Source organism: Saccharothrix isguenensis (assembly GCF_052936305.1).
In genome coordinates, this window is sequence record NZ_CP193626.1 from 3431758 (window position 1) to 3543517 (window position 111760).

Sequence of the window (111760 nt, forward strand, 5' to 3'; positions counted from 1 at the left end):
CGCCATGCCGCCGCTGCACAAGGTCGTCACCAAGGGCCGCAACCCCGAGACCCACTTCACCTTCAGCCAGCGGGAGATGGAGCAGAAGGTCGCCCGGCTGGAGAAGGCCGGCAAGACGGTGGTCAAGCCGGTGCCCCGGTTCAAGGGCCTCGGTGAGATGGACGCGGACGAGTTGTGGGAGACCACCATGAACCCCGCCACCCGCTCGGTGCGCCGCATCACCATGCACGACGCGGAAGCCGCGGAAGCCGCGCTGGAGCTGCTGATGGGCGAGAAGGTCGAGCCGCGCCGCGCCTGGCTCGTCGAGTCGTCCGCCCGGGTCGACCAGTCCGCGATCGACATCTGACCCGCCTGAGCCGCCTGCCCGCCTGCCCGCCTGACACGAGGAAACGACCGACCATGGCACGCCGCAAGACCCCCACGACCAGGGTCGACCCGTCCGCCTTCGACCGCGCGGGCGCCCAGGTCTTCGACAACTCGCTCACCACCGAGATCGAGGACTCGTACCTGGAGTACGCCTACTCGGTGATCCACTCCCGCGCACTGCCCGACGCGCGGGACGGCCTCAAGCCGGTGCACCGCCGCATCCTGTTCTCGATGAACGAGCAGGGCTACCGCCCGACCAGCTCGTACGTGAAGTCCTCCCGCGTGGTCGGCGACTGCTTCGTCCGCGGCGCGCTCGTCTCCACCCCGGAGGGTCTGCGGCCGATCGAGGACATCGAGATCGGCGACCACGTGCTGGACGGTCGGGGCGAGCCGGTGGCGGTCAACGCCGTGTACGAGAACCCGGTGTCCGACCTGGTGCGCGTCACCTGGTCCGACGGCCACTCGATGCTCGTCACGCCCGGCCAGCGGTTCCGCACCCGTGACGACGCCGCCTCGGACGGGTGGACCGACGCCCGCGACCTGGCCGGCGCGCACACGGTCGGCTTCGGCGGCGAACGGCACGCGAACCTCCTCGCCGACGGCGACTCGTCCGGTTTCGTGCTGGGCCTGGTGGCGGCGTCCGGTGACGTGCTCGCCGACGGGCGGGTGCGGCTGGAACTGGCCGACGTCGACCCGATCGACATCGCGCACGGCTGGGCCATCGCGCACGACGTGACGGCGGCACGCGACAAGGTCGAGACGTCCGAGCGCGTCCGCCACACCCTCACCTTCGCCCGCCACGCCGACCTCGAAGCGGCGGTGGCCGGCCGGTACGAGGCCGTGCTCCGCGACCGCTCGGCGTGGACGCCGTTCCTGGCGGGCCTGTTCACCGCCTGCGGCTTCGTCCGCGACGGCCGCGAGATCGTCCTGCCCGGCGGCGAACCCGAGTACGCGGTGCTCGCCGACTCCGGCATCCGCACCCGGCGCGACGCCGGCTTCCTCACCATCACCGGCCGCGACGCCGCCGCGCTCGCCGTGGCGCTGCTGCGCTGGACCGGCGTCGGCCCGCGCCAGGACGGCCTGGTCCAGGTCATCCGCAACGCCCGCAACGCCGCCGACAAGCCGTTCCCGCAGGTCGTGTCGGTCGAGCCGGCCGCACCGGACACCACCTACGACATCCAGGTCGCCAGCGCCGAGCACGCTTTCGTGGTCAGCGGTTTCGTCGTGCACAACTGCATGGGCAAGTACCACCCCCACGGCGACACCGCGATCTACGACGCGATGGTCCGGCTGGCCCAGGACTTCTCGCTGAACACCCCGCTGGTCGACGGGCACGGCAACTTCGGCAGCCCGGACGACGGACCGGCGGCGTCGCGTTACACCGAGGCCCGGATGTCGCCCGCCGCGATGCTGCTGGTCGGCGAGCTGGACGAGGAGACCGTCGACTTCCGGCCCAACTACGACGGTTCCCTGCAAGAGCCCACCGTGCTACCCGCCGCGTTCCCGAACCTGCTGGTCAACGGCACGTCGGGGATCGCGGTCGGGATGGCGACGAACATGATCCCGCACAACCTGGGCGAGGTGGTGGCGGCGGCGCGGCACCTGGTCACGCACCCGGACGCCACGCTGGACAAGCTGATGGAGTTCATCCCCGGCCCGGACCTGCCGACCGGCGGGGTGCTGCTGGGGCTGGACGAGGTGCGCAAGGCGTACGAGACCGGGCGCGGTGTGGTGCGGATGCGGGCCAAGGTGGAGACCGGGCTGCTGGAGGGCAGCCGGGGCCGGCAGGCGATCACGGTCACCGAGCTGCCGTACGGCGTCGGGCCGGAGAAGATCATCGAGAAGATCACCGACGAGGTCACCAAGTCCAAGCGGCTGACCGGCATCTCCGACGTCAAGGACCTCACCGACCGCGAGAACGGCACCCGGGTCGTCATCGAGTGCAAGGTCGGCGTGAACCCGCAGGCCCTGCTGTCCGACCTGTACCGGTTGACGCCGATGGAGCAGTCGTTCGGCATCAACAACCTGGTGCTGGTGGAGGGACAGCCCCGGACGCTGGGGCTGAAGGCGCTGCTGGAGGTGTTCCTCAAGCACCGCTACGAGGTGGTCACCCGGCGCACCAAGTTCCGCCGGCGCAAGCGCGAGGACCGGCTGCACCTGGTCGAGGGCCTGCTCAAGGCGCTGCTGGACATCGACAAGGTGATCAAGCTGATCCGGGGCAGCGACAACGCCGCGGCGGCGAAGGAGGGCCTGGTCAAGGCGTTCAAGCTCTCCGAGATCCAGGCGACGTACATCCTCGACACGCCGCTGCGCCGGCTGACCCGCTTCGACGCGCTGGAGCTGGAGGCGGAGCAGGAGAAGCTGCGCAACGAGATCGCCGAGCTGAGCAAGATCCTGGACGACCCGGCGGTGCTGAAGAAGGTCGTCTCCACCGAGCTGGCGAAGGTGGCCAAGGACCTCCAGCAGGAGCGCCGGACCACGCTGCTCGACGGTGACCTGAAGGAGGTCCTGGCGGCGTCCAAGCCGGCCGGGCCGCTGGAGGTCGCCGACGACCCGTGCCAGGTGGTGCTGTCCGCGACGGGCCTGGTGGCGCGCACGGCGGCCGAGTCGGAGGAGGCGTCGGAGGCGCGTCGCCGCAACGGCCGGACGAAGCACGACGCGGTGGCGGCGACGGTGCACACGACGGCGCGCGGCCAGGTGCTGCTGGTGACGAACCGGGGTCGGGCGTTCAAGACGGACGTGCTGCCGCTGCCGGTGTTGCCGGAGCAGAGCGGCACGGTCTCGTTGAGCGGCGGCATGGCGGCCAGTGAGCTGGTCGACCTGGAGGCGGGGGAGAAGGTCGTGGGCATCGCGCCGCTGACCGACACCGAGTCGCCGGGGCTGGCGTTGGGCACCAGGCAGGGCACGGTGAAGGTGTGCTCGCCGGAGTGGCCGGTGCGGTCGGACGAGTTCGAGGTGATCACCCTCAAGGAGGGTGACGAGGTGGTCGGCGCGACGTGGTTGACCAGCACGGACGAGACGCTGGTGTTCGTGACGTCGGAGGCGTCGCTGTTGCGGTACTCGGCGTCGTTGGTGCGTCCGCAGGGCCTCCGGGGCGGCGGTATGGCGGGCATCAACGTCGGGTCGGAGGCGTCGGTGGTGTTCTTCGCGGCCGTGCGCACGGACGACGACGAGCACGGTGAGCCGATGGTCGTGACGTCGACGGGGCAGAGCGTGAAGGTGACGCCGTTCTCGGTGTACCCGGCGAAGGGCCGGGCGACGGGTGGTGTGCGGGCGCACCGGTTCCTCAAGGGCGAGACGGCGTTGGCGTTGGCCTGGGTGGGGCCGCGCCCGGCGGGTGCGGCGGACAACGGGTCGCCGGTCGAGTTGCCGGCGGCGGACGACCGCCGGGACGGTTCGGGGCACGCCCACCCGGGTCCCGACGTGGTGGGGCACTTGATCGAACGCGACTGACCCGCCGTCCGGCGCGATCTGCCGCATTCCCTGCGGAGGCCGCTGTCGCCTGTCACCCTGGATCGCAGACGGATCCGGGGGGATGCGCTTATGTGGCTTTTCCGTTCACTGGGGCCGTGCCGGGTGGAATGCGACGGGGAGGAAGTCCCGCTCGGCACGCCGCAGAACAGGGTTGTGCTGGCGATGCTCGTGCTGCACGCCAACGAGGTGGTGTCGGCCGGTCGGATCTTCGACGAGCTGTGGGGGCAGGGCCCGCCGTCGTCGGCGAAGGCGCAGGTGCACAGCATCGTGTTCCGGCTGCGCCGGCTGCTCGGGAGGACGCGGATCGGGACGGCGAGACCCGGGTACGTGCTCCGGGCGAGTCCGGCCGAACTGGAAGTGGACCTGGTCCGGGACGAGGTGGCGCACGCACGGCGCGTGCTGGCCGCCGGCGACGTCGAGTCGGGTGCGGCGGGGCTGCGGGCGGCGTTGGCGCGGTGGCGGGGGCCGGTGCTCCCGGAACTCCGCTGCGCGGTCCACGTGGCGGCCGGGCTGGAGGAGTTCCGGATGGCGGTCCTGGAGGACTGCGTGGACGCCGACCTGGCGCTCGGGCGGGACGCCGACCTCGTCGGTGAGCTGACCGGGCTGGTCGCCGAGCACCCGTTGCGCGAACGGCCGCGCGCGCAGCTGATGACCGCGTTGGCGTCGTCCGGCAGGGTCGCCGACGCTCTGGACGTCTACGCGGCGTTCCGCCGGACGATGGTCGGTGAGCTGGGCGTCGAGCCGTCGGATCGGCTGCGCGCGCTGCACTCCCGCATCCTGCGCGGCGAGGTCGCCCCGGCGTGGTGACCGCTCGAACAGGCCCGCGGCCGGGTGCTGTGCACCCGGCCGCGGAACCCGTTCACCCGGTCACGGGCAGACGCGCAGCGACGTCACCCGGTTGCGGTCCTCGGCGACCAGGTTGGTCTGGACGCCCGGTGCCACGATGAAGATCAGGTTGTTGTAGCCGCCGGCGTCGTAGAAGCACCAGTACTGCCCGGTGCGGTTCCACACGCTCTCGGTGGTGTTGTTCAGCCCCTGCGGGCCGCTGGAGTCGGCGAGGTCACCGTCACCGGACGCGAAGTAGCCGTACGGCCGGCCGCCGTTGAGGTTGGCGAAGATGCACTGCCGGGCGGACGGGCAGTCGCTCCACGCCATGGTGGAGACCGAGTCGCTCTGAGCCGTGTACGTCCGGACGTCGGCCTCGTCGGCGGCCTGGGCGGGAGCGCTGAGCAGTGCCACGGCGGCCACGACGCCGCCGATCATGGTGAGAATCCTGCGAATCACGATCAATCCCCCTCGGTTGTGCGCAGGCTTTGTGCCTTGCGGACAAGAGTGGGGAACCGCGCTAACTACTTTCTAACAGCAAACAACGGCGGATCAAGGAATCACGCCTCCGGCTGCCGGCCGAGGAAAACCGGGCCGTACCGCTCCAGGTTGGCGTTGGGGTGCAGGACCGCGTGCAGGTTCAACGCGTGCACGTCCCGTTGGATGCGGTGCAGTGCCGGGCCGCCCGCGCCGGGCCTGGTCGCATCGAGGGTGTTCGCTTCGAGGACGTCGACCGCGTCCCGGGCGCGCAAGCACGCCTCGCCGAGGTCGCGGCGCACCCCGGCGCGGTCCTCGGGCGTCCACCGCTCGCCGCCGGCGGCCTTGAGGTCGACCACGGAGGCGGTGCGCCGGGAGTGGAACTCGGCCTCGTCGGCGAGGACGGTGGCTTCGCGGACCCGCAGCGGGAACGCGGACGTGACCGCCGTGAACGCCTCCACCGCCGCGCGGGCCAGGCCGGCGGCGGGCGCGCTGACCGTGGCGCAGGCGGCGGGCACGAACGGCGCGCGGAACATCGGCGCGGAGGCGTCCGGGTGGGCTTTCAGCACCGGCGCGAGGTGCAGCACCCGTTCTGCCGGCACGAACAGGTCCTTGGCCACCGTGGTGACGCTGCCCGTCGCACGCAGACCGGTGGTGTGCCAGTCGTCCACGACCTCCAGGTCGACCAGCGGGATCGCCAGCGCCACCGGCAGCCGGTCCGGCGTGAGGATGGCGGCGTTCGTGGTCCAGTGGCTCTGCGGCGCGCTCGTCGTGAACGCCCACCGCCCGTTGACCAGCACCCCTCCGCGGACCGGCTCGGCCGTCGCGGTGGGGCTGAGGATGCCGGTGATCCGCACGTCCGGTTTGGCGAAGACCTCCTCCCGGACCTCGTCCGGGAACTGGCCGACCACCCACGTCGAGATGGACCAGACCGCCGCCGTCCACGCCGCCGACCCGTCGCCGCGGGCCAGTTCGGCGATGACCTCGACCGCCGTGGTCAGGTCGGCCTCGTGCCCGCCGTGCGCGACGGGCACCCGGAGGCCCAGCACACCGGCGTCGGCCATCGCCTCCAACGTGCCCTCGTGCAGCCTCCGGTGCTCGTCACCCCAGGCGGCGTGGGCGCGCAGGACAGGAACGATCTCGGCGGCGCGCCGGACCAGCTCGTGCACCGTGCCTCCCCCATCGGTGACCCGTGTGACACACCTTGGCGTGGTCCGCGCCACCAGACAACACCGGAATAGTCCAGGGGGCGGTACGGTTGTGCCAGATAGTTGAAAGCGCAACTACTTGAGGAGTGGCCATGCAGTTCGGTGTCTTCACCGTCGGTGACGTGACGCCCGACCCCACGACGGGCCGGACGCCGACCGAGGCCGAGCGCATCAAGGCCATGGTGGCGATCGCGCTGAAGGCCGAAGAGGTCGGCCTGGACGTGTTCGCGACCGGCGAGCACCACAACCCGCCGTTCGTGCCGTCGTCGCCGACCACCATGCTGGGCTACATCGCGGCCCGCACCGAGCGGCTGATCCTGTCCACTGCGACCACGCTGATCACCACCAACGACCCGGTGAAGATCGCCGAGGACTACGCGATGCTCCAGCACCTGGCCGACGGCCGGGTGGACCTGATCATGGGCCGGGGGAACACAGGCCCTGTGTACCCCTGGTTCGGCAAGGACATCCGCGACGGCATCGACCTCGCGATCGAGAACTACGCGCTGCTGCGCAGGCTGTGGCGCGAGGACGTCGTGGACTGGCAGGGCAAGCACCGCACGCCGCTCCAGTCGTTCACCTCGACCCCGCGCCCGCTGGACGACGTGCCGCCGTTCGTGTGGCACGGCTCGATCCGCAGCCCGGAGATCGCCGAGCAGGCCGCCTACTACGGCGACGGCTTCTTCGCCAACCACATCTTCTGGCCCAAGGAGCACTTCCAGCGGCTGATCAAGTTCTACCGGGAGCGCTACGAGCACTACGGGCACGGCGCCGCGCACCAGGCGATCGTCGGCCTCGGCGGACAGGTCTTCATGCGCCGCAACTCGCAGGACGCGGTCCGCGAGTTCCGGCCGTACTTCGACAACGCCCCGGTGTACGGGCACGGCCCGTCGCTGGAGGAGTTCACCTCGCAGACCCCGCTGACCGTCGGCAGCCCGCAGGAGGTCATCGACAAGACGCTGACCTTCCGGCAGCACTTCGGCGACTACCAGCGGCAGCTGTTCCTGATGGACCACGCGGGCCTGCCGTTGAAGACGGTGCTGGAGCAGTTGGACCACCTCGGCGAGATCGTGCCGACGCTGCGCCGCGAGTTCGCGGTCGGGCGGCCGGCGGACGTGCCGGACGCCCCGACCCACACGTCGATGCTTGCCGCGGGAGGGGTGAACAGCCGATGACGACGCTGGCCGTCGTGCAGGCCGGGCTCGGGTCGCCGTCGTCCACGCAGTTGCTGGCGACCCGCTTGGCCGAAGGTGTCGAACGGCTCGTGCCCGGCCTGGAGCTGCGCACGGTGCACCTCCGGGACGTGGCGCGGGACATCGCGGACAACCTGGTCACCGGGTTCCCCGGCGCGCGGCTGCGCGAGGTGGTGGAGTCGGTGGTCGGCGCGGACGGGCTGATCGCGGTGACGCCGACGTTCAACGCGTCCTACAGCGGACTGTTCAAGTCGTTCGTGGACGTGCTGGAGCCGGACTCGCTGGCGGGCAAGCCGGTGCTGATCGGCGCGACCGGTGGCACCGAGCGCCACTCGCTGGTGCTCGACCACGCGATGCGACCGTTGTTCGCCTACCTGCGGGCCATCGTGGCGCCGACCGGCGTCTACGCGGCGTCGTCCGACTGGGGCGCGGAAGGCCTGCCCGGTCGCGTCGACCGTGCCGCCGGAGAGCTGGCGGACCTGCTCGCCGGCCGTGCGTCCACCAAACCCGCGGAGCGGTTCGTGCCGTTCGAGGAGTTGCTCGCCGGGCGGTGAGCCGGACCCGTCGTCCAGCGGGGCACGTGGTCGAGCGGGGCACGTGGTCGAGGCGGAGATGGACCTGACCACTGGTCCGGATGCCCCATAGGGTGCGGTCCATGTCCGCCTCGCTGCACCTCGCGGTGCGCAACGCCGCCGTCCTGACGACCGCGCTGGCCCGGACCCGCGGCCACGACCTGATCGCCCGCGCGGGGTACCTGGCGATGAGCGGACCGACACTGCTTCGGGTGCTCGCGGTGCGCCCGGACCCCGACCCGGACGACCTGGCCGAGCTGGAGCTGCTGGTCAAGCGCGCGCCGGCGCGGGTGGTGGTCGAGGACTCGTTCGGCACGATCGACGGCGCGGCGCTCGGGCTCACCTACCGGCAGATGCCGGTGATGATCAGGCCGCCGGAGCCCGTGCCGCCGCCCGCCCCGAACGCCACACCCGCCCCGAACGCCACACCCGCCCCGAACGCCACACCCGTCACGAACGCCACGCCTGTCTTCGACGTCACGCCCGTCCGCACGGCGGCCGAGTGGGCGGTCGCCGAGCAGGTCGTGGTCGACGGCTTCCCGATGCCCGGCTTCCCGACCGGGAACGCGCTGCCCTTTGCGCTGCTGGACCGGGAAGGCTTCCGGCTGCACGTGGTGCGGCGCGACGGCGTGGTGGCCGGGGCGGGCCTGACCGTCGAGGCCGACGACGCGGTCGGCGTGTACTGGGTGACGACCCTGCCCGAGCACCGCTCCCGCGGCGTCGGCCGGGCGCTGATGGACGCCATGATCAGCGATTTTCCCGTGCCGATGACGCTCACGGCGGCCAAGCCGGGCAGGCCGCTCTACGAATCGCTGGGCTTCTCCGTCGTCACCCAGGCGACCTGGTGGTCGAACGTCGACTGACGGGTCGGTCCTCCAAGCCGATGTAGCCGAACTCCGGCCTCCCGGCCGTCCGGTACGTCGTGACCGACACGCCGGAAGCGGTCGCGCGGCTGTCCACCAGTCGCATGGCGGTGGGCGGAGCGCCGTCGCGGAAGAGCCGCTTGCCCGCGCCCAGCACCACCGGCACCACGCACAGCCGGTACTCGTCCACCAGGTCGTTCGCGATCAACGTCTGGAGCAGTCCGCCGCTGCCGTGGACCTGCAGGTCACGGCCGGGCAGCTCCTTCAGCACCTTCACCTGCGCGACCAGGTCGCCGAGCACGGTCGTGCCCGCCCACCCCGGTTCGGTCAGCGTGGTGGAGGCGACGTACTTGGGGCGGGTGTTGAGGGCGGTCGCGACCGGGTCGGCCGGGTCGTCCACGCGTGGCCAGTGCTCGGCGAAGCCCTCGTAGGTGCGGCGGCCCAGCAGGAACGCGTCCGCGCGGCCGAACCACTCGCCGATCGCCGCGACCAGGTCCTCGTCCACGAACGGCACGGCCCAGCCACCCGACTCGAACCCGCCGTCGCGGTCCTCGTCCGGGCCGCCGGGCGCCTGGACCACGCCGTCCAGGGAGATGAACGTCATCACGGTGAGTCGCATCCGGTGCTCCTTGCGGTCTGTCGTCTCAGTGCCTTCACTCGTGCGTCGAACGGGCTGTCGCCGGATCGACACGTCGCTGAAAAAATCCGGGCCCACGCCGTCGACGGCCGGGCGTCAGTCCGGGGCACGGCCCGGCGCTGCCGTTCCCGGCCGGGGCGAAAGCGTTCCCGATGGCGACGATCGCGATGGCGTCGTCATTCGGCACCGGTTGGTCATCGGCCATCCGGGCGTGGCCCTGGTTGATTCCTCCAATTCACTTGATATCGACGTGAATTCGGGATAAATGGGCGGGTGGAGGGCTGTCGGCACGTCCGACGTTCACCTAGTGGGAAGCACGGATGGGTGACGTCGGCGCCACGCCGCGTGGTTTCCACACCGTGGGACACCTGGGCATACCCGTGACGTGGAGGCGCCTCCGCGTGTGGGAGACTTCGCGCCATGGCTCCTCTTCGCTTCGCCCTGCCCAACAAGGGCTCGTTGAGTGCTCCCGCGGCCCAAATGCTGGCCGAAGCGGGTTACCGGGTGAACAGGTCAGGTCGTGAGCTGATCGTGGCCGACCCGGCAAATGATGTGCAGTTCTTTTTCCTGCGGCCCCGCGACATCGCGGTGTACGTGGGCGAGGGGTCGTTGGACGTCGGCATCACCGGTCGTGATCTGTTGCTCGATTCCACCGTGTCCGCGAAGGAAATCCTGCCGCTCGGCTTCGGCCGGGCGTCGTTCTACTTCGCGTCGAAGCCCGGTGGCATCGAGGACGCGGACGGCCTGGAGGGCAAGCGGATCGCGACCAGCTACCCGAACCTGGTCGAGCGCCACCTGGCCGACCTCGGCGTCAAGGCGCGCCTCGTCCGGCTGGACGGCGCGGTGGAGACGGCCGTCGAACTCGGCGTGGCCGACGCGATCGCCGACGTGGTGGAAACCGGCATCACGCTGAAGACCTCCGGGCTGGAGACGTTCGGCTCGCCGATCCTCAAGTCCGAGGCCGTGCTGATCCAGGGCGACACCGTGGCCGACAACGGGGACTCGGTGCGCGCGGTGGAGATCCTGCACCGCCGGCTCCAGGGCGTGCTGATCGCCCGCCGCTACGTCATCCTCGACTTCGACTGCCCCACCGAGGCGCAGGAGGAGGCGTTCAAGCTGGTGCCCGGCATCGAGTCGCCCACCGTCTCGCCGCTGGCCCGCGAAGGCTGGGTGGCCGTCCGCTCCCTCGTCCCGCGCGACGACGCCCCGTTCATCATGGACGAGCTGTGGCGCGTCGGCGCCCGCGCCATCCTCGTCAGCTCCCTCGACACCTGCCGCATCTGAACCCCCGCGAGTCCTCCACTCAGACACCGCGAGTCGACCGCTCGGACACCCCGAACTCCACGTTCGCGCACCTCACACCGTGCGCGAACGTGGAGTTCTTCGTTTCTCCGGCCGCCCGTTGGTGTCTGAGCGTTGAATAAGGGGTGCGCGAGTGGACGATTCCGAGTGCGCGAGTGGACGACTCGCGGTGCCCGAGTGGACGACTCGCGGGTGCTAGACGTGGTCTAGCGGGTGGTCTCGCGCCTTCGGGGTGAGAGGAGGTGGTCGAGGTGGAGGCGCTGCGCATCGCCGTGATCATCGGCAGCACCCGCGAGGGACGGCTCGGTGACGACATCGGCCGGTGGGTCGCCGGACTGGCGGCCGGGCGGGCCGACGTCGAGCCGGCCGTCCTCGACCTGGCCGACTACGACTTCCCCCCGTGCTACCCGGCCCGGCCGACGCCGGAGATCCGGCGGTTCACCGGGCAGGTGGCGGACGCTGACGGGTTCGTCGTCGTCACCCCCGAGTACAACCGCAGCTTCCCCGCCTCGCTGAAGCAGGCCATCGACTACGCCTACGACGAGTGGCACGCCAAGCCCGCCGGTTTCGTCTCCTACGGCTACCGCTCCGAGGGCTTCCACGCCGTGGAACAGCTCCGAACAGTTTTCACCGAGTTGCACGTCATGACTATGCGCACCGGCGTCGGGGTGAACCTCCTCGCCGACGAGCCGCTCGACACCGAGCACCGCCGGTGCGCCGCGGAAGCGATGTTCGACCAGCTCACCTGGTGGGCGTCGGCCCTGAAGGAAGCCCGCACCCGACGCCCCTACGTCTCCTGACGTCCGAGAAAGGGAAATCATGAACGCCATCGAAACGTCGGGCCTGGTCAAGGTCTTCGGCGACACCCGCGCGGTGGACGGCGTCGACCTGACCGTGCCCGCCGGGACGGTGTACGGCCTGCTCGGCCCGAACGGCGCGGGCAAGACCACGACGGTCCGCATGCTCGCCACCCTGCTGCGGCCGGACGGAGGGGAGGCGCGGGTGTTCGGTCACGACGTGCGCGCCGACCCCGACGCGGTCCGGCAGCTCGTCAGCCTCACCGGCCAGTACGCCTCGGTGGACGAGGACCTGACCGGCACCGAGAACCTGATCCTGCTGGCCAGGCTCCTCGGTCACACCCGCGCCCACTCCCGGCAGCGGGCCGTGCAGCTGCTGGAGGCGTTCGGGCTGACGGACGCGGCGGGCAAGCAGGTCAAGCACTACTCCGGCGGTATGCGCCGCCGGCTGGACATCGCGGCCAGCATCCTGAACACGCCGAAGCTGCTGTTCCTGGACGAGCCGACCACCGGCCTCGACCCGCGCAGCCGCAACCAGGTGTGGGACATCATCCGCGCCGTCGTCGCGCACGGCACCACCGTGCTGCTGACCACGCAGTACCTGGACGAGGCCGACCAGCTCGCCTCCCGGATCGCGGTGATCGACCACGGCAAGGTCATCGCCGAGGGCACCAAGGGCGAGCTGAAGGCGTCGGTCGGCGTGGGCGCGGTGCACCTGCGGTTGCGTGACGCGGACCAGCGGCCACGGGCGCGGGAGGTGCTGATCGCCGCGCTGGGCTCGGACGTCCAGCTCGACCCGGACCCGGTGGCGCTCACCGCGCGGCTGACCGGCCGGGCCACCGAGCAGGCCGCCGAGGCGCTGGGCCAACTCGCCCGCGAGGGCATCACCGTCGACACGTTCTCGCTCGGGCAGCCCAGCCTGGACGAGGTCTTCCTCGCACTCACCGACAAGACCGGCAACACCGGCAACCCGGACAAGAAGGAGGCGGCGGCGTGACCGTCACCAAGGAACCCGAACTCCTCCCCGCGCCGAAGCCGGAGGACCTGGCGGCGCTGCTGCTGGAGAACGAACGGCCGCCCAGGCCGTCCGCGCTGTCCGCGTCGCTCACCTTCGGCTGGCGCGCCGTGCTGAAGATCAAGCACGTGCCGGAGCAGCTGTTCGACGTCACCGCGTTCCCGATCATGATGATCCTGATGTTCACCTACCTGTTCGGCGGCGCGCTCGCCGGCTCGCCGGGGGAGTACATCCAGTACCTGCTGCCCGGCATCACGGTGACCAGCGTCGTGATGATCACCATGTACACGGGTGTCGCGGTGAACACCGACATCGAGAAGGGCGTGTTCGACCGGTTCCGCACGCTCCCGATCTGGCGGCCCGCGCCGATGGTCGGCTACATCCTGGGCGACCTGCTGCGGTACGTGCTGGCGTCGTTCACCATCATGGTCGTCGGCCTGATCCTCGGGTTCCGGCCCGACGGCGGTGTGGTCGGCGTCGTGCTGGGCGTGGGACTGCTGGTGGTGTTCTCGTTCGCGTTCTCGTGGGTCTGGACGATGTTCGGCCTGCTGCTGCGCAGCGAGAAGTCGGTGATGGGCACCAGCATGCTCGTGCTGTTCCCACTGACGTTCCTCTCCAACGTCTACGTCGACCCGGCCACCATGCCCGGCTGGCTCCAGTCGTTCGTCAACGTCAACCCGATCAGCAAGTTGGTGGCGGCCGTGCGGGCGCTGATGGCCGGCGGCTTCGACGGTGACGCGATGATGTGGACGCTCGGCTACAGCGTCGTGTTCACCGCCGTGTTCGGCGCCTGGACCATGCGTTTGTACAACCGGAAGTGACGTCGAGCCCGGGCCTACAGCTTGAAGTGCTCGTGTCCTGAGTAGACGCACGTCGCCCCGGTCGACACGGTCTCCCGCAGGTGGGCCGCGAGACCGGGGTGGCGTGCGTCCAGTCTCCGGAGCGCGTCGCGGATGCGGGCGGTGACCGTCTTGCGTGCCCTTTCCGCTTCGTCGCCGAGCTTGCGGGTGCGGCCCGCCAGGCCGGCGGCGGCACGCAGTTCCTCCAGCAGGGCGGCGCGTTCGCGGTCGAGGGCGGCGGCGCGTTCGTCGTCCAACGCCCGGTCGATCTCCTCGTCCAGCTGCTCCAGCCGTCGCCGGTAGCGGGACTTCGCCTCGTCGTCCAGCACCGGGTCACCGCCCAGCCGCGCGGACGCCACCGCCTCCGGTGCGAGCAACGACACGGCCGACACCGGTTCACCCGGCCTGCCCAGCAGCACGTGCAGGTCCCGCAAGCCCTTCGAGTCCGGCGTCCGCACCGTGGACCCGCCGTACGTCAACGTCCACACGTCACCGTCGCGGCGGAACTCCCGGGGCGCCGAGGGGTCCGGCTCGGCGGTCGCCGACGAACCCGGCGCCTCGGCCAGGTGACGGCGGGCCAGCGCCGCCCACGGCCGGGCGTTCAGCCGCTCCGCCGACCGCTGCGCCGCGCGCAACTCCTCCACCGCCTCGGCGCACCGCCCCAGCACCATGTCCACCACGCCCAGCCACAGGTCGACCGGGCCGCTGATGTCGCACCCGTACAACGACACCAGCCACTTGCCCCGGTGCGGCGCCAACTGCTCGCGCACCCGGGCGGCCACCTCGCGGTCCCCGGTCGCCAGCGCGAACCGGGCGTGGAAACGCAGCCACAGCGGCTCGAACATCTGCTGGTACCGGTCGTCGGGGGAGTGGCGGTCGAGGTGGCCGCGGGCCGTCTCGACGTCGCCGCGCTCCAGCGCCGCGATCCCGGCCGGCAGCCCGGGGCACGGGTGGGTGCTCGCCGCGATCTCCACCGCCAGCTCGTCCAGCTCGGCGAACCGGCCCTGCGGCAGCAGCAGCGCCCACCGCAGGTGCAGGTACATCAGCCGGAACCCGGGGTGGCTGCTCGCGCCCAGCTCGGTCGCCTTGGCCAGCATCGCCTCGGCTTCGGCGAACCGGCCCTGCATGGTGAAGACGATGCACTGGTCGATGGCGGACGAGAAGCTGAACCTCGTCAGCCCGAGCCGTTCGGACAGCGCCACGAACGCGGTCACCTGCTCCGCGTAGCGCGGGTCGCCCAGCTCGACCAGGGCCACCCAGCGGAACGAGGCGGCGAAGTGCTCCGTGTTGTGGTCGCCGCTGCGGCGCGACACGGAGATCAGCTCCTCCGTCAACGCCAGCCGCTGCTCCGCGTTGGCGATACCGGGCGCGGTCTCGTGCGCCGACCACAGGCCCGTCGTCAACGCGTCGTCGTCGCCACCGCCCCGCGCCACCTCGGTGGCGTGCAGGCTGATCGTGCGGGCCAACTCCTCCGGCGGCACGTCCGGCGGCGGCCCGATCAGCCGGGCGTGCGCCTCGCGCAGCAACCGGGCGCCCGCGTCCTCCGGGTCGGTGAGCCGGTAGGTCGCCAACGCCACCCTGGCGAACGGCTCCGGGTCGTCCAGCCCACGCGCGGTGGTGGCGGTCTCGTCGAAGATCCGACGCGCCTCGGCGGGTTCGCCGCAGTGGAACAGGTCGTGGCCCAGCTCCAACGCGACCGCGATCCGCCGCCGCGGGGTGTCGGCACGGGCGAGCGCCCGCCGGTAGTGCCCGGAGGCCTCCTCGAACGACATCCGGCTGCTCGCGTCACGTGCCGCCGCGACCAGGACGTCCACCGCGCGGTCGGCGGGCACCAGGTCGCCCGCCAGGTGCGCGTGCCGGGCCAGGTCGGCCGGGAACACCTCGCCGGCCAGGTCGCCGTCCAACTCGCGGATCACGGCGGCGTGCCGTTCGGCCGGGTCGGACAGCGAGTCGTACAGGGTCTCGCGCACCAGGTCGTGCACGAAGGAGAACCGGCCGCCGCCCAGCCCCACCACCAGCCGGGCCTGCGCCGCCTGGTCGAGCAGCCGGTCGACGGCGGGCACCGGCAGGGACGCGACCGCCGCCAGCACCTTCCGGTGGAACTCGCGCCCCAGCACGGCGGCGGTGGTCAGCAGGTCGCCGACCGGCACGGGCAGCAGCGACAGCCGCCGGTGCAACGCGTCCCGCACACCGGGCGCGATGGCCGTCACCGAGCCGCCTCCGTGCCACAGCCGCGCCGTCTGCTCCACGAAGAACGGGTTGCCGCCGGTGCGCAGGTGCACCTCGGCGACCAGGTCCGGAGCGGGCTCGCGGCCCGCCGTGCGGGAGATCAGCTCGCCGACCTCGGCCGGTGCGAGACCCGTCAACGAGACCGTCGTGGCCCGGCTCAGCAGCGGCGTCATCACCGGCCGCAGCGGGTGGTCCACGGCGTCGACCTCGGCGTCGCGGTACGTGCCGATCAGCAGCAGCCGCTCGAACCAGGTGTGCTGCGCGGCGAACTCCAGCAGCCGCAACGACGCCGGATCAGCCCAGTGCAGGTCTTCCAGCACGACCACCACCGGTCGGTGGTGCGACACGGCCACCAGCGCCGTCGTCACCGCGTCGTAGAGCGCGAAGCCGTCCGGCTTGTGCTCCGCGGGCGCCTCGCCGAGCAGCACCGCCAGCGGACCCCGGTCGGCCGCCGCCCACTCGTCGGCCGTGGCGGCCCGGCGCAACGCGCGGATCACCTGCACCCAGGGCCAGTGGCCGGGCGCGCTGTCGGAATCCCAGCAGGATCCGCCGAGCACCAGCGCACCGTGCCGCCGCGCCTCCTCGGCCGCGCCCGTCACCAGCGTGGTCTTGCCGATCCCGGCCTCGCCCGCGACCAACACCAGCCCACCGTGGCTCCGGGTGGCGCGGTCGATCTCGGCGCGCAGCACCCCGGCTGGGTGGTCCCGTCCGATGAGTCGCATGGCAGGGTGAAACCTAGCCCACCCCACCGACACCGGGCCGGCGTTCAGGGGATGTCGGGCGAGCCCAGGTCGATCAGTTGTGCGAACGCGGCGTCCACCGCGCCGGGCAGCGCGGCGGGGTCGCCGGACGCGAGTTCGTTGCCGGCCCGGTAGCAGGCGACGGCCAGTTGCGGCGCGAGGACCGCCACCTCGGCGGGCGTGCCGCGTTCGAGCAGGGTGTCCCGGAAGAGCGCGCACAGCCTGGCGAACTTCCGCGCCGAACGGTCACGCAGCTCCGGGTTGTCCCGCAGCAGCCGTTCGTGCGCGCGGAAGTGCTCCTGGTCCACGGTCGACACCCGGCACAGGTCCACCACGACCTCGCGGAGCTGCGCCATCGCGCCGGCCAGGTCGTGCACCGGCGGCAGCGCCCGGTGCCGTTCGGTCAGCTCCTCGACGATCGCCTGCTCGTTGGAGAAGGCGACCTCCTGCTTGTCGCCGAAGTACCGGAAGAACGTGGTCCGGCCGACCTCGGCCCGTTCGGCGATGTCGGCGACCGTGACGTCCGCGAACCCGCGTTCGGCGAACAGCGCGAACGCCGCCGCCACGATCTGTTCCCGCGCGCGCTGCTGCTTGCGCTCGCGCAGCGGCATCCGTCCCGACATGGGGCTCAGCATAGCGGTGCGGCACGGCGTCCGGTACGGTACTCAGTACCAGTTCGAACTACGTACCGGGAGCGACCATGGGGACCACGCTGATGACCGGGGCGAGCCGAGGGCTCGGCCGCCACGCCGCCGAACACCTGCTGCGCCACCACCCGGACCGGCACCTGCTGGTGTTCAACCGCAGGCCCGGCCTGGCCGCCGAACTGGTCCGGCAGACCGGCAACCGGAACGTCTCGGAGGTGGTGTGCGACCTGGCGTCGTTCGCCGACATCCGGCGCGCGGTGTCCGAAGTGGAGGGACCGCTGGACGGGTTCCTGGGCAACGCGGGCCTGCAGATGGCGACCACGAGCAAGCTCACCGCGGACGGCCACGAGATGACCTTCGGCGTGAACGTGCTCGCCTACCACCTGTTGCTGAACCTGCTCATGCCCCGCTTCACCGCCCCGGCGCGGATCGTCGTGGTCGCCAGCGACGTGCACGACAGCGCGCACAACAGCATGGGCCTGATCCCGCCGCCGCGCTGGGACGACCCGCGCGAGCTGGCCAAGCCGGGGGAGGGCAGCGCCAGAGCGGGCAGGCGTGCGTACGCCACCAGCAAGCTCGGCGTGATCTACCTGGTGCACGCGCTCCGGCGCCGGCTGCCCGAGGAGGTCGACGTCTACTCCTACAACCCCGGCCTGGTGCCGGGGACGGGGCTGGCGCGTGAGGCGGGCCGGGCCGGTCAGGCCGTGTTCCACGCGGTCTCGACGGCTTTGACCGCCACGCGGATCGCCACCAGGCCGGCCGACGCCGGTCGGCTGCTGGCGGAGGCGATGGCAGGTCCCCGCCCCGCTGACAGCGGTGCCTACCTCAGCCGGGGCGAGGTGGTCCCGTCATCGCCCGAGTCCTACGACGAGCGGCGCGAGGAGGAGCTGTGGGCCGCCGCCGACGAGCTGTGCGGGATCAGCCGCACGACCCGCCGTTCGGCGTGAACGTGCCCGGAGCGGTCGACGAGGAGCCGTTGACCTGGTAGTCGATGGGCACGCTCCTGCCGGGCGCGAGGTGCGGTCCACGCCGGGTTGGCCCGTGACGTCCGCCCCACCGGGCGGGCGGCCGTGACCGTGCTCGACCTGATCGTGTGCCACAGCCGGTGTCACCAGGGCTTCAGCTCGTTCGGTGTGCACCCCGGCCATGGTGGTGTCGTCGGTGTGCGAACGGCCACCGCCGAACCCGGTCGGTCACTCGGACGCGCAGATCGGCGCAACTCCCTGGTCACCTCGGTCCGGCGTCACCGGGGCCGTTCGAGCCGGCGGGGTAGGTCTCCAGCGGGACGGTGTGGTCGGCCCAGGCCTGGAGGATCGGTTCGACCACCCGCCAGCTCTCCTCGGCCTCGTCCGCGCGGATCGACAGGGTCTGGTCACCTCGCACGATCTCCTGGAGCAGCAGCGAGTACGGCGGCAGCTGCCGGGCGGGGTAACGGGCGTCGAGCACGGCGCGTTCGAGGTCGAACGGGTTGCCCGCGCCGTTGAGGTTGACGTCGAGGGCGACGCTGTCGGGGTCGAGGGAGAAGCGCAGCGTGTTGTGCGGTGCGACGTCGGGGAACGGCTGGTGGGGCGCGGGGTGGAAGTGGACGGTGACCTCGCGGCGGGTGGCGCCGAGCGCCTTGCCGGTGCGCAGCCGGAAGGGGACGCCTGCCCAGCGCCAGTTGTCCACGGCCAGCACCACTTCGGCGAACGTCTCGGTGCACCGGGAAGCGTCCACCTGGGACTCGTCGACGTACGCCGGGACGGGTTCGCCGTTCACGCTGCCACCGGTGTAGCGGGCACGCCGCGTCTTCGCCGGCATCTCGTCGGGCTCGGGCGCGCGCACCGCGCGCAGCGCCTCCACCTTGCGGTCGCGCAGGTCGCGTTGCCCCGTGCTGACGGGCGGTTCCATGGCCACCAGCGCCAGCAGTTGCAGCAGGTGGTTCTGGATCATGTCCTTGAGCGCGCCGGCGTTGTCGTAGTAGCCGCCGCGCCCTTCCACGCCCAGCGTCTCGTCCCACACGATGTCCACCGCGCGGACGTGCAGCGCGTTCCAGACCGGTTCGAAGATCCGGTTGGCGAATCGCAGGCCGAGGATGTTCAGGACGGTCTGCTTGGCCAGGAAGTGGTCGACGCGGAAGACGTCCTCCTCGTCGAAGCGCTCGTGGATCAGCTCGTTGAGACGCCGCGCGTCGGCGAGGTCGGCGCCGAAGGGCTTCTCCACCACCAGCTTGCTCCCCGGCGGTGGCGGACGGTGCGCCAAAGCGCGCAGGGTGTCGTAGAAGACGTGGCTGGGCAGTGCCAGGTAGACCGCCGCGGGCCCGGTCAGCGCGTCGAGGACCGCGCCGAGGTCCCGGTGGTCGGTGACGTCGGCCGTCCGGTGCCGCAGGCGTTCGGTGAACGACCGCACCTCGGCGTCGGGCAGGTCGGGCGCGTGGCGGGCCAGGCGCTCCCGTGCGGCGGCTTTGAACCCCTCGTCGTCGAGGTCGTGCCGGTCGACGCCGATGACGGTGAACTCGTCGTCGAGCAGGCGGGCGGCGTGCAGTCGCGCGGCGGCGGGGAGCAGGTACCGCCCTGTGAGGTCTCCCGACGCGCCGAGCACCACGAGGGACTGCAACACCATCCGATCCACCATTCCCTTCGCCCACTGACGTCCGACGGTTCCTGCCGCACCGGTTACCCGGTCGGGGCGGGGCTAAATATCGCTTGCTGCCGTCGAGGTCGCGCCGTGGTGGTCAGGCCATTTGCACGGGGGTGGCCCTCCGCCCGCCGGAGTGCCGCCTGGGCGGTGTGGTCGGCGGTAGCGGTCACACCGCCGCGCTGCGGCCGGAGCCGGGTGGCGGTCCGTCGTCGTCGGGGGATCGGCGCGCGGCGCGCGGCTGTCGTGGTGCGGTCAGGAGCCCTCGGACGGCCAAGGCCGATGCCCAGACCAGGATGCCGATCACCACCAGCGACGGATCGGCCAGGACACCGATCGCCGCGATCACCAGCCCGAGCACGACCACCGCGGTCAGCCAGCCGGTGGCCGGGTGGCCCGGGCGGTTGAGCGCGCGAATGCGGTCGGCGAACTCCGGGTCCTCTCTCTCCAACAGCTCCTCGATCGCGTGGAAGCGGCGCTGTTCGTCGTGGTTCAGCATGGTGTGCTCCGTGCGGGCCGTGGCGCGGGCGGTCTGCGGTTCCGCCTCGTTCTCGTGGTGGTAGAACAACTGCGCCCGGTAGCGGTGCCGCATGCCGTATCCGGCACACAGCAGGCTGACGGCGAGCGCGGTGAGCAGTACCAGGTCCCATCGGCCGGCGAGTGGGGAACCGGGTGCCGCGAGCAGCAGTCCGCCCAGCACCAGCCACAGCGTCCATCGCATGTCGGCTCCTCGTCCGGGCGCGGCTTGTCGTCGCCTGGCAACAGGTGCTCTTCCATGTTCATCCGCGCGAGCGATCCGCAAAAGGACCGGGACCAGCGGTCACGACGGCCCGTTGGCTGCCGGGCACCGGCAAGCGAAGGGCTCTGTCCCGTCCTGGACCGCAGGCGTCGGAGACCTCCCGGCAGTCCTCCGACCTTGACCACCGAACCGGGCGGCTGCCCCTGCCGGCGGAGTGGTTGCCGGGTTCCGGCAACCGGGCGTAGTCCACATGTGCCGGTGCGGCCCCTGCGGTCACGGCCGTCCGTCGCTACCGTTGCGAGGGAGGAAAACGGACATTTGCCCCCATGGAAAGGGTTGACGCATCCCTGACCACGCGACGCGCGGCAACGCGCGGTGACGACCGGAGCGAGAACCATGTCCATGAGGCAGAACCCCACGTACGACCCACTCGACGAGCACTCGGTTCCCGTCCGGGAAGCGTCCACGAACCTCGCCGTCACCGACGCGGTCGGCCGACCCGTCAGCGGATGCGGTCGCGGTGTCCCGGCCCTCATCGAGGTGTCCGCCTTCGACTGCGGGGAGAAGCGGGGTTCGGTGATCGCCCGGGCGCGACCCACCGGCGTCGCCACCCGAACGGGCGACGCGGTCGTGGTGCGCGCCGTCGGTGAGATCGACGTCGTCTCCGCGCCGGTCCTGGCCGCGGCGCTGCGAGCGGGATGCGCCGCGGTGCGCCGACCGCACCCGTTGGTGGTCGACCTGACCGGAGTGCGGCTCTTCTCTGCGGCAGGGTTGGCGGTGCTGGCCACGACCAAGCGGCAATGCCTCGATCGAGGGGTGCCCTTGCGCGTGGTGGCCACTCATCGCGGGGTGCTGCGACCCCTGCGCGTCACCGGCATGGACGCGTTGTTCGACGTCACGTCCACGCTCGCCGAGGCCATCGCGCCGGACCCGGCGCCGGCACGCGGGCGGTGAGTGCCCGATCGCAGCGGCGCGCCGGTCCACCGACCTCCCGCACACCTTCGCGTTGGCCGGTGTGGATGCCCGTGAGGACCGCGTGGTGCCTCTCGTGGGCGGAACTCACTCCATGGAGGCGGTATCGCCTTCGGCGTGGTTGAGAAGTGGACGTGCGGATACTCCGGCCTGTGACGGTGTCGTGCTCGACATCGGTGGCCCGGCGTCGAAGTGCGGATTCGCAGGACAAGTGCTATATAGGAGGGTGTTTGGTGGACGAGCGCGCCGGAGCCGACGCAGGTCTGGTGCGACGCGTGGTGGACCCTCTGCGCCGGTTCATCCACGACGAAGCCGCCGGTGGTGTGGTGCTGCTGCTGGCCACGGTGGGCGCGCTGGTGTGGGCCAACAGCCCCGCCGCAGCGGGGTACGAAGCGCTGTGGCACCTCCGGGCGACCGTCGGCTGGGGGCCGGCGGCGGTGACCGAGGACCTGCGCCACTGGGTCAACGACGGGCTGATGGTCCTGTTCTTCTTCGTCGTCGGCCTGGAGATCAAGCGCGAGCTGGCGGTGGGCGAGCTGCGCGACCGTCGCGCCGCGACGCTGCCCGCGCTGGCGGCCCTGGGCGGGGTGGTCCTGCCCGCGCTGTTGTTCCTGCTGCTGGTCGGCGGCGGCCCGGAGGCGCGGGGGTGGGGCATCCCGCTGGCCACGGACATCGCCTTCGCCGTGGGAGTGCTCGCGCTGCTGGGCTCGCGGATCCCGGCCGGGGCGAAGCTGTTCCTGCTGTCGGTGGCGATCGTCGACGACATCCTCGCGGTCGGCGTCATCGCGGTGGCCTACACCGACACCGTCGAGTTCGCGTGGTTGCTCGCGGCGGTGGCCGGCCTCGCCGCGGTCGCGGTGATGCGTCGGTGCGGGATCGGTTCGGTGGTGGCGTACGTCCCGGTGGGCGTGTTCGTCTGGTACGCGACGCTGCACTCGGGCGTGCACGCCACGATCGCGGGCGTCGTGCTGGGCCTGATGACCCCGGCCCGACCCGTGGGCGGTCGCGCCGTCCTGGACACCCTCCAGCACAGGCTGCACCCGATCACCGCGTTCGCCGTCGTACCGCTGTTCGCCCTGGCCAATGCGGGGGTGGACCTGCGTGGTGGTGCCTTGAGCGATGCGGTCGGGAGCCCGGTCGCGTGGTCGGTCGCGCTCGGGCTGCTCGTCGGCAAGGTCGTCGGGATCGGTGGTGTGACGTGGCTGGCGTTGAAGCTGAACGTCGGCGTGCTGCCCAGGGGGATGCCCCTGCGGCTGGTCTGGGGTGTGGCGGCGCTGGCGGGGATCGGTTTCACCGTCTCGCTGTTCATCGCCGACCTGGCGTACACCGACGCGGCGCTGGTCACCCAGGCCAAGGTGGGCATCTTCGCCGCCAGCGCCGCGGCGGCCGTGCTCGGCAGCGGACTGCTGCTCGCGTTCACCCGGCGCGGCGCTCCGGCCGCCGACGCGACCGGGCGGGCTGGGAACTCCGAGGTGAAGGGTGACGGGGATGGATGAGTTGGCCGAGGTCGTCGAGGCCGGGACGCGCCTGCGCCCCTTGCTGCCGGAGGACGGCTACCTGCCGATCGCCGACCACGCCCTCATCGGCGACGGCGAGGGCTGCGCCTTGGTGGGACGCGACGCGGTGATCACCTGGATGTGCGTGCCCCGGTTCGACGCGCCGCCGTTGGTCTGCGGGCTGCTCGACCACCGCCGCGGCGGCGGGGTGGGGTTGTTGGCCCAGGACGTGCTCGAAGCCGACCAGTCCTACCTGCCCGACACCGGCGTGGTGGTGACCACCGTGCGCACCGCCACCGGTGTCGCGGCGGTCAGCGACGCCTTCCTGCTGCACTCGTCCGCCCTCCTGGAGGCGGAGATGTCACCGGGTCGCGGCGAGCTGCTGCGACGCATCCGGGTGCTGTCCGGAAGGGTGTCGGTGCGGCCACGGGTCGACCTGCGAGGCGGGACGCGGGTCAGCCGCTCCGGCGGTGGGTGGCTCCTGTGCCCCCACGACCGCGACGACGTCGAACTGCACCTGTCCGTGGACCGGCCGCTGGATCCCGATCGCGCCGTGGAGCTGGAGGCGGGCAGCCAGGTCGACGTGGTGCTGCGGTGGGCGCCGGGCTCGGCGCGCCAAGAGCGCCGGAACCGCGCCGGCATGCTGGGGGACACGGTCCGGGCGTGGCGGCGCTGGGCCGCCCTGATCCGCTACGACGGCCCGCAGCGCGACCTGGTGCGCCGCTCGGCGCTGACCCTCAAGCTGCTCGACCACCTGCCCAACGGGGCGATCATCGCGGCTCCCACCTCCAGCCTGCCGGAGGAGATCGGCGGTGAGCGCAACTGGGACTACCGCTTCACCTGGGTCAGGGACGCGGCCTTCACCGTGTACGCGCTGCGCCGCATCGGCCTGCCGCACGAGGCCGAGCAGTTCCTCACCTGGGTGCTCGACGCGGTCGAACGCGACGGCACGGCACGCGTGATGTACACGATCGACGGCACGCAGCCTCCCGCGGAGCGGCTCGACACCGGGTTGACGGGCTACCGCGGCTCCGCGCCGGTGCGATGGGGCAACGCGGCCGCCGACCAGACCCAGAACGACGTGTACGGGGAAATCCTCGACTGCGCCTACCAGTGGGCCGGTGCGGGCGGTGAGCTCGACGCCCACCTGTGGCAGAGGCTCGCCGGGCTCGCCGACTCCGCTCGGGCCAAGGCACGCGAACCCGACCACGGCATCTGGGAGGTGCGCAGCCCCGGCCGGCCCTTCACCTACTCGGTGGCCCTCTGCCAGGTCGCGCTCGACCGCGCCGCCCGCCTCGCCCGCAAGCACGGCCTGCCCGCCGACGTGGACGGGTGGGAGGCCGAGGCCGCCGAGCTGCGGCACCTCATCCTGACCGAGGCGTGGGACGACGGGCTCGGCTCGTTGACCGAGCAGCTCGGCGGAGGCGGTCTCGACGCCAGCCTGCTCACGCTGCCCCTGCGCCGCGTCGTGCCCGCCGACCACCCCCGCATGATCGCCACCACCCGGGCCGTCGCCGAACACCTCGGCGCGGGTGACGGACTGCTCTACCGCTACCTCCCGGAACGGTCACCGGATGGGCTTACCGGTCACGAGGGCGCGTTCCTGCTCTGCAGCTTCTGGCTCGTGGACAACCTCGCGATGCAGGGACAGCTGGACCGGGCGCTGGAGCTCTACGACTCGCTGTGCGCCCGTGCCGGGCACCTGGGGCTGCTGCCCGAGGAGATCGACCCGGGCAGCGGCGCGTTCCTGGGCAACTACCCCCAGGCGTTCAGCCACATCGGCGTCATCGCTTCCGGCATCAACCTGACCCGCAGGCTCGCCGCCCGCGAGGGCGGACCTGGAGGAGGCTGACCTCTCCGCTGGTCTTCGGTGCGGCGGGGGCCTTTCCGGCGACCGGGTGTGCTCCGCCGGTTGGGCGGAGCACACCCGGTCGGTCAGCGTCCTTGGCTGGGGTAGGGGAGCAGTGCCATCTCGCGTGCGTTCTTGATGGCGGTGGCGACCTGGCGTTGTTGCTGCGGTGTCAGGCCGGTGACGCGGCGGGAGCGGATCTTGCCCCGGTCGGAGATGAACTTCCGCAGCAGGGCCGCGTCCTTCCAGTCCACCTCGGTGATGCCCTCTTTGCGCAGGAGGTTGACCCGGCGCTTCGGCACGCGTTCGGTCTTGGGCATCCGGCTCACCAGCTCGACTTGCTGACGCCGGGCAGTTCGCCGCGGTGGGCCATCTCGCGCAGTCGGATGCGGGACAGGCCGAACGCGCGGTTGAACGCCCTGGGCCGGCCGTCCACCACGTCGCGGTTGCGCAGCCTGGTGGGGCTGGCATCGCGGGGGAGCTTCTGCAACGCGCGCAGGGCCTCGTCGCGGCGTTCGGGGTCGAGTCGGATGGTCTCCTTGAGCTCGTGGCGTCGCTCGGCGTACCGGGCGACGACTTCCCGTCGCCGGCGGTCCTTGGCGATCTTGGACTTCTTGGCCATCAGCGTTCCTCCTTGAAGTCGACGTGGCGGCGCACGACGGGGTCGAACTTGCGCAGGACCATGCGGTCGGGGTCGTTCCGGCGGTTCTTGCGGGTGACGTAGGTGTAGCCGGTGCCCGCGGTGGAGCGGAGCTTGATGATCGGCCGGAGGTCGGTGGACTTGGCCATCAGACCTTCACCCCCTGGCGGCGCAGTTCGGAGACCACCGCTTCGACGCCGCGGCGGTCGAGGGTCTTGATGCCCTTGGTCGAGAGGTTCAGCACGACGTGGCGGTTCTCCGAGGGGAGCCAGTACCTGCGGCGCTGGGTGTTGGGCAGCCAGCGGCGGGACGTGCGCCGGTGCGAGTGCGAGACCTGCTTGCCGAAGCCGGGTTTGCGCCCGGTGACCTGGCAGTGCCGTGACGACACGCTACCTCCAGTGTGAAACGACAATCGTTTCCGTTAGGCTAGCCCACATGGGAACCGAGGTCCTACTGGTGGCCGGTCTGGCGCAGCACGACGTCGCCGAGGAGGTCTGGCGCGCATCGCGGGGATCGGTGCTGGTCCGCCACGACCTGCGCGACCTCGCCCAGGGCGTGGTGCGCCGCTGGGTCGACGGGCGGCTGACCGTGCTCGAACTGGCCCACGGGTGCGTCTCGTGCACGCTGCGCCTGGACCTCCTGCCGCTGGTGGAGCGGCTGGGCGGTCGGGTGGTCGTGCACCTGGACCCGGCGCTGGAGCCGGAAGCCGTCTGCTTCGCGTTGCGCGAGGTCGACGTGCGGGTGGAAGCGGTGATCACCGTGGTGGACCGCGAGACCTGGCTCGCCGACGCGACCGGTGAGGACACGATGGACGACCGCGGCCTGGGCGCGGCCGAGGGCGACGAGCGCACCGTGGCGCAGGTGGTCGTGGGTCAGGCCGAGTTCGCCGACGCGATCGTGCTGACCGGCGCGGGTGACGATCCCGAGCTGGACGCGGTGCTGGACAGGCTGTCCCCGCTCGCGCCGCGGCGGCGTCGGGACGCGTTGGACGTGCCGGAACTGCTGGCCGCCATCCCCGACGACGCCCGCCGGGGCCGTTTCGACGACGGCTTCGGCGCCCTGCTGCACGGGCAGCCGCCGCTGCGGCCGGCCCACGGCGCGGCCGTCGTCCACTTCACCGAACGGCGCCCGTTCCACCCCATGCGGCTGCACCAGGCGATCGACGTCCTGCTCGATGGCGTCGTGCGCACCCGCGGCCGGGTGTGGGTGGCCAGCCAGCCGGATGTCGCGCTGTGGCTGGAATCGGCCGGCGGCGGCCTCAACGTCGGCAACCTCGGCCCGTGGCTCGCGGCCGTCGACGACTGGTCCGAGGTGCCCGCCGAACGCCAGGTGACCGCGTCGGCGGTCTGGGACCCCTACTACGGCGACCGGTCGCAGGAACTGGTGGTCATCACCAGGTCCGCGTCGCCGGGCGAGATCACGGCGGCACTGCGCGAGGCGCTGGTGACCGACGAGGAACTGGCGCTGATCGACGAACTGGAGTTCGTCGACCCGTTCGCCGAGTGGCACGACGAGATGGAGGAATTGTGAAGCAGGGCATCCACCCCGACTACCACCCGGTGGTCTTCCAGGACCAGGCGACGGGCAAGGCGTTCCTGACCCGGTCCACGGCCACGTCGACCCGCACGATCGACTGGGAGGACGGCAACACCTACCCGCTGATCACCGTGGACATCACCTCGGACTCGCACCCGTTCTGGACGGGCGCCCAGAGGGTCATGGACACCGCGGGCCGCGTGGAGAAGTTCAACCGCCGCTACGGCAAGAGGAACCGCTGACATGGCCGTCCCCAAGCGCAAGATGTCGCGCAGCAACACCCGCCACCGCCGCTCGCGGTGGAAGGCCGAGGTGCCCCAGCTGGTGCCGGTCACCACCCTGGACGGCCGCAAGCTGACCGTGCCCCGGCGACTCGTCGCGGCCTACCGGCGAGGCCTGTTGTAACCGGTCAGGCCCTTGAACCCCCACCAGGGGTGGCGCGGCGACGCCCTGTGCCGACCGGGCGGGTCCTCAGGCGTCGCCGCGCATCGAGCGCCGGATTTCTTCGAGCTTGTCGAGCCCGGCCTGCCGACGTGCCTCGAACTGGTCCTCGACCACCTTGGCCTCCGGGGTGGCGTCGGCGAGCTCCTCGGCGCCGATGCTCGTGGCGACCCGGCTCTCGATGCGGTCGCGGACGTGCTCGAAGCTGGGCACACCGTCCTCGCTGTAGTCGCCGGGAGGCACCACGGGCTGCGCCGCTTCGTGCTCGACGCTCTCGACGATCTCGGCGTCGATCACCGGTTCCCGCTTCTCGTCCATCGCCCGACTCCGTTCGCAGTGCCGGTCTCCGAGGCTACCTCCTCGCGCCGATCGGGTTGGCCGGTGATCGATCAGCGGCGGGGCGCCACCGGGATCGTGACCTGGACGGGCACGCCGCGGTGCGGTCCGGTGTTGGCCACGTCGTGGTAGGTGCCGTCGGCGCGCTGACGTTGGTAGACGACGGTGAGCAGGGCAGGGCGGTGGCTGGTCGAGGTGACGGTGATCTGGTCGCCACGCACCACCACGGTGCCCGCGTCGGCGGGTCGGAGCGCTGCGCGCAGGCGGTTCTGCGGGTTGGACAGGGCGAACTCGGCGCCGCCGGCACTGGTCACGTGGACCGTTGTGGTCGCGGAACCGCCCGGACGCGTGGGCAGCACGCGGTCGTCGGCTCGTGCCCGCAGCGGTCCGACTCCGGACGGGAGCGGCTGGTCCGCTGTGGACCCGTCGATGGACAGACCGTCACCCGGGTGCACACGCGAGGTGTACAGCGCACGGGAGGACGTGGTGGACGGGCGTCCGTGGTGGACGTAGTAGAGCTGTGCGCCGTCCGGCGACTCGATGATGCTGCCATGACCGGTCGAGTAGAGGCCCTGGGCGGGGTCCTGGGAAAGCACGGGGTTCTCGGCACTCTTGCGCCACGGCCCGAGCGGGCTGGTGGCGGTCGCGTAGCCGACGCCGTAGAACTCGTTCTCGTAGTTGTTGGCCGAGTAGGTCAGGTGGTAGCGGGGGTTGCCCTGCGCGTCCACGGTCCTGAGCGTGGTCGAGCCCTCGGCCCACCGGCGGTCCTTCTTCTCGCCGCCCGACTTCGCGTAGTCGTGCACGTGCGCGTTCTCCCACGCCTGCTTGTCCGAGCCGTAGTCCAGCACCGGGACGTAGCCGTCCTTGCGGACGCCGGGCGGGTCGTCCGCCGCACGGTTGCTGTCGCGGTACGCGGGCGCGATGGTCGGCATGGTCCTGCCGGTCGGGTCGCGCCACCAGTCACCGGTCAGCTCGACGGCGTAGATGTTGGACTCCTCGATGTACTTGCCGAGGTCGTCGTCCCAGACCCAGTTGCGGTAGGCGTTGCGGGAGAAGTACAGGTAGATCCGGCCGTCGGCGTCGAAGTAGACGTTGGGGTCGATGTACGGGATGTACGTGCCGAGCGGGGCGGTGCGGCCCTCCTCCAGCGTGGCGGGCGGCTTCTTCTGCGCGGCGTCCATGATGAGGTTGACGTCGTGGTAGGCGGGGTCGAAGGGGGAGTAGTCCAGCGGCGCCTCGACGATGTCGCGGAACGGCCCGGCCGGCGAGTTCGACACCGCGACGCCGACCTTGCACGGCTCCTCGAAGTCCGCGTACCGGAAGTGCTCGGCCACGCCGCGGTTCATCCTGGCCGCGTAGAACAGGTAGTACAGGCCGGTTTCCGCGTTGTGGTAGACCTCGGGCGCCCAGAACCAGTCGTGCGCCCAGTCGCCGTCCTGCCCCGTCCGCAGCGCGCCACCGGGCAGGTGCTCCCAGGTCGCGAGGTCGGGCGAGCGGTAGACGCCGAAGTGGTGGCCGGGGTCGGCGCCCTCCGTGGAGTAGGCGTAGTAGTAGCCGCTGGGGCGGTCGAACAGCACGAACGGGTCCGCGCCGGGGGTGGCGGCGTCGTTGTGGAAGGTCGCGTCGGTCGTCCGCGCGGGGTGGGCCGGGTGGGCCGAGGCCGGGGCGGACGCCAGGGATAAGGCCGCGATCGCGGCGACGAGCAAAGTGGTACGTCGCATGAGTCTCATCCTGCCGTCGACCCGCGCGGCGCGGAATGCCGTGGACCGCCCGCACTGCGGGATGGCCGGCCGATCAGCTTGAACAAGGTTACTGAATCCGGTGCCGAACGACGGCGGGGACGCGATACGTCGGGAAGAGATCGATAGAGGGGATCAGCGATGTGACGGTTACGCCGTTCCATCGGCGTGTTGGCGGTGATGGGGGAGTTGGTGGTGGTCATCGTGCCGCCGTGGCGGTAGACGCCGCCGGCGCCCAGGAGCAGGGCGTAAATGTCGGTCACCGCGGTCTGGGTGAGCGTCGTCGCGGTCGATCGGATCGCGGCGATCCCGCCACCCCGGCCGGCGGTGTTGCCGGTGATGAACAGCGGGCTGCCGGACACGCCGGTGACCGTCAGGCTGCCGCGTTGGCCGTTGTAGATGCCGCCGCCGTTGCCGGTCAGGGTGGTGTTGCCGGACACCGGGCTGTTGGTGAACGTCGCGGCGGGGGCCGTCCCGGTCGGGGTGTCCGCGTTGGCGAGGCCGCCGCCGTTGCCCGAGGCGGTGTTGCCGGTCAGGGTGCTCCCGGTGAGGGTGACCGCGCCGCGGTTGAGGATGCCGCCGCCGTCGCCGACCACGTCACCCCCGGTGAACGCGACCGCGGTGGTGACCGTCAGGCTGCCGGTCTGAGCGACCTCGGCGATCCGGAACTTGCCGAGGCGCAGCAGTGAGGCGTTGGTGACGGTGGCCGGGCCGACCATCTCGATCGGCGTGGTGATCACCGGCAGCGCGTTCGACGGACCGCCGTGGGCGGCGGTCATGCTGTACGTGCAGCCGCCCGCCAGGACGAGGGTGTCCGCGGTGGCCGTGGAGTTGGCCAGGTTCACCGCCGCCACCAAGGCGTTCTCACTGCACGCCACCGGGATGGTGATGGCGTGAGCCACGGAGGGGAGGGCGATCAGGCCCCCGGCTACGACGGTGGCTCCGAACAGGGCTTGGACGGTGGTGCGGATGCTGCGCATGACGGCTTCATTTCCTGGAGCACGATTGCGGATGACCTGAGCGGCACGCCGGTGGTCGGGAGATGGCGTGCGTGCACCGGCACGATTCGTGCGATGCGGTTCATCCGTGCAAAAGACCTCGGTCGCGGCCCACCCTGATCAATACGGGAGGTATCTCGCCACCGAGGTCCGGGGTAACGCCTTCAATTTATACCGTCAGTCGATTGATCGGTGCCATAGTCGCCCGAATGGGCGTATCCGCGTGGAATTCCGGAGAATTGGCACGATAAAGTGAGAAATCGACGGCTTCGCCCGATTCCGGCACGGACCACGGCGGCACGGACCACGGCGGCGGCGGTCACCCTCGCCGCCGCCGTCACCGCTGCGGCTCAGCTGGTCCAGCGTTCCCCGGCGTCGGGAGCGGGAGTCGGCTCCGACCGGTCGCCCACGTCGGTGGAGCGCCTGGTCCAGTCCGCGTCCAGCCTGGTCCGGCGCGGGTTGGCGACCGCCTGTCCAGCGTCTGTCTCGTGCATCGTGCCTCCAGGTCGACTACCTACGTCCCTCTGGTTACCTGCGGCCGGCACCTGCCAAACGATGAAGTACGTCACCTCCGCCGGAGACGCGCGCGGGCGGAGTGGGCCATGCTCCGGGCGCGAGCGGGTCAGTGGTCCAGGACGGCCCTGGCCAGGTCGTCCGCCACGGCACGCCGGTACGGGTTGGTCGCCGGACCGGCCGCGGTCGGGTGCACGCGGTTGGTCAGCAGCAGCACGAAGGCCCTGCTCTCCGGCTCGATGACCAGCGACGTCCCGGTGTACCCGGTGTGCCCGGCCGTGTAGGGCGTGGCGAGCATGCCCATGAAGGCGGGCTTGTTCAGGTCGAGGCCCAGGCCGCGGTCGGCGCCGGGGATGGCCGCGTTCCCGTTCCGCATCATCTCCCGGACGCTCTCCGGCCGCAGGACGCTCCGGTCGCCGTACTGCCCGCCGTTGAGCAGCATCTGGGCGAACACCGCGAGGTCGTGCGCGGTGGAGAAGACCCCGGCGTGCCCCGCGGTGCCACCGAGGTACCAGGAGGTGGAGTCGTGCACCTCGCCCCAGATCAGCCCGCGCGTGCCGCGCACGTACTGGGTCGGCGCGATCCGCGGGCGCAGGTGCTCCGGCGGGTTGTACATGGTGTCGTGCAGCGCGAGCGGCTCGGTGATCTCCGACGCCACGAGTTCGGGCAGCGTCCGACCGGCGACCCGTTCCAGCACCTTGCCGATCACGATGAGGCTCAGGTCCGAGTAGACGTACCGCGTGCCCGGCTGCGACCGGAGCGCCACCGCGTAGATCGCGGCCAGCCGCTGCTCGACCGTCGGGTACGACCCGACCGCGAGACCGGCGGGCAGCCCCGAGGTGTGGGTGAGCAGCTGCCTGAGGGTGACGTCCTGCTTGCCGGTCTGGCCGAACTCGGGCAGGTAGCGGGCGGCGGGGGCGTCGAGCTCGACCAGTCCGCGCTCCACCAGCCGCAGGGCGACCACGGTGGTGAACAGCTTCGAGATGGACGCCACGTCGAAGATGGTGTCCTCGCGCATGGGGAGCCGTTGGTCCGGCGGCAGTTCCACGCCGTCGTGCCCGTACCGCAGCGCGTCACCCACCGCCGCGTGCTCGGCGATCACGCCGTTGCGCGCGGCCAGCACCACACCGCCCGGGAAGGCCTGCGGGGACGCCACGACGCCCGCCTCGACGTCGGGCACCAGCCGGTCCACGTGCTCGGCGGCCAACCCGGCGTGGTGCGCCGAGCCGTACCGCAGGCGCTGGTGGGTGAGCGCACCGTCCCAAGGGGATCCGTGCCGCCGGGAGACGACCAGGTCGGCCACCACGGGCAGGTGGTCCGACGCGCCGGTCGTGATCACCCGCGTGTCACGCACCCGGGCCGGGTGGGCGGCGGCCACGTAGTCGATGCGCTTGGTGGGCGCCTGTGCCGGGTACGTCATGCCGGGCGACGACGGATCGGTCATCGCCCACGCGTCGACCAGCTCCGTCCACAGTGGAGCCAATTCCGGGGCGCCGGGAACGGCGTTGAAGTCGCCGAGCAGCACCCGGGCCTTGCCCCGGTCCTCGGCCAGGACGTGCAGCATGTCGGCGACCTGCGCCCGGCGCACCGCCGGATCGGCGCGGTAGTCGAGGTGGGTGTTGTAGACGTGCACCCGTTCGCCCCGCACGTTCAGCTCGACCTCGGGGAAGCCGGGTGCCGGCTCCGGCGTCGCGTTCGGCACCTGGGTGGACAGCCGGGTGATCGCGTGGTTCTCCGCCGCGACGACCGGGTGCCGGCTGAGCACCGCCACGCCGTACTGCCGCCGCGGCTGCCCCGGTTCCAGCGGGTCCAGGTCGTAGATGGGCGCGAAGTAGACGTCCATGCCGACCGCCGCGGCCAGTTCCGCCGCCTGGTCCCGCCACTCGCTGCGGGCCATCCAGTGGACGTCGACCTCCTGCAGCGCGACCACGTCCGCGTCGGCCGCCTCGATCTCCGCGGCCACCCGTGCCAGGTCGAGCCTGCCGTCCACGCCGATGCCGGTGTGGATGTTGAACGACATCACGGTCAGCGGCACCGACGGCAGGCCCGGGTTCGCCTGGTCGGTGGACTCCTGGCCGAGCGCGGGCGGAGTCGCGACCAGCAGCCCGCACAGGGCGATGGTCAGCAGTCGGCGGACGGCGTGGCGCATCGGTTCAGCTCTCCCAGGTCAGGCCGTGGCCGTACGGGTACAGCGCGGTCGAGGGGTCGCCCGCGAGCGGGATGGTGACGGGCAGCTTCCCGCCCGGCGCGTTCTCCCCGTACAGCACCCGCACCGCCGACTCCACCGAGACCGCGGTGTACGAGTAGGTCGCGAGGTAGGTCTGCGCGTCGGTGAAGTAGGCGAGGTCGTACGGGTCGCGGACCGCGATGACGACGACCGGTTCGCCGGTGGCGAGCAGTGCCTTCACCAGGTCCTGCTGGCCGACGTCGGTCCACGCCTTGTTGGTGGCCACGATCGTCAGGTCGGCGGCGCCCGCACCGGCCACCGCCCGGTCGATCGTCGCCCGGTTCGGGTTCGAGCCGGTGACCAGGGACGTCGTTGCCGCCGAACGGTGGCCGACAGCCGTGGCGAGCCGCTGCGGCACGGGATCGGCGGCGGTTCCCCAACCGGTGGTGAAGACCGTCGTCGGGCGGGTGGTCAGCGGGAGGACGCCCGCGGCGTTGCGCACGAGCGTCGTGGTCCGGTCCGTGATCTGCTGCGCGGTCCGCTCGTTGTGCTCGGTCCCGACCAGTTCCGGCAGGAGGGCGGGGTCGGCGAACTGGCCGCCGAACAGCCCGCGTCCGGCCTTCATCCGCAGGATCCGGCGGACCGACTGGTCGATGCGGTCCTCGGTCAGCTCGCCGCCGCGCACCGCCGCCAGCACCGCGGTGTACGCGAGGTCGATGTCCGGCGGCATCAACAGCTGGTCGACGCCCGACTTCAGCGCCAGCACGGGGACGCGGTCGTCGCCGTACTCCTGCCGGACACCGGCCATCCCGAGCGAGTCGGTGATCACCACGCCGTCGTAGCCGAGCTCGTCGCGCAGGATGCCCGTCATGATCGGGTGGGACAGCGTGGCCGGGTCGCCGGACGGGTCCAGCGCGGGCACCACGAGGTGCGCGGTCATGATCGAGTCGACGCCGGCCGCGATCGCGCGGCGGAACGGCGGCGCGTCCAGCCGGTCCCACTCCTCCCGGCTGTGGCCGATCACCGGGAGCCCGGTGTGGCTGTCGACGGCGGTGTCGCCGTGGCCGGGGAAGTGCTTGGCGGTGGCCGAGACGCCGCCCCGCTGGTACCCGCGCACCTGGGCTTCGACCAGTCGGGCGGTGAGCTGCGGGTCCTCGCCGAACGACCGGACGCCGATGACCGGGTTGAGCGCGTTGACGTTGACGTCGGCGACGGGCGCGAAGTTCTGGTTGACCCCCACCGCGCGCAGCTCGCGCCCGGCGATGGTGGCCGCGATGCGCGCCGACCCGGGGCTGCGGGCCGCGCCGAGCGCCATGGCGCCGGGGAACAGCGTGGCCGGCGCGCCGACCCGCGACACGACGCCGTGCTCCTGGTCGGTGCTCACCAGCGCGGGGATCGCGGACACCCGCTGGATGCCGTTGGACAGTTCGGTGATCTGGGCTGGGTTGACCGTGTTGCCGGACCACGCGAAGTAGATGATGCCGCCGAGGTGGTACTTCTCGATCAGCTGCTGGGCGTTGTCCACGCCGTGGTAGCGCCGGTTGGCCGCCACGGAGGCCGGGTCCGCCGCGTCCACCGTCGCCCCGTAGGCGTAGGTGACGAACAGCTGGCCGACCTTCTCCTCCAACGTCATGTCCCGCAGCGCGTCCGCCACGACGTCGGTCGTGGCGGACGCCGCCGTCACCGCCGTCACCGCCGCCACCGGCGTCGCCACCGAGCAGACCAGCAGGGCCGCCACGCCGACGAGCAGCTGTCGACGGTTGAGAATTTTCCTCATCTGCTCTCCCACGGTGAGGAAGTGACCATCCATCGCAACGTACGCAGTCGCCGGCGAAAGCGGCATCGACCGTTCGGATGTATCGATCGGGCCGCGTCCGATGGGGTTCGGACTGCGGTTACAACGTTGGAACATTAACCGGGGCGCTGCTACGTTCGACCGTGGCCCGCTCAACCATTGCCTGAAAGAGGTGGTCATGACCGGCACGTACGACGTCGACACCCTGGTGAGCGCCCTGTACTCGGACGGCATCGTCGCGTTGCGCGGCGCGTTCACGCCCGATTGGGCCGATCGGCTCGGCGAGGACGTCGACGAGTTGTTCCGGGAAGCGCTCGCACGTCCGGACGGCGCGATCGGCCGGGGTCCGAACCGCTACTACGTCGAGACCCACCCCGAGCGGATCCGGGGCTTCCTGGACCTGGTCACCCACCCGTGGGTGGTCGACCTCGCGCGGGCGGTGCTGGGGCCGGACTACCAGGTGGTCGAGATCGGCTTCGACGTGCCGCTGCCGGGCGCGGTCACCCAGCCGTGGCACCGGGACTTCCCGGCGCCGAGGGAAACCGTGGAGGAGCGGCGGCTCACCTCCCTGGCGTTGAACGTGACGACGGTCGACACGGTCCCCGAGATGGGGCCGTTCGAGATCGCGCCCGGCACGCAGTGGGACGACGCCGCCGACTTCGAGCACGGGATGTTCCCGCCGAAGTCCCACTACCCACGCTACGGAGCGCTCGTCCAGCAGAAGATGCCGCAGCGGGGCGACATCTCGGCGCGTTCCGCCCTCACCATCCACCGCGGCACCCCGAACCGGTCGAACTCCGCCCGGCCCGTGCTGGTCCTCGGACTGGCCGCCGGAGGAGTCGAGAACGACCGCAACGACCTGGTCGTCAGCCGCGCCTACTACGAGCGGCTGCCCGAAGAGGTCCGCACGCACCTCGGTTGCAGGGTCGTCGACCGCCTCGAACCCCTGGTGCAGAAGCACACCATCGAAGGGCTCGTGATGGGCGCCGACTAGCGCGGACTAGGGCTCCTTGTACGCGCTGAGAAGGATGCTCGGCGGGTTCTTGAGCAGTCGCCCGAGGCGGGTGGCGTCGTCAGGGGAGACGGGGGAGTGCGTCATCTCCTCCCACGTGACGCGGGAGAACCCGGCGGATTCCACCGCCCGTGCGAGAGTTCCCGCCGGCCAGTAGTGCACCCGCACGGAAGCCGGCGGAGTCGCACCGATCGTCACGGTGAACGGATCTCCCTCGCCGAGGTCGGTCGGGCGGTCGACGAGGAATCCGAAGTCCCGTGCCGCCTCCGCGTCGCACTCCACGTTCCCGACGTAGGCCAGCAGCCTGCCGCCGGGGGCGACGTTCGAGGCGATCTGCTCGCACATGCCGTCCAGCGTCGCCCTGGTGTCCGCGTAGTGCAGCACGTTGACGGCCAGGACGACGTCGAACGTGCCCAGCGCCGGCATCGTCGCCACGTCGTGCACGTGGTACCGGATTCCGAGTGGCCGCTCCGCCTCGGCGACCTCGCCCAGCCGGATCATCTCACCGGAGGAGTCCATCCCGACCACCTCCTCGGCGCCTCGCTGCGCGACCAACCGCGCGTAGACGCCGTCGCCGCAACCCACGTCCAGCACACGCTTTCCCCGCACCGGCCCCAGAGCGCGGAAGAACGACGGGAACTCCACGTTCTCACGGTAGAAGTGGATGGTCTTCTCGATGTCGGCGAGCCGGGCGGCGAGGGTGTCGTACTGCGCCATGGGTGTCCTTCTCAACGTGGTGTCGAGCTGGAGGTCGCGTACGGGGGATCCCGCGAAACGGCCTCACTGCGCCGGGCGGATGGTGGCGTAGCCCTGCCGGGGTGATGGCCGGAGCTGCGACTTCCCGGCGAAGACGAGCTCTGCCAGGGAAAGCTCGCGGTGGTAGAAGTTCAGCGACGACGGGACGTCGAAGATGTCGCCGGACGCCAGGAAGAACGGGAGCTCGGCGGTCAGGTACCGCATGCCGCGCTCGATCTGGTCGGCGGTGAGCGGCCCGGTGTGGCCCCTGGCGGCGAGGACTTCCCGGGTCATGGCGGCACACGTGTCCCACAGGGGGCCGTCCTCCTTCAGCGCCTGCTCGCACTCCGCCAGCTTCTCCCGGTAGACGGAGTCGGAAGCCAGCTCCGACATCCGGTGCAGACCGTCGGCCGGCCGCGGTCCTCCGTTGCCCTGCCAGGCGCGGGTGACCCTGTTGTACAGCACGTTGATCTCGCTGCGCGCCTTCTTCGCCGCACGTTGCGGGTCGTAGCCGAGAGCGCGGTAGGTCTCCGCCAACGCGGAATCCGGGATGACGACGTCGACCTGCCGGAACTCCGCGCAGAGCCAGTCCAGGAGTTCGGTCAGCCGGGTGACCTGGAAGTAGCTGTTCCCGGGACTGACCCCGAAGACCACGTGCTGCCGCCGCTCCCAGATCACGCGTGACGCCTCGGTGAACGGTTCGACGGTGAACCGCCCCCGCTGGAACACCGTGTTCGGACCCGCGTCGTCGACCCGTGCGGTGCTCATGTCCACCGTCCGGTGCCGGGCGTGCCGACGCCGTCCAGGTACCGCCGGCAGAGCTCTTCCCGGAGGATCTTCCCGGTACCGGTCCGGGGCATGTCCTTGAAGTCGATCACGATCGGGTCGGCCAGCTCGGGCAGTCGGCGGACCGCGCCGCGCCACTGCTCCGGGTCCAGCCGGCCGTTGGGCGCAGCCACCACGGGCACCGGTGGGGCGCCGGGCACCGGGAGCAGCGCGACGTCGTACCCCTCGGGCAGGTAGTCGACGATCACGTCCTCCAGTTCGAGGCAGCTCACCCCGGGCACGTAGTTGACCTCGCGGTCGAGCAGCTTGAGGGCGCCGGTCCGGGTCAGGACGCCGATGTCACCGGTGTTCCACCAGTCGCCCACCGCCTTCTCGTTCCAGCGCTCGGGTTCCTTGTAGTACCCGATGCGCCGAGCCTTCGTCTTCGCGAGCACGATTCCCGGCTGTCCCTTCGGCACCGGCTCGAAGGTTTTCGGGTCCACCACCTTCAGCTGCACGAAACCGGGCATCGGTCGACCGACCTTGCGCGGACCCGGTTGCTGGTCGCGCCGCTTGTTCGCCCGGTAGCGGGTGATGACGGTCATTCCCAGGCCGCCGGTCTCCGACTGCCCGTACCCCTCCCGCCAGACCGGGAACCAATGCCGGGAAGCGTTCAGGAAGGTGCGAATCGTCGGCCAGCGCATCGCGTCGAAATTTCCCACGAACATGCGGACCGAGGCGAAGGCGTCGCCCCGGTTCTCCTGGGCGAGTTTCGCCATCTGGAGGAAGTCGATCGGCAGCGCCTCGATCACCGTGGGCCGGTGCTGCCGGAACATCGGGCCGACCACTTCGGGGTCGTTTTCGCTCATCAGCAGGACCTTGGCGGGCGACAAGGTCAGCGCCGAATAGATCCAGGTGAAGGAGCGGGCGTGCACGTACGGCAGGAACATCGCCACGGTGTCATTGCGGCGGAAGGTGATCGGCGGCAAGTGGCGGCATTCCAGTCGGGCCATCTGCCGCTGGAGCTTTTCCGGGGTGTAGATGATGAGCTTCGGAATGCCGGTCGTGCCGGACGTGTGGGTGAGCATCATCAGTTCGTCGTCGCCGCGCGGAGCAGGGGGCGGTGCGGTGCCGCCGAGGACATCGGCGAGGGCCATCGCGTTCGGCGTGCTCCCGTCGAGGCACAGGGTGCGCTCGGCGAACGAGGTGAGCGGACTGCCGTCGGACCCCTTCTCCTCCAGTAATCGTTGGTTGCCGACCAGCAGCTTCGGTTCGACGCGCTGGAGCAGCGGGCGCACCGAGTCGGGGGCGAGCAGTCCCGACAGCATGACCGGGATCGCGCCGATCCTGACGGCGGCGGAGGCGAGCAGCAGGCAGTCGAAGTGGTTCTCCTTGTACACGGCGACCCGGTCGCCGGGGCGGACCCCGGCCGCGTGCAGGGCGCCGGCCGTGTTGCGCACGCATTCGGCGAGCGCGGCCACGTCAAGGATTCGTTGGCCCAGTGGGTCGATGTCCATCGGACGGCTGAGGCGGAAGAGCATTGGCTTTCCTATTTCCGCTCTGCGGTCGAACAGGAGACCGACGCTCGACTTCCACAGATCCATTGCAGGCACTGATTCCCCCGTGTCAGGTGAGCCACTCCGACGATTACGACGCTAGGGACGGCTGCACGCCCGGTCAAGAAGCCACCGTGAACGGATCATGGTTCGGCGGGGGATCACCGGCGGTAGCCGCACGCTGGGGTTTTGCGTGGCCGGACGGCAGTCGGTTTCCACCATTCCACCGCATACTGTGAGCTATATCACCGAACGTCGTGCGGTGCTCGTACCAGTCGATTCGCCCAAAAGCAGCGGGCTCGACGCAGAAGGGTGAACTTCGGTCGCGGCGTTCGGGTGCGGTGGCGGGGCGCCCTCGGTGGGATCGGCGGCGGTGGAGGTGCAGTCGAATGGGAATTTGATCGTCCGGTCCTGCTTCACCGGAACTGTTCTGGTGACCGTGCCGACAAGTTCACAACCCGCGTCTCAGCGCCGGAGTGCCCGATAGCGCTTGAGCAGGGCGGTGATCCGCGCGGGGTCGGCGGAGGTGTTCAGCTCGGCGAGCAGGTCGTCGGGACACAGCTCGTAGTGGTCGCCCCACCACCGCCGCGCCTTGCCGTCCCAGACCCGGTACCCGCCGGGCACACCCCTCGCCACGTACCGCCGCTTCGCCAACCAGCCCTCCTCTGGCCCCGCTAGCCGGTGGCCCGTCCACCGCAGGGGAAATCCAACCACTCGTCCCGCCCGATGTTGGTCCGCACGGTGTCGAGCTGGGCCAGCACGGTGTCCAGGCGGGCCGGGTCGTTGACGTACTCGAGCGCCGCCCGGTAGAACGCGGTGCGCATCACGCCCGGCATCAGGCCCGACGCGTCGAAGCAGAACGTGCCCGGCGACGTCAGCGTGGCGGCGATCCGCCGGCTCACGGCGTCGGCGTACACCTCCGGCAGCACCTTGCGGTTCACCGAGGACGCACCGCCCGCGCGCGGTCCAGATTTCCTGCGCCCGCGCGGAGGCGAGGAACCTGATCAGCTTCTCCGACTCCGGCGTGCGGGTGAACATCGCGGCGAGGTCGGCCGAGACCTCCCACGCCCGTTCACCGCCCGTGGGCGACGGGTAAGGGAAGAAGTCGAAGTCCTCCCCGGCGACGAGCGGCATCCCGCAACCCTTGTACGTGCTCATGGCGAAGGTGGCCTGGTGGTCCAGCAGGCACCCGGGCGGCTGGTCGAAGAGGCCGCGCCCGGCGTCCGTGAAGCCGGTGAGCGGCACGGACCTCGGCCCACCGCGCACCGCGAGCCGTCCCCAAGTCAGCCAAGCCCGCTCGACCGGATCGGATGTCCACGCCGACTGCCCGGCCGCCCACTGCCGGTGCACGTCCGGTCCGGCCTGCTGCAACAGGACGTTCTCCACCCAGTCGGTCCCGCGGATCCCGGTGGACCATGACGCGGCTACCGCGGCCCTCGCCGCCTGGCGAAGCCTGGACCCACCGGCGTCTGCGCCCACGACGACACCGCCGCTCTCGCGGTGCTGGCCGGGCTGCGCCGGCACGGGTTGACCGCGCCTCACGACCTGGCCGTGATCGGCGTCGACGACTCACCCCGCCGCCCTGGCCGATCCTCCGTTGACCATGGCCGCCGCCGACGCCGAGGCCACCGCCCGGCACGTGGTGCGGATCGTCACCAGCCTGCTCGAAGGCCGCCCGCCGCCGCTCGAACCGCCTGGGGTCATGACCGTGATCGAGTGCGGGTCGGTGCGACCGGCCGGGCGCGTGCGCGTGCCGGCCGGCGTGCCGCCATCAGGACGGGTCCGGCTTGGCGCGGTCGTAGGCGAGGTGGAGCCAGTCCGACGCCGCGACCGCGGTCAACGTCGTCATCAGCAGCCGCGTGGCCCGTGGTGCGAGCACCCGGCCCGCCGTCAACGCACCGGCGATCCACACCCCGGAGCAGAACGGGCAGGTCACCAGTTCGCCGACCGCGTGCCGGTGCCCGTGCCGCGCCGACTCGTTGACCTCCGCCTCGCCGGCGGCGCTCTCGTAGTGCGTGAACGGCGCCCGCAGCGCGCTGGTGACCGAGCTCTTCGTCACCAGGCGGCTCGCCTTGTGCGTCGCCACCGACAGCAACACCACGTCTCCGGTCGACAACCGCTCCGGCAGCCGGGCACCCCGCCGCCTGCCGACAGCGGTCGCGACGCCGACCATCGCCGCGTAGGAGAGGAGTGATGTGAGGTAGCCCCCCAGCGGGCGTTGCTCACCACCGGCGTAGGAGGAACGGACTCGGCCCCACCACTGAGTCAACGACATGGACGCGGGGTTACCGGGCCGTGCGCGACCAAACCCGCTAGATGACACGGGCGCGTCACGCCCCTTGAGGTGGCACGGACCGCACGAGCGCCAGCTGGACGCTCGCCGCCGTCAGCAACGTCCGCGCCTCCAGCAGTTCGCCGAACTCGAGGTGCTCACACGCCGCCCGCGCGCAGGCGAGAGCCTGCTGGAGCAGGGACCGGTCGCCCGCCCGCCTGCCGAAGGCCAGCAGTTCGTGCAGCTCATCGCGCGCATTCCGGGCGTGGGCCTCCGCGTTCTCCGGCGACACGGTCGTCGTCTCGCGCAAGGCCTTCTGGATCGCCTGGTCCACCAGGTCTGCGACCTCCCGGATCGAGGGTTCGCCGCGTGCATCGTCGCCCGGCGCACCGTGCGCCGATGTGCTGACAAGCTTCCGATCCATCCGAATCACCGCTTCCGCCGTCGCGCACCGCGCGGACCGCTTGACGCGTCCGTCGGATACCCGGATCGACGGCGGCGAACCGTCCAGATGCGACAGCCCGTGACCTCGTGACGCAACGGTGTTCACCGATGCGGTGGCCGGACGGAATCCGGCGGACCCGAATCGAGGCCGCTCGACCGGGTACCCCGCCGGATCGGCACTCGACATTCGGCACGGTGAAGAAGCCCCGCCATGACAGAGCCCCGCCATGACAGAGCCCCGGCGTGACGAAGAGACGGTGGAGCGCGGGTCGGCCGAGGAAGCCACCGGCGCGCCGCTCACCGACGTGGAGCGGGAGGTGTCCGGACGGCCGCCGGGCGCAGACACCGCCGGCAGCCGGCCCCACGGGGAGGACGGGTCGAGCGGTGCCTCCTGACGTGGACCGCGACGGCGTGAACGGCGACGGGACTCCCGGCGGGCCGAGCACACGGTCCGACTCGCTGTACTTCGTCGGCACGGCGACCACGGTGCTGCGGCTGGGTCCGTTCACCGTGCTCACCGATCCCAACTTTTTGCGTCGGGGCCAGTGGAGCTACCTGGGGCAGGGCCTGGTCTCGCGCCGCCGCACCGACCCCGCGATCGGGATCGGCGACCTGCCGCCGCTGGACGCCGTGGTGCTGTCCCACCTGCACGGCGACCACTTCGACCGGGTGGCGAGCCGTGAGCTGGACCGCGACCTGCCGTTGCTGACGACCCCGCACGCCGCGCGACGCCTGGGTCGGCGAGGGTTCCGCGAGGCCGTCGCCCTCGACACGTGGGCGAAGGTGGCGATGGAGAAGGACGGCGCCTCGTTGACGGTGACGTCGCTGCCCGGCAGGCACGCCTTCGGCCTGCCGGGCAGGGTGCTGCCGCCGGTCATGGGCACGCTGCTGGAGTACCGGGCCACCGCGGCCTCGGCGGTCCTGCGGATCTACCTCAGCGGCGACACCCTCGTCCACGACGACCTGCGCGAGGTCCGCGACCGCTACCCGACCATCGACGTGGCCGTGGTGCACCTCGGCGGGACCAAGGTGTTGGGCGTGCTGCTCACCATGGACGGCGCGCAGGGGGTGGACCTGCTCGACATGCTGCGGCCCCGCCACGCGGTTCCGGTGCACTACGACGACTACGGCGTGATGAAGTCACCGTTGTCCGACTTCGCCGACGAAGTGCGCCGCCGCCGACCGCCGACCGCCGTGTCCTACCTCGACCGCGGCCAGACCTTCACCCTGCCCACGGCCGGAGGCGGTGTCGCGCGCCCTGGTGCGTCCACAGTGGACTGAGCACGTCACGGTGCCCGCTCCCGGCAGGAGCACCGGGGCGAATGCATGCAGTTCCGGTGTCCGGGTAGGCCTGTGACGTGTACTTCGACTCCTGGAACGGACTCGGCAGGGTCGTGCTGGTGGGTGTTCCCGCCTACGCGGTGCTCGTGGTCGCCCTGCGGCTGTCCGGCAAGCGGACGTTGTCCAAGATGAACGCCTTCGACCTCGTGGTCACCGTGGCGCTGGGTTCGACGCTGGCCACCGTCGTGCTGACGTCCCAGGTGGCGCTGGCCGAAGGCGTGCTTGCCCTGGTCCTGCTCATCGTGGCGCAATTCGTGGTCGCGTGGTCGTCGGTGCGGGCTCGCGTGGTGCGGAAGATGGTGCGGTCGAGCCCGACGCTGCTGGTCTGGCAGGGACAGCGGAGGGAAGGGGCGATGCGGGGCCAGCGGGTCAGCGAGCCGGAGGTCCTGCAGGCCGTCCGTTCGCAGGGGTTGGGTGGCTTCGACCAGGTCGCGGCGGTGGTGTTGGAGACCGACGGCACGTTCAGCGTGATCCCGGCCGACAAGGCGGGCGACCTCGACGCGCTGCGGGACGTGGCGGGCGTCGAGGACCGGGCATCCCCGTGACGCCGCCCGGGGGTGGTCACCGCCTCCACGCCGACGCCTTCTGGTCCTGGTCGTCGGCGTAGGCGCGCAGCACCGCGCGGGTGTCGCCGTCGACTCGGAGGAAGCCCTGCTCAGGCCTTCGGCGAGTTCCATGGCCGGCGGTCCGGACAGCGAGGACGGCGCGCGACGTCCGCCGAGGCGGCGGGTCGACCGCCACACCGGCCTCATGGCCGGCGTCGCGATGTCACCTCGGAGACCGGGGTGGAACAACGTGCGGAACACGTCGCGCAGGACGAGGCAGACCAGGGCGCCGCCCAGCGACGCGCCCACCGACCTTCGCGCGCACTGTCCGCTGAAGCCGGTCCTGCCGTCCTCGCGCGTCCACTGAGGACTTGCGTGCGACCGCCCGAGCCGAGCGGACAACCACGATCGGGCACGATTGATCCCTCCCCCAGGTGGAACCCGAACGGTGACGTGGTACCGGTGGCGGGAGGGCCGATGACGAGGTTCGTGCGTCGCGCCGACGTGCACGGCGGCGCGTGGTGACGGCCGTGGCGGACCGACTGGACCGGCCGTGCTGATCCTCCTGGCCGTCCACGCGTCCGTCGCGGTGCTGCTGCCGCTGGTGGCGCACCGCCTCGGTCGCGGTGTCTGGGCCGTCGCCGCCCTCGCACCGCTGTCCGCGCTGGTCTGGGCGGTGACGCGCGCATCGTCCGTGGGGCACGGCGCCGTGACGGAAGGGCTGGAGTGGGCGTCGACGCTCGGCCTGCGGTTCGACGTGCGGGTCGACGCGCTCGCGCTGGTGATGGTGTTCGTGGTCAGCGGCGTCGGTGTCGCCGTGCTCGCCTACAGCGCGTACTACGTGGAGGAGGGCGCGGGACGCCTGGCGGCGCTGCTGGTGGCCTTCGCGGGCGCGATGCTGGGGCTGGTCACCGCCGACCACCTGATCTCGCTGTACCTGTTCTGGGAACTCACCACCGTGCTGTCGTTCCTGCTCATCGGTGGTGCCGGAGGCTCGTCCGAGGAACGCCGGGCCGCCGTGCAGGCCCTGCTGACGACCGCGGCGGGCGGCCTGGTGATGCTCCTCGGTCTGCTGATGCTGGGGGAGGCGGCGGGGACGTACCGGCTGTCGGCGATCGTGGCGGACCCGCCGAGCGGCGGGCTCACCCCCGTGGCGCTGGTGCTCGTGGTGATCGGGGCGATGGCGAAGTCCGCGCAGTTCCCGCTGCAGGCCTGGCTGCCGGCGGCGATGGTGGCGCCGACCCCGGTCAGCGCCTACCTCCACGCCGCCGCGATGGTGAAGGCCGGGGTCTACCTCGTCGCCCGGTTGTCGCCCGCGTTCGCCGACGTCGGCGCGTGGCGTGCTGCGGTGGTGGCGGTGGGGCTCACCGGCATGGTGCTGGCCGGGTGGCGGGCGTTGCGCGAGACGGACCTCAAAGGGCTGCTCGCCTACGGCACGATCAGCGAACTCGGCCTGCTCACGGCCCTGTTCGGGGCGGGCTCCGCCGTCTCGGCCCTCGCCGCGGTGACCATGCTGGTGGCGCATGCCCTGTTCAAGTCCGCGCTGTTCCTCGTCGTGGGCGTGGTGGACCACCAGGCCGGGACCAGGGACCTGCGCGAGCTGTCCGGGGTGGGACGGCGGCTGCCCGTGCTGTGCGCGGTCGCCGTCGTGGCCGCGGCGTCGATGGCCGGCCTGCCGCCGACGATCGGTTTCCTCGGCAAGGAGGCTGCCTACGACGCGTTCCTGCACGACTTCTGGCCGATGGCGGGCCTGGTGGCGGGATCGGTGCTCACGGTGGCCTACAGCGCCCGGTTCCTGTGGGGCGCGTTCGGGCGCAAGCCGGGGGTGGAGCCGACGCGGCCGGACGAGCCGGCGAAGGGGTTCGTCGCGGTTCCGGCGCTGCTCGCGACGGCGGGCGTCGCCCTCGGCATCTGGCACGCCGCCGTCGCCTCACCCGCCTCGACGTACGCCGAGGCCTACGCCACCCCGGACTACCACCTGGCCTTGTGGCACGGCTTCACGCCGGTGCTGGGCCTCTCCGTCCTCACGGTGCTGGCGGGCGTCGCCTTGCACTTCGCCGCACTCCGGTTCGACGTGGTGGGCGGGAAGGCGTTGCCGGATGCCCAGGCGGTCTACGCCGGGATCGTGCGGGTGCTCGACGTGGTGGCCCGGCAGGTGACGCGACGGACCCAGGTCGGTTCCCTGCCGGTGTACCTGGGCGTGGTGATGTGCACGGTGCTGGTGCTGCCGGGGGTGGCCCTGGTCCTCTCCGGCACGGTGGTCCCGCGCATCAGGCTGTGGACGACGCCGATCCAGGTGCCGCTGGCGGTCGTCGTGCTCGTCGCGGCGGTGGCAGTGGCCACCGCTCGGCGCAGGCTGACCGCGGTGCTGCTGGTGGGGTTCGTCGGCTACGGCGTGGCGGGGATGTTCGTCCTGCACGGGGCGCCGGACCTGGCGTTGACGCAGTTCCTGGTGGAGTCGCTGACGTTGGTCGTCTTCGTGCTGGTGCTCCGCCGGATGCCGGTCCGCTTCAGCCCGGATCGGCCCGGCCGGAGCCGGCGCGCCGAGGAGCGTGCTGCGGGGAGCCCACCCGGCCGGGGCCGGTCCGCCCGGCCGCTCCGCTGGCCGCGCGCCGTGCTGGCCGCCGCGGTCGGCGCGTTCGTGGGCCTGTTCGCGTTGTCCGTGACCGCCGTCCGGCACCCGAGCCCGGTCTCCGACGCCTACTTCGGGCTGCTCCACGAGGCCGGCGCGCACAACGCGGTCAACGCGATCCTGGTCGACTTCCGCGCCCTCGACACCCTGGGCGAGATCTCGGTCCTGATGGTCACCGCGATCGGCGCGGCCGGGCTGGTCATGCGGAGCAGAGGCAGCGAACGCCGTGCTGATCAGGATGCCGAACGAGCTGCCGAACGAGCTGCCGGACAGGACGACGACGAGGAGGTGCGGTCATGACGCGACCATCACGCCAAGTGGGGGAAGAGCCCATCCCCGGGCATTCGCTGCTGCTGGAGGTCGTCACCCGGCTGCTGTTCCCGTCGATCTTCGTGCTGTCCCTCTACCTGCTGTTCTCGGGCCACGAGGGACCCGGCGGGGGGTTCACCGGAGGCCTGGTCGCGGCCGAGGCGTTCGTCCTGCGGTACCTGGCGGGTGGCGCCCGGGAACTGGAGGCGACCCTGCCCGTCCGACCGGTGGTGCTCGCCGCCGCCGGCCTGGTGCCGGCCGCCGCGGTCGGCATCGTGCCGCTGCTGTTCGGGGCCGCGCCGCTGAGCAGCCACGTGGTGACCCTGGACCTCGGGACCGCCGTGCACGTCCAGGTGCCGACCAGCCTCTTCTTCGACATCGGCGTCTACCTGCTCGTCGTGGGCGCTTCGACGCAGCTGCTGTCCGCTTTCGGACCGTCGCTGGAGCCGGGCGGTGACGCATGACGCACCTGGACCTCATCAGCGCCGCCGTCATCGCCTGCCTGTTCGGCGTCGGCGTCTACCTGCTGATGCAGCGGTCGCTGATGCGCGTCCTGCTCGGCTTCGTCGTGCTGGGGCACGGCGCGAACCTGCTCCTGCTGTTCGCCGGCGGCGCGCCCGGTCGACCTCCGATCACCGAAGGCGGGTCGGACCCGGACCCGGCGGCGTACGCGGACCCCCTGCCGCAGGCGATGGCGCTGACCGCCATCGTCATCACGTTCGGTGTGACCGCGTTCCTCCTGGCGCTGGCGTACCGCGCGTTCCGGCTGTCCGGCCACGACGAGGTCCGCGACGACGTGGAGGACCAGCGCCTCGGGTCGCGGGAGGAGCGGTCGTGAACGCCGCGCTGCTGGCCGTGCCGGTGCTGGTCCCGCTGTTCGCGGCCGGACTGTCCCTCGGCTTCGCCCGGCACGCCGCCGTGCAACGGGCGCTCGGCATCGGCGTCCTGGTGCTGGTCCTGGCCGACGCCGGCGTGGTCCTGGCGGTCGCCGACGGTCGGGGGCCGTTCGCCGTCGCGGTCGGCGGCTGGAGTCCTCCGGTCGGCATCCCGCTGGTGGCCGACCGGCTGTCCGCCTTGCTGCTCGTCGTGTCGGTGCTCGTGGCGCTGGCGGTGCTCGTCTTCGCCGTGGGGCAGGGCGTCGCCGACGCACGGAGGACGCTGACGCCCGTGTTCCACCCGACCTACCTGGTGCTGGTCGCGGGCGTCGCGCTGGCGTTCCTCGCCGGCGACCTGTTCACGCTGTTCGTGGCGTTCGAGGTCATGCTGGCCGCCTCGTACGTGCTGATCACCCTGCGCGCGACGGAACACCGCGCCCGCGCGGGCATGACGTACACGATCACCAGCCTCGCCTCGTCCCTGCTGTTCCTGACCGCCATCGCCCTGGTCTACGCGGCGACCGGCACGGTCAACCTCGCCGACCTCGGCTCGAAGGCGGCGCTGGTGCCGGACGGGCTGCGGGACGCGCTGAGCCTGCTGCTGCTCGTCGTGTTCGGCATCAAGGCGGCCATGGTGCCGCTGCACTTCTGGTTGCCCGACAGCTACCCGACCGCGCCCGCGCCGATCACGGCGGTGCTCGCCGCCCTGCTGACGAAGGTCGGGGTGTACGCGATGGTGCGCACCCAGACGCTGGTGTTCCCGCGCCAGGACGTCTGGCCGTTGTTGGGCGGTATCGCGATCGCCGCGCTGCTGGTCGGCATCCTCGGCGCGATCGCCCAGGACGACCTCAACCGGCTGCTCGCGTTCACGCTGGTCAGCCACATCGGGTTCATGCTGTTCGGGCTGGCGCTGTCCGACGCCGCCGGGCTCACCGGGACGATCATGTACATCGTGCACCACATCACGGTGCAGGCCACGCTGTTCCTGGTCGCGGGGCTGATCGTGCGCGGGACCGGTACACCGTCGCTGCGGCGGATGGGTGGTCTGGCGAGGCTGGACCCGTGGGTCGCGGTGCTGTTCTTCATCCCCGCGATGAGCCTCGCGGGGATCCCGCCGCTGTCCGGGTTCGTGGCGAAGTTCGCCCTGCTGCGCGCGGGTGTGGCTGAGGGCGGGACCACGGCGCTGGCGCTGGCCGCGGCGGCGGTGCTGACCAGCCTGCTCACCCTGTACGCGATGGCCCGGCTGTGGTCGGCGGTGTTCTGGGGCCCCTCGCGCGATCCGGTGCCGGACCCGGACCCCACCGACGAGCTGGACGTCGGCACCGGGCAGAAGTCGGTGCCGATGCTCGGCGCCACCGCCGCCATGGTGGCGACGGGGCTGGCCCTGGCGGTCCTGGCCGGGCCGCTCGCGGGTGTCAGCGGGCGGGCAGCGGCCGATCTGCTGGACCGCGAGGTCTACCGCGTCGCCGTGCTGGGGGAGGAGGGGCGGTGAAGCGGATCCTGCTCGGCGCCTGGCTGTGGGCGTTGTGGCTGCTGCTGTGGGGGTCGCTCAGCCCAGTGGTCGTGGTGGGCGGGCTCCTGGCCACCATCGGCGTGCTGGTCGCGTTCCCGCCGCGGGGTCGGCCAGGTCGGGCCGGACCACGGCCTGTCCGGCTGCTCCAGCTCATCGCCGGCGCGCTGCTCGACCTGGCGCGCTCCTCGGTGGTGGTCGCCTGGAGCGTGGTCCGGCACGGCCCGCGCACCAGGACGGCGATCGTCGAGGTGCCGTTGCGCGTCCGGTCGAACGTGGAGATCGCCGCCACCGCGAACGTGACGTCGCTGACCCCGGGCACCCTCGTCGTGCACATCGACCGCGACCGGCGGCTGCTGTACGTCCACACCCTCCCCATCCCCGCCGACGGGTCCACCGAACAGGCCCGGCGGGTGGTGCGGACCGTCGAACGCCGGGTGGCGCGGGTGTTCGGCACGCCGCTCGAAGAGGAGGTGCGACCGTGACGGTCGTCTACGCGATGACGTTGGCGCTGCTGTCGGTGGCCGCCTTGCTGGTGTTGCCGAGGCTGCTGCGCGGCCCTACCGCGTTGGACCGGATCGTGGCCGTGGACGTGCTCGTGGTGTTGATCGTCGCGGCTTCCGCCGTGGGGATGGTGCCGCAGGGGAGCGGTGCGGTGATACCGCTGCTCGTCGCGGTGGTGCTGCTCGGTTTCGTGGGGTCGGTGGCCGCCGCGCGCCTGGTGGAGCACCGCGAGGACGAGGAGTGATCGCCGTGGTGCTCGACGTCTGCTCGGCCGTGCTGCTGCTGACGGGCGCGTGCTTCAGCCTGGTGGGTGCGATCGGGCTGCTGAGGTTCACCGATCCGCCGTCACGGCTGCACGCGTCCTCGAAGCCGCAGACGCTCGGGCTGCTGCTGATCCTGGTCGGCGTCGCCCTCCAGGTGCCGGCGCGGTACGCGTTCGCGCTGCTGCTGGTCGCCGCGCTCCAGACGGTGACGGCGCCCGTGGTCGGCCAGATGGTCGGGCGGACCGCCTACCTCACCGGCCGGGTGAACCGGGACACCATGGTCACCGACGAGTTCCCGGACGCGGGCGAGGCCCCGCCCGGCCCGGCACCCGGCCGGAGCGGTGACCGATGACGCGCAGGACGGCGCGCCGACCAGCGCGTGCCGTTTGCTCACCCACACCGCCTCCCACTCGCCCCGTCCGCACGCGGGCGACGCCGAACAGGTCATCGTGGACACCGAGGACTTCCGGACGGGCCGGATCGGTCGCTGCACGTACGACGGTTCCTGGTCGGAGGCGGTCCGCCGGGCACTGGTGACGCTCAAGGCGCTGTCCTACAGCCCACCGGCGGCATCGTGGCCGCCGCCACGGCGTTGCCCGAGCAGACCCTGCTTGGCTGCCCGGCTGCTCGGCGGCGCCTCCACCCGCACGTCCGCCGGCAGGGACGAACAAGACCTGTGACCACCGTCGGGCGTCACGCCGACGCGGGCACCGCGAGGTCGTGAGCCGGGCGTCGTCCTCGGGTCGCCCCGACCGGCCACGGCACGTTCGGCTGTTCGGCGCCCACCACGGCGGCCAGCGAGTCGAGCGCGTGGGCCAACCAGCCGTCCAGCAGCGGCATGGGCAGCCCGAGCGGGCCGGCCAGGTCCACCGCGACGACGCTGCGCCCCGGCGTCATGCGCAGCACCCGCAGGCTCCCGGCGTGGCTGGGCGCCTCGTCGCTGCCCCACTCCACCTTCAGGTTCTCCCAGTCGATCCGCACCTGGCGCTCGCACGGCTCGTCGAAGGCGTGACGGGACCACAGGCGCAGCAGACCCGGCCCGTACAGCTCGATCTCGACCCCGGGCGGCAGCCAGTCGGCCAGGTGCTCCAGGTCGGTGACGACGTCGAACACGACCTCGGCGTCGGCCGGCATCGATCTGGTCCGCGCCGTTCGGGCGGACGTGCCGGCCGACGTGCCCTCTTCGCGGTGTGGCGTGTGCTCGTGTGCGGTCATAGGCCTCCCCTTCGTCGGATCGGCCCAATCCTGTGCCGGGGCACACGCCGGTTCACCTGACGAACTGCTGACGATTCGCGTGGTCAGGCCTGGGGGTAGACGCCGAAGTGGACGCGGTCGGCGTTGCGCCTGCGCACGTCGAGCACCTTGTCCGCCAGCGCCTCGGCCGCACGGGCGTCCAGGAACACGCGGATGTCGCCCCGGGCGACCACCACGTCCTCGGGTGCCGGATGCGGTTCGACCGACAGGTGGAAGTCCCGATCGGGGGTGTTCGCCGCCGACGTGATGCGCAGCCCGCCCTGACGTCCCACGCCGGTGGCGGCGGTCAGCTCGTCGATGGCCTCGGCGGCCGTGGTGTCGATGTCCAGCACTGTGGACCTCCCGTCGTCCGGTTCTCGCGTTCACCGCCGACGGTAGGTGCCGGTCCGCCCGGTTCGGCGGGAAAGCGTTGCACCGCAAGGAAATCGTCAGGATGGACGGAGGTCCGCGACAGCACGCGGCCGTATTGCAAGGCAAGCGTCAGGTTCACCGGCGCGTGGCGGTGTCATGATCGGGAGAGGCCGCGCAGCGGCTCGGGGCCGCCATCGCTCCGCGGGAGGAGAGCGCTGTGATGTCCGGTGGAGTGCGGTTGCCCGAGGCACCCGACCCGGAGGTGCGGCCACCGGTGGGGGACGCGGCGGCCACGTTCGGCATCGCCGTCAGCTTCCTGGCCGGTCTGTGGCTGATCATGGCGCCCTTCGCGCTGGGGTACCGGACCGCCGGTGATTTCGCCCCCCACTGGAACACCGTGTTGGCGGGCTTCGCGGTGGCCGTGTGCTCCCTGGTCCACGCCATGGCGCTGCGGGAGACACCGTGGATGGGGCCGGTTCTGCTGGTGCTCGGGGTCTGGCTGGTCGTCGCGCCGTCCGTGGAGCTGCACGCGGCCGCGGGGCGCTCGCCGGTCAACGACGTGGTCACCGGCGCCGTGGTCGCGGTGGCGGCGCTGGGCTCGGTGGTCAGGACGGCTGCACGACGGCGGTCACGAGCCGCCCGGCGCCCTGTCCACCATCGCGGCTGACCGGCAAGGACGTCATGAGCCGGGTGGGACCGCGGTGGGGACGCCCTCCACGATCGACAGCCGGGTACCGGTCGGGACCACCCGCTCCAGGCGGAAGCCGGCTCGGGCGAACAGGGTTTCGAACTCGGCGCGGGTGCGTTCCCGTCCGGTGAGCGAACTCATCATGAGCAGGTCGATGACCTTGCCGGGGTCGGGGTCGTTGCCCGGCGGGATCACCGCGTCGACCACCAGGACGCGGCCGCGGTCGGAGACGGCCTGCCGGCAGTGGCGCAGGACGCGCACGCACTGCTCGTCGTCCCAGTCGTGCAGGATCCGCTTGAGCAGGTAGAGGTCGCCGCTCGGCGCTTCGGTGAAGAAGTCACCGGTGGCCAGGTCCCAGCGGTGGTCCGCGCCGAGTTCGCCGAGTCGGTGCTCCTGAAGCACGTGCGGCTGTTCGAAGAGCACGCCGTGCAGCCCGGGGTTGTCGCGCAGCACGGCCAGCAGCAGGCCGCCGTGACCTCCGCCGACGTCCACGACCACGCCTTCCGACGGGAAGTCGTACGCCCCTGCGACCAGGGGGTTCTCCGGGTCCGACATCGACGCCATGCCGACGTGGAAGACGGCCGCGGTGTCGGCGTCCCGGGCGAAGTGGTCGAAGAACGGCATCCCGAACAGCCGGTCGAACGGGGACGTCCCCGTGCGGACGGCCTCCTCCAGTTCGCCGGCGGGCAGCCAGAACGTCTTGTCGGTGAGCATCAGGACCGCGGCGCGGAACGACGACGGCACGTCGGTGCGCAGCAACTCCGCCGCGGGGGTGAGCGCGAACCGGCCGGCGTCGTCCTCGGCGAAGACGTCGCGCGTGGCCAGCAGACGCAGCGCCCGGTACAGGTTGAGCGCGTCCGCGCCGACCGCCTCGGCCAGTTCGGCGACCGGACGTGGTCCTCCGGTCAGGTGATCGGCCACGCCCAACGCCGCGACGGCGCGCAAGGCGGCCGAGAACAGGTAACCCATCGAGTGGTCCATGAGGGCGAAGCGGGGATCGGTTTCGGCCGGCCGCTCGGACCGACCCGGGGAATTGCCACCAGTCGACACTCCACGAACGCTATCGGTAACCCAGAGTGATTACCAGTGCCCGTGAACGGCGTGGCCGGGTGCGCGTCGGCGGGCGGACCGACCGGTGACGTCGAGCGCCCGAGGTCGGGTGACGGTGCGGTTAGCGCAGGCGTGGCGGGATACCCAGGGCCGGGTGGACGCGGTGTGGCGCTTGGTCGCGCGCCCTCACGTCACACGCATGCAGGTCGTGCGCATTCACGAGGAGGCTCCGGATGCGAGTGCTGGTCACGGGCTCGCGCGGCGAGCTGAGCGCGGCGACGGTGGACAAGTTGTTGCTGCGGAGCGGGCACGAGGTCACCGGGCTCGACCTCCCGCCACCGGTGCACGACCGGTCCCGGGACGCCGCCTACTTCGAGGCCGACCTCGCCGACGCGGGCCAGGTCGCCGCCATCGTGCCGGGGCACGAAGCGGTGGTGCACGCCGCCGCCGTGCCCAGCCCCCAGCACCACCCGTCGCAGGTGATCTCCCAGAACAACGTGATGTCGACGTGCCACCTGGTCGACGCCGCCGAACGGGCCGGCGTGCGGCGGTTCGTGGTCATCTCCAGCGAGACCGTGCCCGGCCGCCGGGCCCGTACGCGCTGTCCCAGCGGGTCGGTGAAGTGCTCATGGACGCCGTGACCGCGCGCAGCGACCTCATGGCCGTCTCCATCCGTCCCACGTGGATCCAGTGGGAGGGCGACGTCGAGCGCAACACCGGATCGGTGGTGCGCGCCCGCGGCTCGGGCACCAGCGCGTCGTTCTGGTCGTACGTGGTGGTCCACGACGTCGCGGACCTCATCGAGGTGGCCGCGATCACCGGCACACCCGGCCACCAGGTGGTCTACGCCGCGGCGGGGGACAACGCGGCCGGTCTGCCGTCGCACGACCTCGTGCGCAGGCACTTCGGCGACGAGGTCGAGTCGCGGCCGGTGGAACGCGCGGACGCCGCCGGCATCTCGTGCGCCGAGGCGGCCCACCTGTTCGGCTGGAAACCCCGTGCCACCGGCAGGACCGGCTGGACGACGACGGCCACCTGCTGCCGGGAGCACGGGAGAGGCTGGACCGGGAGGACACGGGCGTGCACCGCGGTCTGCGCGCGATCTGCTGATGCGGACGGCCACCGGCGCGTGGGAGCCCTTGCGGCGGCCCGCTTTCCGCTCGCTGTGGATGGCGCAGTTCGTGGCCAACACGGGCACGTGGGCGCAGACCGTGGGCGCGCAGTGGCTCATGGGCGACCTCACGGGCAGCGAGTTCGCCGTCGCCCTCGTGCAGGCGGCCACCACCCTGCCCGTCTTCCTGCTGGTGGTGCCCGCCGGCGCCCTCGGCGACATCTTCGACCGCCGCCGGCTCCTGCTCACCGGTCAGCTGATGATGCTGCTCGGCGCGGCGGGACTGGCGGGGCTGACGGCCGGTGACCTGACCACCCCCGCCCTCCTGCTGCTGATGATCGCGCTGATGGGCGTGGGGCAGGCCCTGTGCCTGCCGTCGTTCCAGGCGATCCAGTCGGAGCTGGTGCCCCGTGACGAGCTACCGCAGGCGGCGCTGCTCAACGGCGCCAACGCGAACGTCGCCAGGGCGGTGGGCCCGGCGCTGGGCGGCGTGCTGATCGCGGCCATCGGACCGGCCGCCACCTTCGCGTTCAACACGCTGTCCTTCCTGGGCGTGCTCGTGGTGCTCTACCGGTGGGACCGCCCGCCGGACCACCGGCCGCTCGGCGTGGAGCGCATGAGGGCGGCGATCCGCGCCGGTGTTCGGTACGTGCGCAGCGCCCCGAAGTTCGCCACGGTGCTGGCCCGCTCGGCGCTGTTCATGACGTTCGCCGGCGGCCTGTGGGCCTTGCTGCCCGCCATCGCCAGGGGACCGCTCCGGCTCGGTCCGGACGGCTATGGGCTGTTGCTGGCCAGCGTGGGACTGGGCGCGGTGGGCGGCGCGTTCCTGGTCCCCCGCGTCCGCGCACGGGTCGGGGCGAACGTGGTGGTGACCGCCGGCATGTTCGGCTACGCGATCGCGGTGCTGGTCGTCGGCCTGGCCGACGCGGTCGTGATGGCGGTCGGCGCGCTGGTGCTCGCCGGGACGGCGTGGATCGCGGTGCAGTCGACGCTCGCCGCGAGCGCGCAGGTGCTGCTGCCGGCGTGGACCAGGGCGCGGGCGCTGGCCTACTTCCAGCTCGTGTTCATGGGCGGGCAGGCGCTGGGCGCGATCGGCTGGGGCGCGGTCGCCGACGTGGTGAGCCTCCGCGCCGCCTTCGTGATCCCGGCCGCGGCGCTGGTCGTCGCCACCGCCTTCAGCGTGTGGGCGCTGCCGCTGACGGAGGCGCAGGTCGACCTGTCGCAGGTGCGGCACTGGCCCGAACCGGTGATCAGGCTCGAACCGGAACCGAACGCCGGGCCGGTGCTGGTCGTCACCGAGTGGCCGGTGCCGCCGGACAACGCCGAGGCCTTCGTCCGGGCGATGCGCCAGGTCGGCCGGGCCCGCCGGCGGACCGGCGCCACGTGGTGGGCGCTGTTCCAGGACGCGGAGGACCCCACGCTGTTCGTGGAGACCTTCATCGTCCGGACCTGGCACGAGCACCTGCGGCAGCACGACGAGCGCGGCACGGTGCTCGACCGCGAGCTGGAAGCGCGTGCGCGCGGCATGGTCATGGAGGGTGAGGAACCACAGGTCCGGCACCTCATCCGCGCCCGGCCCGCCCGACCGGGCGGCGTGCCCTGATCGGTTGCCTGCCGGGCCGGTGACGTGGCAGCGCGCCGCTGCCGGGTACCTCCGCCGATGACCGCGTATCCACAGTGGACGCCTGGCGCTCCCGCTGGACCAGCGGCTCACGCTCGGCACGTTGCACAGCCTCGCCGACCACCAGGGTGTGAAGGTCGACGAGCTGACCGAGGAGGAGCCGGGGCGGATCCTCCACGAAGTCCGGCTCGGCCGGGCGGCGGCGCTGGCGCTCGACGGCGGCGGCGCGTACTACGGCACGGCCGAAGCCAGCCCGTTGTTCGTGGCCCTGCTGGGCGAGTTGCACCGGTGGGGTCTGCCGCTGGCCGAGGTCCAGGCATACGTGTACGCCGCGTACACGGCGAGGACCCAGACCGCGGTGGCGTCCGGCGACGAGCGCACCGCGGCGGAGTACCGGCGCAAGGTCTCCGACCCCAAAGCCGCGTTCAACGAGCAGTTCTGGCTGCCCGAGCAGGGGTGGTTCGCGTTCTCCAGGACCCCGGCACCACGCTGGTGAACCTGCCCCGTCAGGGCGGCGGCGACGCGGGTATCGCGATGAGCAAGGAGCACCCGGACCTGGTCCGGTTCGTGAACGGCGTGCTGGACGAGATGCGCGCCGACGGCACGCTGGTGGCCTCACGCGACCGGTGGTTCGTCGACGAGGTGCGGGCCGGCGGGCTGGCCGATCCCGGTCCGCAGCCGGCCCTGCCACCCGTCACCTACGTCGACTGAGGTCCCGCTCCTCCGGATCACTGCTCCTCGACGGGTCTCCTCCGCCACGGGCAGGCCGTCGCGGCGCCACAGGAGCTTGACCTCGAACTGGCCCTGGATACCGGTGCGGGCGATCACCGCGCCGGCCTCGGCGTCCAGCTCGAGCCCGAACTTCAACTCGACCTCGTCGGGCGGGCGGGTCATCGACGTGAACTGGGCGAGGGCCGCCGCCGCGGCGTCCCGGACCCCGGCGACCGCCTGCTCGAACGTGTCGCCGACGGCCGACCGGTGTCATGTCGGCGGTGTCACCGGGCCCGCTCAGCGACTCGCGGGACTACCTGTCGCAGCGCCTCCGCGTGCCGACCGCCTGCTTCCTCGGCGGGCCGTGATCATCGGGGTGGGGGCCTGGTCACGGTTTCCACGCCCGCACCACGTGCCGCCGCAGCTTGCCCGACCCGGTGCGCGGCAACGACTCCACGAACACCACTTGGCGCGGCACCTTGTAAGCCGTCAGGTGGCGGCGGACGAGGCCGGTCAGGTCGTCCTCCAGGTCGTCGTCGCCCATCGGGGAGTCCACCCGCACCACGTAGGCGCGCAGCCGGACCGACCCGTCGTCGTTGGTCACCGCGCACACCGCCGCTTCGCGCACCAGCGGGTGGCTCCCGAGGAGGTGCTCCACCTCCAGCGGGTGGACCTTGATGCCGCCGACGTTCTCGATGTCGTCCAGCCGACCCGTGACGCGCACGAAGCCGTCCGCGTCGATCGAGGCGATGTCGCCGGGGGAGTACCAGTCCCGCGTCCGCTCGGGCTCGCCGTCCTCCCCGACGCCGAGCGTCACGGTCGGTCCGCGAACCTGCAACCGCCCCACCACGTCCGGCTCCACGGGGTCGCCCTGCTCGTCCACCACCCGCACCTCGAACGGCGGCAGCGCGCGGCCCACCGTGCCCACCCGCCGCGCGGCGAAGGTGTTGTGGGTGAACGCCTGCCCGACCTCGGTGGTGCCGATGCCGTTGAGCAGCCGGTCGCCCAGGACCTCCATCAGCCGCTCCTCCAACGCCGTCGCCAGGACTTCGCCACCGGCGGCGGCGACGCGGAGGTTCGCCAGCCGGTCCCGGTCGGGGTGGGCGACGAGCCGGCTGTAGAACGTCGGCACCGCGAACAGGGCCGTGACGTCGTGCTCCGCCACGATCGCCAGCACGTCCTCGACCAGCGGGGGATCGGGGTTCAGCACCACGCGGCACCCGCTCATCAGCGGGTACAGCAGGGAGTTGCCCAGGCCGTAGGCGAAGTACATCTTGGACACCGAGTGGACCACGTCGTCAGGTCCCAGCTCCAGCGCGGGCACGGCGAACGTCCGGTGGTGGACGATCGGGTCGCCGTGCAGCTGCGGGCACAGCCTGGACTCGCCGGTGGTGCCCGAGGTGAACGTCGCGTACGCCTGGTGGTCGGCGGCGCGCGGCGTGGGCGGGATCGGCTCCGCCCCTTGGAGTTCGGCGAAGGTGGCCACCGGGAAACCGCTCAGCGCCGGCCGGTCGTCCGGGCGGCACACCACCAGCGCCGGTCGGGCGGAGGCGAGGACCCGGTGCAGCTCGTCGTCGTGCAGGCGTGGGTTGACCGGGACCGCGACCGCGCCGGCGTGCACGGCCCCCAGGAACGCCAGGACGAAATCCAGCCCGTCGTCCAGCACGACCGCCACCCGGTCACCGGGCTGCACGTGCGCGCGGACCAGGGCGCCGGCCACGCGGGCCGCTCCGGCGTACACGTCGATGTGGGCGAGCACGTCGCCGTCCACCTCGTAGGCCGGGCGGTCCAGCCACCCTCCGGCGGACGCTCCGGCGCGCATCGCGTGGACCAGGTTCATCGCACTGCTCTCCCAGCTCCGGCCCGCCCGTGCCGCCGGGCGGGGACAGTCTCGACGCGCGTGGTCATCGGCCCGGCTCCCCGGCGAGGAGCGCGGCCACCTCCGAACGCCACGCCGACACCACGGCGAACAGCCCGCCGACCGCGCCGAGGTCGGTCAGCGGCGTCGGCCCGCCGCGCAGCGCGCCGACGAAGTCCGCGTACGCGCCGTCCACCGGTGACGCCACGAGGTCGGCGGCCAGTGCGCCGTCCACGCCCGTCACCGCGAGGTGGAACCGGGGTTCGCCCCAGCCCAACTCGACCGTCCCGGTCACGCCGCCGGCCACCGCGACGGCACGCACCCGGTCGTGGGTGGCTTCCACCGTCCGGACTCCGGTCACCGGCGCGCCGAGCACGCGGTCGACCACGTCCAGGACGTCCGGGCCGAGTTCGGCCACCAGGTCCCGGCCCGTCGACACCTGGTCCAGGCGCACCTCGAAGCCTCGTGGCGCCCCGGCGCTGCCCTCGGTGACGGCCTTGCCCAGCGCGGTCAGGTCGGAGTGGTGCGCCCAGGGCAGGTCCACCGAACACCGGCCGGGCGCCTTCCGCGCGGCCTCGACCACCACGTCGTCCACGGAGTCCTTGCCCACCAGGACGTGCAACCCCCTGCGCAACGCCGTCAGGACCGCCGCGCTGCTCGGCGCGCGCACGACGACACCCTCCGCCGGCACCGTCTCCACCAGGCGCGTCGCGTCGAGCAGGACCCAGGGCATCCTGTGGTCGGCGGGTTCCACCGCGTCCGGGTGCGTCACGCCGACGACCCTCACGCCGGGCAGCGCGGGCACCGCTCCCGCGCCGACGACCACGACCCGCACGTCGGCGGGTTCCGCGGTGGCCAGCACCCGGTCGCTGGCGAAGAAGCTCAGGTCGGCCGACGCGGACGCCGGGTCGCTCAGCACCGACACCCGAGGCCGGTCCAGGTCGGAGTAGTCCTTCTCGACCGGCACCCACTCCAGGTCCGCGGCCGTGTGCTCCGGTCCGGTGGCGAAGACATCGGCCCACCGGCTGCGGATCACCCTCATGTGCCGCTTCCAGATCGGCAGCTTGTCGTGGCCGACGTGGTTGAACGTGGTGCCCTCGAAGTGCCGCATCGCCACCGACCCGAGGTGGCGCAGCCGTTCTCCGCCGGCGCGCAGGCGGCAGCACAGGTCGATGTCCTCGCACAGCGAGACCGGGTCGAACGCCTCGTCGAACCCGCCGACCCGGCGGAACGAACTGTGCCGGACCATCAGGGCGGCGGTGGGCGCCCACGTCTGCTCGCGGTGCTGCCGGTGCTCGGGGCCGGGCGGACGGCCGCGCCCCACGGGACCGATGCGGCCGTCCGCCGTGGACCCGCCGCCCGCGCACTGGACCAACGCGACCTCGCCCGGGTAGAGCAGCAACGGCGACACGGCGCCCAGCCCGGGATCGGCGGTGAGCTCGGCGGCCAGCACGTCGACCACGTCGGGGTCGTCCACGAGCACGTCGTTGTCGAGGAAGAACAGGAACTCCCCGCGGGCCACGGCCGCGCCGACGTTGCGCCGTTCGCTGCCACCGCGGTCGTCCTCGTGGCGCAGCACCGCAATCGGCCGTTCGTGCTCCAAGGCGGCCAGGTACTCGGCGGTGCCGTCGTCCGAACCGTTGTCCACCACGACGATCTCGAAGTCCCCGGACGCGCGCGCCAGGGACGCCAACGCCCGCCGCGTGTACTCCAGGCGGTTCCTGACCAGCATGACGATTGAGACCAGGCCCGGTACGGGGGTCGGGTTCACAAGTGCGCCCTTCACCAAACGGAGATCGTCCTCACGCGGCACGTCGTCGTGCCGTCCGGAGCACGGGGCTGGGCGGCTTTGCCCGCGTGCTTGCTCCGTCGCGGTGTCGGGATCGGTCCGACCGGTCGGAGTTCAACGCATGTGCGCGCAGCGGTCGCGCTGCGGATCACCTCATCGGCCGTCAATTCCCACTACGTCGAGGATTGACAACGGCGAACCAGCGCCGATGGTAGAGGCGCCCCACCGTGTGCGCCAGCCCACGCCTCGGGTTTCCGAAGGGAACCGCGGCCGGACGTCGCCGAAATCCCGGCTGCCCGGTATGGGCGCGTGGTTGCGGCGACGATATTCCTCGTGGCGGGGAATCGTCCCCGGTCGACCCGGGAACCGCGGGCCGATCAGCGGCCGGTGGCGGTCAGGACCGCGGCGGCGATCGCCTCGTGGCCGTCCGGCGTGGGGTGGACGTCGGTGTGGCTGCAGAAGTACGTCAGCGCGCACACCTTCGCCACCGGTGTCGGGATCGGGCCGTACGTCGGGTCCTGGGTGAGCTCGGTGAGCGGTTCGTAGCCCCCGGTCGACGCCGTGACGTCCACGAACGTCGCCCCGACCTTCTCGTACTCGGCCCTGAGGGCGGCGTTGAAGAAGTCCCGGAACAGCGGCACCGACAGGCGTGCGAGGTCCTGGCCGTTCGGGAACTCCGGGGACACCCACGCCCCGAGGAACACGTCCGGGTAGGTCAGGCCCACGATCGGGGCATCGCCGGCGGCTTCGCGCAGCGCGGGCAGGGTGGCGGCCAGGCCGGCCCGGACGTCGGTCACGGCTCGCGACGTGCAGCCCAAGGGGTCCGGGGCCTGCGCGCACGGGGCCAGGTCGTTCCCGCCGATCACCACCGTGACCAGGCCGATCCGCCCCTGGTGCTCGCGCAGCGCCTGGACGGCCGCGTCGAGCTGGGTGCGGCCCGCCAGGTCGGGTGCGCCGGGGGCGGTGTTGCCGGGTGCGCACGCAGGCCCGCCGTGCAGCTGCGCGGACGTCGCGCCGCTGCACGCGAGGTTGATCAACCGCAGGTCGGACTGCTCGGCGACGAGGTAGGCGAAGCCGTCCGGATCCGTTCCGGAGGGCGCGCCTGCTGCCGGTGGGCGGTAGCCGGTCGCGTACGAGTCGCCCAACGACACGTAGACGCGGTCGGCGGGCGGTGCGCCGTCACTGGGTGGAGCACCGTCACTCGTCGGGGCGGGGTCGTTCGTGGGCTCGGGGTTCTCGGTCGGCGCACCGGTGCACGCGCCGAGCGCCACCAGCAGCGCCACCGACAGGGCCCCGATCAGTGCGGATGGCCGCGGCACCATCAGCCCCTTCTGTCCGGTGGGTGATCGTCGGCCTCCCAGGCTACGCGTGACCCCGGTCCACGGCGGGACGAGTACTCTAGTGCTAGAATAGCGACGTGCCCGAACGCCTCACCCCCGCCGAGCTGACGCTGCTCGGCCTGCTCGTGGAGAAGCCGCGCCACGGCTACGAGCTGGAAGAGGTCATCGCGGCCCGCGGCATGCGCGAGTGGACCGAGATCGGCTTCAGCTCGATCTACTACCTGCTGACCAAGCTCCGTGACCGCGGCCTGGTCGCCGAGAGCGGCAGCGAGCCGGGTCGGGGCAAGGCCCGCAAGGTGTTCGAGCCGACCGAGCGCGGCCGTGAGGCGTGCGCGGCAGGCGCCGAAGAGGCCATCGCCACCCTGCGGCCGGTGTTCCCGCCGGTGCTCGTCGGCCTGGCGAACCAACCGGTCATCCCGACCGAACGGCTGCGTGCCGCGCTCGACAGGCGGGCGGAGGCGCTGGCCGAGCGGATCGCGGCCGTCCGGGCCGCCGCACCGCCCGAGGCCCCGCACTTCGCCCGCGCGATCTTCGACTACTCGCTGCGCCAACTCGAAGCCGAACAGGCGTGGCTGGCCGCCTACCGAGGAGAACGGTGATGACCCCGTACGACGTGAAGCGGGAGCTGAAAGCGCTGTACGCGCCGAAGAACCGGGACTGGGCGCTGGTCGACGTGCCGCCGCAGCAGTTCATCGCGGTCGCGGGTAGGGGAGATCCGAACACCGCGCCGGAGTACGCGCGGGCCGTCGAGGCGCTGTACTCGGTGGCCTACGCGCTCAAGTTCGCGAGCAAGCGCGCGGGTCGGGACTTCGTGGTCGGTCCGCTCGAAGGTCTGTGGTGGTCGGACGACCCGGCGGTGTTCACGGCCCGCGAGAAGGACTCCTGGCAGTGGCGAATGCTGATCAGCCAACCCGACTGGATCACCGCGCGGGACGTCGAGGAGGCCAGGGAGGCGACGTCGGCGAAGAAGAAGCTGCCGACCATCGCCGAGGTCCGCCACGAGGAGCTGGCCGAGGGCACGTGCGCCCAGGTGCTGCACATCGGCTCGTACGACGACGAAACGCCGGTCCTGGCGGCCCTCCACAACGACTACCTGGCGGCCAACGACCTGGAGATGACGGGGCTGCACCACGAGGTCTACATCGGCGACCCCCGCCGCACGGAACCGGCGAAGCTGAGGACCGTGCTGCGCCAACCGGTCCGGTTCAAGCCGTAGCGATGGCCCGGTCGCGCGGCGATCGTTTCGTCGCCGCGCGGCGCCCATCCCGAAGTAGTGCTCCACAGCGTCGAACGGCCGGCGGTCGCAGCCCCGGTGTGGAGGTGGCGCCGATCGTGTGCAGGACGAGGCGCGTGGTCCGTTCGACCGGCACCACCCGCATCGACGTCATCGCCCACCGACCGACGCGGCTCAGTCGGTGACGAGCAGCCCTTTCCCGTACAGCCATTCCGCCGTCGCCTCGGCACTCCCGGCGGGCAGGCGGGCGGACCAGGTGCGGAGCAGGTCGGCGAGCGATGCGGAGTGCTGCACGCAGTCCAGCAGGGGAGCGAGCTCCGCGTCACCGACGTGGGCGATCGGCGCGGGCAGGGAGGGGTGCGTGAGCGCTCGGCGCATCGTGACCAGATCTCCGACCGGGCACGGCGTGGGCACCACGGCGGCCTCGGCGGACAGGCGGACGGGTCGGTGCAGGCGGTCGGGTGTCAGCCGGTCGGGTGCGGGCGCAGGGGCCACGGGAGTCGTCGGGGGCGGCGCGGCGCGGCGGCGCCAGAACACGCGGTCTCGGTGGGGTTCGCAGCGGTAGTAGTGGGCGGCGGTCCAGGTGCTGTGGCGGGCCAGGGCGCGGTCCCGGCTCTCGCGGTAGAAGGCGAGTGCGGCGTTGCGGTCGCCGTCCGACAGCAAGGTGTGCGCGGTGACGGCGGCGGCCATGGCGCTCTGCAACGCGCTGTCCACACCGGACGACGTCAGCGGGTCCAGCGCGAACGACGCCTCGCCCACCTTGACCGAGTCCTCGGTGACGGGCAGGTCGTCGCGGTAGCCGGTGGCGTCGCACACCGAGACGGCGGCCACCGGCATGCGGTCCGGGAACAGGCCGGTGCTGTCGAGCAGGTGGTCGTAGAGCCGTTCCACGTCGGCGGCGTGCCCGCGCACGAGGTCGACGTCGACGAACGCCATGGCCCGGAACGCCCCACCGGGCAGCGGCGCGCCCCAGCACCAGGTGCGAGGCCCGGCGCCCAGCCGGGCCGGGCCGTCCCCGCGCCAGGCGGCGTGCAGGGTGAGCGTCCTGGGGCCCGTGGCGGTGGTCGTGCCGCCCGAAACCCGGTGGCGCCCACTGGCGTCGACCAGGAACCGCGCCCGCAGCACGTCGTGCCCCACCGGGATCTCCCAGCCGGCCGGGCGACGACGAGGTCGCCCGGCACGTGTCGGCTGGAGGACCGACACACCGGAGGCACGTGCGGCGGACAGCAGGGCGCGGTCGAAACGGCCACGGTCGACGGTCACCGCACGCGGGTCGGGCTCGATCAAGCGGACCGAGGTGTCCTCCCAGCGCACCATCGTGCCCTGCGACGGCACGCCCCCGTCCAGCGCGTGCCGCACGCCCAGGACGTCCAGCAGCGGCGGCACGCCCGGGGACAGCGCCTCGCCCACGTGGGGACGCGGGAACGTCCGCCGTTCCACCAACACGACGCGGTGACCGAGCCTGGCCAGCCGCAGGGCGCACACCGACCCGGCCGGCCCGCCGCCGACCACGCAGACGTCCCAGGCCGTCATCCGGCGAAGTAGTCGGGCCGCGCCGCGAGCACGCGGCTGTAAACGGTGAGGCAGTGGTGCAGCCAGCCGCGGATGTACTCGCACGCGGGCCTGCCGCGCCGGATCACCTCGTGGTGGCACCCGCCGCCGCACAGGTATCGCGCCCAGCAGCCCTTGCACGGCTCCTGCCGGTGCACGTGCCGGTCGGTCAGCCACTGGGCGCGCTTGGCGTCGTCCACCCCGCCGACCAGGTCGCCCATCGCGCCGTCCTCGTCGCCCACGAACCGGTGGCACGCCGCCAGGTCGCCGTCGGCCGACACGCCCAGGTAGCCCGCGCCCGCCCCGCACGGGTACGGCCGGTGCGTGCCGCGGTGGATCTCGCGCAGCGCGGTGGCCAGGTTGGTGAACGGGTAGCGCCGCCCGGCCAGCACCCGGCGGACGAACTCCTCGCCGCACGCCGTCATCTGCTCCAGCATCACCTCCAGGTCCGACAGCGCCATCTCGCCCTGCCCGTTGGGGGAGCTGAGCATGGGGGAGAACCCGACACCGTGGAACCCGGCGGCGGTGAACTCGTCCAGGGTCCGCGGCAGGTCGAGGTTGAGCGGCGTCACCGTGACGCGGGCCGACACCTGCATCCGGCGCTGGGCCGCCAGGAGGGGCGCCACCCGGTCCACGATCCGCTGGTAGCTGCCGCGCCCGTCGCGGTGGGGCCGCAGCAGGTCGTGCCGCGCGCCCACGCCGTCCAGGCTGATCGTCACCGCGAACGCGTGGTCCTCGAAGAACTCGCCGTCCTTGGGCGTGAGCAGGGTGCCGTTGGTGGTGATGGAGAACGTGACCGGCACGCCCTTCCGGCCGGACACCACCTCCGCGTACTCGGTGGCGGCACGGACCACGGGCCGGTTCGTCATCGGCTCGCCGCCGAGGAACGCGAGGTTGACCCGTTCGCCGGGGGAGGCCTCGCGGAACAGGGTGTCCACGGCGGCGAACGCGGTGGCTCCGGGCATGTTCTTGGCCGGACCCCCGAAGTCGCCCTGCTGGGCGTAGCAGTAGGTGCAGCCGAGGTTGCACTTCTGCGCGACGGCCAGCGACAGCGCCCGCACCGGCGGTGGATCGGGCGCCAGGTCGTCGATCTGCCGGGGCGCGTCCACGCCCAGGTCGGCGAGCAGCGCGTCGAGCGCGCGGGGGTCCGGGTCGCGACCGGCGACGTCGAGGCGGTCGTAGAGGGCCTGGCCGACGCCGAACAGACGGCTGCCGTTGGCCAGCAGCACGCGCGGCCCGTCCTCGGTGCGCAGCAGGTGGATGTCGGGGTGGACCGGGGTGGACGCCTCGAACAGCTCGCGGGCGGTCACTGGTCGCCGCTCTTCGGCTCGGGGCTGTCGTGCCCGGCTTCGACGTGCTCCGGCGCGTCGTTGCCGCCGATGACGAACCGCAGCTCGCCCTGCCAGTCGCGGAACAGGTCGTCGTAGCTGACCAGGCGGGAGTCGGTGCGGTTGTCGAGCACGTACTCGCGCGGCTCGCGGTCCTTGGCGAACCAGTGGTTGCCGGTGCTGGTGCCGAGCGCGGTGTCCTCGACGTTGACGTAGTCCGGCCGGCTGGCGGCCCAGTAGTAGCAGGCGCATTCGCGGTAGTCGTTCTGCCAGGGCGAGCACAGGCCGCGGGTCAGGTCGCCCGGTCCGGCCATCTCCTCGGCGATCACCGGCAGCGGGCCGTCGGTCACCTCGCTGCGCGCGAACAGGTGCCGGACCTCCAACCACACCTCCTCCACCAACGGGCCGGGCACCTGCGCGGGCTTGCCCACCGGTTTCGGCGCCGGGCCGTGGGTGAACAGGCACGCGACGGTGTCGCCCCCGTGCTCGGCCAGCACGTCGGCCAGGGAGTTGGACCACTCCAGCATCATCACGCCGTCCGGGTTGTCGGCCGACGTCAGCGGACCGGCCGCCGCGCCGGGACGGGTCGGGCCGACGAGGTTCCCGATGACGTCGTGACCCGCCACGGCGAGCAGTCGGCGGCCCTTGAGCCGTTCGTATTCAGGGTCGGCGTCCACGACGTAGTTGTCCGCCTCGTGCAGTTCGATGCCGACGAGCAGCTTGCGCCAGATGTTGCGGATGTCGAATTCGAGGCCGGGGTAGGCGTTGGAGATCGCCGACACCGGCAGCGTGCTCGGCGGGTTGCCCGTGGCGCGGTAGTCGAGCTGCGCGGTGAGGTTCAACGGCGTGATGGGGTCGTCGCTCATCCCGGTCCTCCGGACTCGTCAGTGCCTTGGTCGTGCCGGAGGCTCTCCTGTCGGAAGATCTCTTGGCGGGCGGCCTTGCGCACCAGGTCGACCTGGCGGCGGGTGAGCGCCAGCGACCTGCCGTCCGCGCCGCGCATCAACGCCGGCATCTTCCGCCTGCCCTTGGCGGTCAGGTCGCCCACCTCGTCGTGGTCGCGCAGGACGTCGGCGAACCACGGCGCCGTGCCGCTGCGCAGGGCGGCGAGGACGTTCTGGTGCAGGGCGAAGACGGCGGCGGTGTCCACGAGGGACGGAGCCATGATCGGCTCGAACGTCCGCCCGGTGTCGGCCGAGTCCTGCCGCACCATCGTGCTGGCGGCGTCGACCCGCCCGTCGACGGTGTTGCCGTTCATCACGGCGGTGTTCATCAACCGCACCGACTCCAGCGCTCGGCGCAGGACTTCCTCGGCGACCTCGTGCGCCTTCTCCGGGGTGTCCTCGGAGCGGGCCCTCGGCCCGTGCAGCGCCTGGTCGAGTTCGTCCGCGACCGTGCGGACCGGGATGCTGTCCGGCGCGTAGGCGGGTGGACCGGCGCCGATGCGGCCGTACGCGGTCAGCTTCCGATCGCCCGCGACCAGTTCCACGTGCACCAGGCCGTCGCACTCGTCGTCCAGGTAGCCCGAGCTGATCCAGGTGCCGTCCGGTCCGTCCTCACCGGCGTAGATCTGCGCGGGGATGGTCAGCCGAGGATCACCCGGCCGGTCGAAGTAGCCTTGCCACTTCCCCTTCGTCGCGTCGTAGAGGGCGTCGACGACGTTCGGGTCCTTCTCGTCGACGCGGCCACCGGAGCCGTAGACGTGCCCACCCGCGGGGGTGAAGCGCAACCGGATGCCGGGGTACTTCGTCGTCGGCTTGATGTAGCGGACGTGACCCAGCGGCAGGAACTTGTCGCGGAGGAAGTTGGCGCACCGCCCCTTCAGCTCGTGCGTGCCGTGATCGCCGAACCAGCCGGTGTCGGCGTCGATCCGGTCCTCCGGCTCGTAGGTGCGGCGCTCGATCTTGTGGTTGCCGACCCGGACGCACCACCGCACGTCCTCCGGCGTCAACCCGTTGCGGTGCAACAAGTCCACGGTGAGCGGCTGCAACTCCCGGTCGCCGTCCGTCAGCGCCCAGACCTCCAGGAACGGCGCGACGGGCTTGACCCTGCCGTGCCCGTCGGTGAACCGCAGCCGCTCGGGAGGCGTGTCGTCGTCGAGGATCTCGCCGGAGCCGGGATCGATCCGCAAGGTCGAGTCGGGGACCAGCACGCGCGGCGCGAGCGGTTCGTCCGGGTCGGGCTCGGCGGTGTAGTTGTCCATCGGCTCGGCCGCCGCGCCCAGTCGGCCGATGGCCAGCGGGGGCAGGATGCGCAGTTCCAGGATCCCGGTCATCCGGTGCACCCCTTCCGGCTGAGGACGTGCTCGATCTGCTCCAGCGCCCTCCGGTCGGACTCGCGCAGCGCCACGACGTACGGGTCGCCCGCGCAGTCCGGGTTCGTGGTCAGCAGCTGCTCGGTGAGCAGGCGGGACGCTTGCACGAGGTCGCGTTGCAGCAGCCAACGGTCGTGGTCGCGGTCGGGCAGTTCGAGGCTGTACGGCATCTCGAACGGCGGCCCGGCCCGCAGGCGGTCGGGGCCGGTCGCACCTTCGTCCAGTGGCAGCTCCACCAGCCGCCCCGCCAACGCGCGCAGGTTGTACATCTCCGCGAACGCCCGGTGCACCAGCGCGCCGCGCCCGGTGAGCACACCGCCGTTGTCCAGCGGACCGGCCAGGTGGAAGGCGTGCGAGATGTCGGTGAGCAGCATCCGGTAGCGCAGGTTGAACAGGTGGCCCCACAGCGCGGTGTGCGGGTCGGTGATCGGGCTGGTCGTCACGGTCACGGTCCTGGTCCCGGTGCCGTACGCGACCACCACCGACTCGTTCAGGCGGTGCGCGGTGACCGGGTTCTCGGCGACCGGCCGGGACACCTTGTCCTGCACCTCCCGGGGCAGCTCGGCCAGCTCCGAGTAGATGCCGAGGAACCGCTTGAAGTGGGACGTCTCGTGCTGCTCGTCCGCTCCCACCGCTTCGCCCTGCTCGCCGATCTCGTGCAGCGCCTTGCGCGCCGAGTCACGGGAGAACACGCCGAACACCAGCAGCTCGGGGGACTTCACGTCCGGCACGTTGCCGGCTTCCTGCCCGCGCTCGCCGCGCGTGTAACCGCGTCCCCACTCGTCCCAGGACGCTTGGTAGGGCAGCGTTTCCGCGTGGAACAGCTCGTCCGGGACGTGCTCGCGGTTGCCCAGGACCTTGTCGAGCCTCCCGTACAGCTCGCCGACCCGGTTGACGTCCTGACCGGTGGCGACCTCGGCGTCCCGCTTGACCCGCTCGGCGAGGTCGCCCGTCCACTTCGCGGGACTCTCCGCGACCACGTAGGCGGCCAGCGACTCGCGGGTCAGCCGGCGCAGGGTGAACGGGAACGGGTAGAAGTCCGAGCCCCACGGGTAGTCCTCGCGGTCGAGGTTGATCGGGCCGCCGAGCGAGGTCAGCAGGTTCTGCACGGTGACGAAGTGGCCCATCTCCTCCTTGGCGATGCCGAGGACGACCTCCTGCCAACCGCGCACCTTGTCCCGCAGCCCTTCGGGCACCTGCGGGCCGCCCATGGAGTACGCGGCGAACAGGTACTGGACCATCAGCGAGTGCTCGATCTCGGCCGCGACGTGCAGCAGCATCGTGGTGTAGTCGCGCCAGTTGAACTCGGGAGGCAGTACGGGTTGTTCCTCCTTCTCCGCCTCCTTCGCCTCGCGGAGCGGGCCGGCGACCGAGAGGTGCGCCACCGCCGCCGGCAGCTCGTCGAACAGCTCCGGCAACACCGAAGCCATGTGCCGGTGCACTCTGGACCTCATGGCACGAACCCCGTCCCCGCCCTGGTGTGTGGGCGCAGGGTGAGCGTGCCGGCGCGGTGCCGCGCCCCGCGCCGGTCGCGTTGAACGTCAGCCGGCTTGATGAACCCGGCTCATCCGGACGGGCGAGCCTCCCTGACGGACAGTCGACCGCCACCACGGCCGGGGTACGGCCGTGATCACTGGAGGACCCCCGGTCGGTCCGCCCCTTCCTCCGCGCGGGCACGTCGACCGAGTAAGGTCGGGTCGCCGCCTCGTCACCGCCGCCAAGGACTTCCTGCCACCCGGAAAGCGCTTACCTAGGAGCCCGATGTCTCTGGACCACGCAGCCGTGCCCGACCGGATCACCTCGGTCGCGCTGTCGTCGGTGACCCTGCCCCTGCCCACCGGGATCAGCGACGCCAAGGTGTTCACCGGTCGGCAGCGGCCGATGACCGAGGTCGCCTTCCTGTTCGCCGAGATCCGCACCGAGGCCGGGCTGGAGGGCGTCGGCTTCAGCTACTCCAAGCGGGCCGGCGGGCCGGCGCAGTTCGCGCACGCCCGCGAGGTCGCGCCGGACCTGATCGGCGAGGACCCGAACGACATCGGCAGGCTGTGGACGAAGCTGGTGTGGGCGGGCGCGTCGGTCGGGCGCAGCGGCGCGTCCACGCAGGCGCTGGCGGCGTTCGACGTGGCGCTGTGGGACGTCAAGGCGAAGCGCGCGGGCCTGCCGCTGGCCAAGCTGCTCGGTGCCCACCGCGACTCCGTCCGCTGCTACGACACCTCCGGCGGTTTCCTGCACGAGTCCGTCGGGCAGGTCAAGGACAACGCCACCCGCACGCTGGAGTCCGGCGTCGGCGGCATCAAGATCAAGGTCGGGCTTCCGGATCCGGCCGAGGACCTGCGCCGCGTCGCCGCCGTCCGCGAGCACCTCGGTGACGGGGTGCCGTTGATGGTCGACGCCAACCAGCAGTGGGACCGGCCCACCGCGGCCAGGGTCGGCCGGGCGCTGGAGGAGTTCGGGCTGGTGTGGATCGAGGAGCCGCTCGACGCCTACGACGCCGAGGGGCACGCCGAGCTGGCGCGTTCACTGACCACGGCCATCGCCTCCGGTGAGATGCTGACCAGCGTCGCGGAGCACTGCGAGCTGATCCGACTGGGTGCGGTCGACGTCCTGCAACCCGACGCGCCCAGGGTCGGCGGCATCACGCAGTTCCTCAAGCTCGCCACCCTCGCCGACCACCACCACCTCCAGCTCGCGCCGCACTTCGCGATGGAGATCCACGTCCACCTCGCCGCCGCGTACCCGCGCGAGCCGTGGGTCGAGCACTTCGACTGGCTCCACCCGTTGTTCGACGAACGGCTGGAGATTCGCGCCGGCCGGATGCACCTGTCCACCCGCCCCGGCCTGGGCATCACCCTCAGCGACCAGGCCCGCGCCTGGACCGTCGACACCGCCACCGTCACGACTGCCCGCTGACCACTGCGATGCCGCTGCCGTCAGGGCGGCCTGGGAGGTGGGGCCGCCCTGACGGCGAGGGTGTCCGTGGCGCCGGGTGTTCGTCTGCGCCGGCTCCGCGGACGGGGAGGTGGCCCGCGAGGGACCACGGTGGTCCAGTGGCGGTCGACGGCGCTGCTCAGCGCAGCGGGTCGACCTCGCGCAACGCGTCCGGCTGCTTGCCGGTGGCGATCTGCTCGGCCAGCAGCCGCCCGGTGACGGGGCCGTGCGCCAGCCCCCACATGCCGTGCCCGCCGGCGACGTACACGCCGGGTTCGCGCACCGCCCCGATCAGCGGACGACCGTCGGGCGTGACCGGGCGTGGCCCGACCCACACGTCGCGGCGCTGCTCCCAGTCCACGCCGTCGAGCAGCGGACGGGCGGACGCGATGATCGCCTCCAGCCGCGCGACGACGCCGGGCGCGTCCGGGTCGCGGAACTCCATCGTGCCCGCGACCCTCAGCGCGCCCTGGTACGGCGTGCACGCCACCCGCACGTCCGGCAGGTACACCGGACCCGGTACCGGTCGGTCCACGGGCACGGTGAACGAGTAACCGCGTCCGGCCCGGACCGGCACGCGCACACCCCAGCGGGACGCCAGCCGCGACAGCCACGCCCCGGTGGCCACGACCGCGACGTCGGCGGACACGCCTTCACCGCCGCGCGACCGCACCGCGACCCCGTCGCCGTCCCCCCGGACGTCGGCGACCTCGAACAGGCGGATCGCGCCGCCCCTGGCGACGACCGACCGGGCCAACGCCCGCACGAACCCGCCGGGGTCCATGTGCCGCTGGCCGTCGATGCGCACACCGGCGGTCAGCAGCGGTGACGCCGTCGGGACGTGGTCGCGCAGCTCGTCTCCGCCGAGCTCGACGTGGTCGACGGGCTGACCGGCGTCGGCCAACCGGCGCAGTTCCCGCAGCAGGCCCTGCGCCTGGGCGGAGTTCTCGAACGCGGCGGTGATCGGCGCGTCGACCGTGGGCGCGTCCACTCCGTTCGCGGTCAGCACGTCGAACGCCTCGACGCACTCGTCGTTGAGCGGCAGGTTGGCCCGCACCGCGCGGGTCCAGGACGACCACCGGCAGTTCGCGGCGAACCGCGCCAGGAACGCCCACAGCCCCGGATCGGCGGACAGCGGGATGTGCAGCGGCGCGGTCGGGTTCAGCAGCCCTTTCAGGCCGTAGCGCAGCACGGTGGGCTCGTTGAGCGGGATCGCCAGGCCCGGCGCGATCCACCCGGCGTTGCCCCAGGACGCGCCGGCGGCCACACCCGTGCGGTCGACCACGGTCACCTCGACCCCGCGTTCCTGGAGGAACCAGGCCGTCGACAGGCCCACGATGCCCGCGCCGACCACGACCGCCGACCGGGGTCCGCCGGCACTGCGCCCGACGTCGACCATGACTACCTCCACACCAGAGCGGAACCGCTGTCGAAGCCAGCATCGCTCCGGTGCCGAGCCGGGCCGTTGTCCGTTCCCGACAATCCGGTCACGTGGTCTTGTCGGGTCCCGACAGTCAGTCCCCGGCCGCCGCCAGGTCGATGATCATGGCGAGGCGCTTGCGGGCGTCGTCCAGGTCGAGCGCGGTCACCTCGGCCATCTTCCGCAGCCGGTACCGGATGGTATTCGGGTGCACGCCGAGCCGTTCGCCCGCCTGACCGAGGTCGCCCTGGGCCTCCAGCCACGCGCGCAACGTCGGCACGTACTGGGTCGCGTGGTCGGTGTCGTGGCGGCGCAACTCCGCCACCGGACCCCGTGCCGGCGTGCGGCCCGCCCGTGACGCGGCGCGCAGGCGTTGCAGCAGGATGTCGTCCCAGGACTCGTCGTAGGCGGGTGCCACGGTGCCCGGCGGGCGGGCCTCGTGCAGCGCCAGGCACTCGTCGGCCTCCTGCCGGCTGGCGGGCAGGTCCGTCGGGGACGCCGTGCCGCCGACGCCGGCCGTCACCGTCACCTGCGGCGGCAGCGCGGCCCGCAGCTGGTCCACCCACTCCCGCGCGGCCGGCACCTGCTCGCCCGGCATGATCGTGTAGAGCGTGGTGCCGGACAGCGTGCTGCGACCCGGCCGTGACCAGCCGAAACCCGTGGTCGCCCGGTCGAACGCCAGCAACAGGGCGGCGTGCCGCTCGGCGGCGATGTGCGCCCGGACGGCGATGACCCGCAGCGGACCCTGGTGCAGCCCGAGCCGGCTGACCACCGTGGCGGCGTCCGCCGTGCCCTCCAGCAGCCGGATCACCAGCTCCGACTCGACCTGGCGCTCCAGGTCGGCGCTGGCCCGCGACCGCAGCAGGTGCAGCGCCACCGTGCGGGCGCCGTCGGCCAGCGCGGTGCACCGCGCACCGGTCAACGGCGCGCCGGACGTCACCCACACCGACCCCAGCAGCTCCCGGCCCGCCCGCGCCGCGACGACCACCCGCCCGGTCAGGCCGTGCTCGCGGTCCTCCTCGACGAACAGCGGTTCGTCGTGGCTGTCGAGGTGGGCGAACACCCCGCGCCGGTCGAACAGGTCCCGCAGCCGGTCCGGCGCACGCCGACCGAGGATCGTCGCCAACCGGGCCGGGTCGGCGCCCTCCTGCGAGCTGGAGTACGCCAGCACCCGGGACATCCGGTCCTCGATGGTCACCGCGCCGCCGACCGCGCCGGCCAGGCTGTCGGCCAACGCGAACAGGTCCGTCGGGCCGCGACCGGACTCGGTCTCCCGCCCCTCCAGCACCAGCCCGTAGACCACGCCGGCCAGGTGGCTCCACGACACCGCCGGGTCGACCACCATCACCGCGACCCCGGCTTCCTCCCCGGCCGCGGCCGCTGCCCGCTCCACGTCGGCGCCGGCGTGCACCAGCACGACCCGCGCCCGCGCCGCCACCGCCCACGCCACGGCCCGCGTCACCGACTTGGCCCCGACGGCCAGGAACACGTCACCGCCCACGGCCCGGGCGTCGGTCGCCTCGCGCATCACGACGCTGCGCAACTCCGCCGACCGCGACACCGGGCAGCACGCCAACCGCACCCCGTAGCCGCCCAGCACGTTCACCAGGCGGTCCAACTTGACCATGCGCGAAACCCCTGTTCCCGAGCAGACCACCTACCGTAACCGCCGGCCGTGGAACCACTCGCCGGAAATCGGGTCGGGCCGCATTCCCGCCACCGCGGAAATCGACTTACCGGATCGGATTGGCGCGATTGCCGGGCTCGCCGGAATCGCGGCGCCACCGGTGCCCCCGGATGTGGTGAGCGCGGCCCACCGGGGATAATCGGCCCATCGATGTGCGTGAAGGGATGTGGCTCGTAGTGGATCGCTCGACCGAAGCGGACTGGGTTTCGCGGCTCGCGGACGAGGTGGTGGCGGAAGCCGACCGCCGTGCGCCGGGCAAACCCGTCGTGTGTGCCTCGGGGTTGAGCCCGTCCGGCCCGATCCACCTCGGCAACCTGCGCGAGGTGATGACCCCGCACCTCGTCGCGGACGAGATCCGCCGGCGCGGGCGGGAGTGCGAGCACCTGATCTCGTGGGACGACTTCGACCGGTTCCGCAAGGTGCCCGCCGGGATCGACCCGTCCTGGGCCGAGCACATCGGCAAGCCGCTGACCTCCGTGCCCGCGCCGCCCGGCAGCAGCCACCCCAACTGGGCCGAGCACTTCAAGGCGGAGATGATCGAGTCACTGGCGCGGCTCGGCGTCGTCTACCGGGGCATCAGCCAGACCGAGGCCTACACGTCCGGCCGCTACCGGGACCAGGTGCTGCTCGCGATGCGCGAACGGGGCCGCATCGACGGGATCCTCGGGCGCTTCCGCACCAAGAAGAAGCCGGTGGACGCCGAAGCGGGCGACGGTGACCCGGACGGGTCCGACGACACGGCCGGCGCGGGGGCCTACTACCCGTTCAAGCCGTACTGCACGGCCTGCGGGCGCGACACGACCACGATCACGGCCTACGACGACGCGTCGACCGAGATGGCGTACACGTGCGCGTGCGGCCACGGTGAGACGGTGCTGCTGTCGGAGTTCACCAACGGCAAGCTCGTCTGGAAGGTCGACTGGCCGATGCGGTGGGCCTACGAGGGCGTGATGTTCGAGCCGTCGGGCGTCGACCACTCCTCGCCGGGGTCGTCGTTCGAGGTCGGCGGGCACATCGTGCGCGAGGTGTTCGACGGCGTGCGGCCGATCGGCCCGATGTACGCGTTCGTCGGCATCACCGGCATGGCCAAGATGAGCAGTTCGGCCGGCGCGGTGCCGACGCCGGGCGACGCGCTGCGCATCATGGAGCCCGCCGTGCTGCGGTGGCTGTACAGCCGGCGCAAGCCGAACCAGTCGTTCAAGATCGCGTTCGACCAGGAGATCTACCGCCTGTACGACGAGTGGGACGCGCTGGCCCAGCGGGTGGCGCAGGGCACCGCCAACGGGGCCGACGCGACCGCCCACGCACGGGCGATCGGCACCGCCGAGGTCGTGCTGCCGAGCACGCCGCGGCCCGTGCCGTACCGGATGCTGGCCTCGATGGCCGACATCACCACCGGTGACGAGGCCCAGATGCTGCGCATCCTGGGCGGCGTCGACAGCGCCGACCCGATCACCGACCTGGACCAGGTCCGGCCGCGGGTCGACTGCGCGGAGCGGTGGGTCCAGACCTACATGCCCGCCGACCAGCACACCCGCGTGCTGGAGGAGCCGGACGCGGAGCTGCTGGCCTCGCTCGACGAGGAGCAGCGGCACCTGGTCGAGCTGCTGCTGGAGCGGCTGGAGGACGACTGGTCCCTCGACGGCCTCAGCACGCTGGTGTACGGCGTGCCCAAGCTGCACGCCGGGTTGGAGATGGACGCCCAGCCGACGCCGGAGCTGAAGGTGATGCAGCGGTCGTTCTTCGTGCTGCTGTACCGGTCGCTCGTCGGCCGGGACACCGGTCCGCGGCTGCCGACCCTGCTGCTGGCGGTGGGTCCGGACCGGGTGCGCAAGCTCCTGGGCGCCTGAAACCCGGGCCCGGCGCGCACCGCGTGCCGGGCCCGGTCTGTCAGCCCCGGACCGTGGCCGGCCCCAGGTCGTCGGCGCCCGGCCGTCGGCCCCGGGATCGTGCGGCCCGGCTCGTCGGCACCCAGGTCGTCAGACGCTGCGCAGGACCGAGACGACGGCACCCAGCACGACGGCCTCGTCGCCGTCGAGCACCGGGTAGGCCTGGTTGCGCGGTTCGAGGAAGACGTGGCCGTCGCGCCGCCGGAACACCTTGACCGTGGCCTCGCCGTCGATCATCGCGGCGACGATCTGACCCGAGTGGGCTTCCGGCTGCTGCCGCACCACGACGATGTCGCCGTCGCAGATCGCCGCGTCGACCATCGAGTCGCCGCGCACGCGGAGCCCGAAGACGCTGCCGCGCCCGGTCAGCTCGCGCGGCAGCTTCAGGACGTCGTCCACGTGCTCTTCGGCCGCGATGGGACTCCCGGCCGCGATGTGGCCGACCACCGGCACGGTCACCGAGTCGTCGGCGGGCCGATGCGTCGAGGGCTCGTGCAGGAACACCCGCACGTCGATCGGTCGGGACATCGCCGTGCCGCGCCGCAGGAAGCCCTTCTCCTCCAGGCTCGCCAGGTGCTTCGACACCGAGGACGACGACCTCAGGCCGACCGCGTCGCCGATCTCCCGCGTGCTCGGCGAGTACCCGTGCCTGACCACCCAGTCCCGGATCGCGAGCAGGATGCGCTGCTGGCGTTCCGGCAGGGTCGAGGTGTCCAGGTGCTCGAACGCGTCAAGATCGTCGTAGGCGGTCACCGGCGGAATGATAGAGGTGACGCCGGGGCTCAACACACGTGCTTCGACACCAGCACCCGGCGGACCGCCTCGTCCACGCGGGCCTGCGTCAGGGTGCCCGCGGCGACCGCGCGTTCCAGGTGGTCGAGCACCTCACCCACGCGCCCACCGGACGACCACAGGGCGATGTCCGCGCCGGCGGCGAGGGCCTGCGTGACGGCGTCGGGCAGGCCCAGCAGGTCGGTCACCGCGCGCATCGCCCCCAGGTCGTCGGTCATCGCCGGACCGGTGAAGCCGAACTCGCCGCGCAGCAGGGCATAGGCCTCCGGGCTGAGGGTGGCGGGCTTGCCGCCGGTCAGACCGGGTACGTCGATGTGCCCGAGCATCACCACGACTTCACCGAATCGGGCGAGGTGCCGGTACGGGACCAGGTCGGTCCCGCGCAGCGCGTCCAGCGGCGGCGACTGCACCGCGCCGAGGTGGGAGTCACCGCTCGTGTTGCCGTGCCCGGGGAAGTGCTTGACCACCGGCACGACGTCCGCGTCCTGCAAACCCTCGGCGAACGCGAGCGCGTACCCGAGTGCCTTGTCCGGGTCGGGGCTGAACGACCGGTCGCCGATCACCGTGCGGTCGGGTTGGCCGCTGGTGTCGAGGACGGGTGCGAGGTCGGTGGTCACGCCGCGCTCGCGCAGCGCCCGTCCGCGCTCGCGGGCCACGACGCGGACCTGCTCCGGTGACAGGTCGGCCGCCATCCGCCGTGCGCTGGGCATGGAACCGGCGATCGCCTCGATCCGCTGGACCCGGCCGCCCTCGTCGTCCACGGCGACGGTCAGCGGCAGGGTGGACGCGGCGTGCACGGGGGTCAGGGCGTCCGCGCTGAGCAGGCCGACGTGGTCACCGCCGATGAAGATGCCGCCGACCTGCTCGCCCTGGACGACGGCCAGGGCGTCGGCGGGCCCGCGCGGGTCGACGCCGACGACCACCAGCTGGGCGAGCCGCGCCCGCAACGGCAGCGCGGCGATCTTCGCGGCGCAAGGGTCCTCGGGAGGCTTGGGTGGCGAGGGTTCGGCCGACCGCTCGGCCGACGAGGCGGACGGCGGCACGGACGAGGTCGAAGGCTCCGGAGCGGCGGACCCCGCCGTCAGGTGCTCACCGGGCGAGCTGGTCGCCACCGCCATCGCCGCCGCCAGCAGCGCGCCGACCGCCACGAACAGCAGCATCGTGGACGTGCCGGCCCGCCTGCCGCCCGGCCGCGTCACGCGCGACCGCTTCCGGCGTCAGTCGGGCGGACGCGACCGGGGCCGCGGGTGAGTTCGCCCACGTCGACGGGACCGGCGGCCCGGTGGCCCGAGGTCCCGGTCGTACCGGTCGGTACAGATCCCGCGTACAAGATGCTCACTCCCACGTCGTTGCCGGTAGGTGATGGGCTGCTGCCAGGCCGCAGCCACGACCACGGCCGCCGAGCGGCCGGTACGGCATTCCGCGTTCGCGGGGACATCACCCGACATGATATCCGTGGTCGGATGGTACGCGGACAGCCGAGTTGCGCCACTTCCGCAATTCCGAGGTGACCTCGAAAGGGTCGATGGCGATTACCCGGTCCGACGGCAATCGACCGGGTGAACGCGCGGATCACGGTTTAGGGCGGTGAGCGGCGGTCGGCAGCCCGGTTCGTCATCTCCTCGTGCTCGATCCGCGCCCCGGCGGCCGGCGCGCGCGGGCGGCCTCGCCGTCGTGCGGGAGCGGCGACTGTCCGCTCGTGACGGTTGAACACCGACCGCGAGCCGGTGAGGAGGACCGCGGTCGGTGTCCAACCGGCACTGAAGACGGCCGGGATGGCGGTCCACGACGTCCGGGGTGAAATAGCCGGGGGCGATCGGAGGGTCGAACGATCCAGTCGCGCCACGCTCACTGTTCGTCCACACTCGACTACTCGGTCACTGCCGGTTCGGCTACTGACGGTTCCCGCAAGAAGCGGGAATGATCGACTGATCGCCGGGCTCTTTCACCCGTTCAGCGCCATCGGCCCGGTCTGCCGCGGTGCACGGCTCGGCTGCGGGACGCGCCTTCCTGGTCGGCGTCGCTCGACCGTTCGGCGGGATGGACTGCGCGGAACGGCACCCATCATTCTCGAATAGTGCTGTCCTGGTGACGCAGAATTACCCGTGGACCGCGGTCCTGCTAGCGTCAATCGCGGTGAAGAGTTGTTGGGGGCTCTTCGCAAATCGTACTGGGCAACAAATCGCACTGGCCGCTATTCCGGCCCGCTTCGAGCCGAGTCAATCGACGACCCGGCCGCGTGGCGCTGCGCGAGTGACCGACCCGCGCGAAATCCAGGCGAAGGGTGACGACCATGCACGACCCCATCCAGCGCGCCATCTCCATGATGCGCGCCAACTACTCCGAGCCGATCACCTTGCGTGACGTCGCCGGCGCCGCCCTGGTCAGTCCCTACCACTTCTCCCGCATGTTCCACGCCTCGGTGGGCGTGCCGCCGGGCCGGTACCTGACCGCAGTGCGATTATTCGAGGCCAAACGGCTGCTGCTCACCACGTTGATGAACGTCGCGGACATCGTCACCACGATCGGTTACAGCAGCGTGGGCACGTTCACCACCAGGTTCACCCGCAGGGTCGGTGTCTCGCCGACCCAGTACCGCGACCCGGCGGTGACGGGTGTGCTCGCGGCGGCGGTGGTGCCCGACGTCGACAACCCGTCGGCGACGGCCCCGGCGTTCGTGGCCGCTCCCCGGTACGGCGGCAGCGGGGCCAAGGCGGGCACGCTGGTGATCCCGGCGCCGTCCGAGCCGTTGGAGATCGCGGTCGGTCTGATCGAGGACCTCATACCGCGCAGCGCGCCGATGTCCAGCGCGCTCGTCCGCGGTCCGGGGTCGACCGAGCTCGTGGTGAGCGGCTCGGCCGGTCTGTGCGTCGCCGTGGCGGTGCGGGGGAGGAACCCGCTGCCCGGTATGAGGTTCGCGGGCGGTGTGGGCCACCCGGTCACAGTGGGTGCGGGGCAGTCGTTGCGGATCGACGTGCGGTTGCGGGACCGGGCGCCGGCCCGTCCCGAGACTTGGCTGGCCGTGGCGAGGTAGCCGGCGTCCTGGCGTAGTCCGCGTCCGCCCGTCGTCCGAGTGCGCTGTCGTCCGAGTGCCCCGTGGTCCGGGTCCCCGGTCGTACGAGTCCACAGAGGACGGCTCCGCGGACCTACCCCCGACGCAGGTAACCGTGCTCGATGACGCGCCGCGCGGATTCGGCGTACATGCCGGTGTCCGCCGGCGCGAGCGTGCCCAGGCCGTCGACGTACCGGTTGTACATGCAGAACGCCGCCGCGATCAGCACGGTGTCGTGGATCTCGACGTCGGTGGCGCCGTGCTCCCGCGCCGTGTCGACCATGTCCTTGGTGACGTTGCGGCCGGACTCGGCCACCGCGCCCGCGATCCGCAGCAGCGCCCGCAGCTTGTCCGACACCGGCGCGGTGTCGAGGTCCGCCTGGACCTGTTGGACCAGCGTCATGCCGTCGTGGAGCTGGGCGGCGGCGAACGCCGAGTGCGAGTCGCAGCAGAACGTGCAGTCGTTCAGCCCGGAGACGTAGGCGGCGATCAGCTCGCGCTCGCCGGGCGGCAACGAGTTCGGGCCGCGCAGCAGGACTTCGGCCAGCTCGTTGAGCGGCTTGGCGGTCTCGGCCCGGAACCGCAGCGGGCCGGTGATGCCGGGGAACAAGGTCTCGTCCACGCCGAGGTCGATGTGCGCCATGGGTGTCACGCTAGCCGCCCACCCACCACGTCGGCCACCAAGCCGTACGTGATCGAACTCCGACCCGCGCGACCCCGTCCTCGCGCGCCCTCGCGTCCCACCCGCGCCCCGCAGCGCGACCGACCCCGCCGTGGCGAGCACGACGGGGTCGGGGAGAGGGGGAATCGGTCAGCGGGCCTGACCGCGGATCGCGAGGAGGGTCGCGCCCATCGTCCAGCCGAAGATCACGTGGCCGAACAGGCTCACCCACTGCTGGGTGCCGATCACGAACACCATGTCGCCCATCGCCGGGTCGGCCGTCACGCTCAACCACAGCGGCATGACGATCAGGGCGCCGACCAGCCACCAGACGACGCCGAACAGCGCGCTCGCGGCGAAGACCGGCACCGTCTTGTCGGCGAACCGGCCGCTCAGGACACCGAAAAGGCCGCCGACGACGGCCGAGATGACGAGGTGCACCAGGAAGCCGACGACGGCGTTGTCGACGCCTATCAGCATGCCGACCAGGGGCAGCATGCCCATGCCGGCCAACATCAGTCCGAACACGACGCCGCCGGCGAGCCCGGCCGACACCCCGTTCCGGATGCGGGAGTCCGACCCCGTGGTCGTGGGGACAGTGATTGTCGCGGACACGATCAGCTCCTCATGTCAGTGGTGGGACACCAGCCGGTCGACCGGCGGACTTCGGAAGACCCACTGTCCGGTGCCGCACGCCGGCCCCACAACTTCCAGGCTGCCGTTCTGCTTCGACCTTCGGCGGAAGGGCGCCGGTGGCCACGACGGATCGTGGAAGCCGGCACGAGAGGTACCTGGAGCAACTGCGCGAGATCCGCCGCGCCTACCGACCACGCGCCTACTGGCCACGCGCCGACCGACCAGACCTACGCCTACTGACCAGACGTAATCGGTCGCGGAGCCAGGCCGGACAGGTCAGGCTCGGCCCGGTCGGTCAGGCTGCGGGCAGTCGGTCCAGGACCAGGGCGGCGAGGGACTGGGCCGCCGGGCACACGTCGGCCTGCTCCGCGGTCCTCTTCAGGCTGACGGCCATCACCGGCTGGTCGGTGTGCTGGTCGGCGGGCTTGCGCAACGCGATGCGCAGCACGCACAGCCCTTCCTGCGACCGACGCCGCGTCGGGTGACCGTTGATGACGCCCTGCTCGGTCCCCTGCCACATGTCCGCCAAGTGCACCTGGATGATCAGGAACTCGGCCGGCATGCCCTTGGCGTCCACGCTGTCACCCAGCTGCCACGAGCACCGCTTGCCCGGGTCCGTCACCAGGTCCTCCGCGGAGGAGACCTGGGCGGTCGCCGTGATCTCCTGCGACGTCAGCAGCTCGCACACGTCACCGTCGGTGAACCGCTTCGGCGCGGCGGCGTTCAGCTCCTCCGGCCGGGCGCGCTCGGTCGTTGCCGGTGCGGGGCCCCAGGTGGACGGCGCCACCGACGTGGCGGACGGCTCCGTGGTCGTCGCGGTCGTCGTGGGCTCGGGGGTGCCGGTGCACCCGGCGACGAGGAACGCGAACGTCAGCAGTCCCACGGTGGCAGGTCGGGCGCGGAAGGTCACGACGGGCCATGCTACGTCACGGCGAAGTCCGCGGTGGGGATCGCGGCGAAACCGGAGGTAGCCTGAACCGATGGGACAGCACGATGGCCGGCTCGGGTTGGTGGCCGCCATGGTGCGGACCACGTACCTGGTCAACGCCGTCTACGCCCAGTCGGGTCGGGAGCACGGCCTCACCCCGCAGCAAGGGCAGCTCCTCTGCGTGCTGATGGCGCAGCCCTACGGCATGGGCGAGTTGTGCGCGATCCTCGGCCTGGCCAAGTCGAGCCTCACCGGCTTGGTGGACCGCAGCGAGCGCAACGGCCTGGTGCGTCGTGAACCGGACCCCGAGGACACCCGCGCGGTGCGTGTCGCGCTCACACCGCGCGGCAGCGCGCTCGCCGAGGAGTTCCACCACCAGACGTGCCGGCGGATCGACGAGCTGCCGGTCTCGCTCGACGCCGCTGAGCGCGACACGCTCGCCGCGTTGCTCTGCCGTGTGGTGCGGGACAACGAGGTTCCGGCGGTCTTCTTGGAACTGGACGAAGCGGCCCCCTCCGCGCGCAAGCACTAGGAAGAGCACCCGACTCCCGGTCGCACGCGGGACGGAGCGGTGCTTAGTTCGTGGAGCGAACTACTGCGTGTTACCGCCATGACCGCCTCGACTCGACCATGCGGCCCAATCGGCTGCTCCGCGGACGCCGCATTCACGAATGCGGCGTCCGTCCGCATCCGACCCGCCGCAGTTGTTCGTACCACTCAGGGGGTATCGGTGTCCGCGTCCACGGGTTGGCGACCGGAGTGGCCCGCTGTGGTTATGTTGGACTGGAGTGGGATCGGCTCCGTCGGGTGGGCGGACTGATTGCACAGGTCAGCGGCGTGAGGGGGTTTCTTATTTCGATGTCGCCCATCGAATGCGCGGTGGAGATCATTCCCCGTCCGCTGGAATGCGTCTCGCTTGGTGGATCTCTTCGCAGGTGGGGGGCCTGTCCGAAGCCCGTGACAACCTGTCCCGGTCGAAGCGGTGACTCCGGACGTACTTCGAATACACGCGCAACCGCGCGAACGGCCTCGCATTCCATGCGCAGTGGACGGAAACGGTGATGACTGCCACTGTCCCCGTCACGGTGGAACTGCTGGGCCCGGTCCGGGCGTGGCGCGGCGGGGCGGAGGTCGATCTCGGTACCGCCCGGCGGCGCGCCGTGTTCGCCTTGCTCGCACTCCGGGCCGGTCAGGCCGTTTCGAAGGACGAGCTGATCGACGGCGTGTGGGGCGACTCCCCTCCCGCGACGGCCGGCGCCGGGCTGCACACGTACGTGTCCGGGCTGCGCCGGGCGTTGGAACCGGGGCGGGCCAAGCGGTCCAGCGGGGTCGTCCTCACGTCCGCCGGGTCCGGCTACTGCCTGCGCGTGCCGGTGGACGGCGTGGACGTGCACCGGTTCGAACGCCACCGGGAACGGGCCCGGGAGTTGGCCGACCGCGATCCGTCGTTGGCGTTGGCCGAGTTGGACCAGGCGCACGCGTTGTGGCGGGGCGACGCCCTGTCCGGGGTCCCCGGACCGTTCGCCGAGTCGCAGCGGTCGCGGTTGCGCGAGTTGCGGCTCGCGACCGCCGAACGACGGGCCGAGCTGGCGCTGGTCGTCGGGCGGCACGGTGACGTCATCGCGGACCTGGCGGCGTTGACCCGTGAGCACCCGGTGCGGGAGGGCCTGCGCGCGTTGCTGATGACGGCGTTGCAGCGGGCCGGGCGGCAGGCCGAGGCGTTGGAGGTCTACCACGACGCGCGGCGCGTGCTCGTGGAGGAACTGGGTATCGAACCCGGCGCCGCGCTGCGGCAGGCGCACCGGATCGTGTTGGAGGACAAGGCCGACGACGTCCCGGCACCGCGCCGGGTGGGCGCGTCGCCCACGGTCGAGCCCGCGTTGTTCGTCGGGCGGGACGAGGAGTCGGACCTCCTGCGAGGGGCCGTGTCGGACGTGGCGGCCGGGAGGGGCGGCGCGGTCTGGGTCGAAGGTGAGCCGGGCATCGGCAAGTCCGCCCTGCTCGCCACCGGGCTGTCCCGGGCGGTGGAGGCGGGGTGCCGGGTGGCGTGGGCCGCCGGCGACGAGTTCGGGCCACGCACCCCGCTACGGGTGCTCCTCGACTGCCTCGACGTCACCGAGTCGTCCGGTGATCCACGCCGCGCCGCGTTGGCCCGGGCGTTGCGCGGCCCGGTCGACTCGTTCGGCGACCCGGTGCCGGTGGTGATCGAACGACTGCTGGTCTTGGTGGACGAGCTGTGCGCCGAGGCTCCGATGGTGATCGTGGTGGATGACGTCCAGTGGGTGGACGAGGCCAGCGTCCTGATGTGGCACCGCCTCCTGCGAGTGGTGCACCAGCGGGCCCTGCTGCTGGTCGCCGCAGGTCGGCCGGTGCCCCGGCGGGCCGACGTGGAGCAGGTGCGCCGCACGGTCGTCGGCTCCGGTGGCCGGATCGTCGAACTCCGTCCGTTGTCGGACGACTCCGTGACCGCGATGCTGACCGGGCTCGTCGGCGCGCCTCCCGCTCGGAGCCTGCGCGCGCTCGTCGGCCTGGCCACCGGGAACCCCTTGTACACCAGGGACTTGATCGACGTATTGCTGCGCGAGGGCGCGGTCCGCGTGGTCGACGGGCTGGCCGAGGCGACCTCGTGCGCCGATCCGGAGATGCCCCGCTCGCTGGTGTCCGTCATGGGCCGCAGGCTGGGCTTCCTGTCCCCGGCCACCACGGACGTGCTGCGCTCGGCGGCGTTGCTGGGCGACGAGTTCGCCCTGGGGGACGCCGCGACCGCGCTGCGCCGCACGTCCTCGGACCTGGTCGCCGCCGTGGAAGAGGCGACGGCCGCCGGTGTGCTGGACGACGGCGGGCCGAAGCTGGCGTTCCGCCACCCGCTGATCCGGCAGGCGCTCTACCTGTCCGTGCCCGCCGGCGTCCGAGCGGCGCTGCACCGCCAGGCCGCCGGTGCGCTGGCCGAGGCCGGTGCGCCGGCGGAACTGGTCGTCGGACAGCTCGCCGCGGCGCCCGGCGCGGTGGACGAGTGGGCCGCCGACTGGCTGGCGGAGCACGCGGCGGCGCTGGCGAGGAGGTCGCCGGACCCGACCGTCGGACTGCTCCGAGCCGTGCTCGCCGAGTCCACCGTGGACGCGGAACACCGTGAACGGCTGGCCGCGCTGCTGGCGAGCCTGATGTTCTGGCTGGGCCGACCGCCCCAGGCTGCGGCGAGGTACGTGCTGGCCCGCACGAGGGACCCGGACCGGGCCGCCGGGATGCGCTGGATCCTCGCCTACACCCGGTACCGGGACGGCCAGGTGACGGAGGCGGTCGACGCGTTGCGCACGGCCGTGGAGGACGAGGTGACGCCGCCGTTGTGGCGGGCGCGGCTGGAGTCATTGCTGGCGGTGGTGCAGCGGGACGGCCTCAACGACGTCGTCGCCGCCGAAGAGACGGCTCACCGTGCGTTGCGACGGGGCGAAGAGCTGCACGACGACTTCGCCACCGCCCACGCGCTGCAAGGGCTGTGGCAGGTCAGCACGGTCCGCCGTGATCACGGGCAGGCGTTGGAGCGGGTCGACCGTGCGCTGCACGTGGCCGACGGAGGCCCGGACTTCAGCACGTTGCGGCTCGGCCTGCTGGACAACAAGGCGTTCACGCTGCAGAGCCTGGACCGCCTGGACGAGGCCGACGACGTGCTGCGCGCGGCCCGTGAGCTGGCCAGGTCCGGCGGCGCCGGCCCGCACATCACCACCGCCGTGCAGGACTACTGGCGTGGCCGGTGGGACCGGGCGCTGGCCGAGGCGGACGTCCTGCGTGAAGATCCGGGCAGCACCGCCTACGGGTTGCGCGAGCGCGGACCGGTGCTGCTCGTGCGCGGAGTGGCGGCGCTGATCGCCGCCCGACGAGGACGGACGCGACTCGCCGAGGAACACCTCCGTGCCGCCGCCGAGCAGCCGCCGGCCGTCCCCGCCGACCGGGAGAACGGCGACTTCCTGCTGGTCGCGCGAGCGGTGCTGGCCGAGCGGGCCGGACGGCCCGACGAGGCGTTCGCCATCGTGGATCCGCTGGTGACGGCGATGCCCGGTCACATGGTGCTCCGGCACCAGTGGCTGCCCGACGTGGCGCGACTGGCCGTCCGGACCGGGCGGCGGGACGTGGCCGAGCGGGCGTTGGCCGGGTGCGTCGAGGAAGCCGCGTGGGAACGGGTTCCCGGCCGGGCCTTCGCCGCCGAGGCCCGTTGTCGCGGGCTCGTGGAGGGAGACCCGGCGCCGGTGCTCGACGCGGTGGCGCGGTACCGGGCAGTGGGGCGGCCGGTGGAGCTGGCGGAGGCGTTGGAGGACGCGGCGGTGCTGTTGGCGGCACGCGGTGACCGTGCCGGCGGCGACGCGGCGCTCCGAGAGGCGTTGGCGGGGTACGGCGGCTTGGGCGCGGTGCACGACGTGCAGCGGGCGCAGGAGCGGATGCGTGATCCCCTCGGTGGGGGTTCGGACGAGAGGTGGATCGCGGGATGACGGGCGCGTTGCGGGTCGAGCTGCTGGGCACGGTGCGCGCCTGGTCGGGCGAGCGGGAGGTCGCCCTGGGCTCGTCGAGACCGCGTGCGCTGTTCGCGATGCTGGCGTTGCGCTCGGGCGGCGTGGGGCGTGACGAGCTGGTGGCCGGAGTGTGGGGGACCGACGCGCCGCCGACGGCCGAGGGCAGCGTCCACACGTACGTCTCGACGGTGCGCAAGGCGCTGGAACCGGACCGGCCGCGCGGCACCCCGTCCCGCCTGCTGGTGTCGGTGGGCTCCGGGTACCGGCTGCTGGTGGGCGGCGGGCTGGACGTGGCCCGGTTCGAGTCGTTGCGCGACCAGGCCCGGCGGCTGCTGGTGGACGGTGACCCCGAGGCTGCTCGGCGTTGCCTGGACGAGGCGTTGGCGCTGTGGCGCGGCGAGGCGCTGGCGGGGCTGACCGGTCCGTTCGCCGAGGCGCAGCGGCGCAGGCTCGGCGAGGCGCGCACCACCGCCCGGGAGCTGCGGGCGGAGGCGGCGCTGGCGTCCGGTGCGCACGCGGAGGTCGTGGCGGAGCTGGCGGCCCTCGTCGCGGAGGAGCCGTTGCGGGAACGGGCGCGGGAGCTGCTGATGCTGGCGTTGCACCGGTCCGGGCGCAGCGCGGAGGCGCTGGAGGTGTTCCGGGACGCGCGCCGGGTGCTGGTGGCGGAGCTGGAGGTCGAGCCGGGGCAGCGGCTGCGTGCCGCGCACGAGCGCATCCTGAGCGGCACGGACCTGGAGACGGTGAAGCCGGCGCGACCGTCCTCCGTGGAGCCCGTTGGTCCGCTGCTCGACGCCGAACTGGTCGGGCGGGACGTGGAGCTGGCAGCGGTGCGGCGACTGGTCGACGACGTCACCACCGGCGCCGGTCGGTTGCTGTGGGTCGAGGGCGAGATGGGCATCGGCAAGTCGGCGCTGGTCTCGGCGGTGCTGGCGCAGGCCGCCCGCGCCGGGCACCGGATCGCCCACGCGGTGGCCGACGAGCTGGGCAGCCGGTTCCCGCTGCGGCTTGCCTTGGACTGCCTGGGCGTCGACACGCACTCGCCGGACCCCCGGCGTGCGGCGACGGCGCGGGCGCTGCGCCAGGAACGGCCCGCCGGGTCGATCTTCGCCGACGCCGACCCGGTGTTCGGCGCGGTCGACCGGCTGGTGGCCCTGGTGGAGCAGCTGTGCGCGGACGGGCCGCTGGTGTTCGCCCTGGACGACCTCCAGTGGTCCGACGAGACCAGCACGCAGGTGTGGCACCGGCTGACGACCGTGGCACGGCGGCTGCCGTTGCTGCTGGTCGGCGCGGCCCGGCCGGTGCCGTACCGGGCGGAGGTCGCCCGTCTGCGCCGGGACGTGGAATCCGGTGGGGGTGCGGTGCTGGACCTGGCGCCGTTGGCGGACACGGAGGTGGCGGGGCTGGTCGGACGGCTCGTGGGCGCGTCGCCCGGCCCCGGGCTGCGCCGGATCGCGGCACGTGCCGGCGGCAATCCGCTGTACGTGCGTGAAGTCGCCGACGCGCTCGTCCGTGAACGCGTCGTGGAAGTCGACACCGGGGTCGCGGACGTCGCCGTGCACGCGCTGGACCGGGTGCCGGTGTCGCTGGTGTCCGCGGTGACCGGTCGGCTGGACTTCCTGTCCGACCCGACCCGCGAGGTGCTGCGGTGGTCCGCCCTGCTCGGCGGCGAGTTCGTGGTGAGCGACCTGTCGGTGGTGCTGGGCACGCCGGTGTTCGACCTCGCCGCGCGGCTGGAGGAGGCCATCGCGGCGGGTGTGCTGAGGGACGCCGGTCCCCGGATGGCGTTCCGGCACCCGCTCATCCGGCAGGCCCTGTACGAGGGGACGCCCGCTTCTCTGCGGACGGCGCTGCACCAGCAGGCCGCGCAGGCGTTGGCGGCGTCCGGTGCGCCTGTGGACCACGTGGCGGAGCAGTTGCTGGCTGCGGCCGGCGAGGTCGGCTCCTGGGTGGTGGACTGGCTGGTCGCGCAGGCGCCCGCGCTGGTCTACCGGGCGCCGTTGGTGGCGGTCGAGCTGTTGCAGCGGTGCATCGGGTCGTCCGTGGCGCGGGACGAGAATGACGCGACGTTGATGGCGCACCTGAGCAGTGCCTTGTTCCGGATCGGGCGCGACGCGGAGGCCGAGGAGCACGCGCGCCGGGCGTTGCCGCGGTTGCGCTCGCCGGATCTGATCGCGGAGGTTCGGTGGACGCTCGCCTACATGCCGTACCGGGGGGCGCGGGCGGAGGAGGCGGTGGCGGCGTCGCGGGAAGCTTTGGCGGATCCGGTGCTGTCGGACATGTGGCGGGCTCGGCTGTTGTCGCTGCTGGCTCTGGTGCAGCGGGCGGGGGTCGGCGAGCTGGACGGCGCGGAGGTCAGTGCGCGTGCGGCGATCGAGGCGGGGGAGAGGGCCGCCGATCCGTTCGCCATCGGCCAGGCGTTGGAGGTGCTGTGGCAGGTGGAGGCCGTCCGCCGCGACTACCCGCGTGCGGTGGCGTACCTCGACCAGGCGTTGGACGTGGTGGGCACTGATGTGAGCTTGACCGACCTGCGGTTGTTGTTGCTGGACAACCGGATCTTCACGTTGCAGTGCCTGGACCGGCTGGACGAGGCGACGTCGAGTCTGCGCGCGGCGTTCGAACTGGCCGGGCGCGGCACGCCGGTGGCGGGCCTGCACCTGGCTGCCGCCGTGCACCAGTTCTGGCTCGGTGGGTGGGACGAGGCGGTGGCGGGGCTGGAGGCGGTGGTCGGCGATCCGGAGTTCACCGGCTTCGGGCTGAGGGAGGGCGGTCCGGTGCTGCTGCAAGGCGTGGCGGCTCTGATCGCGGCGCACCGGGACGACGGGGTGGCGCTCGCCCGCCACCTGGAGACCGGCCTCACGTTGCCGTTGGTGACGGAGGCGTATCGGGAGAACTGCGATTTCCTGGTGGCGGCGCAGGCGATGGCGGCGGCGCGCGAGGGGGATCACGCGGGTGCGGTGGCGGTGCTGGGCACGATCCTCGACACGCGGTACGCGGACATGATGCTGCGGCACCAGTGGCTGCCGGAGTTGGTGCGGCAGGCTTTGGCGTGCGGTGACCTGGCCACGGCTAGGGCGGCGGTGGAAGCGGTCGAGGCGGAGGCGGGGCGGGAGACGAAGGAGGCGCGGGCGTCGGCTGCGGCGCGGCGGTGCCGGAGCGTGCTGGCGGCGGACCCGGAGGGCTTGGCACCGGTCGTCGGGCACTACCGGGCGGTGGGGCGGACGTTCGAGTTGGCGCAGACGTTGGAGGACCAGGCGGTTCTGCTGGCCCGGCGGGGCCAGGTGGCGGAGGCCGAGGGCGTCCTCGGTGAGGCAACCGGCCTCTACCGCGGTTTCGGCGCACTCTGGGACATCCGCCGAGCCGCCGCTCGCGTGGCGGAGGCCCGCTGAGCCGGCGGTGGTGGGGTCGCGCTGGGCCGGCGGTGGTGGGGTCGCGGGAGAGTCGCGCGGATCGCGAGAGTGCGTCGGGCGCTTGGGTGGTGGGAGCGGGTTGGGGAGTGCGTGCCGGAGCGTGTTGGCGGTGCACCGTTCCTGAGGGTGGACCCGTTCGGGGCCGTGTTCGGGGCCGTGGCGGGAGCCCGTTTGGGGTGCATCCGTGGCGGCTGACTCCATCCGGGCCATCCGGGCTCTGGGTCGTCCTGGTCGTCCGGGGTCGACCGTGGTGGAGGTGTCCGGCCCGTGGCGGCGGGACGGGGGTCGGTCCGGTTGTGGGGCTACCACTGTCCCGGCCGTGGTGCCGTACCTTCTTCTTTCTGGCAACACATCCGGGATTACCCTTCATCCCCGGTGCCGGCTCCCCTTTCGGGTGATCTCGGCAGCGCCCGGGGGTTGGTCAGCCATGAACGCCCGATCACTCGTCGTGCCGGAGCGTTGATGACGCCGTCGTCGGACATCACCCACGGTTCCTCGACTCGCGGGCGGCGGGTGGGGTGGGGTGTGCGGTCCTTGGCTCGGATGCCCCGCAGCGCCAAGTCGACCACGTGGCGCAGTGCGGCACCGTCCTCCCTGGTCACGGCCTCGGGCTTGGTCATGTCAGATCATCCCCTTCCGAAGGGCGTAGGCCACCGCATGCGGCCGGTTGCGGAGGTTCAGCCTGGTCGTGATCCCGTAGAACACGTTCTTGATCGTCCGCTCCGAGTACGACAGCCGGCCCGCGATCTCCGCCGTGTCCAACCCGTCGGCCATCAGCCTCAGCACGTCGGCCTCGCGGAGGGACAGCCGGTCAGGACCACCCTCCGGCGCCAACACCTGCTGCTGCAACCGCTGCACGTGCCGGAGGAGCTCGGCCACCATGGTCGGCGGCATCACACCGCCACCCGCCGCCGCCGACAGCACACTGCGCAACACCACCTGATCGGTCACCGTGCCGCGCGGCAGGACCGCCACGATCCGGCACTCCACCGCCGTGAGCACGTCCGCCTCGCCGACCTCGTCGACGATCAGCACCACCGGCGCACCCACGTGCGCGGCGGCGCGGCGCAGCCGTGCCACGACTTCGGTGGTCAGCCTGGTGACCGCCACCACCACGACGTCCGGCTTCTCGTGCTGGGCGCTCTCCAACACCCGCACGTCGGGCCTCGACCCGAGATACGTGATCAGACCCGTCATGCTCAGGTGATCCGCCGCCTGGACGACGACCCGGACTTCCTCCACCGCTGCCTCCCACGTTCTCGGTTTGCAGAACCGAGTCTGTGATCTGCGGCTTCACGCGGTCTCAAAGGCGTCTACAAGAATTCTTCACGATCGCCGGCCGCCGTGAAGAACCTCGGAGAACCGTGGGGAATCGCCGAGGACCGTGAACAACGGCGAGGGCGCGACACCGAACTCAACACCGGGGGCCGCTCCCGGTCAAGGGGTTGGCCGGCACGCGCATCCAGTGCTCGTGCACCGACAGCAGGATGTCGGCCAGCCCGTGCACCGGCTCCCAACCCGGGTAGTCGCGCCGGAACTTGCGGGTGTCGGTGATCCACCAGCGCACGTCGGCGAACCGGTGCTCCGGCGTGTACTCGAACGGCACCTCGCCGCCGGTCACGTACTCGTACTGCGCGATCAGCTCCAGCAGCGACGCGCCCCGCTCCCGCCCACCACCCGCGTGGTAGACCTCGCCGGGCCTCGGCTCCAGGTAGAAGTGCCAGAACATCTCCACCAGGTCCCGCGCGTCCAGCACGTCCCGCACCTGCTTGCCCCCGTGCCCGATGACCGGGAACGGTGCACCGCGCACGGCCGAACGCACCAGGTGCGACAGGAAGCCGTCCTGCGACACGCCCGAGTGCCGCGCACCGGTCACGCTCCCGCACCGGAACACGCCGACCCGCAGCCCGAACCCGCTCGCGTACGACCGCGCGGCGAGGTCGGCGGCCAGCTTCGACACCCCGAAGAACGTCCGGTTCACGCGGTCCACGCGGATCGACTCGTCGACACCGTGCTCGTGGTACGGGTGCGAGGGGTCGACCTCCCACCTCGTCGCCGTCTCCAGCAGCGGCAGGGAGTCGGACGCGTCGCCGTGCACCTTCGTGGTGGAGGTGAGCACGACGACCGCATCCGGGCACCGCGTCCGGACCGCCTCCAACAGGTTCATCGTGCCGACCGCGTTGACGTTCAGGTCCACCAGCGGCCGGGTGGCCGCCCAGCCGTCGCTGGGCTGCCCGGCCGCGTGCACGACCAGCCGCACGTCCGTGCCGTACTCGCCGAACACGCTGCTGAGCGCGTCGAGGTCGCGCACGTCCGCCCGGTGGTGCCGGTAGTTCGGGATGCGCTCGACGTCCGCCAGGTTGTCCGCGACCGACCCGGCGACGCCGAAGAACTCCCGGCGCATCCCGTTGTCCACTCCCACGACGAGGTCGAACCGCGCCGCGAACGCCCGCACGGCCTCGCCCCCGACCAAGCCCGCCGAGCCGGTGACCACTGCCACGTCCATGTACCGCTCCTCGTCTGTCTGCAATGGACAACCCGGAGCCCGCGAAGTCTCCGGAGAACATCCAGCCGGACCCTCACCGGACGCTCAAGGCCGGCGGAAGAACTCCACCTCGCCCAGAGCGATGTGCCGCCCCGGCGCCAGCCCGGCGGCGGCCCGCACGACCAGCCGGACCCGCACGACCCCGCTCACCGCCGTGTCGACGCGCTGCGGCCCGACCCGGTCGGCGAGCGGCAGCGGGATGGTGCGGCTGGCGCCGTCGGTCGACGTCACCACCATGTCCAGCGCCGACGCCCTGGCCTGCCCCAGAAAAGCCTCCTCCTCCACCCCGGCCCCCGTGTGCACCACCACCGACAGCAGCCGGAACGGGTTGGCGAAGCCGAACTCCACCGCGTCACCCACGGCGTTGGCTCCCCAGTAGCGGTTCGACAGGCCGTCCACGGCGGCGGCGGCCGGGTGGCCGGGCACCTCGGCGGTGGCGGTGCTGCTGCTGGGACCGATGCCGACCGGGGTGGACGTCTTGTCGCGGATGTCCTCGATCAGCGCCAGAGCGTTGGGGTAGAACAGGACCGCCACCAGCAGCAACACCGCGCACGCCGCCACCGCGACCAGCCGCCGCAACCACCGGGACCTGTCGCCGTGCCACCGCCACCGGCGTCGCGCGGACGGGCGCTCGTTGCCCACACCGGAGGAGACCAACGGCGCGGCGCAGCGGCGGCAGAACCGGCGTCCGGGCGGGTTCGCGATGCCGCACGCCGGGCACGGCGGCCCGATGACCACCTCGTCGTCCACCGCGCTGGGCAGTGGCCGCCGTGCCTCCGGACGACCCGGCCGCACCGGTCCCGGCCGGTTCTCGGGCTCGGCGGGTTCCTGCCCGGCCGGTGCGTCCGGGGTGGTGGCCCAGCCCAGGTAGGTGCCGCAGTTGCCGCAGAAGTCGTCGGCGTCCCGCATGGGCGCGCCGCACTGCGTGCACAGGCGCATGTCAGCCTCCCAGCACTTCGACGGTGCAAGTCACGTGCAGCGGGCACACCGCGTCGACCAGCGCCACCACCCGCTCCCGGTCGACCACCCCGGACCGGCCCGGCCGCACCCGCACCACGACGACGTCGGGCCGGTCGGGCAGGGCGGTGTCCGGTCGGGTGGACCACGTCGCGCCGGGCCCGTCGACCACCTCGGCCCGCACGCCCAGGCACAGCTCCAGCCGTGCGACGAGACCTTGCGACGTGCCGCGCAGGCGGTGCAGGTCGACGGCCCGGCGCACCGCTTCACGCCGCAGCGGCTCCGGCCACGACGGGTCGAGGTCCGCCGCCACCCAGGACGACAGCCACGCCACGAAGTCCTCGGGCGCGAGGTCGGCGTCGAAGTGCTCGGGCAGGTTGTCCAGCGTCGACAGGATCGCGGACAGCACGGCGTCCAGCCCCGAGGTGAACCGCTGGGCGAAGTCGTCCGCCGCGTACAGGGCGGGCAGCATGTCACCCAACGGGTACCGGCTGGGCAACTCCGGCAGGGCGAAGCGGCTCATGCCACCACGACCTGGTGCTGGTAGGAGAACACCAGCGCGTTCGGCGCCACCTCGACCCGGTCCACCGGCGCACCGCGCGCCCCGGTGATCGGGTTGGCCGGGAAGAGCCGGATCTCCTCCACCAGCCGCACTCCGGCGACGCCCTGCAGCACCGCGAAGACCTCGCCGAACTGCACCGGCCGGCCGAACTCCCACCCCGTGCCGTCCGTGCCGCCGCGCAGCGGGTCGAGGTAGCGGTAGAGGGCGTCCAGCGCCTCCTCGCGCACCCGGTTGCCCTCCGCTTCCGGCGCCGCCACCCGGGCGACGACCGTGATGCCCTGGTAGCGCGGCGGTTCCACGACCAGCCGCGTGCCGAGCAGCCGCCGTTCGTCCAACCGCCGGGCCACCGACGACACCACGTCCTCGGTCGGCACCAGCTGCTCGAACCGCAGCCGGTCACCCAGGTCCGTGACGGCGTCGGGCACCACCAGCACCCGCGCCGCGCCAGGCCCGTCGGGCAGGCAGCGCACCCTGGCCAGCGACGGCGCGGCCAGCTTGGCGATGTGCTCGTGGTCCTCGGCGGTCACCGCCCGTTCCTGCACCCGCAGCTGGTGGGGAGCTCGGAGCTTCGCCTCGGCGACGGTCTCGCCGTCGACGCCACCCCGTGCCGCCTCGCGGTTCTCCACCGCCGACACGTACGGCACGGAACTGCGCAGCACGGAGATCGCGCCGCGCGCCACGTTGCCGGCACGCCCGCCGCCAGTCCGGTAGCGGGGCACCCGCACCACCGAACCCTTGGGCGGCACCGCGCCGTAGCGGCGCAACGTCCCGTTCGCCTCGCGGACCGCCGGCGGGAACTGGAACTCGCCCCGAACGGCGTCCAGCACGACGTGCCGGTCTTCCGGGTTCGACGCGCCGAAGTGCTCGACGACGGTCCAGTCCTGCCAGCCGTCGCCCGCCGACACCCGCACCACCAGCCGATCGCCGTCCAGCAGCACGGGCGAGCGCGGCACGGTGAACCGCTGCCCCGGCACGCCCGCCGTCTCGCCCAGCGGCACGTCCGTCTCGGTCTCCGCGTGCTCGGCCGCCGTGGTGCCGCCGATCGTGAACGCCTCGGCCTCCCGGATGGTCGGGGAGTTGGCGTAGAACGGCTGCTCGCGCGCCGGCTCGGTGACGCGGCAGCGCAGCCAGCCCGCGCGGTGGCCGGCCACCACCGACTCGGTGTGCCCGGCGGGCACGTGCAGCACCACGTCACCGGGCCGGTTGAGGCCGCCGGTGCTGTCCTCGTCCACCTCGCACAGCTGCCAGTCCTGACCGGTCCACGCCTCCCACACCAGCGGCGGCTGCCGAGGGTCCACGCCGATGCCCTCGACCCGGCTGTCCAGCCGCAGCACCACGACGCAGCGCGGCACGGCGGCCGACAGACCGAACAGCGTCGCGTCACCAGGCGCCGGCACGGCCTGGAAGCACCGCACGTCCTGGCCGGCTTCCAGGTCCTTGGTCCGGTCGGCGTGCTCACCCGACGACGCCCTGGCCACCAGCCGCCGCACCGAACACGGCACCACGGTCAACTCGTCGGTCGTGGCGAACACGACCGCTTCCGAGTGCTCCGCGCGTTCCGTGGCGACTTCGGTGCCGACCGGCAGCACGACCGGCTGCGGCTGTGGCGCGGACAGCCGGAACGTGACGTCGGCGCGCGCCGCGGCCGGCGGGAACAGCGTGATGCCGAGCAGGTCGAGGAACGCCAGGTGGTTGCGCTCGGGCACCCGGTTGAGCCGGTAGACGAGCTGGTCGACCATCTGCGCGAACGTCTCGATGAGCGTGACGCCCGGGTCGGACACGTTGTGGTCCGTCCACTCCGGACAGCTCTGCTGGACGTACCGCTTGGCCTCGTCCACGAGCTGCTGGAACCGCCGGTCGTCCAGGTTGGGTGCGGGCAGCGCCATCACTCCGCGCTCCCTTCGGCGGGGATGGTGTAGAAGGGGAAGACCAGGTTGCGCTGGTCGTTGGTCGACCGGATCGTGTAGCGCACGTCGATGTAGAGCGTGCCGACCTCGACCGCGTCGAACGCGACCACCACGTCCTCGACCTCGATCCGCGGCTCCCACCGTTCCAGCGCGGCACGCACCTCGCGGGCGATGTGCCCGGCCGTGGCGCCGTCCGCCGAGGCGAACACGTGCTCGTGGATGCCGCAGCCGAACTCCGGCCGCATCGGCCGTTCACCCGGCGCGGTGCCCAGGACGAGCCGGATCGCCTCGGTGATCTCCTGGTCGCGGTCGACCATCCCGATGCCGCCGGTGGGTCCGGTGCGCAGCGGGAAACCCCAGCCGCGCCCGATGAAGCTCTCGCTCATGTCACCTGCCTCCGATGTGGACGGTGAGCGCGCCGGTGAGGATGCTCGCCTGGCACGTGGTGCTGTCGCCGACCCGTGCCGCGACCACCCCGCCGATGAGCACTTGGCCGCCGATGCGCGGCACGACGACGTTCGCCGGCCCGAGGAGGACGTCCTTCGGCACGACGCACACGTGCAGGCTCCCGCCCACGGCGGCGGGCTTGCCCTCGATCAGGACCGTGGCCACCTTGGCGGCCACGGCGGGCGGCGGGGTGCCGATGGTGCCGCCGTGCGACGTCTTGTCACCCAGCCGGGCAGCGGAGGGCATCAGAACTCCCTTGTCATCGCGTCAGTTGATCCGGACCATCGGGGCCTTGACCACGGCCTGGACACCGCCCTCGACGGACACCGTCCTGCCCTTCAGCACCAGGTCGCCGAGCCCGGCGTCGACGGTGATCCCGCGCGCGTCCACGCTGATCGAGCCGAGGACCCGGCGACCCCGAGGCGTGCTCACCCGGATGTCGATGCTCCCGGTCTTCTCGTCCAGGGTGATGTCCAGCCGCTTGTCGCCGGTCCGCAGCCGGACGCCGGCGGTGGTGAGGCCGTCCAGCAGCTCCAGCCGGTTGCCCGTGCGGGACACCAGCGACCGGCGGTTCACCCGGCCGCTCGTGGGGTCCACCAGCGGGAGGTCGTGCGGTGAGGGCTGGTCGACGCCGTTGTAGAGGCCGCCGAGCACGTACGGGCGGTCCAGGCTCCCCTGCTCGAAGCCGACCAGCACCTCGTCGTTGACCTCGGGGCTGAACACCCCGCCGCCGCGAACGCCACCCCACTGCACGGTGCGGACCCAGTCGGTGACGTAGTTGTCGTCCAGCCAGGGGAACTTCAGCCGGACCAGGCCGCGCTGGTCCCGGCCGACCTCCTTGATGTCGGTGACGATCCCGGTGGCCAGACCCGGCATCCGCGGCGAGCGGCCGGGCGCGTTGCCGCCCAGCGCCAGCCCGGCCAGCGACCGGTCCGGCGAACTGCTCACCGTGACGATGCTGCGGTAGCCGTTCTCGGGCTCCAGCACGTGCCGCACCGACGTGGCCGTGTAGCGCCCGCTGAACGCCGGTCCGGCGTCGGCCAACGCGATCGGCACGCCCGCCCGCAGCTGGGGGTGGCCCTTGGCGACCGCCTCGACCTCGGCGTACCCGGCGCTGACGGCGTCGGCGATCGAGCGCGCCGCGGTGTCGGCCTCGGCCTGCGTGCTGTACGGCGAGTCCGACACCAGCATCGTGGTCCGCTTGCCCGCGACGGACTGGCCGAAGCCGGGCAGGGCGGTCTTGCTCCGGATGGCCGGCTCGACCGCCACGAACGCCTTCTTGGTCGCCACGTCCCAGGCCCGCACCTCGACCTTCTCCACCTGGTCGGCGCTGGTCAGCGACGCCCGCAGGGACAGCAGGTCACCGTGGTGGAGCACCAGCGGGCTGTTCCCGGTGAGCGCGGGCGCACCGGACGCGGGCTTGGGCTTGAGCAGCTCCAGCGTGCCCTTGTCGTCCACCTGGACGGTCACGCCGTGCTCGTGGGCGAGCTGCTGGAGGAACTCCCAGTCCGACACGTTCGCCTGGCTGATCTGCTTGTACCGGACGGGGGAGACCTCGACTCGGCCCACGGTGAGGCCGGCGTTCCGGGCGACCTGGCGGACCACGGCGGCGGCGGGAACGTTGTGGAACGCCTCCACCCGGCGGCCCCGGAACAGCCGGTGCGCCTTGCTCATGGCGCGGATGACGGTGAACGAGCCGGTCGAGTCGCCGTCCGCCTCCAGCCCGGTGACCTCGCCGCCGAACAGCTGCACCTGCGCCTTGCTCTCGACCACCGACACCGACACCGTCACCGGCGTGCCGATCGTGATGCCGCTGTCCGTCAGCAGTTCGTGGTTGCCGTCCCGGTAGGTGAGGACCGCCAGGTCCGGCAGGCCGACGTTCTCGTCGACCACGCAGCTGACCAGCCTCTCCTCCCACGTGGGCGACAGGGAGCCGGCTTTCACGACGGGGTCGGCGGCGAACGACCGGAACGACTTGCCGAGCGTCATCGAACTTCCTCCATCGCGGGAACCAGCAGCTCCGCGCCGGGCACGAGCAGCATCGGGTCGTCGATGTCGTTCGCCTCGGCGATGACCCGCCAGGCGGTGGCGTCGCCGTACTCGTGCCAGGCGAGCTGCGGGAGGCTGTCGCCTGCCACGACGCGGTGCGTGCGGCGGGCGTCGCGCGACCCCGACGTCGGGTTCTGGCCGAGGACGTAGGCGCCGGCCTCCTCGATCGACAGCGAGCACCGCGCCCGCAGCGGCCGGCCGTCCACGTCGAACAGCGAGTAGTCCACCGACAGGTTCGACAGCACACCGTCGAACGACGTGGTCCTGGAGGTGCCCCACTCGAAGCGGACCCACGGGCTCGCGGGCTTCTTCGTGGCCAGGCTCTTCTTGGTGGGCACGCAGGCTTTGAGCAGCTGCTCCACCCGCGTCTCGACCGAGTTGTCGTGGGTGGCGGTGGCGTCGAGGAACACGTCCACCGACAGGTTCCTCGGTCCGCTGCCGACGAACTCGGGCATCGACGCCTCCTCCGCCGTGCGGGACGGGTTGCGGCGCCACTCGGTGTTCTTGCTCAGCGCCAACGTGCCCGGGTTGAACTGGAACTTCACCGTGGCCAGCAGGCCTCCCGGCTTGGCGCCCGCCTTCGCCGGCGGTTCCATGATGACGAGCTGGGCGCGGGTGAGGCTCGCCCCCGGTTTGCGTGCCATGTCATCCCTCCTCAGGACGCGTCGATGCCTTCGTGGGCGAATTCGAGGGTTTCCGTGGCCGCCTGGGAGGTGGACGGGTCGAACGACGGGCCCTGCCAGCGGACCGGGATGATGCCCTGGACCTGCCAGCCCGCGATCGTGCTGCCGTCCGGGGTGAGGGCGACGATCTCGCCGTCCTTGCGCTCGACCTTCTTGATGACCTCGTTGAGCCACTTGACGACTTTGGCGGTGTCCGAGGTGACCGGCCGCGTCATGGTGATGTTGGACCAGGTGATGCGGGAGGGGAGCTGCCAGCTGAAGCCGTTGTTGCCGCCCTCGGCGAACTGCTCGACCTCCATCTGCGCGCCCATGCCGTCACAGGTGTGGAACGCGCCGAGGTCGTTGCCCGCTATGGAGAGCCGGAAGAAGACGCTGGTGGCGAAGAGGGTGTCGGACATCGGGATCTCCTGTTTCGGTCTGCCTGTCGGGGTCCGGGTGGCCGCCCCGGTCAGCGGCGGCGGTCGTGCAGGGTGCCGGCACGCTCGCGGCCGTGGCGCAGTTCGGCGCGCAGCAGCCTGCTGACCGGGTCGAGCAGGCGGCGGGCGAGGTCGTCGAGGTCGGCGCGGTCGAGGTGCTGTGGTCCGGGCTGGTCGGCGGCGCTCTTCCTGCCCCCGGTCTTGTTGCCCGGCTTCTTGTCGGCCACGTCGTCGCTGCCGGTGCTGCTCGGTGACCGTTGGACGGTGGCGGACCAGGTCACCGGGGTGGCGGGTGGTTCCTTGACGTTGGCCTTGGCCGTCTGGACCTGCTTCGGCGACGACACCACGGGTGGGGGTGCGGGCTCGACGGGGTGGGGGGAGGTGGTTCCGTGCAGGTCAGCCGGTGGGCTGGGTCGAACCACGGCACGCTGGGCGCTGCCCGCCGATGTCACGGCGCGCTGGACGTGCCCGGTGGGTGCTGCGCCGTGGTGGGTGTGCCCGGTGTGCTGCACGCCCGACGTGGTCCGGTTGCCCGTGGTCCGGTTGCCCGTGGGGCGGCGGGTGGCCGAGCCCTGGTGGGAGGGGGACGTCCACCGGAGCGGGACCGCTCGGGGCAGGTTCGAGGTGTTCGGCGGCACGTCCAGGGTTGGGGGAGACACCAGTGGCCGGTCCGGGAGCAGTGGTGCGGTGGCAGTGCGGCGCTGCACGTTCGGGCGGTTCGGTCGGACGACGGGGAGCCGTGGCCGATCCGGTGGCTTCGGTGCCCTTGCGGGTGGGGTGGTGTCGCGCGGGCGGCTGCCGGCTGGCTGCACAGGAGGGGTGGCAGTCGGCCGGCCCGTGACCGGTGATGCGGTTCCCGCGCTCGAACTCCCCCGGCCTTGGACGACCGCGCCTGCCGGGATCTGCGCCGGCGGTTCACCGAGTACCGGCTCGCGCGGGCCGGCCGTGTTCTGAGCGTTGAACCCGGGTGTTCTGGACGTAGGACTCACCGGGCCTGAGCGTTGGACTCGCGGTGGATCGCCCAGGATCGGATCGGACTGCGGGCTGGGTCGGACTAGTGCGGTGGCGGGTATCTGCGCGAGTGGTTCGCCGAGGGTCGGGCCTGTCCTGGGCTTCCGCTGCACCGGTGCCGGTCCGGACGCCGGTCGCTTGGCGCCCGGCGTGGTGGGGGGATTGGTGGTTCCGCCGACGTCCGGAGCTGAAGTGGCCGCGTGGCGCTGTACCGGTGTCGGCCCTGAGGGTAGGGGGGCCGGCTCGGTTGCCGATCGTTCGCTGACTGCCGGTGGTGTTGCCGGTTGGCCAGACCTGACCGGGTTCGCGCCGAGGAGGGCCGCTGTCGCTGTCGGTGTCGGCTCTGCCGGCGCGGTGGTCCGGCGTTGTACGACAGCCGGGGTCGACCGACTGTCGACCATGGGCTTCGGTTCCCCGTGGCCGGGGATGGTGGCGTGTTGTGGCCGGGCGGTGGTCGGGTCGATCGGCGGTGTGGTCGACTGCCGACCGACCAGTGAGGATGGTTCGGTCGGGAGGGTGGGTTCCGGCTCGGTGGCACGGGGTGTGGTGGCGGCCGGTCCATGCGGCGCGGCGGGGGCGGCTCGGCGCCGCACCGCGGGTGTGTTCGTTGGCCGGAGTGCCGGAACCGGGCGTAGTGGGGTCACTTCCCGGCGTGCCACGGTCAGCGGTGTGCCGAGCGGGCGCAGGGGTGCCGGCGGTGTCGGGGTTACCGGTGAGGGCCGAGCGATGGACGGCTCCCGGGTCGGCGGGGTGGTGATTCCGGCGAGTTCCGATGAGCCGGCTGCGGAGCCGGCTGCGACCCTGGGACGGGAGGCGGGAGTGGGGGCAGCGGCTGCGAGGGTCGGGTGGGTTGGGGTTGTGGGGTTGGCGGCGGGGATGGCAGAAGGGGTGCCAGTCGCCGTGGTGGCCTTGGGGGAGATGGCTGGGGAGGTGGCTGTCGGTGACGCGGTTGCCGGCCAGGTTGGCGGTGACGCGACTGCGTGAGTGGGTGTCGGTGACGCGGTTGCCGGCCAGGCTCGCGGTGACACGGCTGTGGGAGTGGCTGTGGACGACGTGGCTGCCCGGCTGGCGGTGGGTCGCGCGGTTGTGAGGTTGGTCGGTGGTGAAGTGGTTGTGGGGCCGGCGGCCGGTGACGCGGCTGTGGAGCTGGTTGTCGGCGAAGTGGCTGCCGGACGTGCTGTGGGCGAAGTGGCTGCCCGGGTGGCTGTCGGCGACGCGACTGCCCGGGTGGGAGAGGGGGGAGCGGCTGCGCGTGTGGGGGTGGTTGTCGGCGTCGTGGGCGCGACGCGTCCGGCTACCGGGGTGGGAGCGGGTGGAGTGCGGGCCGGGGGTGAAACCGGGGAGAGAGGTGTCGGGGGAGCGAGGAGTGTGGGCGTGGGGGTGTTGGTGGTGGCACGGAGGGCGACTGTGAGCTGATCTTGTCCGGCGTACTCGCGGGGCTCGCCGGTGTGCCGCGCCACCCCGTGCATCACCCCGGCCGGTGCACCCGGCAGGACCGCGTGACCCAGCTCCCCGCCCGACCTGTGGTCCTGCCACGACGCCAGACCACTGCGGAACCGCAGGCCGTCGCCCACCGCGATCCCCGCGCGCTGGATGACGCCCTCCATCGGCCGCGTCGCACGCCAACCGCCGTCCGGATCGGGCTGCCGCCGTGCCGGTGCCGTGGAAGCCGGGGCACCAACGCCACCAGCAATACCAGCAGTGGGCTTGCGGCGGAACCTGTCCCAGAAGCCCATCGGGTCACCCCCCTTCGTTCACCCTGGTGTTGATGCGTGCGATCTCGCGGACCCAACGCCGGCGCTCGTGGTGCTCCAGGTCGAGGATCTGCTCTCGTTGCCAGTGGAAGTGGTAGGCCACGTACGCGACCTCCTCGTGCAGCCGGTCGGCCGCGTACGTCACGATTCCCCCAGGCGACCACCGGCCAGGTCGACCTCGAACCCACTCCCGCACGACGGGCAGGTCACGCCCGCACGCGTGTGCCCCTCGCTGTTGACCCGCCGGTAGAAGTCCTGGAGGAACGCGATGTCCGTGGCGTACATCCGCTCCACCACACCCACGTTCACCTCCTCCACCGCGCCCAGCTGGGTGATCACCATGCTGAGCAGCAGCACGCTCAGGTAACCCGGGTTCTCCTTCACCCTCAGGTCGATCTGCGGGCGCAGCTCGTCCCGTGCCGTCGCCAGCCGCATCCGGCCGTGCCGGTGCACCACGCCTTCCGCGTCCACGTACCCGCGCGGCAGCTCGAAGTCGAACTCCGTGCGCAGCGCGGGCTCACGCTCCACCGTCGACCGCTTCGCCCCCGAGTCGGACGAGTCGGACGACTCCACCGAGTCGGCCAGCTCGTCCAACGAGTCGAGGCCGATCACCCGGCGCCTCATCAGTCCTCCAGGGTGATGGACTCGAACGTGATGGTCACCTTCTCGATCGCGGCACTGGACTCGCCGGCCTTCAGCGACGGGCCCTCCCACTTGCTGACCCACCCGTTGACCAGGTTGAGCCGCCGTTCGGTCTCGCCCTTGCTGTTCATGATCTCGATGGTGATGTTCTGGCGCGCCGTCTCGACGTCACCCTTGTTCACCGTCTCCTTCAGCCACTTGGTGAACTCCTTGCTCTTGTCCATCCCCCTGGTGACCGTGATCTCGCCACCCTTGCGGGCACCGGGCTGCTTGCGCAGCAACGGCTTCCCCTGCGGGGTCACCTGCGAGATCTCGACCACGTCCTCCTCGATGGTCACCCCGCTGACCTCCTGCAAGGACTCGACCATGTAGGCGCCGAGCTGGAGGCCGAAGATGTGGGTGGAGAGAGCGTCGCCGTCTGCCATGACTGGTGCTGCCTTTCCTGCTGGGACGCGGGCTATTCGCTGACGAGGCTGGTGTTGTCGGAGAACTGGGCCAGGCGGAAGACCACGAACTCGGCGGGCTTGACCGGCGCCACGCCGATCTCGCACACGACCTGGCCGAGGTCGATGGACTCCGGCGGGTTGTTGTCCCGGTCGCACTTGACGTAGAAAGCCTCGGCGGGCGTGCGGCCGAACAGCGCGCCCTGACGCCACTGCTCGGTGAGGAACGCGGTGATGTTGCGCCGGATCGCGGCCCACAGCCGGTCGTCGTTCGGCTCGAACACGACCCACTGGGTGCCCAGGAGGATGGACTCCTCCAGGTAGTTGAACAACCGCCGCACGTTCAGGTACCGCCACGCCGGGTCGGACGACAGCGTGCGAGCGCCCCAGATCCGGATGCCACGGCCGGGGAACGTGCGCACGCAGTTCACGCCGACGGGGTTCAGCAGGTCCTGCTCGCTCTTGCTGAGCGAGATCTCCAGGTCCACCGCCCCGCGGACGACCTCGTTGGCCGGCGCCTTGTGCACGCCGCGTTCGGCGTCGCTGCGCGCCCACACACCGGCGACGTGACCGGACGGCGGCACGAGGGTGTTGCGCCCGCTCGCGGGGTCGAAGACCTTGATCCACGGGTAGTACAGCGTGGCGTAGCGGGAGTCGTGGTTCGCCTCCTGCATCCGCCACTTGTGCACCCGCTGCGCGGTGAGTCCGGGCGGCGCGTCCAGCACCGCGATCCGGTCGCCCATCTGCTCGCAGTGCGAGATGACGGCCGCCTGCACGGTCTGGACGCCCTCCAGGTCGATCAGGCCGCGCTGGTAGGCGCTCATCAGGTCGGGCACCGCTACCATGGTGACCTCGTCGATGTTCTCCAGCCCGCCGAACCCGGTCCGCGCCTCGGAATCGCCGACGTACTCCTGCGCGTCGAGCTTCACGGGCTTGGCCGCCTTGGGAGCCGGCACCGCCACCGACTGCTTGTCCGGCCGGGCCGGCCCGCCGCTCGACTGCTCGGTCACCTCGATCAGCTTCGAGCGCTCGGCGACCTGCGTGACGACGTAGTTCTTGATGTTCTTCCGGGTCGACACGTCGAACGTCTCGACCACCTTGTCGCCTTGGCGCACCAGCAGCTTGAAGCGGTCGTCCGGCGGGTTCTCGCCATCGGCGTCGGCGACCTCCACCGAGATGTCCGGGCCTGCCGACGGCAGCGCGGAGATCCGCAGCCCGCCCAGCGCCACGGGCTCCGCGGTCGTGGACTCGGTGTCGGCGTCACGCGCCGAACCGCCGATCCGCACCACGTACGCAGAGCCGCCGCCGTTGGCGAAGTAGCCGTAGACGGCGTGCGGGAGGTACGTGTCCTCGACGAAACCACCGAAGGCGCGCACGTACTGGTTCCAGTTGGCGACCAGGGTCGGCTCGTGGAAGGGACCCTGTTCGGCGAAGCCGACGAAGGCCGCCACCGCGGTGCCGACCCCCTCGATCGGGCGCGCACCGGTCTGGACCTCCTCCACGTACACGCCGGGCGAGAGGTACTGCGGCATGGTCGCTCCTTCTCTGCTCATCCGCTCTGGCCCCACAAGCCTCTCGCCGGGACGTCCGAGGCGGCAGGACCGGTGGACCCCGGTCGGGGGCATTCCCCTTGCCCGAACAGGCAATCGGGGGTTCGGGCGAACGGGAAGAGCCTCCACGGCGAGGCGCTCTTCCCGTGACTCAGGTGTCCAGCCACGACCCGAACTCGCCGGGCAGCACGAGCCGGCCCAGCTTGCGGTACTCCTGGTGGACGGCGGCCATCACGTCGGCCATCCGCAACGGCCGCTCGGCGGCTGCGGCGAGGTAGGCCGCGGTCACCACGCACGCCCGGATCGACCCGCCGGCCAGCTCGAACCGCTCGGCGCAGAACGCCAGGTCCAGGTCGTCCGCCCGGGGCAGCCGCGAGCCGAGGCAGCGGTCCCACAACGCGAGCCGCTGGGTGGCGCCGGGCACCGGGAAGTCGGCGATCACGTCGATCCGCCGGGTGAACGCCTCGTCCACGTTGGACCGGAGGTTGGTGGTGAGGACGGCGATCCCGTCGAAGGACTCCACCCGCTGCAACAGGTACGCCGATTCCATGTTGGCGTGCTTGTCGCGCGCGTCCTTGACCTCCGACCGCTTGCCGAACACGGCGTCCGCCTCGTCGAACAGCAGCACGCCGTGCACGCCGGCGGCCTCGGTGAAGATCCGTTCCAGGTTCTTCTCCGTCTCGCCGATGTACTTGTCCACCACCGACGACAGGTCCACCACGTAGAGGTCCATGCCGATCGCGCCGGCCACGACCTCGGCGGACATGGTCTTGCCCGTGCCGGACTCGCCGGCGAACAACGCCACCACCCCGCGTCCCCGACCGCCGCCGGGACGCATCCGCCACTCGCCCAGCACCCGTTCACGGTGCCGCGCGCGCATCACCAGCTCGTCCAGCTGCTGCCGGGTCGGCTCGGGCAGCACCAGGTCGTCCCAGTCCACGGCGGGCGTGATCCGCCGGGCCAACCGCTCCAGCCCGGCACCGTTCTGCGCCCGCACCCCGGCCCGGACGTGCGCCAACCCGACCGGCCGGTCGTCCAGCACGGCCAGCCGGGCCGCGACCGACACCGCGCGGTCCACCTCGTCCGTGCCGAGCCGGTACCCGGCCAGGTCGCGCACCACCGCCGGATCGGCCGCCGTGCCGGTGGCGTCGGCCAGCGCCCGCGACCACCGCTCGGCCCGCTGGTCCGCGCTCGACGCCGGGACGGGCACCGACACGACCGGGCGCGTCGTCCACTGCGGGTCCCAGTGCCGCCTGCTGTGGAGGAACAGGGGCACGTCACCCGCCAACGCGGTGAGGTCGCGGATCAGTCCGACTTTCCCGGGCAGCAACGGTTCCAGCGGACCGAACACCAGCCCCGCGCCGCGCAACCGGGCTTCGCGGACCGCCGCCGCGAGCGGGGGTTCCGCCCGGTCGGCCACCGCCGGGACGTCCAGCACCACGGCGTCACGACCGGTGGCGGCCAGGGCCTCCACCGCGACCCTGGCCGCGTCGCCGTCCGCGTCACGCAGGTGGACCGCCCGGATGCCCGCGTCCAGGGCGTCACCGATCCGCCGGGCGAGCGGCGACGACGGGACCGGGTTGTCGCCCACCCGCCGGGCCGGCGGTGACTCCGGGGGAGGCGAGTCCCGAGCGTCGCCGATCCGCCGGCCGTGCGGTGACTCCGGCACACGGTCCGCCGGCACCACGCGAGCCGTGTTGCCGATCACCGGGTCGGGCTGGTCGTCGCCGAGCAGGTGGGCGACGACCCGGTCCGGCACGCGCAACGCCCGCGACAACGTCGGCAGGTCGCCGTCCCGGACCTCCAACAGGCCACTCCCGACCAGCGGCGCGGACGCGGAGAACCGGAACCGCCCCGCCCCGGCCGCGGGCAGCCCGCACAACTCCAGCGCCAGCCCCACGGTCGCCCGGCGGCGCGTCACGTCGTCGTTGAGGTAGCCGTAGAGCCGTTCGAACCGGGCGTCGACGTCCGGCGCCAGGGCGACCAGCAGGAACTCGACGTCCACCGGCTCCAGGCCGAACCGGCGGGCCAGCGCCGGCAGCCGGGGACCGGGATCGGCCACCGCCGCGGCGAGCACGTCGAGGTCCGGATCGGCGTCCGGTGGCGCGAGCGGCTCCCGGCGGCCGTCGAGGATGCGCCGCACCGCGTCGGCGGTCAGGTACAGCCCCCGGTGCGGGTCGTGCGGCGTCGGATCGCCCTCCGCCCGCGCCGCCACCGCCTGGCGCACCCGCCACTCGACCGCGCCCAGCCTCGCCCACAGGTAGGCCAGGTCGGGCGTGCCGGTCGGGATCGCCGTCGCCGTCATCGGATCGGACCTCCACGTCGGCGTCGGTCCGCTGGCCTCTGCCGGACCGGGGCGAAGCCGCCGTCTGCCGTGTCGTCGTAGCGAAGCCTGCGGTCCTCGTCCTCCGGCGCGCCGACCAGGACCAGGCCGCCGTCCGCGGGTGGGGCGAGCGGGGTCAGCGCGCCGGCCACCGGCGCGGTCACCACCACGTTGATCGCCGGTTTGAGCCGGCCGCCGAGCGCTGACCAGATGTCGGTCGCCGCACGGCCCTCCGACACCGGTCCGCCGCACTCCAGCAGGACCGTCAAGTCCAGGTCCGCCAACGACCCGGTGAGCCATTCCGACGCCAGCCGGCCGTGGCCCGCCAGGCACGTCAGCGCCTGCGACAGCAGCCGGTGCTCGTCCTGCGGGCGGTTCGTCCACGCCGTGACCAGGTACGACAGCCGGAACCACCGTGGCGGTCCGCGGTGCGCGACGAGCTCGTCCCGCTCGAACACCTCCAGGTTGCCGGTGCTGCGCCGGGACTCGTCCTCGCGGATGTCGTAGAGGAACACGTTGACGGTCGGGGCGTTGCGCCGTGCCGTCCAGTCGGTGGTGGGCGCCTCGAACGCGAGGTCACCACCACCGCCGGGCACGCCACCGGCTTCGAGCATCCTCCGGATCCCCTCGTCCACCTCGTGGATCACTGCACCCTCCTGGGAGTCACCTGCGCCGGACCATGCCGGGCGGTCCGACGGTGCCCGGCACGACCAGGAACGGGGTGGGGTCGCACCGGAAGCCAGGGCCCGTGGCGGTGATCGTCCGAGGCCCGGTCTGGTCCTTGGCGAGGATGAGCAACTGCGCGGTGAAACCGCCGTCCGGACGCGGGATCGTCGGCGCGGCCGCCGCGGTGATGCCGGGCGACCAGGTCAGCCGCACCGGTACACCGGGCGGGAAGTCCACGCCGCGCACCGACGTGACGAAACCGGGTTCACCGATCGGTGGCACGGCGACGATCCGGGGCAGCAGCACGCGCAGCGGCGCGGTGGCCACGTTGTCCGCCGGGTCGGCGTCGGTGCCGGTCGTCCGCACCGTGCCGCGCACGGTCGTCTCAAGCGGCGCGGTCGGCGCCAGCACGACCTGCACCACCTGCGACGCTCCCGGTGGCAGGTCGGGCAGCGGACACCCGGCGGCGGCGCACCCCGGTGGCAGGGTCGCCACCGGCACCTGCGCGGGGAGCGCGAAGTCCAGCCGGAGTCCCGTGGCCAGGCCACCACCGCCGTTGCGGACCGTGTAGACCACCGTCGCCCGTCCGCCCACGTAGGAGGGGTTGGGTTGCACCACCACGGCGAGCGAAGGTCCGGCCGCCGGCGGGGCAGGAGGTGGCGGTGCGGGCGGCGGGGGACCGGTCACCGGGTCGCGCACCGGGATCGCCGTGCTGGAGGCGTTGTCGGACGGCAGCACGTCGAGCACCGTGCCCGCCACCGACCAGGCGACGTTCCGGCGTCCGGGCACCAGACCCACGACCTCCGCGACGACCTCCACGGACGCGCCTGGTTCGAGCACGCCGAGGTCACACCGCAACTCCGCCACGTCGCACGAGCCGCGCGCGGGCCGCAACCCCTCCAGCCGCACGCCTTCAGGGACGGCGACGGTCAGCGCGGTGCCGGGTGACGCGGCCGGCCCGCGGTTGACGACGGTCACCGTCACGGGGGTCGTCACGCCGACGTCCGCGTCCGGGGCGGCGGGTGGGGCCTCGACGGCCAGGTCGACCGAGTGCTGCCAGGTCGGCTCCTTCTGCCGGCCCGGCAGGTCCGCCGTGATCCGCTGGACCTCGCCCGTGCCCAGGTCGACGACGTCCAGCTCCTCCGGTGACACCAGGTCACCCTCGCGGCGCGAGGTCAGCACGACGCGGTCGCCATCGGGGGAGAACGACACGTCCCTGGGCTGGAACGGACCCGAGGGCGGCGCGGTCAGCGGGGTGGCGCAGGTGTTCGTCCCCGAGGGCAGGAGCACGCGGCACCCGTCGTCCGCCAACGACACCAGCAACACGCCGTCCGCCTCTCGGTTGAACGCCAGCGTGCGGCCGTCCGGGCTGAACGCGGAGCTGTCGTCGGTCACCTCGCAGTCGAACCCGCAGACCGCCGCCGACACGTCCCGCTGCTGGTCCAGCGTCCCGGCGCGCGCGGTCCACACGTGGTTGTCCCGCACCTCGGCCGCGGGGCCGTCGAAGACCCGACCCCGGGTGAACGACAGCGTGCTGCCGTCCGGCGACCACGCGGGCTGGGTGTCCTCCTGGTCGGCGACGGCCGGCGGTGGCGTCAGCCGCCCGACCACGGCGCCGGTGGCGACCTCCACCACCACGATCCGGCTCGGGCCCCCGATCGGCCGCACCCCACCGGGCGCGCGGCGGGCGAACGCCAGGAACCGGCCGTCCGGCGACCACACGGCGTCGAACTCCCAGTCCGCCGGCGCGCGGTCGGCCACCGGCAGCCGGCGCGCGTCGCCGCCGTCCGCGTCGACCAGCCACAGCCGCTGCACCCGCCTGCCGTCGACGTCCTCGAACCGGCTCAGCGCGATGGTCCTGCCGTCCGGGGAGTAGGACTGCCGCTGGGTCCACGGGTCGAAGCCGTCGCGGGGGCGGAACAGCAGGTTCGGGTCGTTGACGCTCTCCGGGTCCTCGCGGAGCACCGCCACGCCGAGGTCGCGCGGGTCCGAGCCGTCCGGCCGGATGTCCTGGAGCGTCGCGGTGGAGCGGGTGCCGGCGGTCGTGCGCGCCACCACCAGGTGCTCACCGCGCCCGTCCACCAGCCACGTCGGCGAGGTGACCGTGCGGTCCTCCGCCAGCAGCAGGCCGGGCGCGACCGTGACGGGCAGACCGGGACCGGTGTCGACCTGGTACACCTTCTCGACGTTCGGGTCGGCCGGGCACGAGCACGTCTGGTCGGTGCTGAGGAACAGCAGCCCGGCGCCGTCCGGCTTCCAGACGGGCCACCGGCCGCGCCACCCGGCCTGGTCACCGCCGAGCACCGGGAGGCCGACGTCACCGCCGTCGAGCACGCGCAACCGCGGGGTGCCGCCGACGTCGAGGGTGTAGGCGATGCGGCCGTCCCGCGGGTTCCAGTCCGGTTCGCCCGCGTCGCCGTCCGGCTCGTCGGTGAGCCGCGTGGCGCGACCGCCGCCGACCGGCATCCGGTAGATCTCCCGTGCGCCATCGCGGTCACCGGAGAACGCGATGCTCGCGCCGTCCGGGGAGAACGTCGGCCACGTCTCGTCGGACCGCGTGTCGGTCAACCGGCGCGACCCGGTGCCGTCCACGCCAACCAGCCACAGGTCCCGCTGGTCGCCGTCACGGGACTCGAACACCACTGTGCGGAGATCCGGTGACAGCCGGGGGTGGGCGGCGTCGACCCCGTTCGTGAGCCTGCGGACCGAGCCGTTGGCCGCTCGCACGTACACCTGCGGCTTCGGGCCGTCACGCAGGCTGGTGAACACCACCAGGCCGCCGCGCGCCGAGACGTGGTCGTCGTGGTGCGCGGGTCCGACGCCGAGCAGCGGTTCGGTGGGCCGCAACTCCTCCGGCACGGGACCGGTCACCGCGCCGATGCTGCGGTGGCCGGTGCCGGTGTAGGCGATCCGGCCGGACACGGGTTGCTCCTGGAGCACCGACGCCGACACCGACGTGGCGACGTCGTCCACCACCACGACCGCGGCGCTCAGCGCCACCACCGCGCCGATCAGGGCGAGGGGCCGGGTCGGCAGCCGGTTCGACAAGGGTTCCACCTCCGTCTGGGGGGCGTGCACGTCCGGACACGCACGTTCCGGGCAGGCACTGCTGTGACACGCACGTCTGGGCATGTGCCTGAATCGTCGTCCGGCGCACCGGGTGCCACGGAGGTCCTGACGGGCACGGTCGGGGCACGACTGCGGGCTGTTCGGGCAACTCGGGCTCGTGCCGACGGTCAGATCAGGCCGTGCCGCATCACGTACCCGACGGCGTGCGCGCGGTTGCGCAACTGGAGCCGGGTGGTGACCTCGTGCAGGACGTTCTTCACCGTGCGCTCGGAGAACGACATCTTCGAGGCGATCTCGGCCGTGTCGAAGCCCTCGGACACCAGCCGCAGCATGTCCGCCTCGCGCGCGGTCAGCGTGGACAGCGACGGGCCGTTGGGGTCCAGCACGGCGCGCTGCAACCGGCCGACGTGGTCGAGCAGCTTGCCCAACAGGTCGCCGGGCAGCACCGCTTCCCCTCTGGCCAGCGCGGAAACCGCGCTCACCAACCGGTCCTGGTCGGCGTCGGCCCGCCGGATCACCGCCGTCACGCCGCAGTCGATGGTCGTCTGGAGGGCGTCCTGGTCGAAGTGCGCCACCACCAGGCCGACGCGCGTCGCGGACGACCGCCGCAACCGCCGCAGCACCTGTGCCGCGGCGTCGTCCACCTGGTCCACCACCACGAGCGACACGACTGCCCGCTCGTCGTCCGGTCCCACCACCTCGACCTCGGGCCGGGGCCGCAGCTGGTACGTGATCCCCGCCTTCAGCACCGGGTCTTCGGCGTACACGGCCACCGGAATCCTGGACATGCGACCCTCCTGTGGACTAGCCGGACCGCACGGTCTGCGACCTCGTTGGGACCATCCTGGGC

General features: G+C 72.2%; 108 protein-coding genes and 1 pseudogene (1 of these 109 cut by a window edge). 45 read left to right on the top strand and 64 right to left on the bottom strand.

The features are described from left to right. From ACRAKI_RS15875 to ACRAKI_RS15885, 3 genes are all read left to right on the top strand, one after another. Window positions 1-346 carry the 3' portion of a DNA gyrase/topoisomerase IV subunit B gene (locus ACRAKI_RS15875; protein ID WP_447007854.1) on the top strand. Its footprint begins 1697 nt before the window's first position, so the window shows 346 of its 2043 coding nt (coding positions 1698-2043); its start codon lies beyond the left edge, outside the window; its stop codon occupies window positions 344-346. 53 nt (window positions 347-399) lie between these two features. Then, a complete protein-coding gene (locus tag ACRAKI_RS15880) occupies window positions 400-3819 on the top strand; it encodes a DNA topoisomerase (ATP-hydrolyzing) (protein WP_447007855.1) in 3420 nt (1139 codons plus the stop codon). Window positions 3820-3909: 90 nt separating this feature from the next. Further along, window positions 3910-4647, top strand: a complete 738-nt coding sequence (locus ACRAKI_RS15885; protein WP_447007856.1) for an AfsR/SARP family transcriptional regulator — start codon at window positions 3910-3912, stop codon at window positions 4645-4647. 60 nt (window positions 4648-4707) lie between these two features. Here ACRAKI_RS15885 and ACRAKI_RS15890 read toward each other — a convergent pair whose 3' ends face one another. Further along, window positions 4708-5124: a peptidase inhibitor family I36 protein gene (locus tag ACRAKI_RS15890; protein WP_447007857.1), complete on the bottom strand. Its 417-nt coding sequence runs from the start codon at window positions 5122-5124 to the stop codon at window positions 4708-4710. 101 nt (window positions 5125-5225) lie between these two features. Continuing rightward, window positions 5226-6311, bottom strand: coding sequence for an acyl-CoA dehydrogenase family protein (locus ACRAKI_RS15895; RefSeq protein ID WP_447007858.1), 1086 nt, complete (start codon window positions 6309-6311; stop codon window positions 5226-5228). Between the two features lie 131 nt (window positions 6312-6442). On the opposite strand from ACRAKI_RS15895, the gene ACRAKI_RS15900 reads away from it, so the two are divergent. From ACRAKI_RS15900 to ACRAKI_RS15910, 3 genes are all read left to right on the top strand, one after another. Next, window positions 6443-7525: an LLM class flavin-dependent oxidoreductase gene (locus tag ACRAKI_RS15900; RefSeq protein ID WP_447007859.1), complete on the top strand. Its 1083-nt coding sequence runs from the start codon at window positions 6443-6445 to the stop codon at window positions 7523-7525. Continuing rightward, window positions 7522-8097: an FMN reductase gene (locus ACRAKI_RS15905; protein WP_447007860.1), complete on the top strand. Its 576-nt coding sequence runs from the start codon at window positions 7522-7524 to the stop codon at window positions 8095-8097. Before ACRAKI_RS15900 ends, ACRAKI_RS15905 begins: the two co-directional genes overlap by 4 nt. 101 nt (window positions 8098-8198) lie before the next feature. Next, complete coding sequence (locus ACRAKI_RS15910) at window positions 8199-8978, top strand: GNAT family N-acetyltransferase (RefSeq protein ID WP_447007861.1); 780 nt, start codon at window positions 8199-8201, stop codon at window positions 8976-8978. On the opposite strand, the gene ACRAKI_RS15915 is transcribed toward ACRAKI_RS15910, so the two are convergent. Beyond that, window positions 8944-9597 (bottom strand): dihydrofolate reductase family protein, encoded by a 654-nt coding sequence (locus ACRAKI_RS15915; RefSeq protein WP_447007862.1) that lies wholly within the window; start codon window positions 9595-9597, stop codon window positions 8944-8946. The two genes, ACRAKI_RS15910 and ACRAKI_RS15915, sit on opposite strands and share 35 nt — an antisense overlap. A gap of 438 nt (window positions 9598-10035) precedes the next feature. Between ACRAKI_RS15915 and hisG the strand changes: the two genes are divergently transcribed. The 4 genes from hisG (at window position 10036) to ACRAKI_RS15935 (ending at window position 13550) form a co-directional block, all read left to right on the top strand. Beyond that, window positions 10036-10899, top strand: coding sequence for an ATP phosphoribosyltransferase (gene hisG / locus ACRAKI_RS15920; protein ID WP_447007863.1), 864 nt, complete (start codon window positions 10036-10038; stop codon window positions 10897-10899). Window positions 10900-11168: 269 nt separating this feature from the next. Further along, complete coding sequence (locus tag ACRAKI_RS15925) at window positions 11169-11717, top strand: NADPH-dependent FMN reductase (protein ID WP_447008432.1); 549 nt, start codon at window positions 11169-11171, stop codon at window positions 11715-11717. Between the two features lie 19 nt (window positions 11718-11736). After that, window positions 11737-12711, top strand: coding sequence for an ATP-binding cassette domain-containing protein (locus tag ACRAKI_RS15930; protein ID WP_447007864.1), 975 nt, complete (start codon window positions 11737-11739; stop codon window positions 12709-12711). After that, a complete protein-coding gene (locus tag ACRAKI_RS15935) occupies window positions 12708-13550 on the top strand; it encodes an ABC transporter permease (RefSeq protein ID WP_447007865.1) in 843 nt (280 codons plus the stop codon). The genes ACRAKI_RS15930 and ACRAKI_RS15935 overlap by 4 nt, the downstream gene beginning before the upstream one ends. A gap of 14 nt (window positions 13551-13564) precedes the next feature. Here the strand turns inward: ACRAKI_RS15935 and ACRAKI_RS15940 are convergent, their stop codons facing one another. Together ACRAKI_RS15940 and ACRAKI_RS15945 are read right to left on the bottom strand one after the other, a co-directional pair. Then, a complete protein-coding gene (locus ACRAKI_RS15940; RefSeq protein WP_447007866.1) occupies window positions 13565-16519 on the bottom strand; it encodes an ATP-binding protein in 2955 nt (984 codons plus the stop codon). Between the two features lie 44 nt (window positions 16520-16563). Continuing rightward, the gene (locus tag ACRAKI_RS15945) at window positions 16564-17160 is read right to left on the bottom strand and encodes a TetR/AcrR family transcriptional regulator (protein ID WP_447007867.1); all 597 of its coding nucleotides are present in this window, start codon (window positions 17158-17160) and stop codon (window positions 16564-16566) included. A gap of 77 nt (window positions 17161-17237) precedes the next feature. Between ACRAKI_RS15945 and ACRAKI_RS15950 the strand changes: the two genes are divergently transcribed. Beyond that, window positions 17238-18131 (top strand): SDR family NAD(P)-dependent oxidoreductase, encoded by an 894-nt coding sequence (locus ACRAKI_RS15950; protein WP_447007868.1) that lies wholly within the window; start codon window positions 17238-17240, stop codon window positions 18129-18131. 280 nt (window positions 18132-18411) lie between these two features. On the opposite strand, the gene ACRAKI_RS15955 is transcribed toward ACRAKI_RS15950, so the two are convergent. Further along, complete coding sequence (locus tag ACRAKI_RS15955) at window positions 18412-19785, bottom strand: glucose-6-phosphate dehydrogenase (protein WP_447007869.1); 1374 nt, start codon at window positions 19783-19785, stop codon at window positions 18412-18414. 184 nt (window positions 19786-19969) lie between these two features. Beyond that, a complete protein-coding gene (locus ACRAKI_RS15960; RefSeq protein ID WP_447007870.1) occupies window positions 19970-20521 on the bottom strand; it encodes a DUF3040 domain-containing protein in 552 nt (183 codons plus the stop codon). A gap of 420 nt (window positions 20522-20941) precedes the next feature. Here ACRAKI_RS15960 and ACRAKI_RS15965 point away from each other — a divergent pair, with 420 nt between their 5' ends. From ACRAKI_RS15965 to ACRAKI_RS15975, 3 genes are all read left to right on the top strand, one after another. Next, window positions 20942-21493 carry an anti-sigma factor antagonist gene (locus ACRAKI_RS15965; protein WP_447007871.1) on the top strand — a complete coding sequence of 184 codons (552 nt, stop codon included), beginning with the start codon at window positions 20942-20944 and terminating at the stop codon, window positions 21491-21493. Between the two features lie 251 nt (window positions 21494-21744). Continuing rightward, on the top strand, window positions 21745-23007 hold the full coding sequence (gene nhaA / locus ACRAKI_RS15970; RefSeq protein ID WP_447007872.1) for a Na+/H+ antiporter NhaA: 1263 nt from the start codon (window positions 21745-21747) through the stop codon (window positions 23005-23007). Then, window positions 23000-24859 (top strand): glycoside hydrolase family 15 protein, encoded by a 1860-nt coding sequence (locus tag ACRAKI_RS15975; RefSeq protein WP_447007873.1) that lies wholly within the window; start codon window positions 23000-23002, stop codon window positions 24857-24859. The genes nhaA and ACRAKI_RS15975 overlap by 8 nt, the downstream gene beginning before the upstream one ends. Before the next feature lie 83 nt (window positions 24860-24942). On the opposite strand, the gene rpsR is transcribed toward ACRAKI_RS15975, so the two are convergent. From rpsR to rpmB, 4 genes are read right to left on the bottom strand one after another with little or no spacing between them, the layout of a single operon-like run. Beyond that, the gene (rpsR, locus tag ACRAKI_RS15980) at window positions 24943-25176 is read right to left on the bottom strand and encodes a 30S ribosomal protein S18 (RefSeq protein ID WP_447007874.1); all 234 of its coding nucleotides are present in this window, start codon (window positions 25174-25176) and stop codon (window positions 24943-24945) included. A gap of 5 nt (window positions 25177-25181) precedes the next feature. Continuing rightward, window positions 25182-25478 (bottom strand): 30S ribosomal protein S14, encoded by a 297-nt coding sequence (gene rpsN / locus ACRAKI_RS15985; RefSeq protein ID WP_447007875.1) that lies wholly within the window; start codon window positions 25476-25478, stop codon window positions 25182-25184. Beyond that, a complete protein-coding gene (gene rpmG / locus ACRAKI_RS15990) occupies window positions 25478-25645 on the bottom strand; it encodes a 50S ribosomal protein L33 (RefSeq protein WP_447007876.1) in 168 nt (55 codons plus the stop codon). The genes rpsN and rpmG overlap by 1 nt, the downstream gene beginning before the upstream one ends. Continuing rightward, window positions 25645-25884: a 50S ribosomal protein L28 gene (rpmB, locus tag ACRAKI_RS15995; RefSeq protein ID WP_447007877.1), complete on the bottom strand. Its 240-nt coding sequence runs from the start codon at window positions 25882-25884 to the stop codon at window positions 25645-25647. The genes rpmG and rpmB overlap by 1 nt, the downstream gene beginning before the upstream one ends. A gap of 47 nt (window positions 25885-25931) precedes the next feature. Between rpmB and mrf the strand changes: the two genes are divergently transcribed. From mrf to rpmF, 3 genes are read left to right on the top strand one after another with little or no spacing between them, the layout of a single operon-like run. After that, window positions 25932-27026 carry a ribosome hibernation factor-recruiting GTPase MRF gene (mrf, locus tag ACRAKI_RS16000; RefSeq protein ID WP_447007878.1) on the top strand — a complete coding sequence of 365 codons (1095 nt, stop codon included), beginning with the start codon at window positions 25932-25934 and terminating at the stop codon, window positions 27024-27026. Continuing rightward, window positions 27023-27274 (top strand): type B 50S ribosomal protein L31, encoded by a 252-nt coding sequence (locus tag ACRAKI_RS16005; protein ID WP_053715060.1) that lies wholly within the window; start codon window positions 27023-27025, stop codon window positions 27272-27274. Before mrf ends, ACRAKI_RS16005 begins: the two co-directional genes overlap by 4 nt. A gap of 1 nt (window position 27275) precedes the next feature. Continuing rightward, a complete protein-coding gene (gene rpmF / locus ACRAKI_RS16010; RefSeq protein WP_447007879.1) occupies window positions 27276-27437 on the top strand; it encodes a 50S ribosomal protein L32 in 162 nt (53 codons plus the stop codon). A 66-nt stretch (window positions 27438-27503) separates the two neighbouring features. Here rpmF and ACRAKI_RS16015 read toward each other — a convergent pair whose 3' ends face one another. The 6 genes from ACRAKI_RS16015 to ACRAKI_RS16040 all read right to left on the bottom strand — a co-directional run bounded on the left by ACRAKI_RS16015 (window position 27504) and on the right by ACRAKI_RS16040 (window position 35003). After that, a complete protein-coding gene (locus ACRAKI_RS16015; protein ID WP_447007880.1) occupies window positions 27504-27791 on the bottom strand; it encodes a hypothetical protein in 288 nt (95 codons plus the stop codon). A gap of 71 nt (window positions 27792-27862) precedes the next feature. Further along, the gene (locus ACRAKI_RS16020) at window positions 27863-29530 is read right to left on the bottom strand and encodes a glycoside hydrolase family 43 protein (RefSeq protein ID WP_447007881.1); all 1668 of its coding nucleotides are present in this window, start codon (window positions 29528-29530) and stop codon (window positions 27863-27865) included. Window positions 29531-29535: 5 nt separating this feature from the next. Continuing rightward, window positions 29536-30528 (bottom strand): hypothetical protein, encoded by a 993-nt coding sequence (locus tag ACRAKI_RS16025; RefSeq protein ID WP_447007882.1) that lies wholly within the window; start codon window positions 30526-30528, stop codon window positions 29536-29538. Between the two features lie 368 nt (window positions 30529-30896). Next, window positions 30897-31040 carry a hypothetical protein gene (locus ACRAKI_RS16030; RefSeq protein WP_447007883.1) on the bottom strand — a complete coding sequence of 48 codons (144 nt, stop codon included), beginning with the start codon at window positions 31038-31040 and terminating at the stop codon, window positions 30897-30899. 128 nt (window positions 31041-31168) lie between these two features. Beyond that, window positions 31169-33208 carry a serine hydrolase gene (locus tag ACRAKI_RS16035; protein WP_447007884.1) on the bottom strand — a complete coding sequence of 680 codons (2040 nt, stop codon included), beginning with the start codon at window positions 33206-33208 and terminating at the stop codon, window positions 31169-31171. Window positions 33209-33212: 4 nt separating this feature from the next. Further along, the gene (locus ACRAKI_RS16040) at window positions 33213-35003 is read right to left on the bottom strand and encodes a glycoside hydrolase family 3 protein (RefSeq protein ID WP_447007885.1); all 1791 of its coding nucleotides are present in this window, start codon (window positions 35001-35003) and stop codon (window positions 33213-33215) included. 196 nt (window positions 35004-35199) lie between these two features. On the opposite strand from ACRAKI_RS16040, the gene ACRAKI_RS16045 reads away from it, so the two are divergent. Further along, window positions 35200-36015, top strand: a complete 816-nt coding sequence (locus ACRAKI_RS16045; RefSeq protein ID WP_447007886.1) for a phytanoyl-CoA dioxygenase family protein — start codon at window positions 35200-35202, stop codon at window positions 36013-36015. 6 nt (window positions 36016-36021) lie between these two features. Here ACRAKI_RS16045 and ACRAKI_RS16050 read toward each other — a convergent pair whose 3' ends face one another. The 8 genes from ACRAKI_RS16050 to ACRAKI_RS16085 form a co-directional block, all read right to left on the bottom strand. Further along, window positions 36022-36750, bottom strand: coding sequence for a class I SAM-dependent methyltransferase (locus ACRAKI_RS16050; protein WP_447007887.1), 729 nt, complete (start codon window positions 36748-36750; stop codon window positions 36022-36024). A 63-nt stretch (window positions 36751-36813) separates the two neighbouring features. After that, complete coding sequence (locus ACRAKI_RS16055) at window positions 36814-37536, bottom strand: tRNA-dependent cyclodipeptide synthase (RefSeq protein WP_447007888.1); 723 nt, start codon at window positions 37534-37536, stop codon at window positions 36814-36816. After that, a complete protein-coding gene (locus tag ACRAKI_RS16060; protein ID WP_447007889.1) occupies window positions 37533-39074 on the bottom strand; it encodes a class I adenylate-forming enzyme family protein in 1542 nt (513 codons plus the stop codon). Before ACRAKI_RS16060 ends, ACRAKI_RS16055 begins: the two co-directional genes overlap by 4 nt. A 480-nt stretch (window positions 39075-39554) precedes the next feature. Then, entirely contained in the window at window positions 39555-39743 is a 189-nt protein-coding gene (locus ACRAKI_RS16065; protein ID WP_447007890.1) for a hypothetical protein, read from the bottom strand. 20 nt (window positions 39744-39763) lie between these two features. Continuing rightward, entirely contained in the window at window positions 39764-40030 is a 267-nt protein-coding gene (locus tag ACRAKI_RS16070; protein ID WP_447007891.1) for a hypothetical protein, read from the bottom strand. Window positions 40031-40658: 628 nt separating this feature from the next. Then, window positions 40659-40793, bottom strand: coding sequence for a hypothetical protein (locus ACRAKI_RS16075; protein WP_447007892.1), 135 nt, complete (start codon window positions 40791-40793; stop codon window positions 40659-40661). Between the two features lie 67 nt (window positions 40794-40860). Further along, window positions 40861-41364 carry a DUF1360 domain-containing protein gene (locus ACRAKI_RS16080; RefSeq protein ID WP_447007893.1) on the bottom strand — a complete coding sequence of 168 codons (504 nt, stop codon included), beginning with the start codon at window positions 41362-41364 and terminating at the stop codon, window positions 40861-40863. Between the two features lie 55 nt (window positions 41365-41419). Next, a complete protein-coding gene (locus tag ACRAKI_RS16085) occupies window positions 41420-41785 on the bottom strand; it encodes a hypothetical protein (protein ID WP_447007894.1) in 366 nt (121 codons plus the stop codon). A gap of 247 nt (window positions 41786-42032) precedes the next feature. Here ACRAKI_RS16085 and ACRAKI_RS16090 point away from each other — a divergent pair, with 247 nt between their 5' ends. The 11 genes from ACRAKI_RS16090 (at window position 42033) to ACRAKI_RS16140 (ending at window position 50464) form a co-directional block, all read left to right on the top strand. Next, complete coding sequence (locus ACRAKI_RS16090) at window positions 42033-42200, top strand: hypothetical protein (RefSeq protein WP_447007895.1); 168 nt, start codon at window positions 42033-42035, stop codon at window positions 42198-42200. Between the two features lie 16 nt (window positions 42201-42216). Beyond that, window positions 42217-43086 carry an MBL fold metallo-hydrolase gene (locus ACRAKI_RS16095; protein ID WP_447008433.1) on the top strand — a complete coding sequence of 290 codons (870 nt, stop codon included), beginning with the start codon at window positions 42217-42219 and terminating at the stop codon, window positions 43084-43086. A 77-nt stretch (window positions 43087-43163) separates the two neighbouring features. Continuing rightward, a complete protein-coding gene (locus ACRAKI_RS16100; protein WP_447007896.1) occupies window positions 43164-43691 on the top strand; it encodes a DUF421 domain-containing protein in 528 nt (175 codons plus the stop codon). Between the two features lie 553 nt (window positions 43692-44244). Continuing rightward, entirely contained in the window at window positions 44245-46623 is a 2379-nt protein-coding gene (gene mbhE, locus ACRAKI_RS16105; RefSeq protein WP_447007897.1) for a hydrogen gas-evolving membrane-bound hydrogenase subunit E, read from the top strand. Next, window positions 46620-47096, top strand: coding sequence for an MnhB domain-containing protein (locus tag ACRAKI_RS16110; RefSeq protein ID WP_447007898.1), 477 nt, complete (start codon window positions 46620-46622; stop codon window positions 47094-47096). The genes mbhE and ACRAKI_RS16110 overlap by 4 nt, the downstream gene beginning before the upstream one ends. Next, window positions 47093-47470 carry a Na(+)/H(+) antiporter subunit C gene (locus ACRAKI_RS16115; protein ID WP_447007899.1) on the top strand — a complete coding sequence of 126 codons (378 nt, stop codon included), beginning with the start codon at window positions 47093-47095 and terminating at the stop codon, window positions 47468-47470. Before ACRAKI_RS16110 ends, ACRAKI_RS16115 begins: the two co-directional genes overlap by 4 nt. Continuing rightward, the gene (locus ACRAKI_RS16120; protein ID WP_447007900.1) at window positions 47467-48999 is read left to right on the top strand and encodes a Na+/H+ antiporter subunit D; all 1533 of its coding nucleotides are present in this window, start codon (window positions 47467-47469) and stop codon (window positions 48997-48999) included. The genes ACRAKI_RS16115 and ACRAKI_RS16120 overlap by 4 nt, the downstream gene beginning before the upstream one ends. After that, entirely contained in the window at window positions 48996-49502 is a 507-nt protein-coding gene (locus tag ACRAKI_RS16125; protein WP_447007901.1) for a Na+/H+ antiporter subunit E, read from the top strand. Before ACRAKI_RS16120 ends, ACRAKI_RS16125 begins: the two co-directional genes overlap by 4 nt. Next, complete coding sequence (locus ACRAKI_RS16130) at window positions 49499-49765, top strand: monovalent cation/H+ antiporter complex subunit F (protein ID WP_447007902.1); 267 nt, start codon at window positions 49499-49501, stop codon at window positions 49763-49765. The genes ACRAKI_RS16125 and ACRAKI_RS16130 overlap by 4 nt, the downstream gene beginning before the upstream one ends. Beyond that, window positions 49762-50136 carry a monovalent cation/H(+) antiporter subunit G gene (gene mnhG, locus ACRAKI_RS16135; protein ID WP_447007903.1) on the top strand — a complete coding sequence of 125 codons (375 nt, stop codon included), beginning with the start codon at window positions 49762-49764 and terminating at the stop codon, window positions 50134-50136. The genes ACRAKI_RS16130 and mnhG overlap by 4 nt, the downstream gene beginning before the upstream one ends. After that, window positions 50126-50464, top strand: a complete 339-nt coding sequence (locus tag ACRAKI_RS16140; RefSeq protein ID WP_447007904.1) for a hypothetical protein — start codon at window positions 50126-50128, stop codon at window positions 50462-50464. Before mnhG ends, ACRAKI_RS16140 begins: the two co-directional genes overlap by 11 nt. A 13-nt stretch (window positions 50465-50477) precedes the next feature. Here the strand turns inward: ACRAKI_RS16140 and ACRAKI_RS16145 are convergent, their stop codons facing one another. Next, on the bottom strand, window positions 50478-50999 hold the full coding sequence (locus ACRAKI_RS16145) for a hypothetical protein (protein WP_447007905.1): 522 nt from the start codon (window positions 50997-50999) through the stop codon (window positions 50478-50480). Window positions 51000-51082: 83 nt separating this feature from the next. Continuing rightward, entirely contained in the window at window positions 51083-51370 is a 288-nt protein-coding gene (locus ACRAKI_RS16150; protein WP_447007906.1) for a hypothetical protein, read from the bottom strand. A 239-nt stretch (window positions 51371-51609) separates the two neighbouring features. On the opposite strand from ACRAKI_RS16150, the gene ACRAKI_RS16155 reads away from it, so the two are divergent. Beyond that, window positions 51610-52056: an SPW repeat domain-containing protein gene (locus ACRAKI_RS16155; protein ID WP_447007907.1), complete on the top strand. Its 447-nt coding sequence runs from the start codon at window positions 51610-51612 to the stop codon at window positions 52054-52056. Window positions 52057-52068: 12 nt separating this feature from the next. On the opposite strand, the gene ACRAKI_RS16160 is transcribed toward ACRAKI_RS16155, so the two are convergent. Next, window positions 52069-53058: a methyltransferase gene (locus tag ACRAKI_RS16160; protein WP_447007908.1), complete on the bottom strand. Its 990-nt coding sequence runs from the start codon at window positions 53056-53058 to the stop codon at window positions 52069-52071. 302 nt (window positions 53059-53360) lie between these two features. Between ACRAKI_RS16160 and ACRAKI_RS16165 the strand changes: the two genes are divergently transcribed. The 5 genes from ACRAKI_RS16165 (at window position 53361) to ACRAKI_RS16185 (ending at window position 56570) form a co-directional block, all read left to right on the top strand. Then, a complete protein-coding gene (locus tag ACRAKI_RS16165; protein ID WP_447007909.1) occupies window positions 53361-53768 on the top strand; it encodes an NAD-dependent epimerase/dehydratase family protein in 408 nt (135 codons plus the stop codon). Between the two features lie 319 nt (window positions 53769-54087). After that, window positions 54088-54237 carry a hypothetical protein gene (locus ACRAKI_RS16170; RefSeq protein WP_447007910.1) on the top strand — a complete coding sequence of 50 codons (150 nt, stop codon included), beginning with the start codon at window positions 54088-54090 and terminating at the stop codon, window positions 54235-54237. Beyond that, window positions 54237-55841, top strand: coding sequence for an MFS transporter (locus ACRAKI_RS16175; protein ID WP_447007911.1), 1605 nt, complete (start codon window positions 54237-54239; stop codon window positions 55839-55841). Before ACRAKI_RS16170 ends, ACRAKI_RS16175 begins: the two co-directional genes overlap by 1 nt. 121 nt (window positions 55842-55962) lie before the next feature. Beyond that, window positions 55963-56355, top strand: coding sequence for a hypothetical protein (locus ACRAKI_RS16180; RefSeq protein WP_447007912.1), 393 nt, complete (start codon window positions 55963-55965; stop codon window positions 56353-56355). Then, the gene (locus tag ACRAKI_RS16185; RefSeq protein ID WP_447007913.1) at window positions 56352-56570 is read left to right on the top strand and encodes a hypothetical protein; all 219 of its coding nucleotides are present in this window, start codon (window positions 56352-56354) and stop codon (window positions 56568-56570) included. Before ACRAKI_RS16180 ends, ACRAKI_RS16185 begins: the two co-directional genes overlap by 4 nt. Here ACRAKI_RS16185 and ACRAKI_RS16190 read toward each other — a convergent pair. The 4 genes and pseudogenes from ACRAKI_RS16190 to ACRAKI_RS16205 all read right to left on the bottom strand — a co-directional run. Next, window positions 56475-56816: pseudogene (locus ACRAKI_RS16190) on the bottom strand (CU044_2847 family protein); the annotation flags it as partial. The gene ACRAKI_RS16185 and the pseudogene ACRAKI_RS16190 sit on opposite strands and share 96 nt — an antisense overlap. Window positions 56817-56958: 142 nt before the next feature. Continuing rightward, the gene (locus ACRAKI_RS16195; RefSeq protein WP_447007914.1) at window positions 56959-58410 is read right to left on the bottom strand and encodes a class I adenylate-forming enzyme family protein; all 1452 of its coding nucleotides are present in this window, start codon (window positions 58408-58410) and stop codon (window positions 56959-56961) included. 64 nt (window positions 58411-58474) lie between these two features. Then, complete coding sequence (locus ACRAKI_RS16200) at window positions 58475-60160, bottom strand: glycosyltransferase (RefSeq protein WP_447007915.1); 1686 nt, start codon at window positions 60158-60160, stop codon at window positions 58475-58477. Window positions 60161-60594: 434 nt separating this feature from the next. Next, window positions 60595-61539 (bottom strand): GDSL-type esterase/lipase family protein, encoded by a 945-nt coding sequence (locus ACRAKI_RS16205; protein WP_447007916.1) that lies wholly within the window; start codon window positions 61537-61539, stop codon window positions 60595-60597. Between the two features lie 95 nt (window positions 61540-61634). Between ACRAKI_RS16205 and ACRAKI_RS16210 the strand changes: the two genes are divergently transcribed. Next, on the top strand, window positions 61635-62156 hold the full coding sequence (locus tag ACRAKI_RS16210) for a PadR family transcriptional regulator (RefSeq protein ID WP_447007917.1): 522 nt from the start codon (window positions 61635-61637) through the stop codon (window positions 62154-62156). After that, a complete protein-coding gene (locus tag ACRAKI_RS16215) occupies window positions 62156-62773 on the top strand; it encodes a GyrI-like domain-containing protein (protein ID WP_447007918.1) in 618 nt (205 codons plus the stop codon). The genes ACRAKI_RS16210 and ACRAKI_RS16215 overlap by 1 nt, the downstream gene beginning before the upstream one ends. Before the next feature lie 192 nt (window positions 62774-62965). Here the strand turns inward: ACRAKI_RS16215 and qhpG are convergent, their stop codons facing one another. From qhpG to ACRAKI_RS16240, 5 genes are read right to left on the bottom strand one after another with little or no spacing between them, the layout of a single operon-like run. Further along, window positions 62966-64324, bottom strand: coding sequence for a flavin-dependent monooxygenase QhpG (gene qhpG / locus ACRAKI_RS16220; RefSeq protein WP_447007919.1), 1359 nt, complete (start codon window positions 64322-64324; stop codon window positions 62966-62968). Continuing rightward, window positions 64321-65652, bottom strand: a complete 1332-nt coding sequence (locus ACRAKI_RS16225) for an SPASM domain-containing protein (RefSeq protein WP_447007920.1) — start codon at window positions 65650-65652, stop codon at window positions 64321-64323. Before ACRAKI_RS16225 ends, qhpG begins: the two co-directional genes overlap by 4 nt. Continuing rightward, the gene (locus tag ACRAKI_RS16230; protein WP_447007921.1) at window positions 65649-66536 is read right to left on the bottom strand and encodes a hypothetical protein; all 888 of its coding nucleotides are present in this window, start codon (window positions 66534-66536) and stop codon (window positions 65649-65651) included. Before ACRAKI_RS16230 ends, ACRAKI_RS16225 begins: the two co-directional genes overlap by 4 nt. Continuing rightward, entirely contained in the window at window positions 66533-67945 is a 1413-nt protein-coding gene (locus tag ACRAKI_RS16235) for a hypothetical protein (RefSeq protein ID WP_447007922.1), read from the bottom strand. Before ACRAKI_RS16235 ends, ACRAKI_RS16230 begins: the two co-directional genes overlap by 4 nt. Further along, the gene (locus ACRAKI_RS16240; RefSeq protein WP_447007923.1) at window positions 67942-69438 is read right to left on the bottom strand and encodes a ferritin-like domain-containing protein; all 1497 of its coding nucleotides are present in this window, start codon (window positions 69436-69438) and stop codon (window positions 67942-67944) included. The genes ACRAKI_RS16235 and ACRAKI_RS16240 overlap by 4 nt, the downstream gene beginning before the upstream one ends. A gap of 307 nt (window positions 69439-69745) precedes the next feature. Between ACRAKI_RS16240 and ACRAKI_RS16245 the strand changes: the two genes are divergently transcribed. Beyond that, window positions 69746-70894, top strand: a complete 1149-nt coding sequence (locus ACRAKI_RS16245; protein WP_447007924.1) for an L-talarate/galactarate dehydratase — start codon at window positions 69746-69748, stop codon at window positions 70892-70894. 157 nt (window positions 70895-71051) lie between these two features. Here ACRAKI_RS16245 and ACRAKI_RS16250 read toward each other — a convergent pair whose 3' ends face one another. Both ACRAKI_RS16250 and ACRAKI_RS16255 read right to left on the bottom strand, forming a co-directional pair. Further along, entirely contained in the window at window positions 71052-72311 is a 1260-nt protein-coding gene (locus tag ACRAKI_RS16250) for an NAD(P)/FAD-dependent oxidoreductase (protein WP_447007925.1), read from the bottom strand. 115 nt (window positions 72312-72426) lie between these two features. Further along, the gene (locus ACRAKI_RS16255) at window positions 72427-73959 is read right to left on the bottom strand and encodes a PucR family transcriptional regulator (protein ID WP_447007926.1); all 1533 of its coding nucleotides are present in this window, start codon (window positions 73957-73959) and stop codon (window positions 72427-72429) included. Between the two features lie 236 nt (window positions 73960-74195). On the opposite strand from ACRAKI_RS16255, the gene lysS reads away from it, so the two are divergent. Continuing rightward, window positions 74196-75869, top strand: a complete 1674-nt coding sequence (gene lysS / locus ACRAKI_RS16260; RefSeq protein ID WP_447007927.1) for a lysine--tRNA ligase — start codon at window positions 74196-74198, stop codon at window positions 75867-75869. A gap of 129 nt (window positions 75870-75998) precedes the next feature. Here lysS and lexA read toward each other — a convergent pair whose 3' ends face one another. Continuing rightward, complete coding sequence (lexA, locus tag ACRAKI_RS16265; RefSeq protein WP_447007928.1) at window positions 75999-76661, bottom strand: transcriptional repressor LexA; 663 nt, start codon at window positions 76659-76661, stop codon at window positions 75999-76001. A 29-nt stretch (window positions 76662-76690) separates the two neighbouring features. Continuing rightward, entirely contained in the window at window positions 76691-77860 is a 1170-nt protein-coding gene (locus tag ACRAKI_RS16270) for a glycoside hydrolase family 3 N-terminal domain-containing protein (RefSeq protein ID WP_447008434.1), read from the bottom strand. Between the two features lie 1133 nt (window positions 77861-78993). Between ACRAKI_RS16270 and ACRAKI_RS16275 the strand changes: the two genes are divergently transcribed. Next, window positions 78994-79734 (top strand): helix-turn-helix transcriptional regulator, encoded by a 741-nt coding sequence (locus ACRAKI_RS16275; protein ID WP_447007929.1) that lies wholly within the window; start codon window positions 78994-78996, stop codon window positions 79732-79734. A 112-nt stretch (window positions 79735-79846) separates the two neighbouring features. Here ACRAKI_RS16275 and ACRAKI_RS16280 read toward each other — a convergent pair whose 3' ends face one another. From ACRAKI_RS16280 to ACRAKI_RS16290, 3 genes are all read right to left on the bottom strand, one after another. Continuing rightward, window positions 79847-80395 (bottom strand): carboxymuconolactone decarboxylase family protein, encoded by a 549-nt coding sequence (locus ACRAKI_RS16280; protein WP_447007930.1) that lies wholly within the window; start codon window positions 80393-80395, stop codon window positions 79847-79849. Window positions 80396-80563: 168 nt separating this feature from the next. Further along, the gene (locus ACRAKI_RS16285) at window positions 80564-81028 is read right to left on the bottom strand and encodes a hypothetical protein (RefSeq protein ID WP_447007931.1); all 465 of its coding nucleotides are present in this window, start codon (window positions 81026-81028) and stop codon (window positions 80564-80566) included. 316 nt (window positions 81029-81344) lie between these two features. After that, on the bottom strand, window positions 81345-81959 hold the full coding sequence (locus ACRAKI_RS16290) for a hypothetical protein (RefSeq protein WP_447007932.1): 615 nt from the start codon (window positions 81957-81959) through the stop codon (window positions 81345-81347). 70 nt (window positions 81960-82029) lie between these two features. On the opposite strand from ACRAKI_RS16290, the gene ACRAKI_RS16295 reads away from it, so the two are divergent. From ACRAKI_RS16295 to ACRAKI_RS16305, 3 genes are all read left to right on the top strand, one after another. After that, the gene (locus tag ACRAKI_RS16295; RefSeq protein WP_447007933.1) at window positions 82030-82509 is read left to right on the top strand and encodes a MarR family winged helix-turn-helix transcriptional regulator; all 480 of its coding nucleotides are present in this window, start codon (window positions 82030-82032) and stop codon (window positions 82507-82509) included. Between the two features lie 529 nt (window positions 82510-83038). After that, on the top strand, window positions 83039-86458 hold the full coding sequence (locus tag ACRAKI_RS16300) for a BTAD domain-containing putative transcriptional regulator (protein ID WP_447007934.1): 3420 nt from the start codon (window positions 83039-83041) through the stop codon (window positions 86456-86458). After that, complete coding sequence (locus tag ACRAKI_RS16305; protein WP_447007935.1) at window positions 86455-89865, top strand: BTAD domain-containing putative transcriptional regulator; 3411 nt, start codon at window positions 86455-86457, stop codon at window positions 89863-89865. The genes ACRAKI_RS16300 and ACRAKI_RS16305 overlap by 4 nt, the downstream gene beginning before the upstream one ends. A 380-nt stretch (window positions 89866-90245) precedes the next feature. On the opposite strand, the gene ACRAKI_RS16310 is transcribed toward ACRAKI_RS16305, so the two are convergent. The 12 genes from ACRAKI_RS16310 to ACRAKI_RS16365 form a co-directional block, all read right to left on the bottom strand. After that, a complete protein-coding gene (locus tag ACRAKI_RS16310) occupies window positions 90246-90506 on the bottom strand; it encodes a hypothetical protein (RefSeq protein ID WP_447007936.1) in 261 nt (86 codons plus the stop codon). A 1-nt stretch (window position 90507) separates the two neighbouring features. After that, window positions 90508-91128 (bottom strand): helix-turn-helix transcriptional regulator, encoded by a 621-nt coding sequence (locus ACRAKI_RS16315; RefSeq protein ID WP_447007937.1) that lies wholly within the window; start codon window positions 91126-91128, stop codon window positions 90508-90510. A 172-nt stretch (window positions 91129-91300) separates the two neighbouring features. Continuing rightward, window positions 91301-92392 (bottom strand): NAD-dependent epimerase/dehydratase family protein, encoded by a 1092-nt coding sequence (locus tag ACRAKI_RS16320; protein ID WP_447007938.1) that lies wholly within the window; start codon window positions 92390-92392, stop codon window positions 91301-91303. An 84-nt stretch (window positions 92393-92476) separates the two neighbouring features. Next, window positions 92477-93370: an NADase-type glycan-binding domain-containing protein gene (locus ACRAKI_RS16325; RefSeq protein WP_447007939.1), complete on the bottom strand. Its 894-nt coding sequence runs from the start codon at window positions 93368-93370 to the stop codon at window positions 92477-92479. A gap of 1 nt (window position 93371) precedes the next feature. Continuing rightward, window positions 93372-93911, bottom strand: coding sequence for a phage tail protein (locus tag ACRAKI_RS16330; protein WP_447007940.1), 540 nt, complete (start codon window positions 93909-93911; stop codon window positions 93372-93374). Further along, on the bottom strand, window positions 93908-95836 hold the full coding sequence (locus ACRAKI_RS16335; protein WP_447007941.1) for a putative baseplate assembly protein: 1929 nt from the start codon (window positions 95834-95836) through the stop codon (window positions 93908-93910). The genes ACRAKI_RS16330 and ACRAKI_RS16335 overlap by 4 nt, the downstream gene beginning before the upstream one ends. Continuing rightward, complete coding sequence (locus ACRAKI_RS16340) at window positions 95836-96243, bottom strand: GPW/gp25 family protein (RefSeq protein ID WP_447007942.1); 408 nt, start codon at window positions 96241-96243, stop codon at window positions 95836-95838. The genes ACRAKI_RS16335 and ACRAKI_RS16340 overlap by 1 nt, the downstream gene beginning before the upstream one ends. A 1-nt stretch (window position 96244) precedes the next feature. Next, window positions 96245-96550, bottom strand: coding sequence for a PAAR domain-containing protein (locus ACRAKI_RS16345; protein WP_447007943.1), 306 nt, complete (start codon window positions 96548-96550; stop codon window positions 96245-96247). Between the two features lie 21 nt (window positions 96551-96571). Further along, window positions 96572-98293, bottom strand: coding sequence for a VgrG-related protein (locus ACRAKI_RS16350; protein ID WP_447007944.1), 1722 nt, complete (start codon window positions 98291-98293; stop codon window positions 96572-96574). After that, entirely contained in the window at window positions 98290-98997 is a 708-nt protein-coding gene (locus ACRAKI_RS16355; RefSeq protein ID WP_447007945.1) for a CIS tube protein, read from the bottom strand. The genes ACRAKI_RS16350 and ACRAKI_RS16355 overlap by 4 nt, the downstream gene beginning before the upstream one ends. An 11-nt stretch (window positions 98998-99008) precedes the next feature. Then, a complete protein-coding gene (locus ACRAKI_RS16360) occupies window positions 99009-99434 on the bottom strand; it encodes a phage tail protein (protein WP_447007946.1) in 426 nt (141 codons plus the stop codon). Window positions 99435-99484: 50 nt separating this feature from the next. Further along, window positions 99485-100159, bottom strand: coding sequence for a hypothetical protein (locus tag ACRAKI_RS16365; RefSeq protein ID WP_447007947.1), 675 nt, complete (start codon window positions 100157-100159; stop codon window positions 99485-99487). Window positions 100160-101403: 1244 nt separating this feature from the next. Here ACRAKI_RS16365 and ACRAKI_RS16370 point away from each other — a divergent pair. Next, window positions 101404-101553, top strand: coding sequence for a hypothetical protein (locus tag ACRAKI_RS16370; RefSeq protein ID WP_447007948.1), 150 nt, complete (start codon window positions 101404-101406; stop codon window positions 101551-101553). A 9-nt stretch (window positions 101554-101562) separates the two neighbouring features. Beyond that, window positions 101563-101874: a hypothetical protein gene (locus ACRAKI_RS16375; RefSeq protein WP_447007949.1), complete on the top strand. Its 312-nt coding sequence runs from the start codon at window positions 101563-101565 to the stop codon at window positions 101872-101874. Between the two features lie 329 nt (window positions 101875-102203). Here the strand turns inward: ACRAKI_RS16375 and ACRAKI_RS16380 are convergent, their stop codons facing one another. From ACRAKI_RS16380 to ACRAKI_RS16415, 8 genes are all read right to left on the bottom strand, one after another. Next, complete coding sequence (locus ACRAKI_RS16380) at window positions 102204-102362, bottom strand: DUF6760 family protein (RefSeq protein ID WP_181320139.1); 159 nt, start codon at window positions 102360-102362, stop codon at window positions 102204-102206. Beyond that, complete coding sequence (locus ACRAKI_RS16385) at window positions 102359-102841, bottom strand: hypothetical protein (protein WP_447007950.1); 483 nt, start codon at window positions 102839-102841, stop codon at window positions 102359-102361. Before ACRAKI_RS16385 ends, ACRAKI_RS16380 begins: the two co-directional genes overlap by 4 nt. After that, the gene (locus ACRAKI_RS16390; protein ID WP_447007951.1) at window positions 102841-103284 is read right to left on the bottom strand and encodes a phage tail protein; all 444 of its coding nucleotides are present in this window, start codon (window positions 103282-103284) and stop codon (window positions 102841-102843) included. Before ACRAKI_RS16390 ends, ACRAKI_RS16385 begins: the two co-directional genes overlap by 1 nt. A gap of 32 nt (window positions 103285-103316) precedes the next feature. Beyond that, window positions 103317-104834, bottom strand: coding sequence for a phage tail sheath family protein (locus ACRAKI_RS16395; RefSeq protein WP_447007952.1), 1518 nt, complete (start codon window positions 104832-104834; stop codon window positions 103317-103319). A gap of 169 nt (window positions 104835-105003) precedes the next feature. After that, the gene (locus ACRAKI_RS16400) at window positions 105004-107157 is read right to left on the bottom strand and encodes an ATP-binding protein (protein ID WP_447007953.1); all 2154 of its coding nucleotides are present in this window, start codon (window positions 107155-107157) and stop codon (window positions 105004-105006) included. Further along, entirely contained in the window at window positions 107154-107822 is a 669-nt protein-coding gene (locus ACRAKI_RS16405; protein ID WP_447007954.1) for a DUF4255 domain-containing protein, read from the bottom strand. Before ACRAKI_RS16405 ends, ACRAKI_RS16400 begins: the two co-directional genes overlap by 4 nt. A 16-nt stretch (window positions 107823-107838) precedes the next feature. Further along, complete coding sequence (locus ACRAKI_RS16410) at window positions 107839-110889, bottom strand: hypothetical protein (protein ID WP_447007955.1); 3051 nt, start codon at window positions 110887-110889, stop codon at window positions 107839-107841. Window positions 110890-111077: 188 nt separating this feature from the next. After that, window positions 111078-111698, bottom strand: a complete 621-nt coding sequence (locus ACRAKI_RS16415) for a response regulator transcription factor (protein ID WP_447007956.1) — start codon at window positions 111696-111698, stop codon at window positions 111078-111080. Between the last annotated feature and the right edge of the window lie 62 nt (window positions 111699-111760).

Excerpts from the sequence above, each read along its gene's own strand:
- qhpG (WP_447007919.1), bottom strand. The coding sequence starts at position 64,324 with ATGACGGCCTGGGACGTCTGCGTGGTCGGCGGCGGGCCGGCCGGGTCG.
- ACRAKI_RS16275 (WP_447007929.1), top strand. The coding sequence starts at position 78,994 with ATGCACGACCCCATCCAGCGCGCCATCTCCATGATGCGCGCCAACTAC.
- ACRAKI_RS15950 (WP_447007868.1), top strand. The coding sequence starts at position 17,238 with ATGGGGACCACGCTGATGACCGGGGCGAGCCGAGGGCTCGGCCGCCAC.
- ACRAKI_RS15915 (WP_447007862.1), bottom strand. The coding sequence starts at position 9,597 with ATGCGACTCACCGTGATGACGTTCATCTCCCTGGACGGCGTGGTCCAG.
- ACRAKI_RS16350 (WP_447007944.1), bottom strand. The coding sequence starts at position 98,293 with ATGACGCTCGGCAAGTCGTTCCGGTCGTTCGCCGCCGACCCCGTCGTG.
- ACRAKI_RS16340 (WP_447007942.1), bottom strand. The coding sequence starts at position 96,243 with ATGAGCGAGAGCTTCATCGGGCGCGGCTGGGGTTTCCCGCTGCGCACC.
- hisG (WP_447007863.1), top strand. The coding sequence starts at position 10,036 with ATGGCTCCTCTTCGCTTCGCCCTGCCCAACAAGGGCTCGTTGAGTGCT.
- rpsR (WP_447007874.1), bottom strand. The coding sequence starts at position 25,176 with ATGCCCAAGACCGAACGCGTGCCGAAGCGCCGGGTCAACCTCCTGCGC.
- ACRAKI_RS15960 (WP_447007870.1), bottom strand. The coding sequence starts at position 20,521 with ATGCGATGGACGCTGTGGCTGGTGCTGGGCGGACTGCTGCTCGCGGCA.
- ACRAKI_RS15940 (WP_447007866.1), bottom strand. The coding sequence starts at position 16,519 with ATGCGACTCATCGGACGGGACCACCCAGCCGGGGTGCTGCGCGCCGAG.
- ACRAKI_RS16155 (WP_447007907.1), top strand. The coding sequence starts at position 51,610 with ATGTCCGGTGGAGTGCGGTTGCCCGAGGCACCCGACCCGGAGGTGCGG.
- ACRAKI_RS16215 (WP_447007918.1), top strand. The coding sequence starts at position 62,156 with ATGACCCCGTACGACGTGAAGCGGGAGCTGAAAGCGCTGTACGCGCCG.
- ACRAKI_RS16395 (WP_447007952.1), bottom strand. The coding sequence starts at position 104,834 with ATGCCGCAGTACCTCTCGCCCGGCGTGTACGTGGAGGAGGTCCAGACC.
- ACRAKI_RS16055 (WP_447007888.1), bottom strand. The coding sequence starts at position 37,536 with ATGAGCACCGCACGGGTCGACGACGCGGGTCCGAACACGGTGTTCCAG.
- ACRAKI_RS16160 (WP_447007908.1), bottom strand. The coding sequence starts at position 53,058 with ATGGACCACTCGATGGGTTACCTGTTCTCGGCCGCCTTGCGCGCCGTC.
- ACRAKI_RS16205 (WP_447007916.1), bottom strand. The coding sequence starts at position 61,539 with ATGGTGCCGCGGCCATCCGCACTGATCGGGGCCCTGTCGGTGGCGCTG.
- ACRAKI_RS16250 (WP_447007925.1), bottom strand. The coding sequence starts at position 72,311 with ATGGTCGACGTCGGGCGCAGTGCCGGCGGACCCCGGTCGGCGGTCGTG.
- ACRAKI_RS16280 (WP_447007930.1), bottom strand. The coding sequence starts at position 80,395 with ATGGCGCACATCGACCTCGGCGTGGACGAGACCTTGTTCCCCGGCATC.
- ACRAKI_RS16035 (WP_447007884.1), bottom strand. The coding sequence starts at position 33,208 with ATGCGCCACGCCGTCCGCCGACTGCTGACCATCGCCCTGTGCGGGCTG.
- ACRAKI_RS16025 (WP_447007882.1), bottom strand. The coding sequence starts at position 30,528 with ATGCGCAGCATCCGCACCACCGTCCAAGCCCTGTTCGGAGCCACCGTC.
- ACRAKI_RS16270 (WP_447008434.1), bottom strand. The coding sequence starts at position 77,860 with ATGCTGCTGTTCGTGGCGGTCGGCGCGCTGCTGGCGGCGGCGATGGCG.
- ACRAKI_RS15975 (WP_447007873.1), top strand. The coding sequence starts at position 23,000 with ATGGATGAGTTGGCCGAGGTCGTCGAGGCCGGGACGCGCCTGCGCCCC.
- ACRAKI_RS15945 (WP_447007867.1), bottom strand. The coding sequence starts at position 17,160 with ATGTCGGGACGGATGCCGCTGCGCGAGCGCAAGCAGCAGCGCGCGCGG.
- ACRAKI_RS16295 (WP_447007933.1), top strand. The coding sequence starts at position 82,030 with ATGGGACAGCACGATGGCCGGCTCGGGTTGGTGGCCGCCATGGTGCGG.
- ACRAKI_RS16110 (WP_447007898.1), top strand. The coding sequence starts at position 46,620 with ATGACGCGACCATCACGCCAAGTGGGGGAAGAGCCCATCCCCGGGCAT.
- ACRAKI_RS16200 (WP_447007915.1), bottom strand. The coding sequence starts at position 60,160 with ATGCTGGTCAGGAACCGCCTGGAGTACACGCGGCGGGCGTTGGCGTCC.
- ACRAKI_RS16145 (WP_447007905.1), bottom strand. The coding sequence starts at position 50,999 with ATGACCGCACACGAGCACACGCCACACCGCGAAGAGGGCACGTCGGCC.
- ACRAKI_RS16085 (WP_447007894.1), bottom strand. The coding sequence starts at position 41,785 with ATGGATCGGAAGCTTGTCAGCACATCGGCGCACGGTGCGCCGGGCGAC.
- rpsN (WP_447007875.1), bottom strand. The coding sequence starts at position 25,478 with ATGGCCAAGAAGTCCAAGATCGCCAAGGACCGCCGGCGACGGGAAGTC.
- ACRAKI_RS16050 (WP_447007887.1), bottom strand. The coding sequence starts at position 36,750 with ATGGCGCAGTACGACACCCTCGCCGCCCGGCTCGCCGACATCGAGAAG.
- ACRAKI_RS15930 (WP_447007864.1), top strand. The coding sequence starts at position 11,737 with ATGAACGCCATCGAAACGTCGGGCCTGGTCAAGGTCTTCGGCGACACC.
- mrf (WP_447007878.1), top strand. The coding sequence starts at position 25,932 with ATGGGAACCGAGGTCCTACTGGTGGCCGGTCTGGCGCAGCACGACGTC.
- ACRAKI_RS16320 (WP_447007938.1), bottom strand. The coding sequence starts at position 92,392 with ATGGACGTGGCAGTGGTCACCGGCTCGGCGGGCTTGGTCGGGGGCGAG.
- ACRAKI_RS16310 (WP_447007936.1), bottom strand. The coding sequence starts at position 90,506 with ATGACCAAGCCCGAGGCCGTGACCAGGGAGGACGGTGCCGCACTGCGC.
- ACRAKI_RS15905 (WP_447007860.1), top strand. The coding sequence starts at position 7,522 with ATGACGACGCTGGCCGTCGTGCAGGCCGGGCTCGGGTCGCCGTCGTCC.
- ACRAKI_RS15965 (WP_447007871.1), top strand. The coding sequence starts at position 20,942 with ATGAGGCAGAACCCCACGTACGACCCACTCGACGAGCACTCGGTTCCC.
- ACRAKI_RS16355 (WP_447007945.1), bottom strand. The coding sequence starts at position 98,997 with ATGGCACGCAAACCGGGGGCGAGCCTCACCCGCGCCCAGCTCGTCATC.
- ACRAKI_RS16175 (WP_447007911.1), top strand. The coding sequence starts at position 54,237 with ATGCGGACGGCCACCGGCGCGTGGGAGCCCTTGCGGCGGCCCGCTTTC.
- ACRAKI_RS16040 (WP_447007885.1), bottom strand. The coding sequence starts at position 35,003 with ATGAGGAAAATTCTCAACCGTCGACAGCTGCTCGTCGGCGTGGCGGCC.
- ACRAKI_RS16400 (WP_447007953.1), bottom strand. The coding sequence starts at position 107,157 with ATGACGGCGACGGCGATCCCGACCGGCACGCCCGACCTGGCCTACCTG.
- ACRAKI_RS15880 (WP_447007855.1), top strand. The coding sequence starts at position 400 with ATGGCACGCCGCAAGACCCCCACGACCAGGGTCGACCCGTCCGCCTTC.
- ACRAKI_RS16325 (WP_447007939.1), bottom strand. The coding sequence starts at position 93,370 with ATGCGCCTGTGCACGCAGTGCGGCGCGCCCATGCGGGACGCCGACGAC.
- ACRAKI_RS15900 (WP_447007859.1), top strand. The coding sequence starts at position 6,443 with ATGCAGTTCGGTGTCTTCACCGTCGGTGACGTGACGCCCGACCCCACG.
- ACRAKI_RS16165 (WP_447007909.1), top strand. The coding sequence starts at position 53,361 with ATGCGAGTGCTGGTCACGGGCTCGCGCGGCGAGCTGAGCGCGGCGACG.
- ACRAKI_RS15885 (WP_447007856.1), top strand. The coding sequence starts at position 3,910 with ATGTGGCTTTTCCGTTCACTGGGGCCGTGCCGGGTGGAATGCGACGGG.
- ACRAKI_RS16300 (WP_447007934.1), top strand. The coding sequence starts at position 83,039 with ATGACTGCCACTGTCCCCGTCACGGTGGAACTGCTGGGCCCGGTCCGG.
- ACRAKI_RS16115 (WP_447007899.1), top strand. The coding sequence starts at position 47,093 with ATGACGCACCTGGACCTCATCAGCGCCGCCGTCATCGCCTGCCTGTTC.
- ACRAKI_RS16195 (WP_447007914.1), bottom strand. The coding sequence starts at position 58,410 with ATGAACCTGGTCCACGCGATGCGCGCCGGAGCGTCCGCCGGAGGGTGG.
- ACRAKI_RS16080 (WP_447007893.1), bottom strand. The coding sequence starts at position 41,364 with ATGTCGTTGACTCAGTGGTGGGGCCGAGTCCGTTCCTCCTACGCCGGT.
- ACRAKI_RS16230 (WP_447007921.1), bottom strand. The coding sequence starts at position 66,536 with ATGAGCGACGACCCCATCACGCCGTTGAACCTCACCGCGCAGCTCGAC.
- ACRAKI_RS15955 (WP_447007869.1), bottom strand. The coding sequence starts at position 19,785 with ATGGTGTTGCAGTCCCTCGTGGTGCTCGGCGCGTCGGGAGACCTCACA.
- ACRAKI_RS16345 (WP_447007943.1), bottom strand. The coding sequence starts at position 96,550 with ATGCCCTCCGCTGCCCGGCTGGGTGACAAGACGTCGCACGGCGGCACC.
- ACRAKI_RS15910 (WP_447007861.1), top strand. The coding sequence starts at position 8,199 with ATGTCCGCCTCGCTGCACCTCGCGGTGCGCAACGCCGCCGTCCTGACG.
- ACRAKI_RS16090 (WP_447007895.1), top strand. The coding sequence starts at position 42,033 with ATGACAGAGCCCCGGCGTGACGAAGAGACGGTGGAGCGCGGGTCGGCC.
- ACRAKI_RS16330 (WP_447007940.1), bottom strand. The coding sequence starts at position 93,911 with ATGAGCCGCTTCGCCCTGCCGGAGTTGCCCAGCCGGTACCCGTTGGGT.
- ACRAKI_RS16390 (WP_447007951.1), bottom strand. The coding sequence starts at position 103,284 with ATGGCAGACGGCGACGCTCTCTCCACCCACATCTTCGGCCTCCAGCTC.
- ACRAKI_RS16305 (WP_447007935.1), top strand. The coding sequence starts at position 86,455 with ATGACGGGCGCGTTGCGGGTCGAGCTGCTGGGCACGGTGCGCGCCTGG.
- ACRAKI_RS16240 (WP_447007923.1), bottom strand. The coding sequence starts at position 69,438 with ATGAGGTCCAGAGTGCACCGGCACATGGCTTCGGTGTTGCCGGAGCTG.
- ACRAKI_RS16075 (WP_447007892.1), bottom strand. The coding sequence starts at position 40,793 with ATGACCCCAGGCGGTTCGAGCGGCGGCGGGCGGCCTTCGAGCAGGCTG.
- ACRAKI_RS16060 (WP_447007889.1), bottom strand. The coding sequence starts at position 39,074 with ATGCTCTTCCGCCTCAGCCGTCCGATGGACATCGACCCACTGGGCCAA.
- ACRAKI_RS16385 (WP_447007950.1), bottom strand. The coding sequence starts at position 102,841 with ATGAGGCGCCGGGTGATCGGCCTCGACTCGTTGGACGAGCTGGCCGAC.
- ACRAKI_RS16245 (WP_447007924.1), top strand. The coding sequence starts at position 69,746 with ATGTCTCTGGACCACGCAGCCGTGCCCGACCGGATCACCTCGGTCGCG.
- ACRAKI_RS16030 (WP_447007883.1), bottom strand. The coding sequence starts at position 31,040 with ATGCACGAGACAGACGCTGGACAGGCGGTCGCCAACCCGCGCCGGACC.
- ACRAKI_RS16045 (WP_447007886.1), top strand. The coding sequence starts at position 35,200 with ATGACCGGCACGTACGACGTCGACACCCTGGTGAGCGCCCTGTACTCG.
- ACRAKI_RS16235 (WP_447007922.1), bottom strand. The coding sequence starts at position 67,945 with ATGACCGGGATCCTGGAACTGCGCATCCTGCCCCCGCTGGCCATCGGC.
- ACRAKI_RS16015 (WP_447007880.1), bottom strand. The coding sequence starts at position 27,791 with ATGGACGAGAAGCGGGAACCGGTGATCGACGCCGAGATCGTCGAGAGC.
- ACRAKI_RS16255 (WP_447007926.1), bottom strand. The coding sequence starts at position 73,959 with ATGGTCAAGTTGGACCGCCTGGTGAACGTGCTGGGCGGCTACGGGGTG.
- ACRAKI_RS16415 (WP_447007956.1), bottom strand. The coding sequence starts at position 111,698 with ATGTCCAGGATTCCGGTGGCCGTGTACGCCGAAGACCCGGTGCTGAAG.
- rpmG (WP_447007876.1), bottom strand. The coding sequence starts at position 25,645 with ATGGCCAAGTCCACCGACCTCCGGCCGATCATCAAGCTCCGCTCCACC.
- ACRAKI_RS16335 (WP_447007941.1), bottom strand. The coding sequence starts at position 95,836 with ATGGCGCTGCCCGCACCCAACCTGGACGACCGGCGGTTCCAGCAGCTC.
- ACRAKI_RS16360 (WP_447007946.1), bottom strand. The coding sequence starts at position 99,434 with ATGTCCGACACCCTCTTCGCCACCAGCGTCTTCTTCCGGCTCTCCATA.
- rpmF (WP_447007879.1), top strand. The coding sequence starts at position 27,276 with ATGGCCGTCCCCAAGCGCAAGATGTCGCGCAGCAACACCCGCCACCGC.
- ACRAKI_RS16020 (WP_447007881.1), bottom strand. The coding sequence starts at position 29,530 with ATGCGACGTACCACTTTGCTCGTCGCCGCGATCGCGGCCTTATCCCTG.